The sequence below is a fragment of the Gelria sp. Kuro-4 genome, assembly GCF_019668485.1.
In the GTDB taxonomy this organism is placed as follows: Bacteria; Bacillota; DTU030; order DUMP01; family DUMP01; genus DUMP01.
This window is the reverse complement of sequence record NZ_AP024619.1, coordinates 1125473-1240815: the sequence shown is the minus strand read 5'-3', so window position 1 is coordinate 1240815 and position 115343 is coordinate 1125473. Positions and strand designations below refer to the sequence as shown.

At 62.5% G+C, this 115343-nt stretch carries 103 protein-coding genes, 2 pseudogenes and 3 riboswitches (2 of these 108 running past the window's edge); of the genes and pseudogenes, 20 read left to right on the top strand and 85 right to left on the bottom strand.

Translation table 11 applies throughout. The features are described from left to right. Window positions 1-441, bottom strand: the 5' portion of a protein-coding gene (locus K5554_RS06160) for an ABC transporter ATP-binding protein (protein ID WP_221040264.1). It extends 732 nt beyond the left edge of the window; 441 of the gene's 1173 nt are visible here — the first part of the coding sequence; its start codon is at window positions 439-441; the stop codon falls past the left edge of the window. 243 nt (window positions 442-684) lie between these two features. Between K5554_RS06160 and K5554_RS06155 the strand changes: the two genes are divergently transcribed. Then, window positions 685-1278, top strand: coding sequence for a YigZ family protein (locus K5554_RS06155; RefSeq protein ID WP_221040263.1), 594 nt, complete (start codon window positions 685-687; stop codon window positions 1276-1278). A 41-nt stretch (window positions 1279-1319) separates the two neighbouring features. On the opposite strand, the gene K5554_RS06150 is transcribed toward K5554_RS06155, so the two are convergent. The 5 genes from K5554_RS06150 to dcuS all read right to left on the bottom strand — a co-directional run bounded on the left by K5554_RS06150 (window position 1320) and on the right by dcuS (window position 7054). Beyond that, window positions 1320-2648: a DUF512 domain-containing protein gene (locus K5554_RS06150; protein WP_221040262.1), complete on the bottom strand. Its 1329-nt coding sequence runs from the start codon at window positions 2646-2648 to the stop codon at window positions 1320-1322. Next, on the bottom strand, window positions 2648-3421 hold the full coding sequence (lgt, locus tag K5554_RS06145; protein ID WP_221040260.1) for a prolipoprotein diacylglyceryl transferase: 774 nt from the start codon (window positions 3419-3421) through the stop codon (window positions 2648-2650). The genes K5554_RS06150 and lgt overlap by 1 nt, the downstream gene beginning before the upstream one ends. A gap of 223 nt (window positions 3422-3644) precedes the next feature. Next, window positions 3645-4715, bottom strand: a complete 1071-nt coding sequence (gene tsaD / locus K5554_RS06140) for a tRNA (adenosine(37)-N6)-threonylcarbamoyltransferase complex transferase subunit TsaD (protein ID WP_221040259.1) — start codon at window positions 4713-4715, stop codon at window positions 3645-3647. Between the two features lie 48 nt (window positions 4716-4763). Further along, window positions 4764-5444, bottom strand: a complete 681-nt coding sequence (locus K5554_RS06135; RefSeq protein ID WP_221040258.1) for a response regulator — start codon at window positions 5442-5444, stop codon at window positions 4764-4766. Beyond that, window positions 5441-7054, bottom strand: a complete 1614-nt coding sequence (dcuS, locus tag K5554_RS06130) for a DcuS/MalK family sensor histidine kinase (protein ID WP_221040257.1) — start codon at window positions 7052-7054, stop codon at window positions 5441-5443. Before dcuS ends, K5554_RS06135 begins: the two co-directional genes overlap by 4 nt. A 406-nt stretch (window positions 7055-7460) precedes the next feature. Here dcuS and K5554_RS06125 point away from each other — a divergent pair. After that, window positions 7461-9070, top strand: a pseudogene (locus tag K5554_RS06125) (AbgT family transporter). 61 nt (window positions 9071-9131) lie between these two features. Then, window positions 9132-10322: a M20 family metallopeptidase gene (locus K5554_RS06115; protein ID WP_221040255.1), complete on the top strand. Its 1191-nt coding sequence runs from the start codon at window positions 9132-9134 to the stop codon at window positions 10320-10322. A gap of 89 nt (window positions 10323-10411) precedes the next feature. Here K5554_RS06115 and rimI read toward each other — a convergent pair whose 3' ends face one another. The 4 genes from rimI to K5554_RS06095 form a co-directional block, all read right to left on the bottom strand. Beyond that, the gene (gene rimI / locus K5554_RS06110; protein ID WP_255565537.1) at window positions 10412-10870 is read right to left on the bottom strand and encodes a ribosomal protein S18-alanine N-acetyltransferase; all 459 of its coding nucleotides are present in this window, start codon (window positions 10868-10870) and stop codon (window positions 10412-10414) included. Next, window positions 10854-11570, bottom strand: a complete 717-nt coding sequence (gene tsaB / locus K5554_RS06105) for a tRNA (adenosine(37)-N6)-threonylcarbamoyltransferase complex dimerization subunit type 1 TsaB (protein ID WP_221040253.1) — start codon at window positions 11568-11570, stop codon at window positions 10854-10856. The genes rimI and tsaB overlap by 17 nt, the downstream gene beginning before the upstream one ends. Next, the gene (tsaE, locus tag K5554_RS06100; RefSeq protein ID WP_221040252.1) at window positions 11518-12024 is read right to left on the bottom strand and encodes a tRNA (adenosine(37)-N6)-threonylcarbamoyltransferase complex ATPase subunit type 1 TsaE; all 507 of its coding nucleotides are present in this window, start codon (window positions 12022-12024) and stop codon (window positions 11518-11520) included. Before tsaE ends, tsaB begins: the two co-directional genes overlap by 53 nt. Before the next feature lie 83 nt (window positions 12025-12107). Continuing rightward, window positions 12108-13130, bottom strand: a complete 1023-nt coding sequence (locus K5554_RS06095; RefSeq protein ID WP_221040251.1) for a hypothetical protein — start codon at window positions 13128-13130, stop codon at window positions 12108-12110. Window positions 13131-13504: 374 nt separating this feature from the next. Between K5554_RS06095 and K5554_RS06090 the strand changes: the two genes are divergently transcribed. Both K5554_RS06090 and K5554_RS06085 read left to right on the top strand, forming a co-directional pair. After that, the gene (locus tag K5554_RS06090) at window positions 13505-14800 is read left to right on the top strand and encodes a hypothetical protein (protein ID WP_221040250.1); all 1296 of its coding nucleotides are present in this window, start codon (window positions 13505-13507) and stop codon (window positions 14798-14800) included. Between the two features lie 15 nt (window positions 14801-14815). Further along, entirely contained in the window at window positions 14816-15604 is a 789-nt protein-coding gene (locus K5554_RS06085) for a serine hydrolase (RefSeq protein ID WP_221040249.1), read from the top strand. A 101-nt stretch (window positions 15605-15705) separates the two neighbouring features. Here K5554_RS06085 and K5554_RS06080 read toward each other — a convergent pair whose 3' ends face one another. The 15 genes from K5554_RS06080 to K5554_RS06010 all read right to left on the bottom strand — a co-directional run bounded on the left by K5554_RS06080 (window position 15706) and on the right by K5554_RS06010 (window position 31263). Beyond that, window positions 15706-16359 carry a class II aldolase/adducin family protein gene (locus tag K5554_RS06080; RefSeq protein ID WP_255565589.1) on the bottom strand — a complete coding sequence of 218 codons (654 nt, stop codon included), beginning with the start codon at window positions 16357-16359 and terminating at the stop codon, window positions 15706-15708. Window positions 16360-16670: 311 nt separating this feature from the next. Next, window positions 16671-17855 carry a PLP-dependent aspartate aminotransferase family protein gene (locus tag K5554_RS06075; protein ID WP_221040247.1) on the bottom strand — a complete coding sequence of 395 codons (1185 nt, stop codon included), beginning with the start codon at window positions 17853-17855 and terminating at the stop codon, window positions 16671-16673. Window positions 17856-17858: 3 nt separating this feature from the next. Beyond that, entirely contained in the window at window positions 17859-18899 is a 1041-nt protein-coding gene (locus K5554_RS06070; protein ID WP_221040246.1) for a 2-hydroxyacid dehydrogenase, read from the bottom strand. A 15-nt stretch (window positions 18900-18914) separates the two neighbouring features. Next, window positions 18915-20462, bottom strand: a complete 1548-nt coding sequence (locus tag K5554_RS06065) for an FGGY-family carbohydrate kinase (RefSeq protein WP_221040245.1) — start codon at window positions 20460-20462, stop codon at window positions 18915-18917. A 119-nt stretch (window positions 20463-20581) separates the two neighbouring features. Beyond that, a complete protein-coding gene (locus tag K5554_RS06060) occupies window positions 20582-21916 on the bottom strand; it encodes a Na+/H+ antiporter NhaC family protein (protein WP_221040244.1) in 1335 nt (444 codons plus the stop codon). A gap of 113 nt (window positions 21917-22029) precedes the next feature. Continuing rightward, window positions 22030-22974, bottom strand: a complete 945-nt coding sequence (locus tag K5554_RS06055; protein ID WP_221040243.1) for a sugar-binding transcriptional regulator — start codon at window positions 22972-22974, stop codon at window positions 22030-22032. Window positions 22975-23520: 546 nt separating this feature from the next. Next, complete coding sequence (locus K5554_RS06050; RefSeq protein WP_221040242.1) at window positions 23521-23955, bottom strand: bacterioferritin; 435 nt, start codon at window positions 23953-23955, stop codon at window positions 23521-23523. A gap of 170 nt (window positions 23956-24125) precedes the next feature. After that, on the bottom strand, window positions 24126-24665 hold the full coding sequence (locus K5554_RS06045) for a folate family ECF transporter S component (RefSeq protein WP_255565535.1): 540 nt from the start codon (window positions 24663-24665) through the stop codon (window positions 24126-24128). Window positions 24666-24730: 65 nt separating this feature from the next. After that, a riboswitch (THF riboswitch) is annotated at window positions 24731-24823 on the bottom strand. 19 nt (window positions 24824-24842) lie between these two features. Further along, window positions 24843-25946, bottom strand: coding sequence for a histidinol-phosphate transaminase (gene hisC / locus K5554_RS06040; protein ID WP_255565534.1), 1104 nt, complete (start codon window positions 25944-25946; stop codon window positions 24843-24845). 129 nt (window positions 25947-26075) lie between these two features. Further along, window positions 26076-26933 carry an Asp23/Gls24 family envelope stress response protein gene (locus K5554_RS06035; protein ID WP_221040241.1) on the bottom strand — a complete coding sequence of 286 codons (858 nt, stop codon included), beginning with the start codon at window positions 26931-26933 and terminating at the stop codon, window positions 26076-26078. Between the two features lie 35 nt (window positions 26934-26968). Continuing rightward, window positions 26969-27319 carry a type II toxin-antitoxin system PemK/MazF family toxin gene (locus tag K5554_RS06030; protein WP_221040527.1) on the bottom strand — a complete coding sequence of 117 codons (351 nt, stop codon included), beginning with the start codon at window positions 27317-27319 and terminating at the stop codon, window positions 26969-26971. Window positions 27320-27322: 3 nt separating this feature from the next. Then, on the bottom strand, window positions 27323-27583 hold the full coding sequence (locus K5554_RS06025; protein ID WP_370636969.1) for a CopG family ribbon-helix-helix protein: 261 nt from the start codon (window positions 27581-27583) through the stop codon (window positions 27323-27325). Window positions 27584-27736: 153 nt separating this feature from the next. Beyond that, a complete protein-coding gene (locus K5554_RS06020; protein WP_221040239.1) occupies window positions 27737-29329 on the bottom strand; it encodes an NAD(P)H-hydrate dehydratase in 1593 nt (530 codons plus the stop codon). Between the two features lie 18 nt (window positions 29330-29347). Next, window positions 29348-29770, bottom strand: coding sequence for a holo-ACP synthase (gene acpS / locus K5554_RS06015; RefSeq protein WP_221040238.1), 423 nt, complete (start codon window positions 29768-29770; stop codon window positions 29348-29350). 131 nt (window positions 29771-29901) lie between these two features. Next, window positions 29902-31263, bottom strand: a complete 1362-nt coding sequence (locus K5554_RS06010) for an ISLre2 family transposase (RefSeq protein WP_221040237.1) — start codon at window positions 31261-31263, stop codon at window positions 29902-29904. 216 nt (window positions 31264-31479) lie between these two features. Between K5554_RS06010 and K5554_RS06005 the strand changes: the two genes are divergently transcribed. The 4 genes from K5554_RS06005 (at window position 31480) to K5554_RS05990 (ending at window position 35388) form a co-directional block, all read left to right on the top strand. After that, a complete protein-coding gene (locus K5554_RS06005; protein WP_221040236.1) occupies window positions 31480-32691 on the top strand; it encodes a Tm-1-like ATP-binding domain-containing protein in 1212 nt (403 codons plus the stop codon). A gap of 49 nt (window positions 32692-32740) precedes the next feature. Further along, the gene (locus tag K5554_RS06000; RefSeq protein ID WP_221040235.1) at window positions 32741-33574 is read left to right on the top strand and encodes a phosphoenolpyruvate hydrolase family protein; all 834 of its coding nucleotides are present in this window, start codon (window positions 32741-32743) and stop codon (window positions 33572-33574) included. 32 nt (window positions 33575-33606) lie between these two features. After that, entirely contained in the window at window positions 33607-34311 is a 705-nt protein-coding gene (locus K5554_RS05995) for a hypothetical protein (protein WP_221040234.1), read from the top strand. Window positions 34312-34458: 147 nt separating this feature from the next. Next, complete coding sequence (locus K5554_RS05990; RefSeq protein WP_221040233.1) at window positions 34459-35388, top strand: C40 family peptidase; 930 nt, start codon at window positions 34459-34461, stop codon at window positions 35386-35388. Window positions 35389-35519: 131 nt separating this feature from the next. On the opposite strand, the gene K5554_RS05985 is transcribed toward K5554_RS05990, so the two are convergent. The 8 genes from K5554_RS05985 to K5554_RS05950 all read right to left on the bottom strand — a co-directional run bounded on the left by K5554_RS05985 (window position 35520) and on the right by K5554_RS05950 (window position 47718). Continuing rightward, window positions 35520-36377 carry a DegV family protein gene (locus K5554_RS05985; RefSeq protein WP_221040232.1) on the bottom strand — a complete coding sequence of 286 codons (858 nt, stop codon included), beginning with the start codon at window positions 36375-36377 and terminating at the stop codon, window positions 35520-35522. Window positions 36378-36620: 243 nt separating this feature from the next. After that, entirely contained in the window at window positions 36621-37778 is a 1158-nt protein-coding gene (locus tag K5554_RS05980; protein WP_221040231.1) for a YCF48-related protein, read from the bottom strand. Between the two features lie 199 nt (window positions 37779-37977). Beyond that, the gene (locus tag K5554_RS05975; RefSeq protein ID WP_221040230.1) at window positions 37978-38511 is read right to left on the bottom strand and encodes a PQQ-binding-like beta-propeller repeat protein; all 534 of its coding nucleotides are present in this window, start codon (window positions 38509-38511) and stop codon (window positions 37978-37980) included. Between the two features lie 285 nt (window positions 38512-38796). After that, a complete protein-coding gene (locus K5554_RS05970) occupies window positions 38797-39576 on the bottom strand; it encodes a M23 family metallopeptidase (RefSeq protein ID WP_221040229.1) in 780 nt (259 codons plus the stop codon). A gap of 220 nt (window positions 39577-39796) precedes the next feature. Next, window positions 39797-40309, bottom strand: coding sequence for a polymer-forming cytoskeletal protein (locus K5554_RS05965; protein WP_221040227.1), 513 nt, complete (start codon window positions 40307-40309; stop codon window positions 39797-39799). A 59-nt stretch (window positions 40310-40368) separates the two neighbouring features. Beyond that, on the bottom strand, window positions 40369-41379 hold the full coding sequence (locus K5554_RS05960; RefSeq protein WP_221040226.1) for a ParM/StbA family protein: 1011 nt from the start codon (window positions 41377-41379) through the stop codon (window positions 40369-40371). 137 nt (window positions 41380-41516) lie between these two features. After that, window positions 41517-41599, bottom strand: a riboswitch (cyclic di-GMP riboswitch). Between the two features lie 258 nt (window positions 41600-41857). Further along, window positions 41858-46990 (bottom strand): AAA family ATPase, encoded by a 5133-nt coding sequence (locus tag K5554_RS05955; protein WP_221040225.1) that lies wholly within the window; start codon window positions 46988-46990, stop codon window positions 41858-41860. Window positions 46991-47022: 32 nt separating this feature from the next. Beyond that, window positions 47023-47718 (bottom strand): response regulator transcription factor, encoded by a 696-nt coding sequence (locus K5554_RS05950; RefSeq protein ID WP_221040224.1) that lies wholly within the window; start codon window positions 47716-47718, stop codon window positions 47023-47025. 445 nt (window positions 47719-48163) lie between these two features. Here K5554_RS05950 and K5554_RS05945 point away from each other — a divergent pair, with 445 nt between their 5' ends. Further along, complete coding sequence (locus K5554_RS05945) at window positions 48164-48370, top strand: nucleotidyltransferase domain-containing protein (protein WP_221040223.1); 207 nt, start codon at window positions 48164-48166, stop codon at window positions 48368-48370. A gap of 55 nt (window positions 48371-48425) precedes the next feature. Here the strand turns inward: K5554_RS05945 and K5554_RS05940 are convergent, their stop codons facing one another. The 11 genes from K5554_RS05940 to K5554_RS05890 form a co-directional block, all read right to left on the bottom strand. Further along, entirely contained in the window at window positions 48426-48737 is a 312-nt protein-coding gene (locus K5554_RS05940; protein ID WP_221040222.1) for a hypothetical protein, read from the bottom strand. A gap of 340 nt (window positions 48738-49077) precedes the next feature. Next, window positions 49078-49311 (bottom strand): helix-turn-helix transcriptional regulator, encoded by a 234-nt coding sequence (locus tag K5554_RS05935; protein ID WP_221040221.1) that lies wholly within the window; start codon window positions 49309-49311, stop codon window positions 49078-49080. A 9-nt stretch (window positions 49312-49320) separates the two neighbouring features. Then, the gene (locus tag K5554_RS05930) at window positions 49321-49893 is read right to left on the bottom strand and encodes a DUF2975 domain-containing protein (protein WP_221040220.1); all 573 of its coding nucleotides are present in this window, start codon (window positions 49891-49893) and stop codon (window positions 49321-49323) included. 118 nt (window positions 49894-50011) lie between these two features. Beyond that, complete coding sequence (locus tag K5554_RS05925; RefSeq protein WP_221040219.1) at window positions 50012-50497, bottom strand: beta-propeller domain-containing protein; 486 nt, start codon at window positions 50495-50497, stop codon at window positions 50012-50014. A 110-nt stretch (window positions 50498-50607) separates the two neighbouring features. Next, entirely contained in the window at window positions 50608-51630 is a 1023-nt protein-coding gene (gene namA / locus K5554_RS05920; RefSeq protein WP_221040218.1) for an NADPH dehydrogenase NamA, read from the bottom strand. Between the two features lie 95 nt (window positions 51631-51725). After that, entirely contained in the window at window positions 51726-52250 is a 525-nt protein-coding gene (gene tpx, locus K5554_RS05915) for a thiol peroxidase (RefSeq protein WP_221040217.1), read from the bottom strand. Between the two features lie 17 nt (window positions 52251-52267). Then, complete coding sequence (locus K5554_RS05910) at window positions 52268-52600, bottom strand: rubredoxin-like domain-containing protein (RefSeq protein WP_221040216.1); 333 nt, start codon at window positions 52598-52600, stop codon at window positions 52268-52270. Then, window positions 52600-52821, bottom strand: coding sequence for a hypothetical protein (locus K5554_RS05905; RefSeq protein WP_221040215.1), 222 nt, complete (start codon window positions 52819-52821; stop codon window positions 52600-52602). Before K5554_RS05905 ends, K5554_RS05910 begins: the two co-directional genes overlap by 1 nt. Window positions 52822-52823: 2 nt before the next feature. Beyond that, complete coding sequence (locus tag K5554_RS05900) at window positions 52824-52976, bottom strand: hypothetical protein (RefSeq protein WP_221040214.1); 153 nt, start codon at window positions 52974-52976, stop codon at window positions 52824-52826. 84 nt (window positions 52977-53060) lie between these two features. Then, a complete protein-coding gene (locus tag K5554_RS05895) occupies window positions 53061-54227 on the bottom strand; it encodes an FprA family A-type flavoprotein (RefSeq protein ID WP_221040213.1) in 1167 nt (388 codons plus the stop codon). A 273-nt stretch (window positions 54228-54500) separates the two neighbouring features. Further along, window positions 54501-54812 (bottom strand): AbrB/MazE/SpoVT family DNA-binding domain-containing protein, encoded by a 312-nt coding sequence (locus K5554_RS05890; protein ID WP_221040212.1) that lies wholly within the window; start codon window positions 54810-54812, stop codon window positions 54501-54503. A 278-nt stretch (window positions 54813-55090) separates the two neighbouring features. Between K5554_RS05890 and K5554_RS05885 the strand changes: the two genes are divergently transcribed. Further along, window positions 55091-55339 (top strand): AbrB/MazE/SpoVT family DNA-binding domain-containing protein, encoded by a 249-nt coding sequence (locus K5554_RS05885; RefSeq protein ID WP_255565588.1) that lies wholly within the window; start codon window positions 55091-55093, stop codon window positions 55337-55339. 159 nt (window positions 55340-55498) lie between these two features. Here K5554_RS05885 and K5554_RS05880 read toward each other — a convergent pair whose 3' ends face one another. Next, window positions 55499-55948, bottom strand: coding sequence for a nucleotidyltransferase domain-containing protein (locus K5554_RS05880; RefSeq protein WP_221040210.1), 450 nt, complete (start codon window positions 55946-55948; stop codon window positions 55499-55501). After that, window positions 55906-56301 carry a HEPN domain-containing protein gene (locus tag K5554_RS05875; protein WP_221040209.1) on the bottom strand — a complete coding sequence of 132 codons (396 nt, stop codon included), beginning with the start codon at window positions 56299-56301 and terminating at the stop codon, window positions 55906-55908. The genes K5554_RS05880 and K5554_RS05875 overlap by 43 nt, the downstream gene beginning before the upstream one ends. 456 nt (window positions 56302-56757) lie before the next feature. Between K5554_RS05875 and K5554_RS14690 the strand changes: the two are divergent. Then, window positions 56758-57027: pseudogene (locus K5554_RS14690) on the top strand (DUF4268 domain-containing protein); the annotation flags it as partial. A 97-nt stretch (window positions 57028-57124) separates the two neighbouring features. On the opposite strand, the gene K5554_RS05865 reads toward K5554_RS14690, so the two are convergent. The 22 genes from K5554_RS05865 to K5554_RS05760 all read right to left on the bottom strand — a co-directional run bounded on the left by K5554_RS05865 (window position 57125) and on the right by K5554_RS05760 (window position 86991). Further along, entirely contained in the window at window positions 57125-57505 is a 381-nt protein-coding gene (locus K5554_RS05865) for a hypothetical protein (RefSeq protein ID WP_221040208.1), read from the bottom strand. A 12-nt stretch (window positions 57506-57517) separates the two neighbouring features. Beyond that, window positions 57518-57787, bottom strand: coding sequence for a hypothetical protein (locus K5554_RS05860; RefSeq protein ID WP_221040207.1), 270 nt, complete (start codon window positions 57785-57787; stop codon window positions 57518-57520). A gap of 99 nt (window positions 57788-57886) precedes the next feature. Next, window positions 57887-58120: a nucleotidyltransferase domain-containing protein gene (locus K5554_RS14685; protein ID WP_221040206.1), complete on the bottom strand. Its 234-nt coding sequence runs from the start codon at window positions 58118-58120 to the stop codon at window positions 57887-57889. Between the two features lie 167 nt (window positions 58121-58287). Next, window positions 58288-60147: a DUF262 domain-containing protein gene (locus K5554_RS05850; protein ID WP_221040205.1), complete on the bottom strand. Its 1860-nt coding sequence runs from the start codon at window positions 60145-60147 to the stop codon at window positions 58288-58290. Between the two features lie 539 nt (window positions 60148-60686). Next, window positions 60687-65996, bottom strand: a complete 5310-nt coding sequence (locus K5554_RS05845) for an S-layer homology domain-containing protein (RefSeq protein WP_221040204.1) — start codon at window positions 65994-65996, stop codon at window positions 60687-60689. Between the two features lie 239 nt (window positions 65997-66235). Next, window positions 66236-67069 carry a BTAD domain-containing putative transcriptional regulator gene (locus tag K5554_RS05840; protein ID WP_221040203.1) on the bottom strand — a complete coding sequence of 278 codons (834 nt, stop codon included), beginning with the start codon at window positions 67067-67069 and terminating at the stop codon, window positions 66236-66238. A gap of 326 nt (window positions 67070-67395) precedes the next feature. Continuing rightward, window positions 67396-69153, bottom strand: a complete 1758-nt coding sequence (gene ade, locus K5554_RS05835) for an adenine deaminase (protein WP_221040202.1) — start codon at window positions 69151-69153, stop codon at window positions 67396-67398. Window positions 69154-69277: 124 nt separating this feature from the next. Further along, window positions 69278-70636 carry an NCS2 family permease gene (locus K5554_RS05830; RefSeq protein WP_221040201.1) on the bottom strand — a complete coding sequence of 453 codons (1359 nt, stop codon included), beginning with the start codon at window positions 70634-70636 and terminating at the stop codon, window positions 69278-69280. A gap of 184 nt (window positions 70637-70820) precedes the next feature. After that, window positions 70821-71717 (bottom strand): MEDS domain-containing protein, encoded by an 897-nt coding sequence (locus K5554_RS05825; RefSeq protein ID WP_221040200.1) that lies wholly within the window; start codon window positions 71715-71717, stop codon window positions 70821-70823. 133 nt (window positions 71718-71850) lie between these two features. Beyond that, window positions 71851-72951 carry an alanine racemase gene (locus K5554_RS05820; protein WP_221040199.1) on the bottom strand — a complete coding sequence of 367 codons (1101 nt, stop codon included), beginning with the start codon at window positions 72949-72951 and terminating at the stop codon, window positions 71851-71853. A 112-nt stretch (window positions 72952-73063) separates the two neighbouring features. Beyond that, complete coding sequence (locus tag K5554_RS05815) at window positions 73064-73954, bottom strand: PhzF family phenazine biosynthesis protein (protein ID WP_221040198.1); 891 nt, start codon at window positions 73952-73954, stop codon at window positions 73064-73066. A 419-nt stretch (window positions 73955-74373) separates the two neighbouring features. Further along, on the bottom strand, window positions 74374-74754 hold the full coding sequence (locus K5554_RS05810) for a PIN domain-containing protein (protein ID WP_221040197.1): 381 nt from the start codon (window positions 74752-74754) through the stop codon (window positions 74374-74376). 97 nt (window positions 74755-74851) lie between these two features. After that, on the bottom strand, window positions 74852-75274 hold the full coding sequence (locus tag K5554_RS05805; RefSeq protein WP_255565529.1) for a bifunctional nuclease family protein: 423 nt from the start codon (window positions 75272-75274) through the stop codon (window positions 74852-74854). 405 nt (window positions 75275-75679) lie between these two features. After that, window positions 75680-77503 carry a glutamine--fructose-6-phosphate transaminase (isomerizing) gene (glmS, locus tag K5554_RS05800; protein WP_221040195.1) on the bottom strand — a complete coding sequence of 608 codons (1824 nt, stop codon included), beginning with the start codon at window positions 77501-77503 and terminating at the stop codon, window positions 75680-75682. 422 nt (window positions 77504-77925) lie between these two features. Beyond that, window positions 77926-79260, bottom strand: coding sequence for a phosphoglucosamine mutase (glmM, locus tag K5554_RS05795; RefSeq protein ID WP_221040194.1), 1335 nt, complete (start codon window positions 79258-79260; stop codon window positions 77926-77928). A gap of 36 nt (window positions 79261-79296) precedes the next feature. Next, a complete protein-coding gene (locus K5554_RS05790) occupies window positions 79297-80535 on the bottom strand; it encodes a YbbR-like domain-containing protein (protein WP_221040193.1) in 1239 nt (412 codons plus the stop codon). Continuing rightward, complete coding sequence (gene cdaA, locus K5554_RS05785) at window positions 80528-81334, bottom strand: diadenylate cyclase CdaA (protein WP_221040192.1); 807 nt, start codon at window positions 81332-81334, stop codon at window positions 80528-80530. The genes K5554_RS05790 and cdaA overlap by 8 nt, the downstream gene beginning before the upstream one ends. A 134-nt stretch (window positions 81335-81468) precedes the next feature. Beyond that, the gene (locus K5554_RS05780; protein WP_221040191.1) at window positions 81469-82260 is read right to left on the bottom strand and encodes an ABC transporter ATP-binding protein; all 792 of its coding nucleotides are present in this window, start codon (window positions 82258-82260) and stop codon (window positions 81469-81471) included. Between the two features lie 35 nt (window positions 82261-82295). Next, window positions 82296-83054, bottom strand: a complete 759-nt coding sequence (locus tag K5554_RS05775; RefSeq protein WP_221040190.1) for an ABC transporter permease — start codon at window positions 83052-83054, stop codon at window positions 82296-82298. Between the two features lie 82 nt (window positions 83055-83136). Beyond that, the gene (locus tag K5554_RS05770) at window positions 83137-84228 is read right to left on the bottom strand and encodes an ABC transporter substrate-binding protein (protein WP_221040189.1); all 1092 of its coding nucleotides are present in this window, start codon (window positions 84226-84228) and stop codon (window positions 83137-83139) included. Between the two features lie 157 nt (window positions 84229-84385). Continuing rightward, a complete protein-coding gene (gene argH / locus K5554_RS05765; protein WP_221040188.1) occupies window positions 84386-85777 on the bottom strand; it encodes an argininosuccinate lyase in 1392 nt (463 codons plus the stop codon). Next, the gene (locus tag K5554_RS05760; RefSeq protein WP_221040187.1) at window positions 85774-86991 is read right to left on the bottom strand and encodes an argininosuccinate synthase; all 1218 of its coding nucleotides are present in this window, start codon (window positions 86989-86991) and stop codon (window positions 85774-85776) included. The genes argH and K5554_RS05760 overlap by 4 nt, the downstream gene beginning before the upstream one ends. Window positions 86992-87131: 140 nt before the next feature. Here K5554_RS05760 and K5554_RS05755 point away from each other — a divergent pair, with 140 nt between their 5' ends. After that, entirely contained in the window at window positions 87132-87497 is a 366-nt protein-coding gene (locus K5554_RS05755) for a hypothetical protein (protein WP_221040186.1), read from the top strand. Window positions 87498-87501: 4 nt separating this feature from the next. Here the strand turns inward: K5554_RS05755 and argF are convergent, their stop codons facing one another. The 5 genes from argF to K5554_RS05730 all read right to left on the bottom strand — a co-directional run bounded on the left by argF (window position 87502) and on the right by K5554_RS05730 (window position 94827). After that, on the bottom strand, window positions 87502-88434 hold the full coding sequence (argF, locus tag K5554_RS05750; protein WP_221040185.1) for an ornithine carbamoyltransferase: 933 nt from the start codon (window positions 88432-88434) through the stop codon (window positions 87502-87504). Beyond that, window positions 88421-91624, bottom strand: a complete 3204-nt coding sequence (gene carB / locus K5554_RS05745; RefSeq protein WP_221040184.1) for a carbamoyl-phosphate synthase large subunit — start codon at window positions 91622-91624, stop codon at window positions 88421-88423. Before carB ends, argF begins: the two co-directional genes overlap by 14 nt. Then, window positions 91617-92678, bottom strand: a complete 1062-nt coding sequence (gene carA / locus K5554_RS05740) for a glutamine-hydrolyzing carbamoyl-phosphate synthase small subunit (RefSeq protein ID WP_221040183.1) — start codon at window positions 92676-92678, stop codon at window positions 91617-91619. Before carA ends, carB begins: the two co-directional genes overlap by 8 nt. 123 nt (window positions 92679-92801) lie before the next feature. Then, window positions 92802-93272, bottom strand: coding sequence for a transcriptional repressor (locus K5554_RS05735; protein WP_221040182.1), 471 nt, complete (start codon window positions 93270-93272; stop codon window positions 92802-92804). Window positions 93273-93363: 91 nt separating this feature from the next. After that, a complete protein-coding gene (locus K5554_RS05730) occupies window positions 93364-94827 on the bottom strand; it encodes a M1 family metallopeptidase (RefSeq protein WP_221040181.1) in 1464 nt (487 codons plus the stop codon). Window positions 94828-95073: 246 nt separating this feature from the next. Here K5554_RS05730 and K5554_RS05725 point away from each other — a divergent pair, with 246 nt between their 5' ends. From K5554_RS05725 to K5554_RS05715, 3 genes are all read left to right on the top strand, one after another. Beyond that, window positions 95074-95463, top strand: coding sequence for a DUF2680 domain-containing protein (locus tag K5554_RS05725; RefSeq protein WP_221040180.1), 390 nt, complete (start codon window positions 95074-95076; stop codon window positions 95461-95463). A gap of 240 nt (window positions 95464-95703) precedes the next feature. Then, window positions 95704-96060: a nucleotidyltransferase domain-containing protein gene (locus tag K5554_RS05720; RefSeq protein ID WP_221040179.1), complete on the top strand. Its 357-nt coding sequence runs from the start codon at window positions 95704-95706 to the stop codon at window positions 96058-96060. 16 nt (window positions 96061-96076) lie between these two features. Continuing rightward, on the top strand, window positions 96077-96481 hold the full coding sequence (locus K5554_RS05715) for a HEPN domain-containing protein (RefSeq protein WP_221040178.1): 405 nt from the start codon (window positions 96077-96079) through the stop codon (window positions 96479-96481). 169 nt (window positions 96482-96650) lie between these two features. On the opposite strand, the gene K5554_RS05710 is transcribed toward K5554_RS05715, so the two are convergent. Next, window positions 96651-97718, bottom strand: a complete 1068-nt coding sequence (locus K5554_RS05710; RefSeq protein ID WP_221040177.1) for a Glu/Leu/Phe/Val dehydrogenase dimerization domain-containing protein — start codon at window positions 97716-97718, stop codon at window positions 96651-96653. Window positions 97719-98386: 668 nt separating this feature from the next. Here K5554_RS05710 and K5554_RS05705 point away from each other — a divergent pair. The 4 genes from K5554_RS05705 to K5554_RS05690 all read left to right on the top strand — a co-directional run bounded on the left by K5554_RS05705 (window position 98387) and on the right by K5554_RS05690 (window position 102753). Continuing rightward, window positions 98387-99439, top strand: a complete 1053-nt coding sequence (locus tag K5554_RS05705) for a hypothetical protein (protein WP_221040176.1) — start codon at window positions 98387-98389, stop codon at window positions 99437-99439. Between the two features lie 13 nt (window positions 99440-99452). After that, the gene (locus K5554_RS05700; protein WP_221040175.1) at window positions 99453-100013 is read left to right on the top strand and encodes a phosphoribosyltransferase family protein; all 561 of its coding nucleotides are present in this window, start codon (window positions 99453-99455) and stop codon (window positions 100011-100013) included. Between the two features lie 82 nt (window positions 100014-100095). Beyond that, a riboswitch (SAM riboswitch) is annotated at window positions 100096-100205 on the top strand. Between the two features lie 145 nt (window positions 100206-100350). Beyond that, window positions 100351-101637, top strand: coding sequence for a homocysteine synthase (locus K5554_RS05695; protein WP_221040174.1), 1287 nt, complete (start codon window positions 100351-100353; stop codon window positions 101635-101637). Window positions 101638-101649: 12 nt separating this feature from the next. Next, window positions 101650-102753, top strand: a complete 1104-nt coding sequence (locus K5554_RS05690; protein ID WP_255565528.1) for a homoserine O-acetyltransferase — start codon at window positions 101650-101652, stop codon at window positions 102751-102753. On the opposite strand, the gene panD is transcribed toward K5554_RS05690, so the two are convergent. The 11 genes from panD to K5554_RS05635 form a co-directional block, all read right to left on the bottom strand. Further along, complete coding sequence (panD, locus tag K5554_RS05685) at window positions 102725-103102, bottom strand: aspartate 1-decarboxylase (RefSeq protein WP_221040173.1); 378 nt, start codon at window positions 103100-103102, stop codon at window positions 102725-102727. The two genes, K5554_RS05690 and panD, sit on opposite strands and share 29 nt — an antisense overlap. Next, a complete protein-coding gene (panC, locus tag K5554_RS05680) occupies window positions 103102-103953 on the bottom strand; it encodes a pantoate--beta-alanine ligase (RefSeq protein ID WP_221040172.1) in 852 nt (283 codons plus the stop codon). Before panC ends, panD begins: the two co-directional genes overlap by 1 nt. Window positions 103954-104053: 100 nt before the next feature. Continuing rightward, window positions 104054-104590 (bottom strand): ECF transporter S component, encoded by a 537-nt coding sequence (locus tag K5554_RS05675; RefSeq protein ID WP_221040171.1) that lies wholly within the window; start codon window positions 104588-104590, stop codon window positions 104054-104056. A 170-nt stretch (window positions 104591-104760) separates the two neighbouring features. After that, the gene (locus K5554_RS05670) at window positions 104761-105180 is read right to left on the bottom strand and encodes a DUF3842 family protein (RefSeq protein ID WP_221040170.1); all 420 of its coding nucleotides are present in this window, start codon (window positions 105178-105180) and stop codon (window positions 104761-104763) included. Between the two features lie 51 nt (window positions 105181-105231). Further along, window positions 105232-107031 (bottom strand): ATP-binding protein, encoded by a 1800-nt coding sequence (locus tag K5554_RS05665; protein WP_221040169.1) that lies wholly within the window; start codon window positions 107029-107031, stop codon window positions 105232-105234. Beyond that, window positions 107031-107726, bottom strand: a complete 696-nt coding sequence (locus tag K5554_RS05660) for a response regulator transcription factor (protein WP_221040168.1) — start codon at window positions 107724-107726, stop codon at window positions 107031-107033. The genes K5554_RS05665 and K5554_RS05660 overlap by 1 nt, the downstream gene beginning before the upstream one ends. Window positions 107727-107949: 223 nt before the next feature. Beyond that, the gene (locus K5554_RS05655) at window positions 107950-111021 is read right to left on the bottom strand and encodes a DNA polymerase III subunit alpha (protein WP_221040167.1); all 3072 of its coding nucleotides are present in this window, start codon (window positions 111019-111021) and stop codon (window positions 107950-107952) included. 63 nt (window positions 111022-111084) lie between these two features. Then, window positions 111085-111324, bottom strand: coding sequence for a DUF6504 family protein (locus K5554_RS05650; protein ID WP_221040166.1), 240 nt, complete (start codon window positions 111322-111324; stop codon window positions 111085-111087). Next, entirely contained in the window at window positions 111311-112348 is a 1038-nt protein-coding gene (locus K5554_RS05645; RefSeq protein WP_221040165.1) for a hypothetical protein, read from the bottom strand. The genes K5554_RS05650 and K5554_RS05645 overlap by 14 nt, the downstream gene beginning before the upstream one ends. 587 nt (window positions 112349-112935) lie before the next feature. Beyond that, on the bottom strand, window positions 112936-115152 hold the full coding sequence (locus tag K5554_RS05640) for an Eco57I restriction-modification methylase domain-containing protein (protein ID WP_221040164.1): 2217 nt from the start codon (window positions 115150-115152) through the stop codon (window positions 112936-112938). Beyond that, window positions 115133-115343, bottom strand: partial view of a ribonuclease H-like domain-containing protein gene (locus tag K5554_RS05635; RefSeq protein WP_221040163.1) — the end only. The gene runs 842 nt beyond the window's last position; only the last 211 of its 1053 coding nucleotides appear in the window; the start codon falls outside the window, past its right edge; its stop codon occupies window positions 115133-115135. The genes K5554_RS05640 and K5554_RS05635 overlap by 20 nt, the downstream gene beginning before the upstream one ends.

Here is a 115343-nt window from a genome sequence, read left to right as displayed (position 1 = left end):
CACCCCTATGCGCTGCTGCTGCCCGCCGGAAAGCTGGGCCGGAAAACGGTTACGGTACACGGCCGGGTCCATGCCGACCATGGCAAGCAATTCGTCCACCCGTTCCTCGCGCTTTTTGCGCGGCCAGCCCTTTAGCTCCGGCACCAAGGCGATGTTGGCAGCCACCGTCAGGTGAGGCAAGAGCCCGATGTGCTGGATAACGTAGCCGATGTTGCGCCGCATCTGCACCAGATTGAGGGTGCTTGTTTTCCGCCCCTCCAGGTAGATCTCGCCCGACGTGGGTTCGATAAGCCGGTTGACCATCTTAAGGGTCGTGGTTTTGCCGCAGCCGCTCGGGCCGATTAAGACGACAAACCGGCCCTTTTCGATGGTCAAGTTGAGATCGCGCACCGCCTGGGTGCCGCCCTTGTAAGTTTTGGTCACATGCTCAAAGGTAACCACTGGCTTCCCCCCTCACCTTACAGTCCGTATTCCTTCCCTGCCGGAATACCCGTGCAGCGCCCTGCCCACCTGCCGCTCCTCCCATAACTTGTCTTCCTTGTCACGGTTGCCGACAACTTAATTATACAGTCCAAGTTTCCTGGAAGTCAATAGGAGACTTGTCCCGGCAGAGGGCTTTTGCCGCACTCAGATCCTGATATAGAATAAAAGCAGGCGTTTCCTAGCTGCTGGGAGGTTGAACGTATGGACACTTACCGCACCAGCGCCCACGAGGCGCAGGTGGAAATAAAAATCGAGCGCTCCCGCTTTATCGGGCGGGCGCGCCCGGTGGAAAGTGAAGCCGAAGCCAAAACCTTTATCGCTCAGGTGAGCCAGGAACACCGCCAGGCCACGCACAACGCCTGGGCCTACCGCGTGGACCCGGAGCGTGACATTCGCTTCGCCAGCGACGCCGGCGAACCGAGCGGCACCGCCGGCGAGCCCATCCTCCGTGCCCTCCTCAGCCGGGACCTCACCCAGACGGCGGTGGTGGTGACGCGCTACTTCGGCGGCAAGAAGCTGGGAGTGCGCGGCCTCATCGACGCCTACGGCGGTACAGCCGGCGCCGCGCTCGACGCCGCCGGTCAGGTCGACAAGGTGATCACCCGCCGCCTCAGCCTGCGGGTGGCCTACCCGCACCTGGACCGCTGTCTGTACTGGCTGGGGCGCCTGGGCGGGACGGTCGTCGCTTCCGCTTACGGGGAAGAGGCGCAGCTCACCGTAGCCTTACCCCGGTCACAGGTGGAAACCTTCTGCGCGCAGGTGGGGAAATACGCTGAAATTAAGGGCGGGGTGTAATCGCCTTACCTACCACGTGCACTGACTCACCGGCCGCCGGATCAGGTCTCCAGCAGAGCCACCTTCCGTCCCGGCGCCGCTTCCAGGTAGAGCTCCCCTACCAGGTCCCGGCCTTTTTGGTCGAAGGCGATGCCGGGCAGGACAATAAGATCCGCCGCCAGCTCGCCGATGGCCGCCCGGAAATCGGCCACCGTGAGGAGCCCGGCACAGGCGATGCTGCCGCCAAAGAAGCGGCTGGGCACCGGCAACAGCTTGAGCTCACAGGGAAGGTTCTCGCGTCCGGCGGCCGCCGCCACCAGCGGTGCCGCGAGCTCGGAAGTCGCCACCACCACCCGCTGCGCCCGCTCCCGCCGGATAAGGCGGCAAAACTCCTGCCACGCCTCGGGAGCCAGGTCGTAATCGAAGACGAGCCCGGAGCGCGCTCCGGGCTCCTTTTCCAGCCGCACGGCGCGGGTCCCGCCTTCTGAGAGCACCTCCACCTCCACTGCCCCGCCCGCCTTCAGGCACTGGAAGGCGGCCACGCGCGAAAACACCGCCTTCCCGGCGAGGCGAACGATGGTCTCCCCCGCCTTCAGCCCGGCGGCAGCCGCCGGCGTAGCAGGCAGCACGCCGTGAATGCTGGCCTTAAGGTCGGTTAAACCCGGCGGCTCGACAAGAACCGGCGTCCCTAGTCCCTCCTGCCAGGCTGCCGCCCGCCTGCGCAGCTGGTTCCACATGCCCGCCGGCAGCCTGAGCTCCGGCGGCGCCAGGCGGGTGTAGCCCGGCAGGAACACGCGCACCGTCTCCGCCCCAGCCCGGGCGAGAAAGCGCACCGTTTCTTCCACATCCCGCCAGCCCACCACGTGCGGCATGGCCACCACGCTCCCGGTAAAAGGCAGGCCGGCCGCCGCCAGCCGCGCGGGTGCTTCCAGGGCCACGGCGGGGTCCGGGTCGGCCATAAGCAGGCGCCGGCCGCGCTCGCTGGCGCTGTTGAGCGAGAGGGTGACTGCCAGCGGCTTAAGCTCCGCCAGGCGCGCCACCGCTGCGGCCGTGAGGTGCGTGCCGTTGGTGGTGAGCGCCAGCGGCGTCTCTGGAAAGCGGTGCCGCAGCCAGGTCAGGATGGCAAGCAGGTCAGGGTTGAGGAATGGTTCTCCCTCCAGGATGCGGGTCACCGATTCACCGACCACGATCGGCTTTTCGGGGTCGAGCAGGGCCGCGCGCTCTTTAATGGCAGCCAGCGACTGGTGCGGCAGAAAGTAGGTCTCCAGGCCGGGCGGGTTCTGGCGGTGACTGCAGAAAAGGCAGCGCACGTTGCAGGCCGAGGTTACAGGTAGAATGCCCCGGGCCGCAGCCGCCGCCAGCTCCCACTCCGGTGCCGGCCGGCGCGCCACTACTGGGTCGCCCCCAGGCTTTTCTCCCGCGCCGCCCGGCGGCTGCGCCAGATGTAAAGCGCGACGGCCACCAGGAAAACGCCCGCACTCACCACCTGCGCCAGGGTAAAGTTGGCGCTATACATCAGCGTATCCCGGAAGAAGTCCTCAATGATGCGTTCCAGGGCGCCACCGCCCATATAGGCCAGGAAAACCGCCCCGCTGAAGGGCCGCCGCCGGTAGAAAAGAAGGAGGAGCACGCCGAGGAAAAGCCCCAGGGCGGCGGCATAAAGCTGCGACGGGTGGCGGGGCAGGCCGTCGGCCAGGGCGGGAATGACCACCGCCCAGGGGACGTGGGTTACACGCCCGTAGCAGCAGCCATTAAGAAAGCAGCCCACGCGCACCAGGCCGTACCCGGCCGCGAGAAAAGGCGCCAGCACATCGCCCGTGGTCCAAAAGCCCAGGCCCCGCCGCCGGGCGAGATACCCGCCTGCGAGTATGCCCAGGGCCAAGCCGCCGTGAAATACCAGGCCGCCGGCGGAAAACTGAAAGAAGATCCAGGGCCGCCGCCAGAACTCGGCCGCCCGGTACAAGAGCAGGTAGTTGAGGCGGCTCCCCACCACTCCCGCCAGCACCGCCCCCAGCGCCACGTCAAGGACGGCGTCCGGGTGTTCCCAGCCCGAGCGCCGCGCCAGCTCGACCGCCCCCAAGGCGCCCAACAGCGTGGCCAGCGCCAGGAGAAAACCCCAGCTGTAGATGTGTAGGGAGCCAAAAGAAAGGAGCACCGGCCGCATCGCACTTCACCTCACCTTTTTCCCGTTTTCAGGTTCTATTTACTATTCGCCCCACATATACCGTAAAAAGAGGCTACTCAGCGAACAATCATTCCCACAATCCACAAAATCCACAGGGTTATCCACAGAAAACCCCTGGGGCTGGGCGGGTTTTGCCCACCTTTCCCCAGAATCCACAGGAAGACCTGCCGCCTAGGCGGGGAAAACCGGCCGGGCAGCGGCCTTATTTTTTGCCGCGGGCGCTCTCTTTTTCCCCACGTTTTCCCCAGCCCTGCTCCGCCCCCAGCGGCAGGTTGGCGAAAGCATTCAGGGACAGGGGCGCCGTAAGACCATGCTGAAGGTAGAAGTACCCGGCGCAGGCCACCATGGCCGCGTTGTCCGTACAGAGCGCCGGCGGCGGCGCCAGCACCTGGAGATTCGCCCGGGCCGCCTGCTCCGCCAGCCGGGTGCGCAGCTCACCGTTGGCCGCCACGCCGCCGGCCAGCACAAGCCGACGGGCGCCCGTGAGCTCGGCCGCCGTAAGCGCCCGCTCCACCAGCACTTCCATCACCGCCCGCTGCAGGCTGGCCGCCACATCGGCCTTGTTCGGCTCCTCCCCCCGCTGCTTCAGGTGGTTAAGGTAGTTCAGCACTGCCGTCTTGAGCCCGCTGAAGCTGAAGTCGAGCGGGTGCTCCCGCACCACCGCCCGCGGCAGCGGCAAAGCCTCGGGGTCGCCCTCCCGCGCCAGCCGCTCGATGGCCGGGCCACCGGGATAGCCCAGTCCCAGGGCGCGCGCAATCTTGTCCAGGGCCTCACCGGCGGCGTCGTCCACCGTCTGACCTAAAAGGTCGTAGGCCCCTGGGGCGCGCACATACACCAGGGACGTGTGCCCGCCTGAGACCACCAGGCTGAGAAAAGGCGGCTCCAGCTCCGGGTGCACCAGCAGGTTGGCGTAAATATGAGCTGCGGTGTGGTGCACCCCCACCAGAGGCACGCCGCGCGCCAGCGCCACCGCCTTGGCGTAGGAGAGGCCCACCAGGAGCGCCCCCACCAGCCCGGGGCCGCAGGTCACCGCCACTGCATCCAGGTCGGCGAAGCTTAAGCCGGCTTCTTTCAGCGCCTCTGCCACAGCCGGGACAATAAGCTCCACATGCCGCCGCGACGCCAGCTCCGGCACTACGCCGCCGTAAAGGGCATGCAGGTTTACCTGCGAGGAGATGACGTTGGCCAGGAGGCGCCGCCCGCCCTGGACCACCGCCGCCGAGGTTTCATCGCACGAAGTCTCGATGCCAAGAATGATCTCTCCGCCGTCCAATCCCTTCACCTCATGCCTAGTATGGCCCACCCAGTGGGCGGGCAAAAGTTAAGCCTTGCGATATCGTTTTACCGGCCGCCCTACGGCGGCGTACTCCAGCTCCACCTCCACTTCCCCGGCGGCCGCCAGGAACTCCAGGTAGCGGCGCGCCGTGATCCGCGACAGTCCGAGGCCGGCCGCCGTCTCCTGCGCCGAGTAGCCGCGCGCGTTTTGGGCCAGGTAATCGCGCACCTGTTCCAAGGTGTACGGGTCGATCCCCTTGGGCAGCCCCGTAGGAGCCGCCGTTACGGCTGCGCCCTGCACCAAGCGGTCGATCTCTTCCTGGGCCAGCTTCTGGTGCTCCGCCAGGCGCCGCCGGCGCTCGCAGTACGCGCTGAGCGTCCGGGCCAGCCGTTCAAAATCGAACGGCTTGATGATGTAGTCCACCGCGCCGTAGCGCAGCGCCTCCTCCACCGTGGCCACATCCTGGGCCGCCGTAATGAGGATGACATCGGCAGCGATGTTCGCCGCCCGAATGCCCTTGAGCACCTCCAGGCCGTTGCCGCGCGGGAGGTAGACGTCCAGCAGCACCAGGTCGGGGCGTTTCTCCCGCACCGCCGCCACCGCCTCTTCGCCGCTCGCGGCCAGGCCGATCACCTGAAAACGGCCCGCCTTCTCCGTGTATTTCCGGTTTATTCCCGCCACCATGGGATCGTCTTCCACAATGAGTACCCGGACAAGCTCGTTCATGCTGCCTGCCCCCCTTCCCCGCCCGGGATGGTGATCCGGAAGGAAGTGCCGCGCCGCGAGGTGCGCAGCTGGATGCGCCCGCCGGCGGCGTTCACGTGCTCCTTCACCAGGTGCAGGCCCAAACCGCGCGCCCCTTCCTTGGTAGAGAAGTTGGGCGTGAAGATGTGGGCGCGGAGCTCCGGCGGGATGCCAGGGCCGCGGTCATGCACAAAAAGCTCCAGGCGGTGCGGCCGGCTATAGACCGACACTGCCACCTCGCGCCGCGCCGGCGGCAGCTGCTCCACCGCCTCGATGGCGTTCTGCACCAGGTTGCCCAGCACCGCCACCATCTGATAGGTGTCAAACAGGGGCGGCAGCTCCTCCAGGTGGCTGTCCGGGCGGATGACAAGCTTCACCTGACGCTCGCGCGCCTCGGCGATTTTGCCCAGAAGCAGCCCGGCCACGGCCGGGTTCTTGATCCGCCGCACCACCAGGCTTACCAGCCGCTGCTGCTGGTGACTGGTCTGGTTGATGAAACGCGCTGCTTCCTCGTATTCTCCCAGCTGAATGAGGCCCAGTATGGTGTGCAGCTTGTTCATAAACTCGTGGGATTGGGCCCGGAGCGCCGTCACCAGCTGCTTGACGCCGGTCAGTTCTTCCATGAGCCCCTGGATCTCGGTACGGTCCCGGAAGGTCGCCAGTGCCCCCACCACCCGCCCGTTTACCACCACGGGTACCCGGTTGGTGAGAATGGCCCGGCCGTTGATGAGCTGCTCCTGGTCGTACTCCGGCCGTCCGCTGGCCAGCACCTCGGGTAGCCGCGTCGATGGGACTTGTTCTTCGATGGGCCGGCCCACGCACTCCGGTCCCAGGCCCATGATGCGCCGCGCTTCTTCATTGATGAGGGCAATGCGCTGGTCGCTGCCGATGGCGATGATGCCCTCGCGCAGGGAGTAAAGCATGGCCTGCTGTTCCTGCTGCAACGTGGCGATCTCCAGCGGTTCCAGGTTGAAGATGGCCCGCTTGATCCGCGCCGCCAGGAGCACGGCGCCGATAAGGCCCACCACCAGCCCCCAGACCGCCGTGCTGAGGACGGCCCAGCGCAGCTCCCGCAGCGCCCGGTAGAGGCCGCTCTGGAAGATGCCTACGGCCACAACGGCAATCTGCCGGCCGCCGGCGTCGTACACCGGCGCAAACCCGCGGATGGACGGCCCGGACACCCCCACCGCCGCCGAGTAGTACTCGGCGCCTCTAAGGGCGGGGCCTTCGTCCCCGCCGGTAAAACGCCGGCCCACCAGATCCGGGTTGGGGTGCGTGTAGCGAATACCGTTCATATTCATGACCACCACGAAGCCCGCCCCGCTGCGCTCCCGCACTTTGTCCACCAGGGGGCCCAAGGCCGCCGCCGGGTCCGGCGCCTGGCAGGCCGCGCGGATCTCGGGGAGGGAGGCCACCAGGCGGGCCACGCTCAAGGCATTCTGGCCGATCTGGTCCTTCATGTTGCGCTCCATGACCTGCGCAGTAAGAAAGGCCACCAAGGCGAGGGAAGATACCACCACCGCCGTCACCAGAATGATGATCAGTGTCCTTAGGCTTAAGGCTTTACCCCGCATGTTATCACCTGAGGCCATTATACCATTTTCTTGCGCCCACCTGGGGGGCCTATTTTTCCGGGGCGGACGGCAAGACCGCGAATCCGTTCGGCACGGGGGCGTACCCGGATACCACGCTTGCCCTGGGGGAACTCTTTTCTGCGGCGTCCTTCGCGCCGGCGGCCATCGCCAACCGGCGTGCCGGAAGACGCCGCAAACAAGGCCGCAGCATCCGTCGCCCCGGCGGTCTAAGGGGAGGCGGGGCAACCGCTCGCGATACCCCTGGCCTATGCGTTCCGCTCCCTCACGGAAGCGGCGCCGCCCAAGCGCCGGACCGTAGCCGTGTCGGCAGGCGGCTCCCTGCCGCGGTACGCTTTTATTTGTCAGCATACCTTACGCTGTTGGTGCCTCAGCAGGAAATCGCCAGGTGAAGGTTGAATTTAATATGTTCGTTGTGTTGCTACGGTACGTCGGCGCCCCGCAGCGCCGGCAGACATGCATACGAAGGGAGCTGTTAGCTGTGCGCACCGTGGCACCGCCTGTCAAGGCGGCGAAACCCAGCGGCTTGTTTAATGCCTTTCTCGACGTGGTTGAGTACCTCGGCAACAAGCTGCCGGATCCCCTGACCCTCTTCACCGTTTTTTGCGTCCTGGCACTCATCGGTTCCTACGTCGCGGCCGGCGCCGGCCTGGAGGCGGTCAACCCGGGTACCAAGGAGGTCATCAAGGCGGTGAACCTCCTCAGCGGCCCGGGCCTGGTAAAAATCCTCACCGGTCTGGTGAAAAACTTCACCTCTTTCCCGCCCTTGGGCCTCGTCCTGGTCACCATGGTCGGCGTCGGCGTGGCGGACAAGTCCGGCCTTATCTCCGCCCTCATGCGCACGGCCGTGATTAAAGCACCGGAAGCCCTCATTGTTCCTACCATCATCTTTTTCGGCATTCTCGGCAATGCTGCCGGTGATTCCGCCTTCATCGTCCTTCCACCCATCGCGGCCATGGTCTTTCTCAGTCTGCACCGCCACCCCCTGGCCGGCATGGCCCTGGCCTACGCGGCGTGCGCCGGCGGCTTTTCTGCCAATGTTCTCATCACCATGACCGATGCTCTGGCCGCCGGCTTCACCCAGAAAGCCGCCCAGCTCATCGACCCCAACTTTATCACCAACCCGGCCAACAACTGGTTCTTCCTCATTGCGGCCACCTTGGTTTTCACCCCGCTCGCCACCTGGGTCAACAACCACATCGTCGAACCGCGCCTCGGCCCCTGGCAGGGCGAGTCAGTTACCGCTGAGCCGCTCAAGGCCGGCGAAGCGCGCGGCCTCAAGGCCGCCGCACTGGCGACGGTCCTCTACGTGGCCCTTCTCCTTCTCCTAACGGTTCCCACGAACGGCCTCCTGCGCGACCCCAAGACCCACTCCCTGGTGATTTCCCCCTTCATGGACAGCATCATCCCCATCACCATGTTTCTCTTCCTCATTCCAGGTCTGGCGTATGGTTACGCCGCGGGCACCATCAAGTCCGGAAGAGACACCAGCGCCATGATCAGCAAAGCGCTGGCTGAGATGGGGCCCTTCATGGCGCTGGCCTTCGTCGCCGCGCAGTTCCTCGCCTTCTTCCAGTGGAGCAACCTGGGGCCCATCATCGCCATCAAGGGCGCGGAGTTTCTACAAAACATCGGCCTCACCGGGCTGGGGCTCTTGATCGGCTTTATCGTCGTGAGCTGCCTCATCAACATCCTCATCGCCACGCCTCCGCCAAGTGGGCCATCCTCTCACCCATCTTCGTCCCCATGTTCATGCTGCTGGGTTACCACCCGGCCTTCACCCAGCTGGCGTACCGTATCGGCGACTCCATCACCAACCCCATTACGCCGCTGCTCCCGTACTTCCCCATTCTCCTCGGGTTCGCTCAGCAGTACGACGAAGACCTCGGCATGGGCACCCTGATCTCCTTACTCCTGCCTTACACCATCTTCTTTGCCATCTTCTGGATCCTGCTCTTTGTGGCCTGGTTCTTCCTCGGCCTGCCGCTCGGTCCCGGTGCCTTCATCAACCTCTAAGGCACAGACGGCCCGGCCTTTCTGCGTTACCCACTCTTAGTCCGGAAAGGAAGTCCTTAAGGTGAACGATCTCTTAAACGCCATTCGGGAGCGGGCGCACGCTCTTTTCCCCGAGGTGGTGGCTCTGCGGCGGGATTTTCACCGCCACCCGGAATTGGCCTTCGCCGAAAAGCGCACCGCCCAGGTGGCGGCGGATTACTTGGCCCGCCTGGGCCTTAAGGTCGAGACGGGCGTCGCCGGGACCGGTGTTCTGGCCGTCCTCGAAGGTGGGAGGCCCGGCAAGACCGTGGCCCTCCGGGCGGACATGGATGCCCTCCCGCTCAGCGAGGACACGGGGCTGCCTTTCGCCTCAGAAAACCCCGGCGTGATGCACGCCTGCGGCCACGACGGCCATACCGCCATGTTGCTGGGCGCGGCCAAGGTCCTGGCGGGGCTGCGGAAAAGCCTTGGCGGCAACGTGAAGTTCATCTTCCAGCCGTCGGAAGAGAAGCTTCCCAGCGGTGCCCTAGCCTTGCGCGAGGCCGGCGCCCTTGAGGGTGTCGACGCCGTCTTCGGCCTGCACCTCTGGCCCAGCGTAGCGGCGGGCCACATCGGGGTAACCTACGGTCCCATGATGGCGGCCGCCGACTACGCCTACCTCACTATCACCGGGCAGGCCGGCCACGGCTCCACGCCCCACCTGGCGATCGACCCGGTGGTAACCGCGGCCCAGGTGATCCTGGGTCTACAGACCATCGTCAGCCGCCAGGTGGACCCGCTCGACCAGGCGGTCATCAGCGTGGGCACCGTTCACGGGGGCACCGCGCCCAATATCATCCCCGGCGAGGTGGAATTCGCCGCCACTGTGCGCACCCTAACCCCGGAAGTCAGAAAGAAACTGCCCGCACTCATCGAGCGCACGGCCCGGGGCATCGCCCAGAGCGCCGGCGCCGCCTGCACCTGCCGCTACGAGTGGGGTCTGCCGCCGGTGATCAATAGCGACACCCTGGTGGCCCTGGTGGAGGAAGTCGGCCGCGACCTTTTAGGAGCCGAAAACGTCGAGCGCCTGTCGCGCCCGGTGATGGGTTCCGAAGACTTTGCCTACTACCTGGAGCAGGTGCCCGGCGCCTTCTTCTGGCTGGGCGCGAAAAACGAAAGCCGGGGCATCCTACCCCTGGCCCACCACCCCAAGTACACCTTCGACGAAGCGGCGCTGGAAACCGGCGTCACCATCCTGGCCGGGGTGGCGGCAAGGTTCCTTGCCGCCGACTAGCGGCGCCCGCGCAGCCCTGAGCACGCCCGCAACAAACAAGGGAGCCTTTCCCTGCCCGGCTCAAGGCAGGGGGCTCCCTTTTTGCACGTTTACAGGTCGTACTTCCACATTATCAACGCATCTTCGTGAGTCTCGCTGTAGTAGTTGCGGCGGCAGCCGAGGACGACGAAGCCGAGCTTTTCGTAAAGCCGGCGCGCGCTCCAGTTGGATTTGCGCACCTCCAGGGTCATGCGGTCCGCACCGTGCTCCTTGGCCTCGGCCAGGAGGCGCTTAAGCAGCGTCTCGCCTACGCCGCGCCGGCGCCAGTCCGGGTGAACGGCGATATTCGTCACGTGCGCCTCGTCCACCAGGATCCACATCCCGCCGTAGCCCACCACCCGGTCGCCGGCCTTGGCCACCAGGTAGTGGGCTACTTTGTTGTGCAGGAGCTCAAAGAAAAAGGCGTCCCGCTTCCACGGCGTGGTAAAGGACTCCACCTCCACCTCCAGCACGCCGGGGATATCGTCCACCGTCATGGGTTCTATCCGCACCTCACGAGCAGGTTCCATGCTCGGCCTCCCGGGCCAGTTCAGCCGCAGCCCGCCGCACGTAGAGCGGCTCGGCTGCCGCCGGATCGCCGCTCACGCCGCGCCCCAGCCGGGCCAAAGCAAGCCTGCCCAGTACCCCCGCCCGCGGGTAGTTAAAGGCAGGCGGCAGCTCCCGCACGGTCACCCCGGCCGCCGCCAGCGCCTCCCGCACCAAGGGCGCGCCATCGCCGCACACCGTCACTTCCCTCCCCGCCGCCAGCCGCGCTGCCTCGGCGGCCACCTCCGCCGGGCGCAGGGCCAGGTAGCCGCCCGCAGGGCGGACGCAGGATCCCATGTTCTCAATTCCCTCATAAAAGGCCACATAAATGTGTCCCTGCTTGGCATCGAGCAGCGGGGCCACCAAACCGTCCGGGAAAAAAACAGCGGCCGCCAGGATATCGAGCGTGCTCACGGTGATAAGGGGGAGCCCTAGAGCCTGGGCCAGCCCTTTAGCCGTACTGAGGCCGATTCTGAGCCCGGTGAAAGAGCCTGGTCCCCGGCCGCAGGCCACGGCGCCCAGATCCGCCGGCTTCAGGCCCTGCTCCTTGAGCAGCGCCTCAATTGTGGGAACAACGCTCTCGGCATGACGCCGCCGGGAGCGTTCGTGGTGTTCCACCACCACCTGGTCATCATTCAGCAGGGCCACGCTGGCGGCCGGGGTGGCCGTCTCTAAAGCCAGCATCCACAAGTACCTTCAGCTCCTCAACCAACTTTTCGTAACGGCTGCCGTGGGGAATAAAGGTGAGGGTCCGGGTGGTGTCGTACCCGCTGAGGTGTACCTCCAAGTAGGACGCCGGCAACCAGTCCCGCACCGTGTCGCCCCATTCAACGAGGCACACGCCGTCACCTTCTAAATACTCCTCGTAGCCGAGTTCTTCCAGCTCGGCCGGGTCTGTTAGACGGTAAACATCAAAATGATACAACGGCAACCGGCCGGCGTACTCCTGAATCAAGGTAAAGGTAGGGCTGGTCACCGGGCCGTTCGCCCCAAGCCCGCGGGCCACCCCCCGGGCGAAGGCGGTCTTGCCGGCGCCCAGTTCACCGGTAAGTGCCACCACCATGCCCCGCTCCAGTTTCTCGCCCAGGAGGGTGCCCATTGCGTCCGTCTCCGCAACGCTGTGTGTGGTTACCTGCACCTCACACTCTCCTCCCGTGCTTGTTCACGCCGTTCCTCGCTTCAATTATAGGCTGGGCCCCGGGCCGGGTCAAGCAAATCTCCTTAATCGAACTTTATCCGCCAGCTGGTCGCCTCCAGGCGCGGCGTGTAAACCGTGAAGGACGCACTCGTCCCGGGGTCCAGGCAGTTTATGAAGGCGCTGTCCACGTCCACCAGCCGGCCGCGCGCGTCATAGAATTCCACCACCACCTTAAGGAAGTCGTAACCCGCACGCCCTGTGCTCTGTACCCGGCCAAGAAGACTCAGGTAGCTGGCCGGGCGGTCGTCATACCGTTCTGCCGTAGCTGTCAGTTGCAGTTCGCGCGGTCCCCCCGGAAAGCCGGCGGCCGTGTCGATGCGATACCAGGCTGCATCGCCCCTGAGCGGCGCCGGCAGCTTGAAAGCCTTGGCCTCGCCCTGATTGAGGTGGTTGATGTACCCGGCCGTTGACGAAACCACCTCCCCGGCGCTGTTTCCGACCTCCCACGAGACCCGTACCAGTTCCTGAGCCCGTTTCCCAGCGTTCCGCACGCGCCCGACGAGGTACCAGGCCGGTCCGTCGGCGTACGTCCGGGCCTCAAGCAGCCTCGCCTCCTCCTTCCCTCCGGGAGCAAAAAAGAGCGCTTCCTCTACCTGCTGTCTAACCTCGAGGTTGAGGAGCCTGGCCAGCTCCGGTGCCGCCAGGTACAAGCCGTCCTCGCCCGCCACCGGGCTCGAAGCCAGAACATACTGGTCCCCGCCGTACAGCGCGCGCTGCTCTCCCGCCGCCAGCCTTAATTCCCCTCCCGGCAAACGGGCCACAAGCTCCCCCTCCGCACTCGCGCACACCTGCCCGCCCAGCGCCAGAACCAGGGCCTTGGCGGGACAAAGGCCGGCGGTTTCTCCCGTTGCAGCCAGCAGCACGCCGGTGGCGTCGGGAAGGCCTCTTCCTTCCTGAAGATTCCCTCTACCCGTTTCCGGGGCGCCCTGGGCCCTGCCGGCCGTACCGGCGGCACCCAAAACCGGTCGGCCTGACTGAGCCGCCGTTAAGAACAGCCCAGCCGCCACCGCAAGGTACAACCAGGCGCTCCTCTGCCGCCTCAGCACCTGCAACACCCCTTATACAAGTTTTTCCATTCATGGCTTCCACATTATGGAAGCCAGTTCCTCCTGCCTTGTTTCGACGTGTTTCCCACCCGCCCCGTAACTTAACCTACACAGAAAAATGCGGCGAGTAGCAGGAATATAAAAGCAGGGCGGCGAATATGGCAGTCGGGACGAGACGAGGGTGAGATAAAAGGCTGCTTTGCCTGAACCTTTCCCCCTCCTGGTCGGGGGGCTTGCGCAGGCGAAATCCAGCCTGAAAGGGCACGGTGCTGCCGCCGGCCCTTCGGGTTGGATTTTCTTGTTAAGGGGGTGATCCATGGTGTAACGCAGCGGCTCAACCCGATCACCAAACCCCACAAAAGGAGGTAACCGGCATGATCCTAGGACTTCCGCCCATCCTCGGCCTCTTGCCACTCATCATTTACATCATCCTGGCCTTCAAAGAAGTGCACCCGGTGGTAAACGTCTTCGTCTGCGTGCTCCTCGGAGCCATCATGACCAACCAGCCCCTGCTCGGTTTAGGCGGCGTCATTGCCGAGGCCCTCGGCTCCTTTCTCTCACTTATCGGTTTGATCATCATGCTCGGCTCCGGCCTGGGGGCAGTGCTGAGGCGCACCGGGGTCGCCGAAAACATCGTGAATGTGGTAATGCACCGCATCGGCGTCAATACCGAAGCCAAGGCCGTTGTCGCCGCCATGGCCACCTCGGTCATCCTGGTCTCACTCCTGGGCACCCTGGCCGGGGCCAACGCCATCCTGGCGCCCATCGTCATCCCGCTGGTGGCCGCCATCGGCATCACCCCCAGCACACTGGCGGCCATCTTCCAGGGGGCAGGCCAGTCCGGGCTTTTCTTGGGACCGTTCACCCCGCCGATGGTGACGCTCATGGAACTAACCGGGCTCAGCTACCCGCAGGTGCTCTTGACGGCCGGTCTCCCCGTTTCCGTCATCTGCTGGGTGATCACCTATTTTATGGCCCTCCGCATCCAGCGCGCTACGCGCGACGTTTACACCTATGGGGCGGATGTGGTGAGAGTCAGTGACACTTACGTAGCCACCCCCGAGGTAAAACGGGCTACGGCAACTTTTCTCCTCACCCTGGCAGCCCTTCTCGTTTACGGTATGATCGTCAAGGGTGGCGCCTCTTACGCCGTCGTGGTTATGTTCACTGCGGCCATCACCACCGGCCTAGCCGGTGGCCTGAAGATGGGCGAAATCTTCGATGCCATGATGGAAGGCTGCGGCCGCCTGGTCTGGCTCTTTATCATGTTCGTGCTCTTCGAACCCTTCCTGGCCTTTGTCGAGAAATCGGGAGCCTTCGCGGCCCTGGTCGAGCTGTTAAAGCCCATCATCGAGTCCAGCGGCAAGACGGTGTTCGCCCTCTTCACCACCCTGGTGGGCGTGTTCGGCATCTCCGGGGCGGCCGTCGCCCAGGCCGTACTGCTCAACAAGATGTTCAGCGCTTTCCTCAGTGAACTGAGTATCCCCATGGGGTTATGGGCGGCCATCCTGCTCATCGGTTCCCAGATGACCTCCTTCGCCTACCCCGGTGCCGACATGCTGGGCCAGATGGGCCTGGCCCGCTCCAAGGACTTAAAGTCGATGATCAAATTGGGATTAAGTCTGGTGGCGGGGACGGTCCTTTACGTGCTCGTCTACTCACTCTTCTGATTGCGAGGTGGTAGCATGTTTCCGGAAAAAGAAATCTTCGCCCTGCTGGGGCAGTTGGAAGGGAGGAGCGCCGTCTACCTGGAGGACCTCAGCCAGGGAGAATTGTTTACGATAAACCCCGAGCGGGTCTTTCCCTCCGCCAGCACCATCAAGATCCCCCTCTTGGCGGCGGTGCTCAAGGCGGCGGAGGCCGGTAAGTTCGGCCTGGACGACGAAGTGTCCATCGACCCCGCCAACCGTGTCGGCGGGTGCGGCGTGCTGAGCGAACTCAACCCGAACCTTCGCCCTACCATCCGCGACCTGGCCACCCTCATGATCATCCAGAGCGACAACGCCGCCACGAACCAGCTTATCGACCTGGCCGGCATGGCGGCGGTGAATACGCTGGCCGCGGAGCTGGGTCTCAAAAACACCGTACTCCAACGCAAGATGATGGACTTTGAGGCGGCGCGCGCCGGGCGCAACAACCTTACCTCCGCCGGCGACCTGGGCCGCCTCCTCAAGCTCCTGGTGAAAGGAAAAGTGGTCAGCGCAGCCGCCTCCGCCACCATCATCGACATCATGAAGCGCCAGCAGCTCCGGAACAAGCTCCCGGCCTATCTTCCCGAGGATGTGGTGATCGCCCACAAGACCGGGGACCTGGACCGCCTCGAGCACGACGCCGGCATCTTCTTCCTGCCGGAGCGCTCGTACATCCTGGTGGTACTCACTGACCAGCTCAGCACCAACGCCGCCGGCGTCGAGACCATCGCCCGCATCTCTGAGGTCGTCTACCGCGCCTTGTCCACCCCCGCGGGCGTGTGATGCTTAAGATCCGCCGCCTCCTTCCCAACTTCCCAGCCGCAACCTGCGTTTAAAGGTGCCGGGCACCTGGGACTTCTTCCCAGGTGCCCGGCACCGTCCTGTTACTGCCCATAGGAAGTTCGTACAAACTCCTGCATGGCGCGGATGTCCTCCGAAGATATACAATGAGGAGTCCCGATGGACCGGGCTAGGATGTATATCTGGGCGGTTTTCTCCACCACCTGACATACCTTCAGGGCAGTCCCAAGGTCTGGACCTACGGCTACTGTTCCATGATTCGGAATCATCACGGCGTTTCTTGGGCCCAGAGCTTTCACGACGTTATCAGCCAGCTCCCGCGTCCCGGGAAGAGCATAATCGGAAAGCGTCATCTTCTCACCAACGATCTGAACGAAGTCCTCGCTGATGCCTGGCAATTCCATTCGATTCACACCCAGTACTGAAGAGTAGACTGGATGAGTGTGAATGACCGCATTGACGTCTTTCCGAGCATTCATGATGCCGACATGCATGTACTTCTCTATAGAAGGCTTCCTGGTCCCCTCGATGACTTCAGCCCGGCTGTCCAGGACCACCACGTCGTCCTCAGTTATCCTGTTATAATCAATGCCGCTCGGCTTGATGTATATATATCCAGTCTCCGGGTCTCTCACGCTGATATTGCCCCAAGTCCCCACAGTGAATCCCATTTTCATCATCTCTCGCCCGCCTTCTACAACGAGCCTTTTGAAAGCCTTGCTCACCCGCAACGACATCTGCTGCACCCTGCTGCACCCTCCTTAGGTATAGTGGGCCACTTCGGCTCCCTGGTATATCGGTTCTACGACAGCCTGACCGAGCCGCGGCAGCGCACGGTGATGCGCACGTGAAACAGCCTTTTATGCCCGTGCAGGATGGCAGCTGACTCGGCCAGGTTTTCCTTGGCATCGATCTCAGTCACATTCGGGTCAGCGAAGTCCGCTGATAGTGGACTTCAACTCCGCACGGCCCTCTTCCGGTGCCCCACCTCGTTTAGGCACCACAGGCCCAAATACCGCCGGGAACTCGACTTTCACTGAGATGCCCCCTAGATTCGGCTCAGAGCTTGGTCGATGTCAGCGATGATGTCCTCCACATCCTCGATGCCGCAAGATATCCGTATTAGCCCGTCCGTGATTCCGGTAGCCCGCCTGACCTCCGGCGGAACCGACTTGTGGGTCATCGACGCAGGATGCTGTATCAATGAGCCGACGTCACCAAGGCTAACTGCCAACCTTATCATCTCGAGGCCATCCACAAAGGCTCGTGCTTTTTCGAGTCCACCCTTGACCTCAAAGCTTATGAGCCCGCCAAATCCGGACATTTGTTTCTTTGCCAGCTCATGTTGGGGATGGGAAGGCAGTCCGGGATAGTTCACCCTTTCGATCTTGGGATGAGAACTCAGGTACTCCGCAACCTTCATCGCATTCGCGTTATGCTTCTCCATCCTGAGAGGAAGAGTCTGAATCCCTCTACGGATCAAGAAAGCCGTAAACGGCGAAATGAGGGCTCCGATCTTCGTGACAGGCTGGTGGAGTCCCTCTTTGATGAACTCCCTGGGTCCCACCACTGCACCCGCAATGGCGTCTCCATGCCCGCCAAGGTACTTCGTGGCGCTATGAATCACGAGGTCTGCGCCGAACTCGAGGGGACGCTGGAAATACGGCGTCATGAAGGTGTTGTCTACCACAAGCTTGAGGCCGAAACTCCTGCAGAGAGCCGAAACCTTTGCCAGGTCCGTTAACTTCAAGGTCGGATTTGCGGGAGTTTCAACATAGACAAGCTTGGTGTTCTTGCGAACGGCTTTTTCAACTGCCGCAACATCAGAGGTATCCACAAAGGTGACGTCGACCTTATACTTGCTGAAGATCTTCGTAAACAGCCCGTACGTTCCCCCATACACTACGTCTGTGCAGATGACGTGGTCACCTGCCTCAAGGAGAGCAAACATGGTGGCAGCGATTGCCGCCATTCCCGACGCAAAAGCCTTGCAATCCTCCCCGCCCTCCAGGGCGGCTATCTTCTCTTCCAGCTGGTATTCCGTAGGGCTGTGGTCGCGACCGTAGAGATATCCGAACTTCTCTCCCGAGAATATCTTTCCTGCTTCTTCGGTATTCTCATAGGTGTAAGTCGATGTCTGGTATATCGGCGATACCAGTGCGCCGGTGACCGGACACGGATCAGAACCAACGTGCACCGCCTTGCTGCAGAAGCCCAGTTTCCTGTAATCCATCGCTCACAGCACCTCCGTGTACTGGAATAGAAGCCTTTGACCGTTCATGAACCTCTCCAGCTCATCCAGGATCATCTTCGTGTGGATCGTGAGCACATCGTAAGTGGCGCCGGCTAAGTGAGGGGTAATGACAACGTTATCCAGCTCCTTGACAAATGGATGGTCCGGATCGAGGGGCTCTGACTCGAACACGTCAAGGGCAGCCCCCCGGATCTTCCGGTTTCTTAGAGCCTCAATGAGGGCTTCCTCATCAACCACTGCTCCGCGCGACGTGTTGATGAAAAAGGCGGTCGGTTTCATGAGCTTGAGCTCCTCGCGCCCGATAAGGCCCTTCGTCTCCTTAGTCACCTTCACGTGGCATGTTACGAAGTCAGACTCGGTCAACAGGGTCTGAAGGGAGACCTTCTTTGTCGTGTTGTCATCGATGAAAACGGCAGGCATGTACGGATCATAAACGTAGATGTACATTCCCAGCGCCCGTGCTATCGCTGCCACCTTTTGACCAATTCTCCCGTAGCCTATGACGCCCAAACGCTTGCCCTTGAGCTGAACGCCCTTGAAAACCACGTAAGGGCTTTCCTCCCCCAGCGCCCACGTCACATCCTCGCCTAGAACATACGCCTTGTTGCCTTTAACCCCGCCTTTGGCTAGATACTTGCCGTCCTTCAGGCTCTTATAAGCCATGGGGATCTGGCGAGCAATATTGAGCATCATCGCTATGGTGAATTCCGCGGTGGAGTCGGAGTTGCGTCCCGGAGTGTAGACCACCGGGATGCCACGCCGGGATGCCGCAGGAACATCGATGTTCACCGGGTTTGAACGGGTACACATGATCAGCCTGAGTGAGTTCGAGGACCGAATGACTTTCTCGGTCACCGGGTCGTAGCTTGTTATCAAGATGTCTTGACCTTGAAGAAGGTCTATCAGCTCGTCCTCACTAAGCTTCCTATGTTCCTTCCCCCATCCGGCAACAGTAACCTCGCATAGAGATTCCAGCCGCGGAAGGTATTCCATGTCGAACTCGGCAGTCAGTAGCGCCTTCAACGCAATACCTCCAATCTAACCCCTGCTGAAGCCATCCAGTATCTCTTTTCGCATGTCCCACAGTTCCATGTGGCGGAGCCTGAGTTCCTTGTAGACCGCAAACAGCCTGTCGTACAGTTCGACGTTCCTTTCGGTTGGGCTCAGGCGATACTTCTCCTTGCTCATTGCGGTCGCAGCCTTCGCAAAGTCCTCATAGAGCCCGGCCGCAATACCGGCCGCAATGGCTGCACCTTTTGCGGTAAGGTTGCTCGCATCTTGAACCACCACCTCCTTGCCAGTGCAGTCGGCGATGATCTGAGCCCAGAACCTGCTCCGTGCTCCGCCACCGCTCAGGAATACTGTGCCTGAGCCCTCGGCACCCTGCAGGCAGTCCTTTATCGAAAAGGCAACTCCCTCGTAGACGGCACGAAGGAGATCGAACCTTGTTGTTTGCGATGATATCCCAAAGAATCCCGCTTTGGCATTGGGGTTGTAGAACGGGGCCCGCTCTCCGCCGGAGCTAATATAGGGTTGGTATATCACCCCGGACGCTCCGGGGCGTGTGGCCTGAAGGCCCATCTCCAAGTCCTCGAATATACTTCTCCCGTCCTTCCGAGCAGCCTCAAGCTCATGAGCGAAAAGGCTGCCGACAGCCCAGTCCAGGTTAGGCGTCCCCGCCATAGGGGCGATGACATTGAGATACAACCCGGGTACGGCGTGGTATTCAAACCCCGAAGCGTTGTCAGGAGTGTCAACGATACTGCCGCGCACGATCTCGTTGACGCACGTGGTTCCGAGGATGGTACAAGTGTCGTTTTTCCTGACGGCACCAGCCCCTACTGCGGTCGCGACGATGTCAAACATGCCGGCTACCACCGGCGTCCCGGGCTTCAGCCCGGTAGCACGAGCGGCCTCGCAAGTCACGTGCCCTGCAATGTCCGCGGACTTGAGGATCTTGGGAAAGATGTCCAGATGATCGCCTAGGCCGAGCTCGGTCAAAATCTCAAAGGCGATATCGCCGGTGGTCAGGTCGAGGATGGAAGACGAGCTGTCGGTAGCCTCGAGGTACACTTCACCGGTCAACTTGTAGCGCAGCCAGTCTTTGGCGAACACACAGTGCTTTGCGCGTTGAAGAGTCTCAGGCTCATTGGCCCTGAGCCAAGCCAGTATCACTGACGTAGCGCCCGGGAAAGGGAATGATCCGGTCACCTGCTTGATTCGTGAATACAGGGAGCGGTTCTCTTTGATCCGCCTCACCAGCTCTGCTGCCCGTCCATCATTCCAGAGGACGGCATTTCGCACTGGCTCCCCCGAATTGTCGAGAAGCCAGCACCCTTCGCCCTGAGCGGCCAATCCCACACACGCTATCTCGTCCGGAAAAACCCCCGACTTTTCAATCAGCCGCCTGATCGTTTCGGCAAGGATGGTCCAGGTCCTACGCATGTTCTGTTCAGCTACGCATCCGTCGTAGATCGCTTCAGCCCGCGCCTCAGCACCGGCCACCTCCTCCCCGTTCACGTCGAATAGGACTGCTCCGATCTTGGATGTGCCTGCATCGATTCCCAAGAAATAGGGTGCAGCCACAGAAGACCCCCCTCTGTGGGCCATGGTTACACGAGTTGGCCCCACGCCCATTGTCATTCTAGAGCTTTGGCGAGAATCGGTCTCCCCCGGAACGCGGCCGGGGGAGACAAGACGCAATCCTAGTCCTCACTGTCCTGGTCTACCTCAAAGACGTTCTCCGCCGGTTCCTTAAACCGGGGAATCCCAGTAGCGATGGACAACAGGCCCATGACGCCCATGAGTATAGGGTATATGCAGTACGGAGCAATGGCTATCGGGGAGATCGAACCCATTCCACCGGCCACGAGCAGCTGGCCGCCATACGGCAAGATACCCTGAAATGCCGAAGAGAAGATGTCCAGGAGACTTGCAGTCCTTCTCGGATCGATGTCATATTTCTTCGACATGTTCTTCGCCAGCGGACCCACAGTTATGATGGATATGGTGTTGTTGGCCGTTGCAATGTCTACGAGGCTCACAAGAGCCGCAATTCCGAGTTCTCCACCCTTCTTGCCCCGTATGCCCTTGGTGACCTGCTCGAGAAGGAACCCTATTCCTCCATAGTGTTTCATCAGCTCCACGATGCCGCCGATAATGATCGCTATTACGGCGAGATCCTCCATCCACCCCATTCCGCGCTGGATGTAACCCAGAAGCTCAACGAGGTTGAAGGACCCATCCGCAAGTCCGATAACGGCCCCGATGAGAACGCCAACTCCAAGCACGGCCATAACGTTCAGACCGGCCAACGCGGTCACGATAACCGCGAGATAGGGGAGCACCTTTACGATTGAGTACTCACCTACCTGAATCGTGGCACTCCCAACGGGGATAAACATTAGAATCACGATCGTTAGAATAACCGCCGGGAGCACTATCAAGACGTTCATCTTGAACTTGTCCCTGAGTCCCACTCCTTGAGTCCTTGTGGCCGCGATAGTGGTATCAGAGACAAATGAAAGGTTGTCTCCAAACATCGCCCCACCGATCACGGTTCCAAGTATCAAAGGAAGCGAGATACCGCTCTGCTGAGAGATGCCGATTGCTATGGGAGCAATTGCGGTGACCGTTCCCATCGACGTGCCCATTGCAAACGAGATTATGCAGCCGATCATAAACACGCCGGCCAGGATGAAGTTGCGCGGCAGGATGCTCAAGCCCAGGTTTACAGTGGACTTGACCGCGCCCATGGCGTCAGCCACCGAGTAGAACGCTCCCGCGAGCAGGAAGATTACGACCAGGAGAATGATAGTCGGCTCCCCTCCACCCCTCATGAAGATGTCGATCTTTTTGGTTACAGAAAGCCGTTCCCCTGGCTTATTCAGAACCAGAGCAAAGCCCGCGGATATCATGAAGGCAACCAGGAGCGGCATTTTACTGAAATCTCCGGTGATAACACCTGTTCCCACGAAAAGAGCCAGGAATACAATCAGTGGAAGCAAGCCAGCAAAGCTATTTCCGTTCTTCCGTTTCATCGCATCTCCCCCCTACGCATCTAGCCTCCTACCTACCTCCCATGCCCGACAGCCGTCTGCCTGTCCATCTTTCACCCCCCCAGCTTTCTCCCAGGCGAGGTGTCAGCCAGATTTCAGGCCCTGTCCAACTTGAGGACCTCGCCCGCCGTCCCGCTGTCGGTGATCAGAACATCCAGGTAACCCCCTCGTAGGGCCCCCAGTATGGCCCTGGTCTTCTCCCGTCCGGCAGCTATGCCCACAACCACGTCTATCTCTTTCAGTGTGGACCGGTCTATGCCGACGACGTTAAGCCCCGACTCTTTGTTGAGCGGCCGTCCCTGAATGTCGAAGAACTCAAGGCATACGTCTCCAACACTTCCATACCTGCTCAGTGCCTCAAGCTTCTCTCCCGAGAGGAATTGTTCCCTGGCCAATGTAGACTCTGCATCCATACTGCCGATGCCCACAAGGGCCAACCGACACCGCCTGGCCATCTCGAGTACTGATTGGATGCTATTGTCCGACATGAACGACTCCTTCACCGTCTCGCTGTCCACGACAGCCGGCGCGTAAAGAAGGTAAGGAATGCCGCCGAGATTTTGGGCAATCCTTCGGGTAATCTCGTCCATCTTTATCGAAACGTTCTTCGTGTTTACTCCACCTACCAGTTGAACCACGGATACTTCTCGAGGCGGAACACCCTCAAGATGGTCCGCAAGAGATGCCAGCGCGCGTCCCCAGGTTACACCGATGACATCGCCGTCTTTTACGACGCCGAGAACGAACTTGGCGCTTTCACGTCCAAGTGCCGCGAGAAGGTCTTCCGTCTCTCCCCGATTGAAAACCACTGCCTCCTTAAGCCCAAATCTCCTCTCAAGCTCGGTCTCGATTTCTGTGCAGTACTCGCTGACCTGTGCAATATCTATCCGGACGATGCCCAGTTCCTGGGCCTTCTTAAGCATTCGGCTCACTCGCTGCCTCGACATGTGCATTCTCTGGGCGATTTCCTGTTGAGTTAAGCCGTCAATGTAGTAATACGTGGCGATTTTCACAAGGCACCGCTTATCAAAGCCTTCCATGTGTCTTCCTCCACTACAGGTCTCACAAGGTGGTAGTCTCTGAGCCGGCACCGCTATAACATTTGCTCACTGGTAGATCACTTGTTACACTTTAAATATACCACATTTTCGCTGAAATGCAACCCCCCTCTTTCAGGTGATCGCGTCGGGCCCGTAGGTTATCAGTGCAGGTAAAAGGGACCGCTGCTGCGCCGGCCCCCACCGCCTACGATGATTTTACTGTACCGCCCTCTACTCTGAAGCTGAGAAGAGCACTCTTATCGCCTCATCGCCGCCGGGCTGTGGCCGGGGACACGCAGAAACCCTGCCCAATATCCGGGCAGGGCGGAAAGTAAGACTTCGTTACTGTTGCGGAGCCGCCGTCGGCGGAGTAGGCGCTTCCACCGGCGGAGCGGCTTCTTCCACCGGACAGCTTCTTCCCGTTTGCGCAAACTGGCTGTGGCCATTTACTCCATCCGGCGAAGCAAAGGGCCCTACGATCGGCCAGGTAAAGGCGGCCACAATCCTTCCGGCCCGGCCCGCCTAATCGCCGCCACGAATAAGAATCTACCGGACCTTTTGGATGCCCAGGGCCTTCTCCAGGTCGATGGTGTGGTCCTGCTCCACCACGGCGATCTCGCGGATCACCTGGGCGACGTCGTACATGTGCAGGGTCTCAAGCTGCTCGATGCGCTGCAGGTAACGGGCCAAGGCATCGCGCTCGGCCTGCAGGTCCTGCTGCAGCATCTCCACGTTATCCAGGGAAGTGAGGATCTGCTGCACCTGCACCGTAGGTACCCCGCCCAGGTACTGAATTTTCTCGGACAGCCGCACGGCGTGCTCGTGTTCCTGCTGGGCGTGCTGCAGTTCCTCCTGGATCACGTAAGTGTATTCCGGCCCCGTGAGCATGGCAGCGTGCTGGATGTACTGGATCATGGCGGCGTATTCCCAGGAAAGGTCCAGGTTAAGGAGCCAGATGATCTGCTCCAGCGTCAAAGGCATAGGCCCACCTCCCGCATTCCTTCTCACTCCATAATATTGTTCGCCCCGCCGATCTGCCACAAATGAAGGACGGGCTTTTCGCAAGCGGCCAAGGGCACCCCCCTGCGCCCTGCCAAGAACACCAAAAGGAGCGGCGTTAACCGCTCCTTTTGTTCTCTGGTCCTGTGGTCCTACTGGTGGTTCCACCCCAGTTTGCCCGCCAGGTCGGCGCGCCGGACCAGGGCGTAGATGAAGAAGGCGTAAACCGGAACGTGGATGGCCTGCCCGATGAGGCGCGGCACCAGCAGGGGCTGCCAGGGAATCCCAAAGAGAACCTGCAGGAAATACGGCACCAGGATGAGGGAAGTCACCGTCTGCCCTACCAGGATGGCCAGAAGGAGCGCCCCCAGGCCGGGGTGCCGCTCCTGGCGCACCAGCTTTAAAACCAAGGCCGGAAGCACCCCGGTGAGGGCGGCGGTGAGGGTGAAGTGCGGCATGTACGCCCCCATAGGATTCACGAAGTAGCCGATCACGTCCCCCAGTCCGCCCACCAGCGCTCCTGCGCCCGGGCCCCACAGCACCCCGGCGAGGATGGCCGGCAGCCCCCCAAAGCCTATGCGGATGCCTTCCACGCCGCCGATGGCCACGCGCAGGCTGGCCACGCGCGTCAGCACCACACCCAGAGCCACCAGCAGCGCCAGGTAAGCCAGCCGCTGTGTACCTTTCAGCACCAGCTTCACCTCCCTTCCCTTTGGTCGTGGCAGAGCCACACCAAAGGGAAGGGCCCCTCTGATGTGACAGCGAACGCGGCACCGCACCGCGGGTCCAGCCCTTCGTCCAAAGGCCACGTCCCATCCCTTGGCACTTAACGCACGGTGCCTACTCTGCCAAACCTTGCAGCGATTATATCACAGGCCCAACACTTTTTCCAGTGCGCGGATGAACTTTTCGTTCTGCTCAGGTGTGCCCACGGTGACACGGGCGTACGTCGGCAGGTTCCAGATGTGGCCCGGGCGGATGATGATCCCCTCGCGCTGCAGGTCCTGGAAGACGCGCTTGATGTCCTGCTTGGTGTCCACCAGGATGAAGTTGGTCTGGCTCTTCACATACGGCAGCCCCAGGCGCTCGAACTCCTTGTACAGGTAATCGCGCCCGGCGCTGTTCATATCGTGGACCCTCTTCACGAACTCGTCATCGTCGAGTGCCGCCAGCGCCCCTGCCTGCCCAATGCGGTTGGCGGCGAAGGCCTCGCGGATGCGCTTCATGCCGCCGATGAAGTCCGGGTGCCCGATGGCGTAGCCGATGCGCAGCCCGGCCAGGCCGTAAATCTTGGAGAAGGTCCGGCTGACGATTACGTTGCGCCCGGCCCGCACGTAATTCAGCCCGTCCGGGTACTCGGGATCGTCGACGAATTCCTTGTACGCCTCGTCCAGCACCACAATCGTGTGCTCGGGAACTTTGTCCAAGAACGCCTCCACTTCTTTACGGGTGCTGATGGTTCCCGTGGGATTGTTGGGGTTGCAGAGGAAGATCAGTTTCGTCCGGTCGGTGATGGCGGCGGCCAGCGCTCCCAGGTCCGTCGTGAAATCGGGCCGCACCGGTACCATGACAACCTTCGCTCCCACGGCGCGGGCGCTGATTTCGAAGCTGGAGAAACTGGGATCGGCCATGATCATCTCTTCGCCTTCATTGAGGAACGTCTTGGAGATGAGCGTGATGATGTTGTCCTCGCCGTTGGCAAAGACGATCCAGCTGGGATCGACGTTGAGCTTCGCGCCGAGTTTCTGAGCCAGTTCCGTGCAGGCCCCGTCCGGGTAGATGTTCGCCGTCTCCAGCGCCGCATGCATGGCCTGAAGCGCCTTCGGCGACGGGCCGAGCGGGTTTTCATTGGACGCCAGCTTAATGACTTCCGTAAGACCCAACTCCCGCTGCACGTCCTCGATGGGTTTACCCGGCACGTACGGCTTGATCTCCGCGATCCCCCTGCGGAACAGTTTCTCCTTCTCGCCCACCAATGCAGCCTCCCCTCAAAATTGCTGTAAGGTTTCCTCTTTCATTATAATACGCTGCCGCAGCGCGGGTAAAGGGGTTTTGGACAGGCCCCCACACGGCAGCATAAAAGAAGGGCCGGGAAAGAAGGCTCACCAGAGATCATCCAGCACGGAGCCTTCTTCCTGTCCCATCCGAAGTACCAGCGCCCGCGCGGTGACGTTTACCTCCCGCACCACCAGGCCCGTGAGTTCCTCCAGCCCCCCCTTGATGCGGCGCTGGATCTCAGTAAGGAGCGGTGGAATCAGGGTGAACCCTTCCACGGCCACCTCCACGTCCAGCCGGAGCTCGTGCCTTTCGTCTTGTACTGCAACCTTGAGCACGCGCGCCAAACCGGGCGTTCCCCGGCACAGCTCCCGCGCCAGGCTGCCGAGCGCTCCCTCGGCGATGGACAGCCGCCCGATGTAGCTGAAGGTGGGCCGCACAATGCTCTTTTCCTCGCGCCGCAGGCTACGCTCCCGCCCGGCGGAGGGGAAAAAGTAGTGCAAGGGGTCCACCAGGATTCCGGGTAGGTTCTTTTTCACCTCTATCGTCGGTACGGGAATCACGTGCTTGCCTTCGCGGGCGCGGGCCTCGCGGGCGCGGGCGATCTGCCGGGGCGTGGCGACCTCCTCGATGTGAATCACCTGTACCGGCGGCGGCAGGCCGAGTCGCTCCTCAACCCGCTCCAACATGCGCTCGGAGGTGGTGATCACCAAAAGGCGGGGCGGGTTGAGCTCCGCGAGCTTGCTGCGCACGCCGGCGGCGTGCTCCGGATCTGTGAAGATGGCGCGCCGTACCGCCTGGAGCTTGGTGGGCTCGCGCTTGGCCGAAAAGCCGGCCACAATGCGGCTTCCCTGGATAAGCAGGCCGTCGTCCAAGATGGTGTCGATGTCGTGCGCGTAGGCCACGGCCTGGGCGTGGTGGCTCTTGCCCGTACCGCTCGGGCCAACCAGGGCGTAAACCTCCATAGTTTCTTCCTCTCGACGCTCTCGGCAAGTATGTATCAGAGCTCGATCAAACCCAGGCTGATCATCAGCCCGTGGTTGATCTTTTCCATGATGTCGCCTTCCAGGTGACCGATGCGGCTCTTAAGGCGCTTCTTGTCGATGGTGCGGATCTGCTCCAGGAGGATCACCGAATCGCGTTCCAGGTTGAACTCCTCCGCTTTCAGCTCCACGTGGGTGGGCAGGCGCGCCTTGTTGATTTGGGAGGTAATCGCCGCCACAATGGTGGTGGGGCTGTACCGGTTGCCGATGTCGTTTTGCAGCACCAGCACAGGCCTGATCCCTCCCTGTTCCGACCCTATCACCGGGCGTAGGTCCGCATAAAAAATGTCGCCGCGCTGAACTATCACCATTTACTCACTCTCCACTTTGGTCAGGAAGGACTGCAACACCTCGTCGGTATCGTCCTCGCTGGGAAGCCCTTCCTCGGCCAGCTCGAGATTTATTCTAGCCATCTCCAGATACCCGTTTTTCATGCGATCGCGCAGTTCCCGCCGCTTGCGCTCTTCTAAGAAACGGTTCAGCGCCTCGCGGATGAACTCACTCCGGCTTCCTTTTTCCAAGGCGACCATCCCGTCCACTTCCTGGAGCAGGTTGGTGGGCACCGTTATCATGATGCGCTTGAGCTCGGCCACAAGAAGGCACCTCCGTATAGCAAGCGGTATATACGCGGTGACAGCTTAATTATATATGTGGCTGGCAGGTCCTGTCAACGCGCGTCGGCGCCCCGGCCGGTGGTATTAAGTGGCAGGGTGCCGGAATCCCCCCTAGCGGGTGTACATCACCGGGCCAGGCACTTCACTCCGCAGTACGGCGGCGAGCGCCGCCGGCAACGCCTGGAGGACATCCCCAGCCGTGAGGCCGCGCGCACCCCGGGCCTGTTCCGCCGCCAAATCACCGGCCAGCCCGTGCAGAAAGGCCCCCGCCGCGGCCGCCTTAAGCGGCTGCAGCCCCTGGGCCAGGAGGGCCGCGATCACGCCGGTGAGCACGTCGCCCGTGCCGCCGGTGGCCAGGCCGGGATTGCCGGTGGGGTTAAGGTAGCAGGTACCGTCCGGGGCGGCAATAACGGTGCGCGCCCCCTTGAGCACTACGGTGGCGTTCCAGCTCTCGGCCACCTCGCGCGCCAGCGGCAGGCGGTGCGCCTGCACCTCGGCCGGCGTGCTGCCGGTGAGCCGTGCCAGCTCGCCCGGGTGGGGGGTGAGGATAACCGGCGCTGCCGCCTCGCTCAGCACCTCGGTCCGCCCGGCCAGGGCATTAAGCCCATCTGCGTCCACCACCAGCGGCACGGGGCTTTCCCGCACCAGTTGGGTGATAAGTTCCGGCAGCTCTTCACCGCGTCCCAGGCCCGGGCCCACCGCCAGGGCGCCCGCCTGCGCGGCGCGCTCGAGGATAGTCCCTGCCGCGGCGGCCGCCAGGGTGCGGTCCTCCGCCTCCGGGAGCGGCGCCGTCATCACCTCGGTGAGTTTAACCTCCATCAGGTCGTGCAGGCTCTCGGGCACGCCCAGGGTCACCAGCCCTGCGCCCGCGCGCAGCGCCGCTTCGCTGGCCAGGCAGGCCGCGCCGGTGAGGCCGGGCGAGCCGCCCGCCACGAACACCCGCCCGCGTTCGCCCTTGTGCGCGGCCGGGCCCCAAGCCGGAAGCCAGCCGGCCACGTCCGCGCCCTCGGTGAGGAAGACACCCGGCTCCTGCCCGCAGTACGCCGCAGCAGGGATACCTATGTCGGCCACGTATACGTCCCCCGCCAGCGCTGCGCCGGGATAGGTGAATAGGCCGGCCTTAGGCCGTCCCACGGTCACCGTGTAGCGCGCCCGCACCGCCGGTCCGGTGACTTCGCCGGTATCGGCGTTGAGCCCCGAGGGTAGGTCCACCGCCACCACCGGCACGCCGGCGCCGTTGATGGCCGCAATGGCAGCGGCCGGCGGCCCGCTCACCGGCCCGCGCCCGCCGGTACCCAGAAGGGCGTCCACCTGGAGGTCGCCCGAAGCCGCCACCACCCCGGCGGCGGCGATCTCCGCCTCGCTCCAGGCCTGGTTCACCGGGATGGCCAGGCGCCGCAGCACCTCCAGGTTCTGCCGCGCCGCCCCCGTGATCTCCTCCGGGTGCGCCGTCACCAGGAACACCTCCACATGGTAGCCGGCCAGGCCCAGTCGCCGGGCCGCCACGTAGCCATCGCCCCCATTATTCCCCTTACCGGCCCACACGAAAATGCGGCCCCGCCCCGGCTTCTCCTGGAGGAGCTTAAGGCACAGTTCCGCCACCTGCCGGCCGGCCTCCTCCATGAGCACCGCAGCCGGGAGCCCCACCTCCTCTATGGCGTAACGGTCCGCCGCCCGCGCCTGGGCCGCTGTCACCAACCGCACCTTGTCTTCCCCCCAGTTTTAGTTCATCTCAGGCCCGGCCTTGAGGGCCATGGCCTGCGCCAGGGCGTGCTCCCGGGTGTGCGAGAGCGAGAGCAGGATCTTCTCCACCCCCAGCGCCCGGGCGCGCGCCAGCGTGGCCCCGGCCAGGCGCACCGCCGGCCGGCCCGAGGCCGCGTTCACCACCTCAATCTCGCGCCAGCGAAAGCCCCCCAGTCCCAGGCCCAGGGCCTTGGCCACCGCCTCCTTGGCGGCAAAGCGCGCCGCCAGGGACCCGTCCCCTTCCCGCTTGGCCGCGCAGTACGCGCGCTCCCCGGGGGTGAAAAGCCTCACCAGGAAACGTTCGCCCCAGCGCTCCCGGGCACGCCGGATGCGCTCCACCTCCACCAGGTCGATGCCGCAACCTACCACAGTCTTCGCTCCTTCAGCCTGTCCTTCCTGCATCTTTTGTCCTTCATCTCTTCGCTATTATACCAAATCCTGCCCCTTGCTACCAGGACAAACCAATTTTGTTAGTGTCAAGACCTAGTAGGCAAGATTGCACCCAAATCCCGAGATTGATGAATGGGAACGTATCAGGCAACGTAACCGGCTTCCACCAGCGGCCTAAGCACGTGCTTTATCCAGGCCTCACCGGCCGAGGGGCCGCTGATGGCCGGAACGATGGCTTTGAGCCACTCTCCCTCCTCCTTGCCCTTCTTCCTAGTTGCTTGGTTCCGGTCGGCCATCCGTTGGGTCAGGTTGGTAATCCTCTCGGTGTCCAGGGGCCGAGTATGCTTCAAGAGGTTTTCGAGGGTCCCTTCTTCCCGCAGTGCCAGAAGGCGGGGCATGTAATCGCCTCCCTTAAGCCCCCAGCGGGCTCCGCGGCGCTTCATCCGCCGCGCGACAATACGCCAGTTATGGCCTTCAATGGTACCCAGGGTCGGACCATCGAGGGTCGCTTGGATACCATCCCAGTTGCCGAGTATGTAGGCAGCCAGGGCTTGTACCCGTTTGCGAGCTGCCCCCTTTCGTGTCTTGGCGGCCAAGCGCAGAGCTTCTTCCGCCTTGCGCTTAGAATTGTCCCTGAGGGCTGCCGCTAACGCTTCGCGGGCGGAAGAATCGTCCCCCAAGGCCTCGGTCACGCGCTTCTTGAGGTGGAAGGGGTCGAGGTGGTAGGTAGCGTTCTGGAAGTATTCCTGGCCCTCTTTGACCCATTCTGCTCCGTCGCCGCCGATGTGAACCGAAGGTATGCCCGACATATCCCAGACCTCTCCGAAGGCGGCACTGGCCTCTTCCCAGATCGCCCTGCTGTTTACAAGACCGGCGACCTGGTGCTTTTCCTTGAGCACGCGCCGCGGCTTCTTCTTGGTTCCGACGTTCTCTTTGCCTTCGTAGCCCACAACGACGCGGACCTCAGCGCGCCGGGCGGCGGCCCGCTGCAGCTTGATCGCTACTCCATCGGCTTCGATGTAAAGCTCCGGCGGCCGCCGGGTGCCGTCCGGCACTACTCCATCTTCGAAAACTGCTTCGCGTCTAGCCTGGGCTTCTTTGGCCGCTGCTGCGCCGGCCTGTTGGAAGCATTTCCACACGGTCATGGCGCTTACCCGGGGAACCAGCAGGCCGATGATCTTGGCGGCCTGCCGGAAGGGAACATCAAGACCGATCAGCTGGCACATCTGGGCGAGGTTCCCGGAAATTCGGGCATAAGCGGGCAGCCCGAGCACCTCATCCAGGAGAAACACTGTCTTACCGGTCTCGGTGTCCCGATAGAGCCTGCGCTTTATCTTGAGGGCGCCAAACAGTGTCAGTATCGTTCGGGAGCGAGTTCCGACCAGGCGAAGGGAGTCTTCTCGCTGGGCCATAAGTTCTTGGTCCATGGCTTCCAAGATTGCTCCCAGGAGGTCGGCCGCCACCTGCTGGGTGAGAGCCTGCACTCCCCGCTCTAGTTCTGACATATCGTGGCTCTCGCGTAGAAGGGTTAGAATTCCTTTGATCAGAAGAAGGACTGCATCAACAGCGTGGCGAATACTTAACATGAGAGATCTCACGCTCCTTGGCGGGATTTGGGTGGCCTTCCAGACCAACCCTCCGCCTCGGAGCGAGGAGGTGGTGGCCAGCGAACTGACGGACGTTTCTCGGGTTGGAACAGCAAACGAAGGGAGGGGAGCAGCATGCCGACCGTTGTTGTTCTGGGAACCATGGACACCAAGGGAAAAGAGCTGGGTTACGTCCGCGACGTCATCCGCGCCCAGGGCGTGGACACCCTGCTCGTGGATATGGGGGTGCTGGAGCCGCCGGCGGTGGCACCCGACGTCACGCGCGAAGAGGTGGCTGCGACCGCCGGAATTGACCTGCCCGCCCTTGCCGCCGGGCGCGACCGGGGCGAGGCCGTGGCCGCCATGACGCGCGCCGCCGCGGTGATCGCCCGCCGGCTTTACGCTGAGGGCCGGCTGGACGGCATCATCAGCCTGGGCGGTTCGGCCGGGACCACCATCGGCACCGCCGCCATGCAGGCCCTGCCTGTGGGCGTGCCCAAGGTGATGGTCTCCACCCTGGCCTCAGGCGACACCCGGCCCTACGTGGGGACCAAGGACATCACCATGATGTACTCGGTGGTGGACATCTCCGGGCTCAACCGCCTGTCGCGCCGCATCCTGGGCAACGCCGCCCGCGCCGTGGCCGGAATGGTCCAGGGCCAGGCGGAGGAAGCTGCGGCGGATAAACCCATCATCACCGCCACCATGTTCGGCGTGACAACGCCCTGCGTCACCGCCGCCCGTGAGTATCTGGAGGGTCGGGGTTACGAGGTGCTGGTTTTCCATGCCACCGGGACCGGCGGCCGCGCCATGGAAGGGCTGATTGAAGACGGCTTCGTCAGCGGCGTGCTGGACATCACCACCACCGAGTGGTGTGACGAGCTCGTGGGCGGGGTACTCTCTGCCGGGCCGCACCGCCTGGAGGCGGCCGGGAAAAAGGGGATCCCCCAGGTGGTCTCCGTCGGCGCCCTTGACATGGTGAACTTCGGCCCGCCGGACACCGTACCGGAAAAGTTCAAGGGCCGCCGCTTCTACCCGCACAACCCCACGGTGACCCTCATGCGCACCACACCGGAAGAGTGCGCGGAGCTGGGACGCATTATCGCCGCGAAGCTCAACGCGGCCACCGGCCCCACCGTGGTGGTGCTGCCCTTAAAGGGCGTCTCCATGATCGACGCGCAGGGCAAACCCTTCTATGACCCGGAAGCCGATGCCGCCCTCTTCGACGCCCTGCGCGAGCACCTGCGCCCGGACATCCGCCTGGTGGAGCTGGACGCCCACATCAATGACCCGGAGTTTGCCCTTACCATGGCGCGCATCCTGGAGGAACTCCTGGAAGCTGAGTAGGTTAATCCGTCTCCCGGCAAGCAGTCAACTTGTGAAGGAGGTAAACACAATGGGAAAGCGTATTTCGCGCAGCGAAGCCCTGGCGAAACTTAAGGCCGAGATTGCCGCCGGGCGGCCGATCATCGGCGCCGGCGCCGGTACCGGTATCTCCGCCAAGTTCGCGGAGAAGGGCGGCGTGGATATCATCATCATCTACAACTCCGGCCGTTACCGCATGGCCGGCCGCGGCTCCCTGGCGGGGCTGCTCCCGTACGGCGACGCCAACGCCATTGTCATGGACATGGCCCGCGAGGTGCTGCCGGTGGTGGACCACACCCCGGTACTGGCCGGCGTCTGCGGCACCGACCCCTTCCGGCTCATGGACGTCTTCCTCGAGGAAGTGAAGGCCGCCGGCTTCAGCGGCGTGCAGAACTTCCCCACCGTAGGGCTCTTCGACGGCGTCTTCCGCCAGAACCTGGAAGAAACCGGCATGGGCTACGGGCTCGAGGTAGAGATGGTGCGCAAGGCCCACGAGCTCGACCTCCTCACCTGCCCCTATGTCTTCAGCCCTGCGGATGCCCGCGCCATGGCCGAGGCCGGAGCAGACGTGCTGGTGCCGCACATGGGCCTGACCACCAAGGGCTCCATCGGCGCCCACACAGCCGTTACTCTGGACGAGGCGGCGGAGCGCGTCCAGGCCATGCACGACGCCGCCAAGGAAGTGAACCCGGACATCATCGTCCTTTGCCACGGCGGCCCCATCGCCGAGCCGGAGGACGCCCAGTACATCCTGCAGCACACCCAGGGCATCGCCGGCTTCTTCGGCGCCTCCTCCATTGAGCGCCTGGCCACCGAGCGCGCCATCACCGAACAGGCCAAGCGCTTCAAGGGCATCAGCTTCTGATTAAGTCTTGTGTCACCTGGTGGCACGGCGGCATGCGCAGCGGCCCCTACTACCACAACATGGTGGGTATCCTCACCGAGGCGGCCAGCGTGAAGATTGCCACCCCCATCGAGATTCCGTTTGAGAAGCTCACTTCATCCACCCGCGGCCTGCCCGACGACGTGATAATCCTCCCGGACACCACGTTAAAATCCCTGAAGGAAGGCCTCAAGCCGGGCAGCTACCCTGCAGAGTATACGGGCGGCCTGGGCGAGGCGGGCCTGGCGAATCTCAAGGCTTTTGTGGAAGCGGGCGGCACCCTGGTGACGCTGGACAGCGCCGGCGAATTTGCTACCGATTACCTGGGCGTGGCCGCCACCAACGTCCTCAAGGGTGTAAGCAACCAGGAGTTCTACTGCCCCGGCTCCATCTTGGAAGTGGACGTGGACACTGCGCACCCGGTGGCTTACGGCCTAAGCCCGCAGACTGCCGCCTACTTCGTGCACAGCCCGGCCTACACCGTGGGCGAGGGCCTGCGCGTGATCGGAAGCTACCCGCAAGGGAAAGACCCGCTCCTTTCCGGCTGGCTCATGGGGCCACAGTTCATCCAAGGCAAGGCAGCGCTGGTGGAAGCGCCGTACGGCAAGGGCCGCGTCATCCTCGTGGGCTTCCGTACCCAGCACCGGGGCCAGCCGCACGGTACGTACAAGGTGCTCTTCAACTCCATCTTCTACGGTGCAGCCGAACCGGTCGACTAAGCGCAGGAAGAGTCTCGCAGGACAACTTCTGGATCCTCCGCCACTTTTGGGCGGAGGATCCAATTATTTTCGGGTCCGGGCAGGAAACTCGTTCCTTCTGTCGAATAGTATGATGTAGGAAAAGTTGGCAGAGGGGTAGGTATTTTTATGTTCAGCAAGCGATCTTTCGTAAGGGAAAGTGGGTCCTGCAACTTTTCCAATGCGAAAAATGTACTCCGGCCGTGCCTGCGCCTCAGCGCGGCCACGGCGGCGGCAGTGGTTCTGCTGAGCGGCACCCCGGCGTGGGCTGCCGTGCATACCGTGGTACCGGGTGAAAGCCTCTGGAGCATCAGCCGGCTGTACGGCACCACCGTGGAGGAGCTCCAGGCGGACAATAACCTCAAGGGCGATCTCCTCATGCCCGGCCAAAAGCTCACGGTGCCGGAGAAAGTCGTCTCCGCTCCGGCGGCCGCTGCTACCGCTACAGCGCAAAAGGCTCCAGCTCCCGCACCGAAAGCCCCGGCGCCGCAAGTCCGGCATACTGTTCAGGACGGCGAAACCCTGCACGGCATCGGCCAAAAATACAGCGTCAGCCCCGAAGCCATTATGGCAGCCAATAAGCTCCAGTCCGACTTGATCCACCCCGGCCAGGTGCTGGTCATCCCCGTCGTGGATTCCGCTAAAGACAAGCGGGTTACAGCCGAGCTTTCCCGCGGCGGGACCGACCGGGGCGACAGCGAAATGCTCCTCAGCTTCGCCACGTCCCTCTTGGGGCGGCCTTATCGCTACGGAGCATCCGGCCCCAGCGCCTTCGACTGTTCCGGGTTTACCGCCTACGTCTTCAGCCAGTGGGGCCACAGCCTGCCCCACAACGCCGCCGGTCAAGCCGCCTTTGGCCAGCCCGTCGGCCGCGATGCTTTGGAACCCGGGGACCTGGTGTTTTTCGGCTACTACGGCAGTCGCGACATCCGGCACGTGGGGATCTACGTGGGCGGCAACCGCTTCATCCACGCCTCCACCTCAGGCGGCGTCAAGTACTCCTCCCTGGCCGAAGCGTACTACAGCAACAACTACAAGGGCGCCCGGCGATTGCTTTAGGCTTGTCGTTCCGGCGCCGCCGGTAAGATTTGTAGGAATAGAAAAGGGTCCCAAAGCGGGATCCTTTTCTTGTTGTCTCCCCAATATTCGCCTTGTCCCGCCTATCCCCGGCACAACCTTTCATCCGCCCATCAACGTGCAAAGAACACCGCCAGGCAGCCGGGACCGGTGTGCGTGCCGATGGTGGCTGAGATCTCGCCGGTGACCACCTCGCGGACGCGGAAGCGCTCCCGGATCGCCTGGGCCAGCTCTTCCGCCGCTTCCGCCACATGCCCGTGCGCGATGCCCACCACCTGCGCCGCCAGGTTCTTCCCCTCTTCCGCCATGATCTCCAAGAGGCGCCGCACCGCCTTGCGCCGGCCGCGTATCTTCTCCCGCACCGCAATGCGCCCGGCGGCATCCAGCTCAAACACCGGCTTAATCTCCAACACCGTGCCCAGGAAGGCCTGAATCCGGTTGATGCGGCCTCCCTTGCGCAGGTTCTCCAGCGTGTCCACCGTGAAGATAGAAGCCAGATGCGCCCTTTCCTTCTCCAGCATAGCGGCAATCCCGGCCCCGCTCTCACCCGCCTCCGCCAGCCTGGCCGCCCGGAGCACCAGAAGCCCTTCCCCGGTGGAGGCCGAGCGCGAATCGACCAGGAAGATCCGATTCTGCTCCTCGGCGCTGAAGGTGGCCTTGGCCGCGCAGGCACTCTCCCAGGTGCCGCTCAGCCCGGAGGAAAGCGTGATCACTATCACCTCGTCAGCTTCCACCAGGGCCTCCCTTAGAAGCCCGGCAAAGGCGTGCGGGGAGGGCTGTGCCGTCATGGGCAGAGCGCCGCCCGCCGCCAGGCGCGTGTAGAACTCCGCGCGCGTCAGGTCCACGCCGTCCGTGAACGTGCGGTCGGGAAACGTCACAGCCAGCGAAGCAAATTTTATCCCATGGGTTGTGAAAAACTCCGGCGGCAGATCGCAGGCCGAATCGGTGATCACCCGTATCGCCAACTCCAACCACCCCTCCTCCCAGCTCGGGGTCCGCTTTTAATCCGCTATTATGCTTCGCCGCGCGGGGTGTTAATTCCTTTTTCTAGAAGCCCCGGAGCGTTAGAAGAGTACCGGCGCAAGCTCTTCCTGGAGGAGGCCAACCAGGCTTTTGCGGAATTGAGGAAAGATCCCACGGCCTGGCAAGAGGAGCTTGAGGGGCGTAGGATTGGGGATGGGACCTTCACTCTGTTGGCCAGCGCAGAAATGGCTTCAATGGTGCATGTTTACGTTTTCCCATGTCTTACCGCCATCCATGGTCGCGAAAAGCACACCGTCTCTTAGAACGTATCCGGTTTTCTCATCTACAAAATCCATTATCAATGTGCGGCCTTTAAGGTCCGCTGATTTGCAGACGATGTTCCAGGTCTTCCCGCCATCACCGATTCTATAGATTGTCCCGTTATGATCCAACAGGAAGCCGCTTTGGGGAGTGGGGAAGGAATAGACCTGCTGATAGAGGTATATATTGTCGACCGGTGCAGACAGAGCCCAGGTCTTCCCACCATCGGCAGTCAGGTAGAATACCACGGCACGTTTTCTATCACCGACAAATTCTATGGGGAGCAGCCCTTTGTTCCTATCCCCTTTAAAGAAAACCGGGGGATAGGCATTGGCATAGGCGCGCTCCTGGAATTCCTTCGGATAGGGCAGTGACATCCTATCCCATTTTTTTCCACCATCAGTGGTCTTAAAGACGAGCATGTACTCTTGGCCGTGATAAGAACTGGTTATCCAGCCTACAGCTTGATCCCGAAACGCTATTCCTGTAGGATAGCTTTCGACCATCGAGGTGATGTCTCCTATCCGCACCCAGGAGTTCCCACCATTCTTAGTCCGATAGAGCGCCTTGTTCATTTGGCCGGCGGCAGGAGAAGACGTTAAAAGTATATAACCAATTTGTCTATCGACAAAGCTGACAAAAATTCCTTCCCCTTCCCACGGTTCCTTGGTAGGCAAGCTAACGGTGTTCCAACTCCTGCCGCTGTCCCGGGTATGATACACTCTCACCACAGTGGCCCGATCACCGTGGCTGACCAACCAGGCAATCCAGGCCTCTTTTTCATCAGCGAAGTATGTCCCGCATCCATTTACATCGCCGGACTCAGCTCTCTGTTCCATTGTAAGTACTTCATCCCACTCCTTACCGCCCTCCCTTAGGCGGTAAACCGTGTTCTCTTTTACTCCCCAACCATTATTGCGGTCGATCATGTCTACAAAATCAAGGGCGTCGGCTTTGCTGGTCGGTACTGTTGCACGCATTGAATTTGGGTCGCTCCTTCGGGACGGCACTTCTCCCCTGCCGACCACCCTTTGGCAACCTGTGAGTGCTATTAACAAGATGACGAGTAAGATTAGAAGCTTTTTCAACGCTACACTCCCCCTCGTGCAATACAGTCAGTTTGGTTTTTTGTGAAAAAGGGTAATGGCGTGGCGGTGCTCTGGTATAGAGTCGAGGCCGGAGTTTCCGGCGTGTGCCTGTATCCGCTAGTTCCGGGCACCTGGGAAGCCCTCCCAGGTGCCCGGAACTAGTCAGCTCTTGCGGGCGCCTGTCCCAGAGTACCAGAACTTACTTGTCACTCAACGCGTAAAGCTGCCCATCTTCGCTCCCGCAAAAGACTATCCCCTCCGCCACCACCGGCGAAGACTCAATACCGGCTCCGGTCTGGAACTTCCACTCCAGCCGGCCCGTTTGAGTATTAACGGCGTAAAGGTAGCCGTCCCGGCTGCCGAAGTAGACCGTGCCGGCCGCCACAGCCGGCGAAGAATACACGCCGTCTCCGGTGGAAAACTTCCATTTGAGGTGGGGTGACTCGCCGGGACCATGGGTACGGTACACCCCACTCCGCTGAAGATCTCCGCGAAAGGCGGCCTCACTCTGCTCCGGCACTCCAAATGCGCTGGGCCCTTCTTGCCGCTGGGGCGCGGGCGGCACGTCAATCGGCCCCTCAGTCGGCCCGGCGGCCTGTTCGTTCGCCGGCTTACTCGCCGGCGCTTCCGGCGCCGGAGCGCCGCTCCCGGCCGGTGCAGCCGGGGAACACGCAGCCAGCGCCATACTCAATGCTAAAAGCAGGGCTCCGAAGCCCAGTCGCTTTACCCTCACCACAACACTCTCCTTTCTTCCGGCAACAGGTGCAGGCCTCGAACTGGCTCACAGTGAAACAGGCGCCGCAGGCGCATCCAGGCGTTCGTCGGCGGTCTCCATCTTGTACGGCATACCTTGGTCCCAGTCCGGAACTCCAGACGATCAGCTCGGGCCTCCCATGGTTAAAGACGTAATCCCCGTCCAAAGGTTCCCTACATCTTCCCCCTGTTCACCCCACACCCTCTCTCCAGAAACGCCGGGCACCTGGGGGATACCCCCAGGTGCCCGGCACGCGGCGACACCTCACGGAAGGTACGGCACAGGATTCACCTTTTTCCCCTGGAACCAGACCTCGTAATGAACGTGCGGGCCGGTACTCCGGCCGGTACTTCCGACATACGCAATGACGCTGTTTCCTTTGACCTCCTGCCCGACTCGAACCTGGATCCGGCTGTTATGCCCGTAAGCCGTTCGATAACCGTACCCGTGATCGAGAATCACCAGCCGTCCGTAGCCACTGCGCCACCCGGCAAATACTACACGCCCGTCGGCCGTGGCACGCACCGGCGAACCGTAAGGAGCCGCAATATCGATTCCTTCATGGACCTCATATCCCCCACCGAAGGGCGAACGACGGCTGCCGAACGAAGAAGTGATGCGGCCGTTTACAGGCCACATGTTCGGCCGGTGCGCCATTTTCTTCTGATACCGTTCAACATCATCCACTAAACCGGTTAAACTTCGTCTAAGCACGCCTGCCCGTTCTGATTGCATCTTTAGCGACCGGGATAAGACTTCGACTGAGAGAGTTCGATTCGGCAGCCCGCCGGGCGATTCCTGCTTCTTCCCTGCTTCGGGGCTTAAAAGACGCGTCTCCTGACGCAGTTTCGCCTCTACCTCAGCTACCGCTGCCAGTTCCTTATCCAGGTCGGCGGCTTGTTGCGACAGCGCTCGTATTTGTCGGGCCTGCCGGGCATTGGCGGCCCGCAGCTGCACAACCTCCTGCACGGTTTTCCGAAGGTTCGCGTAATCGTAGCCGAGCCACAGGACGGCGGCCAGGCAAGCGACGGCAACCATGGCCATTTGCTCCAGGCTCAGAGGCACCCGCCAACGGCGCGTACCTTTTTCCCAGTGTGGGACCAGCAACACGGTGACGGCGGCCGGACGAAAAAAGCGGCACAAAAAGCGTAACCAAGTTCTACCTGCATGCAGTCGGCCCTACCTCCATACTGTAAACCGCAACGCAGCCGATACTCCGCGAGCGCAGGGACGGCCGCGCAATCGGCTCCGTCCCAGTCGTCGGCTAAAAGCTGGTGATGAAACAAGGTTCCTGCTGTTCTTTTTCCAGAGCCTCAGCCCGGTACGTTTTTTTGTTCTCTTCGGATGCTGCGCACAGCTGTCCGGCGGAAGTGTCTCGCCTCAAAGGCACTGTCCGTGCCTGTGCCTCCTGAGAGACCAAGCGCGGACCAACCACTTTTTCTGCCGGTCTTGAAGAGGTTTCTGTTCCATCCCCGCCGTCATTGGGGCGAAAGACCGCGCCCTCGGCCAAGATCAACTTTTTGTACCTTACTTGGCCGTACAAGCGGCCCTCCCGCCGGATTACCAGCTCTTCAACATCGACATCGCCGTACACTTCCCCGGCAATATCAAGATAAGCTGCTTTAACATTGCTCTTACAGCAGCCCGTGGGCGCCACAATGACCTTATCGGCTCCAGTTATGGACCCTTCCGTTCTGCCGTAAACCTCTACAACCGTCTCTGGCACAACCATTTCAGGTTCCCTGATCTTCGGTCTGTTTGTCCGAAGCCCCAGCACGTCCTACCCGCACCTCCCTGCCGTCGATGCTTCCTCGTACCAAGTTAGCCGGCATTGCCCTACTGGACGCCCTCCGAATTAAAATCACCCCATAGCCGATTGGCCCAGGATAGGTAGCCGCGACTGTTGGCCGTGGAGGGGTTAGGCACCAATTCGGCCTGCGGCAGATGGCTTAGTAGGTAGGTGCTCAGAGCCTGACCACCCCCACCGCTCAGCAGCAGGCGATCGAAGTCGAGCACCCTCCATTTAGAGGTGACTTCAATGAGCAGTTTGTTTGCCAGTTGCTGAAACGCTTCGTTACGGATAGCGGTAATGTCTATCGGCCGCCCGGATACAGTAATCATTCCCTTGATCACGCTTTCGTCCAGGGCGAAGCTCTCGCGGTCCAACCCGTAATTACTTATGATTTGCTCACCGATGTCAGTGTAGGTGGCGGATATGCCGACCGGAATGGTATAGCTGTTGCTCGGAATAAACTCCCCGTCCTCGATGGCGGCCAAATCCGTGGTCCGGAATCCGATGTCAATAATCCCCACCCGACCCTCAAAGGTACGCTTCTCCCGGCCCTGCAGGTCTAAGGTCTGAGCCCAGTAAGTTCCCACCGGTTGGGGCACAACATCCAGGTCGTCAACACGGATCGTCGTCTCTTGATAAGCCCGGTTACGGTAAAGCGAAACCGTATACTCGCGCGCGAACCTGTTTATCAGGTCGTCCGCCAGGTACATGCGGCCCGGCGGCATACCTGTGACCACTTTAAACCGGTTCTGTTTGTCCTGGCAGAAGAAGCTCAAGGCGCTCAAGAACAGCACCTTGAGGTCTTCGTTCTGGGTGCGCATGTCGGACAAGTCTCGGATGGCAAACCGGGAATGCCGCAAGGCGGCTTTACCTACAAAATACAATTGGTTATCGATCACCACCCTTAGATCGTTAATGCGTTCCACCTGAAGCGAGGTCCGATATATGGTCTTGGTGTGGCCGTTGCCGACAACGCTGGGAAAAGCGTACCCGTACTCCCCGTCCGTTACCTTTACGAACCCATAGCCGATGTCCAAACCCACGACGCACTGCACGGAAACAAACACCTCTTTCCTCGCTGTTTTACTTTTGCTCATCCCCGCTCCAGCCAAGATTCTTCCGCAGCATGATGGTTCTCCTCAACCGCCGGTATGTGTCTCGCCTCCTTGACGTGAAAAATCAAAAGCTGCTTGTCCAGCAGCCGGTTGCGCCACTGGCTCCCCGCTGCCACAAACGCCCGCATTCAGGCGGCGGATCCTAGCCTCTGTATCGAGTATTTGCCGTGTTATCACAATAGTGGTGCTAATTAGCAGGTTTAGACGGCTCTTTTTCTGCCGATCGGTCGGAAATAAAAGCTGGGTTTGTCCTTCACTGAGGCCCTCTTTGGATACCGTAGTTCTGCAGTTTGGTGCCTAACCGTCCAAGCGTGCGGCAACGGGGGTGATCTTCTCGTCTCACTACGTCACCAGCATAATAAAAATAAAGTCATATGACCAGTTACTTCGGTCACATGACTTGGTAATCATCTCGTCCTCAGGCGCTGTGGGACAAAGGAAGGGTGAGGGTAATGCTCAAGCCTTCCCCGGGCCGTGTATCAACTTGCAGCGTCCCCGCAAGCTCCTCCGCTCTTTCGCGCATGGAGTTCAAGCCGAAGCCGAACTTAACCTTTTCCGCCCCCCGACCATAATCCTTCAGCACAAACCGGAGCTGTTCGCCCTCGACGGTCAGCTGGAAATCAAAGGAACGGCTGCGGCCGTGCCGAATGCCGTTGGTTATACCCTCCTGCAGAGCACGGTAAATTACGTGCCGCTGGGTCGGGCTCAGTTTGATGCCGGGGGAAAACCGATACTTTATCGATACGCCCGTGCTCTGCATAATCGCCTGCAGGAGACCCGCTAAACGCGCGGTATCATCCTCCGAGTCGTCCTCGTGCAGCAGGTGGACCGAGCGGCGCACTTCGTCTAAACCCCGGCGCACTTGCTCTAAAGCCGCCTGCATTTTTTCCTGTGCCCGCCGGCTGTCCCGAACCAGCAGTCTCTTGCCGGCTTCTATCTGCAGCAGCACACCCGTCAACGTGTGCCCGAGGGTGTCGTGAATCTCCCGGGCGATACGGTTGCGCTCCTCCAACCTGGACTGCTCCACCAGGGCGTTCACCGTCTCCCGGTGCACCTGCGCCAGTTCGTCCGTCCTTTCCTTCACCTTTTCCTCCAGGGTGGCGTTCAGCTCCTCCAGGCGCCGGTAAAGTCGGGCGTTTTCGATGGAAATGGCGATCTGGCCGGAGAGCAGTTTCAGCACTTCCGCCCGGGCAGGATGAAAACAGCCGGCGGTGCGTCGGTTTTCCAGGTACAGGACACCGACAAGCTGGTTCTGGTGCACAATGGGCAGGCAAAGGAGTGAAGCCGGCCGCTGCTCGGCAATGTAGGCGTCGTCGTAAAACATTTCCTCCTCTGCCGCCTTGTCGAGCACGACCATTTGCCGCGTCCCGGCCACAAAACAGACTACTTTGCGCGGTAAGAACGGCGCCGCGTCCACGGGCAGAGACTGCAGTACTTCAATCCTGCGCTCGCCGCCGTGGCTCTTGAACACGGCCTCCACATAGAGCTCGCCGCTTTCTTCCAGCAAGAGAACAGCGCTTTCCGCCCCTGCGTCTTGCGCCAAGAGATACATCATTTGCTGCAGGAGCTTTTCCAGCCTGATCTCTTGGGACAGAATCCGGGTGCTGCGCAGCAGGGCGTCGATGTCTATGGCCCGCGTCAGGTCGGGGGCCTTAGCCTCTGCACCCGCGGCGAGTATTTCGGTATTGTGCTGCGGCCCCAGCGTCTTCGGCAGCCAAGGGTGCTGTCGATCAAGCCGCCCCACCTTGGTTACCGCTCCCCACTGCCGGTACCCTTCTCGAGCCTCCTCCAAGTATTTCCCGGCCGCCGTGGGCAGGCCGCCGGCCAAATGGAAGCGGGCCGCGCACTCGCAGGCCACGGCCGCCGCGTGGACATAACCGTATTGCCGGGCCGAGGCGGCGGCCGCTTCGTAAAGCCGGGCCGCCCGCGGCCACCTGTGTCGCACCCGGGCGAGTTCGGCCGCCACCAAGAGCTGCTTGTGCGCAAAATTCGCCGGGCAGCGCCGGGCCCAATCCCGGAGCCGGCGATAACCTTGGGCCACCCGGCGCCGGGCGGAAGCCCTTTCTTTTCCGCCGAGGCGCTCATAACAGGCCAGGAGCGTCAGGCAGGTATAGAAATCCAGATCGGCCAGGTAGACTTCGCCGAAGTAGAGCGCCCGCAGCCGATCCGCTTGGGCCAGCAGCAGCCGCGCCTGGTCGTACTCCTCAAGAAGATAGCAGAGCTGCCCTTTCAACAGGTAGTAATCGAACTTGTCCCGCTCCCTTACCTTGAGACCTTGGAAGGTGCCAAGGAAATCCTCCTCCTCGAGGGTCTCGTCGCTGAAGCTGTCCGGCTGCTTTGTCAGCCCCTGCAGGCTGCGCACGAACTGCCGGTAAACGGTCAGGGTGTGCCGGTAGTAAGGATCCCGGATCCGCGGTGCGAAGGCCAGGTTTTCTTCTATCTGTCGGGCCAGCTCCGCCAGCGGAACGCTCTGAAAGTGAGCGTTGATCACCTGAAAGGTCATGGCATAACCCGCGACGGTCAGGTCGCAGGCGGTCAGGCCGCATTCCTTGGCACGTGCCAGGTAGGGCTCCGCCTCACGGATATGTTCCAGCCAGGGGAGACAGAAGGCGCCATAGAGGAAGTTTACCAGGGATTTTTCCGCTTCGCTGCTGTACTGTTCCGCCAGGTACAGCGCTGCGCGGCCGAGAGCCCTCCCCCAGTTGAAGTTTTTCAGCCGCACAATGTAGACCATGGCCAGAGTTACATACGCATTAGCGGAATTGGGAAACCCGCCGTAACGCAGGGAGAGCTCGCAAATCTTCAGGGATAGGGCGAGCAGCAGATCGTCGTCCAAGTTGTAGACGCAGGGGCCCATGGCGATCAAGAGGTCACAAGCCGCCTGCTTTTCGGGGTCGACTGCAGGAGCTACGGCGGTTAAGCGTTTGACACCGCCCCGGCGGAGCAGTACCTCCACTTTTATCAACTCTCGCACCATGTACGGGAGAGACGGCTTTTCCGGGAGCAAGCAGCCCAGTTCCCGCAGTCCCTTTATCCCCACTTGGATGGCCTCCCGGTTAAAGCCCTTCTTGGTGGCAAAAAGAATCTTGATCAGGTACAGCTTGGTCCGTTCGAGCTTGGGTTCAACTCGAGCTTCCAGCTGCTGGTAGAAGGCATCGCCGGCTGCAAAGTCGCCGCACAGGTAGAGGCACTCCAGGTACTCCAGGTTCAGCTGGAAAGCAAGGGTGTGGTGCTCCTCCCAGGCCTTGTCCGGGAGGATGTCCAGGGCCGTCCGGAAGTACTCCCGTGCAGCCGGAAAGGCGGCCGTTTGTTTAGCCTGTCGGCCCGCCAAGAGGTTCAGCCGCGCAGCCTGGAGCTCTTCGCCCCGCTGCTGCACAATACCTAGGCCCAGGTTCAGATGATTGACGGCGGCCAATAAAACAGCCCGCTCGGCCTTGCCCTCCAGCTCCGCCGGGCTGCGTCCACCTAAGAGCAGATGGGCCAATCGGTAGTGAACGGCCGGCCTTGCGGAGGTGGAAACCAGCTGGTAGGCCGCCTGGTGCACCCGGTCGTGGACAAAGCTGAAAGTGCCCTCTGGCCCACGCTGCAGCAGGCCCTCCTCCACCAAGCGGCTGAGGCTCACAGCGGTGCCAGGCAGCTCTTGCCCGGCCAGCTCGGCCACGAGATCGGGACTGAAGTGGGTACCGATACACGCCGCCAAGCAGAGCACGTTCTTGTCCGGTGCGGGCAGCAGCTCAATCCTCTGGAGCAGAAGGCCGACAACATCGCCGCCGAACAAGGTGTCTTTCTCCCCGTGCAGATCCCACTGCCAGCCGCCGCTCTCCGGTTTATACACTATTAACCCTTGTCTGAACATGGTATGCAGGACTTCCTTAATGAACAGGGGATTGCCGCCCGTTTGCGCCTGCAGAAACCGGGCCAGCGGTTTGGCCTCTTCCCGGCTGCAGCACAGAGTAGCAGCCACTATCTGCTCCACCTGGTCCTGCTGCACCGGACCGAGGGCCAGCTGCCGCACCTTCACCCCCAGCCCCTGGAGGTTGGCCGCGGTCTGCCGCACAATATGCTCCTTGGGCACTTCCGCCTCCCGGTACGCGCCGAGTACGAGGACATGCCTCAGGCCGCCCTCGGCAAGAACCGCCTCCAGCAGCCGCAAAGACCCTGGGTCGGCCCACTGCAGGTCGTCCAGGATGAGCACCAAGGGCCTGTCCTTCACGGCCGAGAGCTGCATCAACTGGGACAGCGCGTGGTGCAGGCGCTCTTCCGCTTCCAAGGAGGACCCCACCTGGGCCTCAGGCAGCTCGCCGGTGAGTTGTTCAATCCCCGGCACTATTTCCGCCACCAGAGAAAGATTGACCCCCAGCCGTTTCAGCAGCCTCTCTTTCCAGGCTGCCGCCTCTTCTTTACCTTGGCTCAGGATCCAGGACAAAACGTGCTCAAACGCCTGGGCCACCGGGCGATACTGGGCCTCGGTAGGCAGCGGTGGAAACTTGCCGTCGCCAAAGGTGGCCCGCCCGCGGGCCCGTCGGCGGAATTCCTGGAGCAGCCGGCTCTTGCCCACGCCCGCCTCGCCGGCCACAAGAACAACCTCGGTACCACCAGCCGCCGCCCGCTCCAGCGCCGTCCATAAAAACTTCAGCTCCTCATCCCGGCCGTAAAATCCCTCGGTGACACGGAACACACTGGTGACGTCGTGGCAGGCCAGCGGAAAAGAGGAAACCCTTCCGTGCCGCCGCCACTCGGCCAGACAGCGCTCCAGATCTTTTTTTAGGCCGTACGCACTCTGGTAGCGGGACTCCGGGTCCGGCGTCAGGCAGCGCAGCACTATGCGCGCCACGGTTTCCGGCACCCGGGGGTTCAGCTGGGAGGGCGACGGGATCTCCCGGGTCGCCACGGCATGAAACCACTCCAGGGGATTGTGGTCTGGAACGGGAAGCCTACCTGTGAGCATCTCGTAGCAGAGCACGCCGGCCGCGTACACGTCGGCCCGTGCGTCCACCGAGCGGCTGAAGCGCCCCGTCTGCTCCGGCGCCAGGTAGGCCAAAGGCTCCAAACCAGTGGCGATACCTAAAGCGTCTTGCCCGCCGTCCGGCGTCCCCGTCCGGCCGGCGCAGCTCAGATCCGCAAAGTAGAGCGCCTTGTCTCGCTCGTCGAAAAGCAGCACATCAGGGCCGAGCCGGCCCAGGATCACGTTTTGCCGGTGCAGCTGGAACAGGTTCTCCGCCAGCTGAACAGCCAAAAGGAGAGCGTCCTCCAGGGAGAGCAACCCCCGGTTAAGACGCTCCCGCAGGAAGACGCGGTGCTCCAGTTCAGCCTCCAAGAGCGGGGTCCCGTCGGCCAGCTCGACGGCCTTGAAGGCCAGTTTACCAGGAAAGGCCAGCCGGGCACAGAGGGCCAGTTCGCGCCGGATCTGTGCCTTGGCCTGCTCGAAATCACTGCCGCTGCACGGCAGTTTAATGAGCACCCGCCGCCCGCTGCCCGACACCAGTGCCCGAAAGGCAGCTGTATGCGGCGTCTGAAAAACCTTATCCTCTATCTGGTACCCCGGCACCATGTTCAGGCCAGCCTCCCGTCTTTTTCACATCCTCAAGGACACTCCGGTGATTCGAAGTGCTTGGCCAGATAAGAAGCCAGATAGGAAACGGCCCGAGTGCGGTCACTGGTTCCCAGTTTAGAGTAAATCACGCTGATGTAGTTCTTGACCGTTCCCTCGCTCAAGCTCAAGTGGTCGGCTATCTCGCGGTTGGTCAAGCCCTGCACCATCAAGGCGGCGATCTCCCGTTCACGGGGGGTGAGATCGATTATATCCGTGCCCAGCTTCTTCATCTTCTTCTTCGTGTCGTCGATGGCCTGTAGCACAGCCAGCCGTTCTGCCAGTTTGCCCGCCACCTTGGCCGGCAACATGAGCTGGTCACGGGACGCTCTGCGTATGGCGTCGATCAGTTGCTGCCCCTCCAGGTCTTTCAATAGGTAGCCGTCCGCTCCGGCGGCCAAGGCGCTGACGATGTAATCTTCATCATTGAATGTCGTGAGCATAACCGCTTTGGTCCGCGGCAGGGCGCGCTTGATAAGCCGCAGGCTTTCCACCCCGTCCATTCCGGGCATACGGATGTCCAGCAGTACGACGTCCGGCTGCAGCTCTTGTGCCCGTTCGTACGCTTCGCGGCCGTCAGCAGCCAAGCCCACCACTTCCATGTCCTCTTCCAGATTGAGAATTGTCTGCAGTCCGTCGCGTAAGAGCGCCTCATCATCGGCAATAAGGACACGAATCTTTCCTGTCATTTTTCTTCCTCATGCAGGCATAGATTTCATTTAGCTATATTCGATGCCCTCCCGCTCAAAACCTTCTGGCCGGAGACATAAAGTCCTAAATCTTGGGGCCTGCTGGCAGCATTTCTGATGAAACCAATTGGCTAGGTCCGCAGACCGAAAAGAGTGAGGCTCCGACTGCCGTCGGAGCCTCCGATTCGAAGCGGCCGTCTAACCAACCTGGGGCACGACATTGCGTTACAAATGAAGATATGATACGAGTGGGAAATAAGGAAGAAAGAGCTATTAGTGACCTGCCTGCGTGATGACGCAGAGGTTTTGTTTGCTTACCTCTATAGGGTCTTTTAGCGCAGGTTTAGCCTTCAACGACCTTGATGTGGGCGTCTACCTTGATCGGGAAGGGTTGTCACCGCCTGAAGCACTACGATACGAAATCTAACAAGGAACGGCTATCGAGTTGCTGATAGGTTTACCTGTAGATCTTAAGGTCTTGAACTGTGCTCCCCTGCCCCTTCGGTACCATATCAGCCAGGGCCAACTGCTCTTCAGCCGCGATGAGCCGGCCCGCTATGCCTTCCTAGAAGCAACTTGGCGCGATTATTTCGATTACTATCCCCTGGTGCGGCAGTTTTTCCATGACATGGCCGCCATCCCCACAGCGTGATCAAGCCGGTGGCGGTCACCTGGGAGGACCTCCCGGGTGACCGCCACGTGGGGAGTTATTCCAGGCGGATGTCGGTCGCCCCGGACTGCTCCATGAGCTCCTTGACCTGCGTCAGGTCCCGCTGCGGGTCCTCCAGGGAGATGACGATGCCCTGTCCCGCTCCGTCCACGGTGCCGGCCAGCGGCCCCTCAACGCCCATCTCGTCCTGCTCCGCCTTCAGGTCCGCCACCGGTCCGCGCGTTTCCTGGTCCGCCCGGCCGAAACTGGAGACCACCAGCTTGTCGCGGGCGAATCCATAGTTCCTCAATGCGTCGATGCAGGCGCCCGCCTGATCCTGTCGCGGAAAAATCCCGATAATCCGTGCCATGAAACCACCTCCAGGGGTTATTCTCTCTTGGCGGTGGTTTTGCTACGCGGCCTCATCGCCAAACAGCCCTCTGAAACCGACGGGCGCCAGAGTCTCCTCTCGTTGACCGACGAAGGGCAGCAGGCTTTTGCCATGCTGAATGCACGTTCACACAGCGAGATTGCGGCCATGCTGGAAAAGCTGTCGCCGACTGACCAAGGCCGTTTAGTTGAAGCGCTGCAGGCCATATTGAAGGCCGGAACTTTTCCTGAGGCAGCAGCTCTGGCGAAAAGGCCAACCATGCCTGAAAACCTCTCAGGTACATGGTACTTGAGGGACTCGGTTCAAGCGATTTCGGGAGCTAGTGATCCTGGGGGAGGCAGCGGGGGCTATCAGGTTCATAGGCCAGCAGCTCGCCGGGCTGACAATCCAGCTCCCGGCACAAGGCTGCCAAGGTGGAGAAGCGGATAGCGCGGGCCTTGTTGCTTTTTAGGATCGACAGATTGGCCATGGTAATACCTACCCTCTCTGCCAGTTCCGTGAGGGTAATCTTCCGTTCCAGCAGGACTCTATCCAGCTTGACGACAATGCCCATTTCTGCCTCCTAAACGGTCAGGTCCTGCTCTTCCTGCAGAGCAGCTCCCTGGCGGAAGATCTCGGCCAAGACCAGTATCACCAGGCCGAGAAAGATGGGGGTAAAGTCCAGGCTCAGCCTGGCACCAAAGTCTACGCCTGGTACCGGTATATTCTGCGCGAAGAAGAAACCGAAGGCGGTCACCACTATGGACTTAACGACAGAACCGACAATGACGGTGATACCGATCCACCAGATATGGGTTGCGTTGGCCGCAGTAAAAGGTGTCTCCGCTACCAAAGTGGCCAGGATTTTCCGCAGCTGATAAATGATGATCAGGTAGACGGCAAAAAGAGGTAGCAGCGCTCCGGCAGAAAAGAGGAGGATTCCCCGAGGTACTGGGTGGGCCAGTTCAGCAAAGGAAATGGTCAGGCCGGGTGTATTGATCTGCAGTTTAAGCTGCCCTAGGACCGACCCGTCCCTCACGACCCCGTACAACTGCCCAATCACCAGCACTACCGCGGCAACCCAGCTGAAATACCACACTACGGTTAGGATCGAACTGAGCACCGACGAAACCGATCTCCTTCCCAGGTAACGCATCTTCTTCCCTCCAGGCGCTTTTATGAGGCCTCGCGTATATTATACCCGCTCCTCATATCGAATGTCAATAAAATCTTATCGATATTCGATAACCGCAAACATATGCTTCCACTTGCTATCAACCCTCTGGTGACATAACCTCACCCGTAGGGTGATAGTGTAAGCCGGCACCTGGGAAAGTCACCCAGGTGCCGGGCACCGCGCTGTTGATTTCATCGTACCCTAGGGCGATGAATTCCTCCTGCTGGGCGGTGTCCCGGTAAGAGGGGGTGAGCTTTTCCACCTCTTCCTTCAGGATACGAAAATCCACGTTGCGGTTGGCCACAAGGTACAGGGCCGGGCCGACCCTGCGCGAGGAGACATAGGTACCCTCCAGCTCCAGCTCCCGGAGCTTCTTGATGGCCGCTTTGTTGCGAACGTCGTAGAGCACGGCCTTGACGGTGCTGTCCAGCGGGCGGGGCGGGTAGATCGCCGAGCCCTTTCGCTTCGGCATGGGGACAGGCGCGGTGCTGCAGGTGGCCCCTATCACCACCAAGTACTTTTCGTCGACATAGAGTTCCTGCGGGGTCAAGTCTTCGGCGGCCAGGTCCAGAGTCGCCGTCACGGCCTACCGCCCTGAGGCCGAGCATTCGGAAGCAAGTCTTGAAAGAGGTAATCTACTTATGAGGCGACGCTGTGACGATTACCTAAATGACCCCCACCGGTTTACCCGCTCTACCGGTACCTGCCGCGCTCGTACTCTCGGGGCCAGGGTATCTCAGCCTTGAGGACGTGAGCGGCATAGAGGGGCCAATAGGGCCGGCGCAGGAGAGCGCGGCCCAGTACCACCAGGTCGGCTCGGCCGTTGCCGATGATCTCCTCGGCCAGTTCAGGGGTGGTGATGAGGCCGACGGCACCCGTGGGAAGACCGACTTCCTGGCGCACCGCCGCCGCGTAGTTCACCTGGTAGCCGGCGTAAAGGTCGATGCGCGGCGCCAGGAGCCCGCCCGAGCTCACGTCCACCAGGTCGACCAACTCTTTGACCAGGCGCACGATCTCCACCGTCTCCCCAATGTCCAGGCCGCCCGGCACGAAGTCGTTCGCCGAGACGCGCAGGAAGAGGGGCATTTCCGCCGGGATGTTGGCCCGCACCTCTTCCAGCACCGCGCGCAGGAAGCGCACCCGGTTTTCCCGGGTGCCGCCGTACTCATCCGTCCGCTGGTTGGAGAGGGGGGACAGGAACTCGTGGATTAAGTACCCGTGGGCGGCGTGCACTTCCACCGCATCGTAACCGGCCGCCACGGCGCGCCGCGCCGCCCGGCCGAAAGCGGCGACGATGGTGCGGATTTCCTCCCGGGTCAGCTCAGCCGGCACCGGGTACTCATCGCTCCAGTGCAGGCTGCTGGGAGCGACGATGCGTTCGCCCGGGACGCCGCACTTGCGCCCGGCGTGGGCGAGCTGCACCGCCAGCTTGGCGCCCGCCGCGTGCACAAAGTCCACCAACCGCTTAAGCGGCTCCACCTGTGCGTCCTCCCAGAGGCCCAGGTCGTTCCCCGAGATGCGCCCGCGCCGCTCCACGGCCGTGGCCTCCTGCATGATAAGCCCTACCCCGCCCACCGCCCGCGTGCCGTAGTGCACAAGATGCCAATCGGTGGGCCGGCCGTCGTCCCCGGCTGAGTACATGCACATGGGTGACATCATGATCCGGTTCTTGAGTGCCAGCCCCTTGAGGGTAAAGTCTTGAAAAAGCTTACTCACTCTGCCACCTCCTGCTTTTCTACGATGCCGGGCGCCTGGGAAAACCTCCCAGGATGACTGGGCGGCGGCGCGCACCCCCTCCGGCCTTTCGCACCTCACCGCGCCAGGGCTTCCTCGACCGCCGCCAGGGCGGCGGCGTAGTCCGGTTCCTGGCCGATCTCCTTGACATACTCCACGTAGCGGATGGTGTCCGCTTTGTCCACCACGAACACCGCCCGCTGCAAGAGGCGCAGCTCTTTCACCAGCACGCCGTAGTTCAGGCCGAAGGAGGCCGTGCGGTGATCGGACAGGGTGCGCACGCGCTGGATGCCGGCCGCGGCACACCAGCGGTTCTGCGCAAAGGGCAGGTCCATGCTCACCGTGAGCACCACCACATCCGCTCCCAGGGACGCCGCCTCTTCGTTGAAGCGGCGGGTCTCGGTGTCGCAGACGGGTGTGTCCAGGGAGGGCACCGCGGCGATGAGGCGCACCTTGCCGCGCGTGCCGGCCAGGGTCTCTTCCTCCAGCTTGCCGTTTACCACGCTGAAGTCCGGTGCCTTGTCCCCGGGTTTCAGCCGGGGCCCCACGGCAGTGAGGGCCTTCCCTTTAAAGGTGACGTCGCCGTAACGCTCTTCGCTCATGGTTTCACCTTCCATCCTCACCATTTGCCCTTGCCGATGTGTCCCTGGATCTCCGCCATGATCATGCGGCGGAGCACCTGAGCCTCGGCCTGCACCTTTTTGAAAACCCCCACGCAGCCGGGGTCGAGGTTATCGGCCTCGCCCTTGGCGCCCACTTCGGCCACCTTGGCCAGGAGCGTGTAAAGCTCCATGTGCAGGGCGTTGGAGAGGGCCGACCGCTCAATCAGCTCAGCCTTATCGGGCTCAATCTCGGCGAACTTCTCCGCCGGGGCACCGCACTTGGGGCACGTTACGGGAGCCGCATCACCGAAATGCACGTAACCGCAGACGCTGCAACGCCACATCTTCATTATCCTTGCTCCTCTCTCAAGCGCTTATTCTGGAGTGCAAATGGCCTGCGGCCGCTTGACGCGCAGGGCCACGCTCCCCAGCACTTGCCGGCTTCTGCTCCAGCACGGCCTTCGTCGCTCATGCTCCAGGCGTGCTGCAGGTACTGTAGGATCGCCTGGCGCTCGCCCGCCGGGTCCGCCTTAAGAAGCTTTACTATCTCCTCGGGTCGCGTCTCGGCCATGCTTACGCCTCCTCGGCCACGAGTTTACCGTCCTCCAGCCGGAGCACCAACTCCACGTGGCAATACGGGCACTCCACAACGTCCCCCTCACCCTTACCTTCCGGAACCGCAAACTCCAGCCCGCACACCGGGCACAGCACCATCACCTCCGCCACCGCCTTCACCTCCTTTCGTGGGCTCCTCTTTTCAGCCACTAAACCCCGCCCTGCCGCCGCCGGGGCCAGGCGTGCCGCCGGTACTTACCCCTGCGCCAGCTTGCGTCCCAGCTCCCGCAGGCGCTCCGTCTCTGCCGGCCCGGGGACGAAGCGGCTTTCCGGTACATCTTCCAGCAGGTTGAGCCCCAGGCCCTGCAGTTCCTTCCAGAGCTTGCGCGCCCCACCCCCGGCCCAGCCGGCCGTGCCGAATGTGAGGCCGCGCTTGCCCTGCGGGCGGATCATGCTGAGGAACGGGAAGAACCCCGCCAGGGCCGGGTGGATCCCGCCGACGAAGGTGGGTGTCCCCAGCGCCACCGCCTTGGCCTCCAGGATGTCGCCCAGGACCCGGCTCACGGGGCAGGCACTGAGCCGGTACAGCTTAACCGTGGCGCCGCTTTCCCCGGCCCCGTCGGCTACGGCCCGGGCCATGGCCTCGGTCCCGCCCCAGAGGGAGGCGTAGGCCACCACCACCAGGTTCTGTTCCGGGCTGGCACTCCAGCGCTCGTAGGCCGCCAGGATGTCCTCACCGCCGTCGCGCCAAATGGGCCCGTGGGAAGGGGCGATCACCCGCGGCGCCAGCTCGCGCACGCGGGCCACCCCGGTGAGGGCGGCCTTGGCGTAGGCGCGCATGAGGAAGGTGTAGTAGTCGCGCGCTTCGTTCAGCACCCCCGGCACCTGGTCGGCGAAGAAGGGCAGCGCCGCCACCTGAGCCCCCAGGAAGTCACAGGGAAAGAGCGCCTGGTCCTCCACGAGGTAGGTGAACATGGTCTCCGGCCAGTGCACCAGCGGCACCTCGTAAAAACGCAGGGTCGCCCCGCCCAGGTCCAGGGTGTCGCCGTCCTTCACCACCTGAAAGCGCGCCGCGGGGACCTGGTGGCAGGCCATGAGCATGTCACGGCAGCGCGCCGTGCATACCACCGTAGCCTCAGAGGCAGCCGTAAGCAGCTGCGGCAGTGCCCCGGAGTGGTCGATTTCCGCGTGGTTGGCCACTATGTAGCTGATCTCAGCCGGGTCCACCAGCTCCTTAAGGTGTTGAAGCAACTGGCCGGCAAAGGGGGTGTACACGCTGTCGATCAGCGCCGCCTTCGTCCCGCGTACCAGGTAGGCATTGTAGGAGCCACCGCGCGGGCAGTAAAGGCCGTGAAAGTCCCGGAGGTTCCAGTCCAGCGCCCCCACCCAGCTTGCGTGTTCACTCACCGGAAACGTTGACATTTTATGCACCCCATCCTTTCAGCATGTCAGGTTCACCCAGACTTGTCCAAGTGTTCCCTAATTAAATAATTCAGCAACAAGTTCCCCATTCCTTCGGTTGCCCAAAATCATTGGTACGCACCGCGTGCCACCGCCTGTCTGCGGTCTTGATTATAACACCACCAACTGTTAAAAGCAATACCTTTTACTAATAACTAGCAAAAAGAAAACCTGGGGTTTTCACCCAGGGATCAGGAGCTCCATCCGCCTTCCCAGCATCCAACCAAGCTTTTTTCATGCCTTATGCTGCCTCGCTTCAGTCCATAAGCGGCGGGTCTCCTCTTCTTCAGCCTCAACTCCAGGAAACGGTTGCGTGGCTTTCAGGGCTCCTGCCAGCTTGGTTAGGCGCTTTTGCTTCCTGAGCTCCAGCAGCACGTGGCCATTCTCCGTGGACTTGAACACCAAAAAATCACCGACCTCCGCACCAAGTCTTTTTCGGATTACGGCCGGGAGCTGAACTTGTCCCTTTCCCGTGATCTTTGCCTGGGCATTCACTGACTCCATTGTCGATATTACCCTCACCTTCCTGTACTCACCACACTTCATGGATCTTGGTCGTGTCAATGCAGGGGTACAAGTTAGTGTCAAGGCACTGTAGGTTATACGGCAGAGAAAACCTTGCCTTACCGTAGTCCTAATGAGAACGTAGTATTAGCCCGCCACAAGAACCGTCCCTCCGGCAGCCCCCTAGCCTCAGCACCCTGGAGCGCCCGACAACGAATCTTTGACATCTTATTTATGCTGTCTTACAATAATGGTAAGAAGGAGGGATTTCTATACCAGGCAAGTCGAGCTTGGTAAGGAAAACCTTTGTTACCTGTAAAGTGAGCAGCCGGGGACAAATCGTTTTGCCTGCAGAGCTTCGTGAGTCGCTGAGCCTGCGCGAAGGAGATCGTGTTGAGTTTCGTCCTTCCGCTGTAGGTCGGGTGATCGCTAAACACCAGAGCGAAAATGTCTTTCAACGCTACGTGGGTGCTTTGCGCCGGCGTGATGCCCTGCAAGGTATGTCCGGCGACGAATTCTTGAACGAAATACGCGGCGCAACACCTTCCTCAGGTCAAAAGGAAAAGTAACATGCGCACAGCGGTAGATACCAACGTTCTCGTCTGCTTGCTTAACGGTGAACCTGGAGCCGCACAGGTTGCTCAGGCTCTGTTTACCGCCCAAGCCCAAGGCAGACTGTTCATCAGCGGCCTGGTTTACGCAGAATCCCGTCATCCATCTTACCTAAACTACCAGCGCCAGGCACGAGCCGTACGCCGCAGGCCTTTAGCCTTGAGCTCCTCCACTTTCTGCTGCAGTCCCGCAAAATACAGCCCCCCGGAGAGAGGGTAACCCTGCGTCACCGCGTCGAGCGCGGTAATGCTGTAATCATCCAGCATCTGTGCAAATTCTGCCGGCGTGTACGCCAAAGCCTCGAGCGGGACGCCTCGCGGTCGTAAGTCATTGAAGGCGCGCAACCTTTCCCAGAAGTCGCTGGCCAGGTTCTCCGCAATGACGATCATGTCCACATCGCTCACTGTAGTATGGGTTCCTTTAGCCACTGAGCCGTAAAGGATGACACAAAGGGGCTGAAAGCGTTCTTCCACCTGCAGAACAAACTGCTGAACGCCGGCCCGCCATTTTCCCGGTAGATTATTTAAAGGTGTTCTTTGACGAAGGTAATTACCTTCCGTGCCCATTCCAAGGCCTCCTCCGCTTTACCCCTGTCGTAGAACCGGGAAGGCGTTCCTGCGGGCAAAGCATCGGGATACCGCGACGGGATATAGTGCCAATCAAGGCCCTTAGCTGCTTCTTCCGTCGGCGGATCCTCAATCCCAAGTTCTTCGGCGGCATTCAGGTAGAGGTTCCACACTGAGTGTCCCCAGGGAGCCAGGTGCAGCTTCAGAAGCAAAGCCTTCATGGCTCTCTCGGCAGCTTGCTGGGAGTGAAAGGCACAGGCGTTAAACCGGCCGGCATTAAGCAAGATCTCAGCCGTCTTCAGGTCGGCCATAGCCTCCTCGAGCCAGTTACTGACCCGTTCTTCCGAACTCACTTCCATAGCCCCCAACGTGATGCTTGAATGGTGCTGTTCTTCACTTCTTTTCTCTTCAAATATATACCAATTGTTCCCGTAAGGCAAGCGCCGGCGGAACTCGGGTTAGTGTCAAGGCAAGCCCATCGACCATACCCATCTGGGGCAACTCCTTACGTATGCCGCTGGCCGCGGAGCGAAAAAAGTAATCTGGATCTCTCCCCAATTTCGTGAAGAACACCGGCAAGCCCTGGACTGGCTTAACGAAAACACGGGAGAAGGCCAAGCGTTTTTTGGCGTGGAAATTAAATTAGTCAGCATTGACGACTTCAGACCCGCCCTGTTTTCCAAGCTTGTATCGCAGAGGCCCCAGGTTTTACGAATGCTCAAAAGGGCCTCCCCCAAAATTGGTATACCATCGGTGCCGGAAGGAGTGGTTTTGCCTACGGCGCAGCCTTCTAGCAGAAGGAGCGATTCGCCGTAGAGCTCTGCATTGATACAGGCGACAAGGACAAGAACAAAGTGTTCTTTGACCGGCTTTACAGGGAAAAAGACAACATAGAGCAAGAACTAAACATGCCGTTGGAGTGGGAGCGGCTGGATACCGCCCGCCTGTCACGCGTTGCCACTTATCGCGCAGGCACCATTGATAGCACTGAGGCCGAGTTGGACAAACTTCGGGATTGGGCAGTATCCACGCTCATAAGGTTCAAAGAGGTGTTGGGGAAACGCATTAGGACCCTTTAGGGAAACTCCTCATTCCTGTTGTCTCAACCGGTGTAGAGTGTTTGCGCTCTTTTTCTCGCCCTTCCTCGGTCCCTTTCAGCGCCCCCCACTTACGTACTTATGAGGGATAAAAGTCGTAACGCCCCCTGGCAAGCAGCAGCTCCTCATAAAAAGGCATAAGTTCCAAGAAGACGTTACGGTAATCCTCGGTGCTCTTGGTGCTGGCCTCAGAAACATCCCAAAGGGCTCCGACGAAGACGAAAGCCGTTCGGTCATCGGGCGGCAAGGCGAATGTCTCAAGCCGGTAAAGAACTTCGCCTGCATCCTTTGTCGCAACGTCCTCGATTCCAAATCCGTTTCTTTCCACGCAGCGATAGAAGGCATCGCGAAAAGGCAACGGCGCCCTTATGCCAAGGAACGTCTGGAAAACCCGGAAGGGCGATGTCCTCGCGTAGCCTATGTGAAAGCCCAGACCTACCCGGACATGATCTTCCCACATCCCAATGTTCAGTTACACCTCGTCGCCCTCGCCGCCGACCACGTACAGGTACCAATGCTGGTTAAGAGTTTTCGCCTGCCCGAAAACCAACCCGTCTTTTCCCCTCATGCCCGGCCGGCGAACAATCCGCTTACTGAAGAAGTCGAGCTGGAATTCAGGGTACTGCCCCAGTTCCTGACGCAAGTCATTGATCTTCGCTTCCAGCAGCTGAGGTAAGGGCTGATCCTCCCGTACAGTTTTCATAAGTTCGAAATCTTGTACACTAAACGGAGAAAACGCCACTGGAAATACCTCCTCCGGCCGTTCGTTTGGATGCCCTTACGATTCGCCACCCCATCAATGTGGCTTGAGCACCGAACGACGGGACTCTTTCGTAGCACGTCACCAGGCAGCATTCCCAGGTGCCCGGCACAGAAGTCTTGCCCTCGCCAGGCCCTCGGCGATCACGATTACGTCGATGTTGCTCTCTACCGTATAGGCCCCTTTCGCCACCGAACCGTAGAGAATAGTACAACAAGGAGAAAACCGGTCTTTCACCCGCGAGACAAACCGTTGAACTCCGTCTCGCCATTCGTGCGGCAGATTGCCTCCAAGGTGTTTCTTGACAAAACTCATTACCCTCCGTGCCCATTATAAGGCTGTACCTGCCTCCTCCGCTTCTTATTCTGTGAGACAGAACCGAGAAGGCGTTGGCGTTTTTGGGGATTCAAACTGAAAGGAATGAATCGCGAACGATCAGATCCTTGTTACTTCCGGCAATCCTCTAACGTAGCCCAAACCCACTATGGCTTATCGAGTTCCCACTCCTTAAGGGCGAAGTCCACCAGCATCGCCGTCCTGGCAGCAATGAACTTTTCGGCTGCAGCAAGTGCCCACCTGGTTCGCCGCGCGCCGAACTCACGGTGTCCGCACAGTTCGTTGAAATTAATGTCATCCTCCAATTGGCGGACCGACGCTTGGCTGGACCTGCGATAGTCCTCCCTCTTAGAGCACGGCAGCCTGTTGGACATGGAAGCGTTCCAAGGCTTTTGCATGAGTACCAGGTTGCCAAGCTGGTCAACAATTTCGAAGTGTTTTCTTTTCCATTCCTCCGGCCATGTATCAAACCCTTCGGGATTTCGCGGCCAAATATGTTCAACCTCAAGCTCTCTGGCATCTGCCCACCGAACAATGTTCGGCGCAAGCTTTTGTTTTCTAGCGATGGATACCTCCCACCACCACAGCAGGTACCTTCGTTCGGGGATACTGAGGGTGTTCTTTTGCAGATTCTCACGGAAGTCGCTGTCACTACCGTATTTGCTGACTAGCTCTTCCAGCGTGGTAATGACGTCTTCAGCGGAAATGGAGCCATTAGCCAACTTGTGGGCATGGCTAGACAGCCTATCTATACCCGCGTCACTCCTTCGGTTGCATACCCGGTATCCCCGCCAGGCCAGCAGGTAGCACAGCTTGGCGATCTTCACCAAGAGATCGGGCTGGTTACGTGCACAGGCCTTCACACTGGCCATGAGCAGAGGAGCAAAGCTGGCCATCGTTCCGAGAGCCTCGTCGTTAAGTAGTTCGAGATAGGTCCACAAATCGTCCGTGTTTTGGGGGGAGAGCAGCGAGGATAGAAAGCTAAGGCGCTTCTCTGGCCGCCGAATGGCAAGGTAGAGCTCGGAGGCTTCCACCAGACTGTTGGTATACATTACGGCCTGATCAACCACGGCAGCCGGATCACTCGAACGGAACGTTTCCTTGACCGCATGGTGCACTTCGCCTTTCAGCTCGCCTTTCCATAGGATCCAGTGATACCTGGCAAGGGCATTTTCCTCAGGTTCAGTATCTTCCTTCTCCTCCTCTATTGCCGCGAGGTTGCGGAGCACCTCGCCCCAGCCTTCATTTACGGTCTTAATAAGGACCTCTGAATTAGCTTTTGATCCAATGTACATCAGATGGTTCTTTATCTTATCCAGCTGTGAAAGTGGTTTTCCTCGGTCGTTAAGTGTTTCAAATATAAGGCCGACATCAAGATCGTTTGATACTTCGTAAACAAGGAAGAGCACCCGATCTGTGGTATCTTTCCGTTCGGTGGGGAGCCCCAGGCCCTTATGCAGGGACGCTACCAGTTCCTCAGCAGGTTTGTTTAGCTTCTCTTCAAAGAAAATGTTGGCATTGCGCAACCGCCTTTGCCCGGCACTCTGAGGGCTCCTTACCAGCGGTGGGTTAATGGTGGCAATTGCCTGCCAGAAGTAGGCGTCGTCTTCGCCTCCCAGATTCAATTTTCGTAAGGTATTGTTGGGAGCTTTGTTCTCAAAGCCACAGACCAGATTCTCGTACCAATATCGCGCCAAACCATGAAATTGCGACTCTGCCCACAGTTTTCTGCACGCCGCTGCTACAAGCATGACCAGGCAAGTGAGGCGCTGCTGGCCATCGACTATCTCGTAGGTCTTAGCAAGGGCGGCACGGTCGGCTTTTTTCACTTCCTTCATGATTATTGTCCCCATGAAGTGCCTCCGAGAGCTCGCCGTATTATCACACAAGTCTTCCCACAACGCTTCGACCTGTTGCCGTGTCCAGGCAAAGGATCGCTGGTAGTCGGGGATAACAAATGCCTTGCCCCTAAAAAGGTCCCATAGGTTTACAGCTGAAGAGAACATCCTTAATTACCACTCCCGCGAACTATTTTAAAAGGCGCAACGCCCCTGTCCTGTAAGCCTTATTACCAAAAGAGGGCTCCTACTTAACTTAATGGAATCGGAGTCCTCTAGTCCGCGCTATGAATTCGTATGGTAGACACCCAGAGTCTGGTTCCAACACTTCCCAGGTGCTCGGCACCAAGTCTTATGCATGCAATTTCCAAGCCTCCAGCACCAAAATCCACGGATGAAAAAACACGTTAGATTAGAAATAGAACCTTAACTGTAGCGAGCGTCTGGCAATAACCTGCGTACTATGGCACGCTACTCACGCTGCGCTCTACCCGAAGGACCCCGTTACACTAATGGACCGTGGGGAACTCCTGGCTTTATCCTCCTCGAAAAGAGCCTTGTATCCATCGAAGCATGTCGAAGTCTGTCTTGGCCTTGAGTCGACAGGGCTCGACTCCGTTAGCTATTCATCGCATACGTTTTGGGTCTGCCCCAGGGCACGAGCTGCAATCGCAGCTCGTGCCCCACCAACATGTTAACCATCTTACTTACTTTTCCGCTAGTGTAAACGTGTCACTGGCACTAGCCAGAACCGTGTTCGTGTTCAGGTCCACAAGCTCGACGGTCACCGTGTAGGTCCCGAGAGGCGCCGTATTAGCCAGAACTACGCTGAAACTCGTCTCTGCCGTGTACCCAGCCGGCATCGGAAAGCCGACTACCGGGCCCCAGTATCCTTGGAACTTGCCGTCCACGAGGACGAAGGTCTCGTTGATCCCCTGCGTGTCGGTACTGCCGTCCACCTTGGTGATGGTAAAGACGCTCTCACGGGCCGTTCCGGCCGCAAAGTCCGCCGGGCCAGCCACGGTGATGTTGAAGCGCACGTTGTCGTAGGCCAAGCCCTCCGCCGGGTTGCTGCTCTGCGAGGTCACGGCCGCCTCTACACCCTTGTAAAGGGTCGCAGGCGCTTCCACTGTGACCGTGGGCTTCGCCACTTCCCACTCGATCTCGGCCCGGTACCAGACGCCGTCCTTCTTCACGAGGAAGACGTGGGTGCCCGGAATCTGGCCCGTGGTCTTGAACCAGAGGGTCTGGTCGGCATTGGCGGTGAGCTCGAAAACATCCGGCACATCCTGGCCTTCGGCCAGCGGCTTGATCTGGTACATGGCATCGAAGCTCGAAAGGTCAAGCCGGCTACCGTCCGTCTTGAGGAACTCGTACTCGACGTAGTAGGCTTGAAGCTCTTGGTTGTAGCCTTCCTGCCCTGTGGTTTTGGCTGTTACTGTCGTCGGCCCCACCCAAGACAGGGTGGCGGTGTAGGTGATACCGTTGTTGTCGACGATGGTGAACTCGTAGTCGCCCGCCGCTTTCTCGACGTTGAACCAGAGGGTGCTGTCGGTGTTGGCCTCGAGTCTCTTGGGCTCGGTCGCACCCGGCTCAAGCACGCTGATGCTCGTGACGTTGTCCACGCTCAGGTCGATGACCCTCGTGCCCACCTTCAGCGCGTACTCTTCATAGACCTTCCCGTCGTGGGCACCGATCCCGGTCGTGGCCTCCCAGGTTGCTGCTACAGCAGGCAACGGATAGCTAATGCTGGCAACGTACCAACCCTGACCATTTTTCGGGTTCTTCACAAGGAAGGTATGGGTGCCTTCCATCTGGCCCGTGGTCTTGAACCAGAGGGTCGCGTCCGTGTTGGCGGTGAGCTCGTAGACGCTGCCGTCCGGCTTGATCTGGTACATGGCGTCGAAGCTCGAGAGGTCAAGCCGGCTACCGTCCGTCTTGAGGAACTCGTACTCGACGTAGTAGTTCCCTTCGTGCTCGCCCTCCTGGCCGGTAGTCTCAGCGGTCACTGCCGTCGGCCCGGCCCAGACCAAGGTCGCGGTGTAGGTGATGTCGTTCTTGTCGACGACGGTGAACTTATAGTCACTCGCCGCGCTCTGGACGTTGAACCAGAGAGTACTGTCGGTGTTGGGCTCGAGCGTCTTGGGATCGGTTGCGCCAGGCTCAACCACCGTGATGCTCTGGACGTTGTCCGCGCTCAGGTCGATGACCTTGTCGCCCGCCTTTAGCTGGTACTCTTCGTAGACCTTGCCGTCGTGGGCGCCGATCCTCTCGGTACCAGCAAAGCTGGCTTCGATGGCACCCCACTCGATGGTGGCCACATACCAGGTGCCACCCTGCTTCACGAGGAAGGTGTGGGTCCCTTCCACCTGACCGGTGGTCTTGAACCAGAGGGTGCTGTCAGTGTTGGCAGTAAGCTCAACCACGCTGTCATCCGGCTTGATCTGGTACATCTTGGTAAACTCGGAGAGGTTGAGCCTGCTGTTATCGGCCTTGAAGAACTCGTACTCGACGTAGTGAACTCCATCGTGGTCTCCTTCCAAACCGGTCTTGGTAGCAGTTACTTCCGTCGGGGCAGTCCACTTGAGGGTCGCGGTGTAGGTAATATCATTCTTATCGACGACGGTGAAGACATAGTCCCCGCCCTTGTTCTGGATCTTGAACCAGAGGGTGCTGTCAGCATTGGGCTCGAGCGTCTTGGGCTCGGTGGCGCCAGGCTCAAGCACCTTGATGCTCTTGACGTTGCCCGTGCTCAGGTCGACGACCTTGTCGCCAACCTTGAGCTGGTACTCTTCATAGACCTTGCCGTCGTGGGCTCCGATCCCGGTCGTAGCCTCCCAGGCAGCCTCAACGGCGCCCCACTCGATCTCGGCCCGGTACCAGACGCCGTCCTTCTTCACGAGGAAGACGTGGGTGCCTGGAATCTGGCCCGTGGTCTTGAACCAGAGGGTCTGGTCGGTATTGGCGGTGAGCTCGGCCACGCTGTCATCCGGCTTCAGCTGGTACATCTTGGTGAAGCTCGACAGGTCAAGCTGCGTATCTTCGTCCACCATGAATTTGTACTCGACGTAGTATGCGCCTGCGTGCTCACCCTCTTGACCCGTTGTCGTAGCCGCAACTTCCGTCGGCCCGCTCCAATTCAGGGTGGCGGTGTAGGTGATATCGCTGTTGTCGACGATGGTGAACTCGTAGTCGCCCGCCGCTTTCTCGACCTTGAACCAGAGGGTGCTGTCGGTGTTGGGCTCGAGTGTCTTGGGCTCGGCAGCATTCGGCTCAAGCACGGTGATGCTCTTGACCTTGCCCGCGCTCAGGTCGATGACCTTGTCGCCGACCTTGAGCGCGTACTCTTCGTAGACCTTGCCTTCATGGGCACCGATCCCGGTCGTGGCCTCCCAGACGCCTTGTTGTACAGGCTGTTTGGCCGTCTGGTAGTAGATCACGTAGGGGGCTTCCATGGGGTTGCCCGCCAGGTCCTCTACGTCCGTGGCCTCGAGCCAGACAAAGCCAGCATGGTCGTACGGTAAGCCGGCCTTGTTGTTCAGTTCGAGTACCAGTACCTTGTTGTCGCTTTCATCGACGTAGGCAGCTGTGACCTGCACCGCTGCGCCCTGCTGCTGCTCTTCTTGGATCGTACCAGCGAATTTAATCGGTTCGCTGAAGGTCAGCCGCAGCTCGGTCACTGCCGCAGGATCGGTGATAGCTTTTCGGTCGCCTTCGGTCCCCGCGCCCTCATAGTCGGCCCAGGAGGTGGCAGCTACCGTCGGAGCGTCGGTGTCCGTCGCAGCCGCCGTGGTGAAGCTGAAGGTGTACTCCGCCTCTAGGTCATTACCCGCCAGGTCCTTCACCGCGCCGGCAGGGATGGTCACGGTGTAGATGGTGCTGTAGTCAAGGTCAGCGTTCGGGTCGATGGTCAGCACCTTGCCGCTCAGGGTCACGTTGCACTCCACCGTGGTGTCGGCAGCGTCCTTGAGGGCGATCTGGCCGAAGCTAGCACCCTCCTGCACGTCCTCGCTGAAGGTCACCGTGATGACCTTGTCTACCGGGACGCCGGTTGCATTGTTGAGAGGATCAGTACTGGCTACCATCGGGGCTGTGGTGTCTTCGAGAGCTTCAACCGTTATAACGCGTGTCTTAGTGGCAATAATGGCTACCTCAGAGCCTACAGTCTTTTTAACGAGTACATAAACGGTATACGTGCCAGCTGCAACATCTTTAATGGTAATGACTTCTTCTTGGTTAGTGTCCAGTTTCGTGGGGCCGGTCAGCTTCCCGCTCGGGTCTAAGATCCGGTACTCTGCCGATAGTCCTTCGCCCGCGTATACGTAAACCGTTAGGGTGACGTCTTTGCCTTCAGTGGCTTCAGTAGCGCCGGTGATCCTGATCTCTGGAGTCTCGTCCTCCGCAACCGCAGTCACGGTTCCAAGTTCTATCGTGACTTCTGCCGGCGCGCTGCTCGGGATTTCGACAATCGGAGTATCAGGAAGCTTGTTAGAAACAGCCTTGACCTGGTAACTGCCCTCAGGAACGCCGCCTCCAGTTGCAACAGGCAGAATGAAGTTGCCATAGACGCTGTCGGTGACGGTACGGAAGATGGGGTTCAGGGTGGCGACAACGGGAGTGTTGGTGAGCGGATTCCCTTCGTTGTCCACCAGTGTCCCGGTTAGTACCAGTGCCTTCCTTACGGTGATCTCGGCGCTGATGGGAGTGTTGGCAATGGAGAAGTCCTTATAGCCAACAAGGTAACTGTCCCCGTCTTGCTTTTGGACGCTCAGCTTGTAACTCCCCGGTGCATAGCTGCCAAAATCGAATTCACCGTTTAAGTCCGTCGTCCTCGTGGCAGTAGGTGCTAAGCTACCTGCGGCATAAAGCTCTACTTTGGCCCGAGGGACGGCCTGGCCCTTATCATCCTTCACAGCACCCGAGATAGCGTAGACGGTAGGCTCGGTGCCGCCACCACCGCCGCCTCCTCCACCGCCGCCGGTGGACCTGTACCAGTCGATGGTGATCTCTTTCTCCAGGTCGCCGGCGGTGGCTTTAACGGTGTCGGTGGCTTTTTCGGCCGGGCCGGTGTAAGTGAAGAAGGCAGTACCATCAGACTTGGTGGTGACGGTCTTCTCTTCTACGGGATCCTTTTTGTCGTCCCGCAGAACCTCGAAGGCAACCTCTACGTCTTTGACGGGTTTATCATTGCCGTCAAGTACGGTGGCGGTAATCTCGGCCTTAGTGCCGACGCGCAGGGTGTCGTCCTTGGCCTCGAGCTCCAGTTTGGCCGGGACGCCGGCTTCGGGCTGCTCGGCCTTGAGCTCTTCGGCCTTGACCAAGGCTCGCACGATAACGGCTGCGGTCTGGGCACGGGTGATAAGGCCGGCGCTGCCGTACTTGGCCAGGACGGCCTGGCGCTGCTCGGTGGTACGGGCCGTCTCCCAGGCGCGCCAACCGGCATCAGTAAGGCCGGCCGGTTTCGGTGCCAGGGTGGTGGGAGTGTAGCCGCCGATGAGGCCCAGGCTTACCGCCGTAGCCATGTCCGCCTTGGCCCAGGCGCTGACGCTCGCGGCATCGCTGAACGGAGCCAGGGCGGCGTCCTGCTCAGCGGCGCTGGTCAGCTTGGGGAAAGCGAAGGCGCGCACCAGCATGGCCGCCGCCTGTTCGCGGGTGATGGGGCGGTAGGGGCTGAAGGTACCGTCCGGGTTACCGGTAACATAGCCCCGGGCAGCTGCGGCCTCCACCTGGCCGGCGAACCAGTCGCCCGCCTTGACATCGCTGAAGCGAATGGGGCCGGACACCGGGCTGATGCCTAGGCTCTTGTTCACCATGGTGACGAATTCAGCTCTCGTCACCGTTAGTTCGGGCCGGAAGGTCCCATCGGGTAAACCGGAAACGGCCCCTTTTTCCATAAGCTGCCGTATGGCCTGCTCGGCCCAGTGCCCGGCGATGTCCGCGGCCTGTGGGGCAGCCAGGGACGGGAAGGCCGAGAGGACTAAAGCCAGGGCAGCAATCACGGCAATGAATCTGCGCACTCGACGTGACAACCTTGATACACCTCCAGGCTGCTTATTTAGGCTTGATGCGCACCCGTTTCACCGAAGTTATACTTCTTGTAGCCGCCACCACCCCTTTACTTAAAACGTGAAACCAACCACCTTCGCAACCCTACCTCAATACAAACGCCCCCTTCGCTACGCGTGTCGGTACGCGATGCCGAGCGCGGCAATCGGCAGGCCGATCACCTCCTTATCAACACCTCCTTAACAAGCACTCAGCGGAGAGAACCTTGACGGCTCTCCCCGCTGGCGATGCGGCGGTACAGTTCTTCGGTTAGGGGGCCGGGTGATATGCCTCGTTCGCGCTTTAAGATGTCCCGACAGTGGTGATACTGGGCTATGGCCTGGGAGCGGTGCCCCAAGGCCATGAGGATTTCCATGAGCATGCGATGTCCCTCCTCGTTACAGGGATCGAGTTGAATCAGATGCCCCGCATATTCAAAGGCCTGGCTGTGCCGCTCCAGCTTGATCAGCGTGTCGGTCAGATGCTCCAAGAGGTCCAGGTACGCCGTCTGCAGCCGCTGCCTTTTGGCCGCAGCCCAGGGCTCGATGGTATCGGTGAGAAAATCCGTCTTGTAAACGTCAAACGCGGCGGCGAAGGCGCAGGCCGCCTGGCGCAACATGCCCTGGGCGAGAAAGTTCAAGCCTTCGCGGCGCTCGCGCAGGAACTTCTCTACGTCGTAGTAGGCCACGCGGTCCCAATTGAGCTGAATATAGTCCCCCAGGCTCACAACAAAGTGGGACCCCGCACCGCGTACCCGCTCGGGCTCCAGCGTCCGCCGCAGGTTGTACAGAGTAACGGCAAGGTTATGGCGGGCCGCTTTCTCCTTGAGGTCGGGCCAAAACTCCTCGAGCAGGGTATTCACCGGCACAGGCTGCTCTGCCACCAAGAGGTACTTGAAGAGCTGGGCGGTCTTTTTCCGGTTCCAGTTGCGGGGGAGGATAGGGTTGGTCCCGCGACGGACTTGAAAGCCATTCAAACAGTAAATGGTAAGCTCAGCGGGCGTAGGTGCAGATGAACCAGAGGATGTTGCCAAGGAGATGGTCACGGCTAAGCCCCCTCCCAAGTTTGCCGACCGCAGTACCGCTTCTTCGGTCTTCTCCGCCTCCATTCTAGCATGGCTACCCCGTCATCTACGGTCGGGGTGGGATAAATGCGATATTTTTTGTTGGACCTGAATCCTTCGTTTTCGTCGCTGTACTCATTCGCCGCAGGGCAGCAAATTCCTCCCACTTCTGGTAGGATTGACCTATATTTTACTCTTTGTTGATGGGTATGTTGTCCTAGGGCGACATGAGTCGAAACCCGGCGCCACCATAATAAAAAACCTCCCAGCTTTCTGGGAGGTTTTGCTGCGCTTAAACCCCTTAAACCCTAAGCGAGAAAGAGCGGTACCAGCTGCTGCGTCTCCACGTCCACCAAGCCTTTGTCGGTGATTTTGGCCCGCGGCACCACCGGCAGCGCCAGCGTGGCCACGCGCAGGAGCGGGTTCACGCCCGCCAGGCCCAGCTGGTTCAGCGTACGCTTCATGTGCTGGATCTTAGGGGCCAGCTCCTCCGCCGTAAGCGGCGAGAGGAGCCCCGCGATGGGCAGCTCCAGCTTGGCCAGCACCTGGCCGTCCCGGACGCAGATGAGCCCACCGCCGCAGGCGGCCAGCTCGCGCACAGCCAGGAGCATGTCGGCGGCGCTGGTTCCCACCACGGTGAGGTTGTGGCAGTCGTGGGACACCGTGCTGGCAATGGCACCGCGCGTCAGGCCGAAACCGCTCAGCACCCCGTAGGCCCGGTTGCCGCTGCGCCCGTGCCGTTCCAGCACCGCAACCAGGTTCAGCCCGGGCACCCGGCCGTACTCCACTACGCCGTCCACCACGGGGAGCTCCCGCACCTCAAACTCCGTGCGGACGAAGTTGCCTGGCTCATAGGCCAGGAGGCGCGTCTTGACCGTGCCGCCCTTCACGGGCGCCCGCAGTACAAAGTCGGCCTCCGTAAGCTCCCGCCCCAGGTGCACCGTGTTCTCGCGCTCCAAGGGGAAGCAGGGCACAGCCGGCTCCTCGACCAGCCGGCCCGCCTGGGCCACCAGTTTCCCGCCGGTAAAGACGGCGCTCACCTTCACCTGTTCGAGATCGTCGAGGAGTACGATGTCGGCAACCTTCCCCGGAGCGATGGCGCCCAGTTCCTTCAGGCCCAACTGAGCAGCCGCCTGCAGGGTGGCGATACGGATGGCCGCCACCGGGGACAGGCCTTCGGCGATGGCGCGCCGCAGCACAAAGTCCAGGTGCCCTTCGTGGAGCAGGTCGTCGGCCTCGCGGTCGTCGGTGCAGAAGGTGAAGTTGGGCGGCAGGGTGAGCCCTCGGTACACGCCCACCGTTTCCTTAATGTTCTTGGCAATGGAGCTTTCCTTGGCGTCCACCGTCATTCCGGCGCGCAGTTTCGCCAGGGTGTCCTCCGGCGTGGCCACCTCGTGGTCCGAGTGCGGGCCGGCGCAGAGGTAGGCGGAAAGCTGGCGGCCACGCAGGAAGGGGCTGTGCCCCTGGATGATCCCGCCGCTCTGCCGCACTGCGTCCAGGATGCCGTTCATGCGCGGCGTCTGGTGGATAACGCCCAGGTAGTCCATGACCTCGGCCAGGCCCACCACCCGGTCCCACTTCAGCATGGTACTGATCTCCGCGGCGGTGAAGTCCGCCCCCGCCGTCTCGATGCCGGGGACGGAAGGCACGCAGGAGGGCGCCAGGATGAGGATGCGCAGTGGCAGGCCGGCGCTGGAATCCACCATGTACTTGACACCCCGGAGCCCCAGCACGTTGCCGATCTCATGCGGGTCGGTGAGCACGGTGGTGGTCCCGTGGGGCAGCACCGCCCGGGCGAAGTTGGCGCTCGTCAGCATGCTGCTTTCGATGTGGACGTGGGTGTCGATGAAGCCGGGCACCGCATAGCGGCCGTTCCCGGCGACGACGTTTTCCCCTTCCAGGTGCTCCTCCCCGGGGGCAGTGACATGGGCGATGTAGCCCTGAGAGATGCCGATGTCGGCCGGGTAAATCTCCCCTGTGTAGACGTTGACGAGCTGGACGTCCCGGATCACCAGGTCCAGGGGGCGTCGTCCCAACGCGGCTGCAATGAGTTCTGAGCGGTTCATGGGCTGACCTCGCTTTCTTCTTAAACCTGGCTGCTACACATCTTACCGTAAAAACATGAAGGCCGGGGCCGGCGCTTTTCCCCGGCCCCGTTACTCCCGCAGGACAGGCTGACAGGATTTTTGCCTAGGCCTTCAGCAAATAAAAGTAGTATAGGAGGGGCACGCAGAGGACATACAGGCCGGCCGGAACCTCGCGGTACTTCCCAGAGAAAACGTTAAGCAGTACGTAGGTGATGATACCCAGCGAGATTCCGTTGGCCAGGTTGAAGGTGAACACGGTCACGACGATGGTGATGAAGGCCGGCAGCGCCTGGGTGAAGTCGTCGAAGTTCACGTTCTTAATGGTGGACATCATCTGCAGGCCGATCAGGATGAGGGCCGGCGCCGTGGCGGCGGTCGGGATCATCACCGCCAGCGGGGTGAGGAACAAGGTGGCGAAGAAGGCCAAGGACGTCACCAGAGCAGTGAGGCCCGTCCGCCCACCGGCTTCCACGCCGGAGGCCGACTCCACAAAGGTGGTCACCGTGGTGGTTCCAAGGAGCGCCCCCACGCAGGTGTGAATGGCATCCACCAGGAACGGCTTCTGGATTTCCGGCAGGTTGCCGTCTTTGTCCAGCAGGCCCGCCTTGCTGCCGACGCCGAGAACCGTACCCATGGTGGAGAAAAAGTCGCCCATGAAGAAGGTGAAGATGGCCGGCAGGAAGGCCAATTTCAGCGCTCCCGGAAGGTTAGCCTTTAAGGCAATCGGCGCGATGCTGGGCGGCAACGAAAAGAGAGCAGGCGGTACCTTGGTGATGCCCATGGGGATACCGACCAGCGTGGTGAGGGCAATGCCCGCCAGCAGCGCCCCCCGGAAGCGCAGCGCCATGAGCACGCTGATAATAAAGAAGCCAATGATGGCGAGGAGTGCCGTGGGCTCCCAGAACTTGCCCAGGGCCAGCAGGCCGGTTGCCTTGGACACGGTAACCAGTCCCGCATTCTTAAAACCGAGCAGGGCTATGAAGAGGCCGACGGCGGAACCGATGGCGAACTTAATGGTGGTGGGTACCAGTTTCACCACCATCTCGCGCAGGCCGCCCACGGTGAGAAGCACAAAGATGATACCGGATACAAGGACCATGCCGAGCCCGGTCTGCCAATCGGTGACGCCGCTCGCCACCAGGGTGAGGGCCAGGAAAGCGTTGGAGCCCATGCCGGGGGCCAAGGCAAAGGGGCGGTTGGCATAGAGGGCCATGTGCAGGGTGGCCAAAGCGCTGGCCAGGATGGTGGTCACCGTAAGGGCCGGCACGGGCATCCCGGCTGCCGAAAGAATAGCCGGGTTGACAACAATAATGTAGGCCATGGTCATGAAAGTCACCAGCCCGGCCATAACCTCGGTGCGCACATCGGTCTTGTACTTGGAAAGGTGAAACACCCGCTCCAGCAGGCCGCCGGCTGATCCGAGCTCCACAGGAGTTTTTTCCGCCTCTGCAACCGTCGACATTGCGCTACCTCCTCGAGTACAGTTCTTCTTCCCTATCCCCGAACTATTCCTTATTCTAAGGGTTTATCGGCTGGAAATCAAGGCCTGCTCCGAACTTTTTTGCTGCCAATCATACTATCGTTCGCATGCTGAAACAAAAAGAAGACGCGGGTACTTACCCGCGTCGCCGGGCAGAGCAGGCGAATTAAGGGTCGGGCCGGGCGATGGCCAGCATGAGCTGCTGCTGCCAGTGCCCCAGGTCTTTCACAGTAGCCGCCGCCTCGCGGGCAGCACTCAGCAGGGGATGGACGGGAGGCTGTTCCCGCCTCGCCGCCGCTTCTACCTGGTAGTCCAGTTCTGCAAAACCCGCCACCACCGTCAGCTGGTCGGTTAACCGGCCGAGGATGGCGGCCAACGCATCCGAAAGGGCGGCCAGCCGGGCCTGTTCTACTGCGAGGGCCTTCTTGGTCCGCCCCAGGCGTGCCAGTTCCAAGCCGAAATCCACCAGATCGGCCAGCTGCCCCGAAAGGGGCAGCTGTCTGCGCGATACGGGGCCGAAGACTTTGCCCGGCAGTACCTCAATGGAGAAGTAATCATGCGCATATATCAGGTCCAGCGCCTGGCCGCGGTTCACCTGAAAGAGATCATACACACAAAGCGCGGAAAAAGGCACCTGGTGCAGGAAGACATCCACTTCCCGTTCGTAATGCACCACCTCCGGGAACGGAACCGGCAGGGGCAAATCCACTTCACCCACGGCAAAGAGCTGCGTGTACCCCTCTGCCCGGGCCTCTTTCCACTCGTTACGCCAGTAAGTGAGTAGTCGCTCGCGCCACCCTTTACCCGGTGCTGCGTAGAGCCGCTCGCTGGAAACGACGACCGCCTTCCCACCGGCCCAGGCAGGCAGGACAACCGTTTCCGAGCCGTCCTTCGCTGCCGGTGAGCGTTTGGAGCGTTTGGCCCAAATAAACTTGGCGTCACGGGGAGCAGGGGCAAGGGCGAACTGCTGCGGCAGAAGATCACCCTGCGTAAAAGCCACCCCGTGACGCCACGCTGGATCCGCTGTTTGATACTCCATGCCGCCGGCACTCAAGGAGTGCACTCTCCTCTCCTCGGTCTTGCCAGTACTCCCTCATCCTGACATATTATACCGCTTGGTGGAAAAGCAGTCAAAAACTAGAAATCAACAAATTCTCCTGTTCTAACCCATGCTTCGGCACCGTTCGAGCTTCTGGTCACCGAGATTCACCGCGGGCCAGGATGGGCCAGGCGTTGACAACTCGGCCGTCCCGCACGCCGTAGATGCGGTCGTAGAGGTTACAGGTGGGGCAGGCGTGGTTGGGGATGATCTCAACCCGGTCGCCGATGGCCCAAGCACGGCCGGGCAGCGCGGTGAAGACGCCGTGCTCGTCGGACAGCTTCTCCAGGTGGAGGTGCGGCAGGCCCTTGAGCACCCCGTACCCGTGCGTCTGGCAGACGCCGGCGCCGCGCACGAAGGCGGTAAGGGCCTTCACCCCGGCGTCCAGCACCACGCGCTCGGGGGTGGGGCGGCTGGTCACCGTGGTCAGCACAGTGAGGGCACAGCGCGCGTAGGTACCCAGGAGGTTGGCCTGCGCCGCGTCAAGAAAGATGTACGTACCGGGGCGGATTTCGGTGATGCCGGGCAGGATGTCCGCCACGAGGAGCGCCGGGGTGGCGCCCACACTGATCTCTTCCACCGGCAGGCCGTGTTGCCGCAGGAGAGCAGCCGTGGCCAGCATATCCTCTTGGCTGCGGCGAAAGACCGCCTGCACCGCGGCCACGTCCGGTGCGCCGTAACTGTGGCCCTCGTGAGTATAGATGCCCCTGAGGCGTAGGCCGGGTGCAGCACTGACGAGGCGGGCCAGTTCCAGGACCGGTTGCCCCGGCTGCACCCCGGTGCGGGCATCGCCTGTATCCACGTCAATCAGCACATCCAGCGGCTCCGCCTCGCTCGCGAAGGTCTCCGCGAGCGCGTGTACCTGTACTGGGCTGTCCACCGCCACCGCCAGGCGCGCGCGGCGCGCCAGCCGGCGCAGGCGCGTAAGCTTCAACGGTCCTACGATCTCGTTGGCGATGAAGATGTCGCTAAGGCCCGCCTCCACCATCACCTCCGCCTCGCCCAGCTTGGCCACGGTAATCCCGTGCGCCCCCAGCTCTACCTGGCGTCTGGCCAGCGCCGGCGTGCGGTGCGTCTTGGTGTGCGGCCTCAGCTTCACCCCCGCGCGGTCCGCCTTCGCCTGCATCCAGCGCAGGTTCTCCTCCATGATAGCAACATCCACCAGCAGCGCCGGCGTGTCGATGTCTTCAACCCGCATTTCCCTGCTCACTCTCCTTTTGCGGTGGTGCCGGGAACCTGGGAATGTGCCGGCCGTAGATGGGAGCATTTCGGGGCGCTTTGATCACATTAAGGCGATCATGATCACGTTGCTAGAGCAGCCGCCCCTTGGCCACGGGGACGACACGGCCGCCGACGTAAACGTTGATGTGGCCGTCTTCCAGGTGGCCCTTGAGGCGAAGGGCGGAGGGGCGGCCGATCTCGTACCCCTGCTCCACCTTGATGTCAATACTGGAGGTGCCAAAGTAGTTGTGCTGCACCAGGTAACCCGCCAGGCAGCCGTTGCCGCTCCCGGTGGCCGGGTCTTCCGGAACCCCCAGGTAGTGGACGAACACGCGGACGTTGAGCCGGCCGGCGGGAGTGTACGTCTCGGGCGCGAACACTAAGATGCCGCGCGCCTCCAGCCGCTCCCACAGGTGCGCCAAGCGGTCCAGGTTCACCTGGGCGGCGCGCACGTGCGCCAGGGATGTAAGCGGGACGATGAGGAAGGGCAGGCCCGTGGAAACCTCCTGCACGGGATAGCGCGTGTCCACCGCCTCCGCCGGCAACGAAAGAACCGCGGCAGCGCCGGCCGCATCCACCGTAGGGCCAAAGGTGGGCTCCACCTGCTTCATGACGAGGTCTGCAATCTCCCCGGCGGCCGTGTAGCTTACGGCCACGGGGATTTTCCCCACCTTAAGGTCGAGCACCACCTCCGGCACCGGCGCGCGCACAAACTCCTTGAGGATTACATAGGCCGTGCCCAGGGTAGGGTGGCCGGCAAAGGGCACCTCCCGGGCCGGGGTAAAGATCCGCACCTTGAAGGTATTGCCGGCGCTCTCCAAAGGAAAGATGAAGGTGCTCTCGGAGTAGTTCATCTCCTTGGTGAGTTTCTGCATCTCGGCATCGGTGTAAAGGTGACCCTGCGTGAACACCGCCAGCTGGTTGCCGGCGTACTTTTCCTCGGCAAACACGTCCACCAGGTAGAACTCGCGCTCGCTCACTCACTATTCCTCCTCTACGTTATCCGGAGCAGGCCTGCCGGGCCATTAAGAGCAAGGCCGGTTCAATTGTGACTTTCATTAACTTCACCAGGGCGGGCCGGATTCCTTCTCCCACCGCCTCCAGCGCCGGCTCAGTCAGCAAGAAAAATGCCTTGGGCAGTGCCCAACCCGCGCCCTGCTTGCCTCTGCCGTGATACGGTGCGAAGAGAAGCGGTGCCCGTCGCCTGGTGGTGTCGCCCGGCGCCAGGCACCGTTTTGATCGGCTGCGGGGCTTTACTTTATGGACCCGGCGATCTTTTGCATTTCCTCGAAGGATAGACGCGTCCCCTTTCCTTGGGCCACATAAGGGAAGGGGCCGGGTAACAGGCAAGCCCGACTTGGCCGGCAAGCCGGGCTCTCTTAGCGTGGTGACAGCCGCTCTAAACAAGCCGGCTCTCATAAAGCCGAGGGTCAAAGGTAGGTACGCAGGGAAAGCGGCGGGCGTTGGATGTGGCTATCGTCAAGTTCCTCCGTTCCGCCAAGGCCCCTTGCAGGGCATCCAGCAAACCCAAGGTAACACCCTGGCCCCGGTATTCCCACCGGATCTCCCCTGCCCGCACGGCATCTTCGAAGGAAATGGGCAGAACGGTGAAGGCCCTGAGGTACTTCCGCGCCGCTGCCCTTTGTGCCGGTGGCAGGCCGGTGAAAAACTCAGCAACGCTTATTACCGAAGTTGCTAAGCGTTCAGGGGAGTCAGCGAAGGAACCCAGCCACTTCGTCACCGCCGGATGTCGTCGTGGATAACGTAGGGTGCCGGGCACCTGGGATTTCTCCCCAGGTGCCCGGCACCGGCGATACACAGCTCCCGCAGACAAAGCCGGGCTTTCTTTCGGTTGGCCTAGAGACCAGATCGTCTTGTTAGTTGTGCTGGATGTTCAGGTCGGCCGGGTCCAAGGTAAACTCGATGAGCCGCAGGTCGATATAGACAGGCGCGTCAAAGGCCAGAGCCAGAGCGATGGCGTCACTGGGACGCGCATCCACCTTGTGGACTTCGCCGCCGTATTCTACATGGAGGAGAGCATAGAAGGTGCCGTCCTTGATGTCTGTGATCACGACCTTTTGCACTTTGGCGCCCACCAGGTCCAGCAGGTGCTTAAGAAGGTTGTGGGTCAGCGGGCGTTCGGGGGTGATTCCCTGCAGGTTCATCCAAATCGCCCTGGCCTCCACCGGGCCGATCACTATCGGCAGCAGCTTCCTTTTCTCTTTGTCACCTAACATCACCATGTGGTTGCCGCTTTGGTCCACCGCCACAGCCTGCACTTCCACCTCAATCTCGGACACCGTCCCCACCCCCTTTATGATAAATCTTCGGCACAGCTGTCGAAAAACCTGCTCAAGAGAAGGAGCGTGGCGGAGCACCATTTGCTCCTCTCATCCTGTTAGACGAAAGCGGGGTCACTTTGTTTCATCGCAATCGGACCTTCTCAACCCTGCTGCCAGGCGCCCGCCGCGAGCGCTTGGCAAGAAGCGTTTGAACAGAAAACCTCCTCACCTCAACAACTTCCCAAAGGTTCGGTGCATGGCTATTTCTGCAGCCGCCGGACCACTCGAAATGTATTGGTAAGTTCTCGCCGAGTTATGCGGGCGCTAGAGCCTGACCGAGCGGCCGCCAGCATGAGGACCACCAGGCCCCACACGGACAGCCCGGGCGCCTGGGAAGTATTCCCAGGCGCCCGGCACTGGGTTTTATTCTACGGTGACGCTTTTGGCGAGATTTCTCGGTTTGTCGACGTCGCAGCCGCGGGCGACGGCGGCGTAGTAGGCGAGGAGTTGGAGGGGGATGACGGTGAGGACGGCGGAGGCGGGTTTGACGGTGCGCGGGATGTAGAAGACCTCGTCGGCCAGGCGGGTGATGCCGCGGTCGCCCTCGTGGGCGACGGCGATCACATGCCCTTCGCGCGCCTTTACCTCCTGGATGTTGCTGAGCATCTTCTCATAGATGTCCGGTTGCGTGGCCAAGGCGATCACCGGCACGCCGCGGGTGATGAGGGCGAGGGTGCCGTGCTTGAGCTCGCCGGCGGCGTAGGCCTCGGCGTGGAGGTAGGAGATCTCTTTGAGCTTGAGCGCCCCTTCCATGGCCACGCCGTAATCGATGCTGCGGCCGATGAAGAAGGCGTGCTCGCTCTCGCTCACCTTCTCGGCCAACGCCTTGATGGCGGGCGCCTGCTCCAGAATCTCCTGCACCTGGTCCGGAAGCAGCCGGAGGGCCGCGGTGATCTCCTCCGCTTTTTCCGCGCTCAAGGTGCCGCGTGCCAGGCCGAAGCGCACCGCCAAGAGCACCAGCGCCAGCACCTGGGTGGTGTAGGCCTTGGTGGAGGCCACGGCGATCTCGGGGCCGGCCCAGGTGTAGATGATGTCGTCCGCCTCGCGGGCGACCGAGCTTCCCACCACGTTGGTGATGGCGAGGATCCGGCTCCCCACCTGCTTTGCCTCGCGCAGGGCGGCCAGGGTGTCGGCTGTCTCGCCGGACTGGCTGATGATGATCACCAGGTCCTCGGGGCGAAGGAGCGGGTCGCGGTAGCGGAACTCGGAGGCGATGTCCACCTCCGCCGGGAGGCGGGCCAGCTTCTCCAGGACGTACTTGCCCACCAGGCCGGCGTGATAGGCGGTGCCGCAGGCCACAATAAAGGCCTTGGGCAGGGCACGGATGCTCTCATCGTCGATGCCGACCTCGCTAAGCTCCACGTGGCTGTTCTTCAGGCGGCCGGCCATGGTGTCGCGCAGGGCGCGGGGTTGTTCAAAAATCTCTTTGAGCATAAAGTGCTCGTAGCCGCCCTTTTCGGCTTGTACCGGATCCCACTTCACATGGAAGACCTCGCGCGCGATGGGCAGGCCCTTGGTGTCCGTAAGCTCTACGCCGCCGGCGGTAAGGACGGCCATGTCGCCGTTTTGTAGGATGTAAACCTCGCGGGTGTGCTCGAGGATGGCCGGGATGTCGGAAGCGAGAAAGTTCTCGCCCCGGCCGAGGCCCACCACGAGCGGGCTGTCTTTCCGCACCGCCACCACCTTATCGGGCTCGTCGGCCGCCAGGACGGCCAGGGCATAGGAGCCCTCCAGACGGGCCACCATCTGGCGCACGGCGCGCACCAGGTCGCCCTTGTACAGGTCCTCGAGGAGGTGGGCCAAAACCTCGGTATCGGTTTGGGACTTGAAGGTGTGACCCTTTTCCTCCAGCTCGGCTTTAAGGTCGGCGTAGTTTTCGATGATCCCGTTGTGGGCGACGGCGAAGCGGCCGGTGCAGTCGGTGTGCGGGTGGGCGTTTGCGTCGGACGGCCGGCCGTGCGTGGCCCAGCGGGTGTGGCCGATGCCCACCCGGGCGGGGATGTCCTTGTCCCGCAGGCGCTCCTCCACCACGCTCAGGCGCCCCACCGCCTTCTCCAGCCAGATCCGGCCATCCACCACGGCCGCCACGCCGGCGGAATCGTAGCCTCGGTACTCGAGTTTCTTTAAACCTTCAATCAGGACGGGCACCGCTTTACGGTGACCGATATAACCGACAATGCCGCACATACGGCTCAACCTCCTTAATTTAAGGCAAAATTCAACCAAGCCTTCCGGGCGTGGCAAAGACACACCGGAAGGGTGGGACAGCGTGCCGCGCGGGGCACAGACACCCTTTTCACCTGGCGTTCCCTTTGTCCCCGAGATCGCTCCCGGGCTTTCAGGAAGGCCTTACGGGCGGTGAGAACCCGAGGGGCATCCGCCGAAGACTTCGATAAACCCCTTCCTCGTCAACTCCCCGAGGGCCGGTTCGCCGCCGGCCGGGCGTCGCCGGGGAGTTCGGGCGCTTGAGATCGTTTAACGCCATCTTAACCTGCGTGGCGCCGGTCATTCCCCCTTTCCGCGTTGGTAAGGGCAGCTGTGCTCTTTCTCCCTCCACATCACCCCCTTACAGTAATCTATGCGGGATACGGGCGCCATGAAGCACGCCCTTACGCGAGTTCGCGGGTAATCACGGCGGCGAGATCATCGCACAGACGCCGCAAAAGGCCGGCGTCCTCGCCCTCCACCATGATGCGCATGAGGGGCTCCGTCCCGGAGGGCCGCACCACCACACGGCCGCGCCCGGCCAAACACTCCTCAGCCTCCCGGATTGCCGCCGCGATGCCCGGGTTTTCCCGCCACCCGTCTTTGCGGCTCACGGTGACGTTCACCAAAAGCTGTGGCAGGCGCGGCATCACCGCCGCGAGCTCCGAAAGCGGCACCTTCTTTTCCACCAGCACGCCTAGCAGCTGCAGCGCAGTGCTTAGGCCGTCGCCGGTGGTGTTGTGGTTCAGGTTGATGATGTGACCGGACTGTTCTCCGCCCAGGTTCCAGCCGCGCCTCAGGAGCTCCTCCAACACGTAGCGGTCGCCCACCTGGGTGCGCACGAGCCTAAGGCCGTGCTTTTTCAGGGCCAGCTCCAGCCCTAGGTTGCTCATGGAGGTGGCCACCACCCCCTCCCCCTTCAGGCGGCCCTTCTCCCGCTGCGCCAGCGCCAGGATGGCCATGATCTGGTCGCCGTCCACCACCTCGCCGCGCTCGTCCACGGCAATAAGGCGGTCGGCGTCGCCGTCGAAGGCCAGGCCCACAGCGGCCTCCACCTGCCGCACCGCCTCCTTAAGGCCTTCAGGATGGGTGGAGCCGCAGTTCACGTTAATATTAACACCCGTAGGAGCGTTGTTCAAGACGGTGAGTTCCGCCCCCAGGCGGCGCAGCAGCTTGGGCGCCACCTGGTACGCCGCTCCATGGGCCACATCCACCACAATCTTGAGCCCGGAAAGATCCGTCCCCAGCTCCGCGTCAAGGTGCTTAAGGTATACTTCACCCGCCTCCGCTACGCTCCGCCGTATCCCCACGCCGGCCCCGGTGGGCCGCGGCAGGTTCGCCTCGCCCAGCAGAGCCTCAATGCGATCCTCCACCGCATCCGGCAGCTTGTAGCCTTCGGCGGAGAAAAACTTGATGCCGTTGTCCTCCACCGGGTTGTGGGAGGCAGAGATCACCACCCCCGCATCGGCCCCCAGCGCCCGCGTGAGGTAGGCGATGGCCGGCGTAGGCAGCACACCCACGTTCAGCACCTCGCCGCCCACGGACAGAATCCCCGCCGTAAGCGCCGCTTCCAGCATCTCCCCTGAGCGCCGCGTGTCCCGGCCCACCACCAGGCGGGAGCGGTCACGCCCGTCCGTCAGCACGTAAGCCCCGGCCCGGCCCAGCGCAAAGGCCAGCTCGGGGGTAAGGTCGGCGTTGGCCACGCCGCGCACGCCGTCTGTTCCAAAAAGTCTACCCACATGAATCCCCCTAGTCCTACTCGTCTCCAACAGCTTTCAAGGTTTATCCTTTTCACCCGTTTTCTTTTCTTCCGGCGGCGGCTCTTCCGCCTTCAGGATGATCTTCACTTTCGCCGGCTCTATTCCCACCTGCCGGACACCATCCGGCAGGTTCAGGTGCACCGTCACCTCGTGTTCACCCGGGCCCAGCCCGTCAACGCTCACGTAGGCGCTCAGGTCGGCAGCAGTCAGCGGTGCCATCGTCTGGAAAAGGCCGGCCACGGTAACGCGCACGCTTTTGGGCTCTACGGTCGCCGCCATCTTCTCCGCCAGGCCGCGCACCTTGATTTCCACGCCCTCGAGGGTGCGCTGCATGGTGCGCGGCTCAATCACCGCCGTCACCCGCACCCGCTCCACCTCGGCCCGCACGTCCTGGGGCAGCACCACCCGCATGTCGCCGCTCCGGTTCATGGTCGCCCCGCTGATGTCCAGCGGCAGGGTGGAGACACTGGTGATCTCGGCCAGCATGGCGGCCGGGCCGCTTATTATGATGGTGGCAGGCTCGGCCAGGACTTGGCTTACCTTATATCCTTCGCCCGGCTCCCCGGAAACCTGGGGCTTAACCGGCACCATCTTGGCCGGCAGGCGCGCCACGGGGAGCGACACGTCCACCACCTCAGGTTTGATCCGCAGGCCCTCCGGCACCGGCGCCCCCTTGCTGTCCAGGATCTGCACCGGCACGCTCACGCGGATGTTGTCCTTGGCCCCCTCCGTGTCCAGGCGGACGATGGCCCGGCTGGCCAGCCGCACCCGGCTGCGCGGCCCCTCCACCAGCACCTGCACCGGGCTCAAAACCGGCGGCCCCGCCGCGTAGCCGGCGGCCGGGGTGCCGCGCAGCACCAGTTCCACCGGGAGCTGCTGCTGCACGATGCTCTCCAGCTTCACCGTCACCTGCGGCGGGGCAATCTGCACCAGCTCCACATCGGGCGGCACGCTGGCGAGGTGCACAGGGTAAGACTGCTCGCCCTCCGTCGCCGCCGCGAGGTCCACGTAGGCACCCAGCTCCGGTCCCCCGGTCGCGTAAAGCTCGCTGCGGCGGCCCTTGAGCTTAACGGCCACCGGCTTGACATCGCCCATGAGCACCAGGCCCGTGGGCACGTTGCGCAGCTCCGGCGTCACCAGCAGGGTGCGCGTGTCCTGAGGGTTCTGCTCGTTCACCACGAAGAGCCACATGATAAAGGCCAGCAGGAGGGCCATCGCCCGGACAACAGCGTCTTTTTGCAGCCACTTATCCATGCGATGACCCCCAGCGCAGGAAGGGCAGCGTCGCCTCCTGCTTGAAGATGCCTGCCAGCAGATCCTTCAGGCTGCCCTCGTCCAGGTGCCGCCGCAGCCTGCCTTCCTGCGCCACGGAGATAATACCCGTCTCCTCCGAGACCACAATGGCCACGCAGTCCGATTGCTCGCTGATGCCCAACGCCGCCCGGTGGCGCGTTCCCAGGTCCTTGCTGAGATCCTGGTTCTCGGTGAGCGGCAGGAAACACCCGGCCGCCACCACCCGGTCGTTGCGGATGATGGTGGCGCCGTCGTGGAGCGGCGTGTTGGGCACGAAGACGTTGACCAGAAACTCCGCCGATACCAAGGCATCCAGCGGGATGCCCGTCTCTTCCACTTCCTTGAGCCCCGTCCGGCGTTCGAGGACGATGAGCGCCCCCACCTTGTTGCGGGCCAGCACCTGCACCGCCCGCACCACCTCCTGAATCATGCGGGAAACGTCTTCCTCGCCCAAGAGGCGGCTGGCCGGCGTGAAGAGCCGGCCGCGCCCCAGCTGTTCCAGCCCGCGCCTGAGCTCCGGCTGAAAAATAATGGGCACGGCGATGAGGCCCATCGTCATAACCTTGTCGAGGAGCCAGCTGGTCGCCGCCAGCCCGAAACGGCGGCTAAAAAAATACGCCAAAAGCAGCACGGCGAGGCCCTTCAAGAGCTGTACCGCCCGCGTGCCCCGGATCCAGACAATGACCCGGTAAAAGACGAAGGCGACGATGAGAATATCCAGGATGTCGAGGGGGGACAGATGGCGCAGCTGCTCCAGCATGGGACCTCACCTTGCCAATTCTTGCTTCTGTTTCCTGCTTCTTTTACTATCTTATCCGCTTTCCCATTATACTTTCGCTGGCTGGGGCGGAAAAACCTTTCCGGGCGGCAACATTTTTTCTGGCAGGTCCTGGCCTAAGCTTTGAGCTCAGTGGCTTTCGCCACTTCTTCGCGCAGGTAGAACCAGATGGTATCGAACAGCTCCAGAAAGCGCGGCCGGGAGCGGATGAGGGTGAGGTCGCGCGGGCGCGGCAGGTCCACCTCCAGGATGGCCTTGACGCGCCCCGGCCGGGCCGTCATCACCAGCACCCGGTCCCCCAGGCCCAGGGCCTCATCGATGCTGTGGGTAATGAAGACGGCCGTCTTGCGCGTGCCCTCCCAGATGCGCAGCAGCTCCTGCTGCAGGATGACGCGCGTCTGCTCATCCAGGGAGCCGAACGGCTCATCCAGAAGAAGAATGGAGGGGTCGTTGGCAAAGGCGCGCGCTACGCTCACGCGCTGCTTCATGCCGCCGGAAAGCTGGTGGGGGTAAGCGTGGGCGAACTTGCTCAGCCCGGTGATCTTCAGGTAATGCAGGGCGATCGCTTCGCGCTCTTTGCGCGGCACCCCGCGCATGGCGAGGCCATAAGCCACGTTCTCCTTCACCGTGTACCAGGGGAAAACCGACTGCTCCTGGAACACCATGGCGTTGACCGGTTTGCCGGGTTCCCGTACTCTAATCTCCACCCGGCCGCCGGTGGGCACCTCCAGGCCGGCCAGGATACGCAGCAGCGTAGTTTTACCGCACCCGCTCGGCCCGACGATGCAGAGAAACTCGCCCTCTTTGATGGTGAGGTTGACGTCGTCCAGGGCCACTACCGTTCCGCTGCGGCTGGTGAAGGTTTTGCTGATGCCTGTGAGGACGATGGCCTCTCCGTTCGGCTGCACCTCTAACCTCCTCCTTGCTGGCACTGGCTCACCGATCACGCGTGCGGCGATTTCCACGGTATCACCCACCGTTCCAGGAGGTCCAGTGCGTTAGAGAACAGGTAGCCCAGGACGGTCAAGGCGATGAGGGATGTAAACATGCGCTCGATATCGAACATGTCGTAGGACCGCCAGATCCAGTCGCCCAGCCCGCCCCCGGCCGCCGTAAGTTCGGCGGCGACGATGAGAATAAGAGCCGTACCCATGCCCAGCTTAAAACCGGCGAAGATCATGGGCAGGGCCCCCGGCAGGGCCACGGTGCGGTAAAAGTTCCAGCGGCCGGCGCCGAAGTTCTTGGCCACATCCAGGTAGATCTTGTCGATGTTGAGCACCCCGGACACGGTGTTGATGAGCACCAGGTAAAACACGCCGATGGCCACCGTAAACACCTTCGAGGCCTCACCCAGGCCAAAGAGCAGGATGATCATCGGCATGATGGCCAGCTTGGGAATAGGGAAGGTGATGGCTATCATAGGCTGCAGCAGGGCCCGCACCGGCGGAAAGAGCCCCATAGACAGCCCCAAGAGCACGCCGGGCAGGGCCCCGGCAAGAAAACCGAGGAGGATGCGCCGCACGCTGATCCAGGTGTGGTAGAGGAGTTCGCCCGAAAAGAGTGCCGGAACAAAGGATCGCACTATGAGGCTCGGTGCCGAAAAAACCCGGATATCGATAAGGCCGCCGCGGGCCAAAAGTTCCCACAGGATGACAAGAAGCAGGGGCGAAAAAAAGGAGAGCACTTTTGCCTCTGCCCGCACAGCCGCTTCACCTCCATAGGTTGAGGGAGAGGCCGCCGGGCAGGAGGACCGCAGCCCCGGTCCTCCTGCCGCGTGGGCGCCGCTACTGGTATTTGCCCAGCACCTTCAGGGCGCGGTCGACATACTGGTTATCCAGCACGTCCTCCAGTTTCAGATCGCCCTTGAGGAGGCCGCGCGCCTTGTACCAGGCCAGGTCCAGCTCGATCCCTTTGGTGCGGGCGTAGCCGTCCGGGTTAAGGCCCACCGGGAACATTTTCTCGTAGAGGGCCTTATCTTTGACCACGGACCACTTCGCCAGGATGGATATTACCTCGTCCTTCATCTTGTTCTTGAAAAAGGCATCGTTGTAGTCGCGCAGGGACTTGATGTAGGCCACCATAAAGCGGTCCGCCGCCTCGGGCCGCTCGGTGATACTCGGCCCGTAGACCAAGAGCGCCGTCTGGGCGTGCGGGTCGTACTCGGACGGGTCCTTCCAGGGATCGAGTACGCCCTTGACCATACCCTGGGTGACAAAGGGCTCGATCACCATGCCGCCGTCGATGCTGCCGCTCGCCATGGCCGCCACAATGTCCGGGAAGGCCCGGATAACCTGGAGGTCCACATCCTGGGTGGAAAGCCCGCCGGCGTTCAGGCAGCGATCCAGGGCGATCTCGTCCAGTGAGGCCGTACCCACCACGGCCAGCTTTCTGCCCTTGAGGTCCTTGTAGTCCTTAATCGCCTTCGCCACCTCCGGGCGCAGGCAGAGCCGGTAGTAGCCCCGGCCGGGGACGTTCACGCCCTTGTCGGCCACAATCTTGATGGGGATACCGCGCAGCATGGCGTTGAATAGCCCCGTGGCCGTGACGGTGGCCCCCACGTCGAGCTGCCCGGCAGCCAGGGCGTTGATCATCTCCTGGCCGGTGTTGAACTGTACGGGCTTGATCTCAATACCCAACTCCTTGTAGTACCCCTTGGCCATGCCGATTAGGATTCCGGCATCGGAGACCACCTGCTTCATACCCACAGTCACCGTCACCGCAGGCGAAAGCGGCTTCAAGCCCGTCTCCGGAGCCGGGGCGGCAGGGGCGGCCGCGGCCGGAGCCGGTGTTTCCGCCTGGGGTGGCCGGACGGGGCTGCACCCGGCCACCAGCAGGCAGGCGGTGAGGGCCGCTGCCAACCACATCTTACCTTTCACCGATCGTTCCCCTCCCTCGCAGTTCTTGAGGGAGAGGGGTCGACCTTCCCCTCCCCCTCCTCCACCATAGTATTGGGGGGGGAGGCCTTTGGTGACAGCGCGGAGGCCGGGGGAAAGCCTTCCCCCGGCCTCCGCGGCAGTTTTCCGTTAACTTACCTCACTTCCCATCGCGCCGGCGGGCGGCCAGGAACTCTTCCGCCCGTGCCAGGGCCGCCGCCACCTGCGCCGGGGCCGTACCCCCGCGCGATGTGCGTGCCGCGACCGACGCTTCCACTGTAAGCGCTGCCATGGCGTCGGGCCCGAACAGGGGCGAGGCCGCCTGGAGTTCCTCCAGCGTAAGGTCCTCAAGGGTCTTACCGGCTGCCAGGCACTGCTGCACCAGGCGGCCCACTACCGCATGCGCTTCTCGGAAGGGCAGGCCGCGGCGCGCCAGGTAGTCCGCCAGGTCGGTGGCGGTGGAAAAATCGCCGCGCGCGGCCGCAAGCATCCGTTCCTCGTTCACCTTGAGCGCGGCGATGAGCCCGGTGAAGACGCGCAGCACGGCGCACACGGTATCGGCGCTGTCGAAGAGCGCCTCCTTGTCCTCCTGCAGGTCCTTGTTATAGGCCAGTGGAAGGCCCTTCAGAACAGTAAGGAGTGCCGTCAGGTGCCCCACCACGCGCCCCGTCTTGCCGCGCACCAGCTCGGGGACGTCCGGGTTCTTCTTCTGCGGCATGATGCTGGAACCGGTACTGTAGGCATCGTCCAGCTCAATGAAGCCGAACTCACGGCTCGACCAGAGGACGAGTTCCTCCGCCAGGCGGGAGAGGTGCACCATGAGGAGGGCGGAAGCGGCGAGAAACTCGACGATGTAGTCCCGGTCGCTCACCGCGTCCAGGCTGTTCTCGTAGAGGGCCTTGAAGCCCAGCTCGCGCGCCACCAGCTCCCGGTCGATGGGAAAGGTGGTGCCGGCCAGGGCGCCGGCCCCCAGCGGCAGCAGGTCCGCCCGCTCCCGGCAGCCGAGAAAGCGCGCCCGGTCCCGCTCCAGCATCTCGAAGTAGGCCAGAAGGTGGTGGGCAAAGAGGATGGGCTGGGCGTGCTGCAGGTGGGTGTAGCCGGGGATGACGGCCGCCTGATGCTGCCGCGCCTTGGCCACCAGCGCAGACTGAAAGTCCGTGATGAGCGCCAGCACCGTGTCCACCCGGCGCTTCACCCAGAGGTGGGTGTCGAGCGCCACCTGGTCGTTGCGGCTCCTGGCGGTGTGGACCTTACCGCCCACCGGGCCTATCTTTTCGATAAGGCGGTGCTCGATGTGCATGTGGATGTCCTCGTACTCCGGGCTGAAGGTAAAGGCGCCGCTTTTTATCTCCGCGCGGATCTCCTCCAGGCCCCGGGTGATGGCGGCGGCCTCCTCCGCCGTGAGCACCCCCACCTGGGCCAGCATCTTCACGTGCGCCAGGCTCCCGGCGATGTCCTCCTCCCAGAGGCGCTGGTCGAAGCCGATGGAAGCGTTGAAATCATCCACCTCCGCCGCCGTCTCCTTGCGGAAACGGCCGCCCCAGAGCTTCATGCCTTTTTCTCCTCCGCGGCCTTCAGCAGCCCCTGCACCTTGAGCGGCAGGCCGAAGAGGTTGATAAAGCCCTCGGCGTCCTTCTGGTTGTACACGGCGTCGGCGCCGAAGGTGGCCAGGTCCTCGCGGTAGAGGCTGTAGGGCGAGGTGCGGCCGGCCACGCTGATGTTCCCCTTGTAGAGCTTGAGGCGCACCGTGCCGGTGACGTGCTTTTGCGTCACCGCCACAAAGGCGTCCAGCGCCTCGCGCAGCGGGGTAAACCAGAGGCCGTAGTACACCAGCTCGGCGTACTTGGCCGCAATGAGCTCCTTGTAGTGCATGGTCTCCCGGTCCAGCGTCAGGTACTCCAGTTCGCGGTGGGCGAAGGTGAGGATGGTACCGCCCGGGGTCTCGTACACGCCGCGGGACTTCATGCCCACCAGGCGGTTCTCCACCAGGTCCACCCGGCCGATGCCGTGCTTACCGGCCAGGGCGTTGAGTTTTTCCACCAGCTCCACCGGGCCGTACGCGACGCCGTTCACCGCGGTCGGCTCGCCCGCCTCGAAGGCGATCTCCACGTACTCAGGAGTATCCGGTGCCTTCTCCGGGGAGACCGTGAGGAGGAACATGTCTTCCTGGGGCTCAAAGGCCGGGTCCTCCAGCACGCCGGCCTCGTAGCTGATGTGCCAGAGGTTGCGGTCCATGCTGTAGGGTTTGGCCTTGGTCACGGGCACCGGGATGCCGTGGGCCACGGCGTAGTCGATCTCCTCGTCGCGCGATTTGAGGGACCACTCGCGCCAGGGGGCGATCACCTTGAGGTGGGGCGCCAAAGCCTTGGCGGTGAGCTCAAAGCGCACCTGGTCGTTGCCCTTCCCGGTGCAGCCGTGGGCAATGGCGTCGGCCCCCTCGGCCAGGGCCACCTCCACGAGCTTTTTGGCGATCACCGGGCGGGCGATGGAGGTACCGAGGAGGTACTTGCCCTCGTAGACGGCGCCCGCTTTAAGCATGGGGAAGACGTAGTTTTTCACAAAGTCCTCTTTGATGTCCTCGATGTAGATCTTGCTGGCCCCGCTGGCGATGGCCTTCTCCTTAAGGGGTGCCAGCTCCTCCCCCTGCCCCACGTCGGCCGCCATGGCGACAACCTCGCAGCCGTAGTTTTCCTTGAGCCAGGGGATGATCACGGACGTGTCCAGGCCACCCGAGTAGGCCAGGACCACCTTTTTAACCTCACCCATACTGTTTCTCCTCCTCCGCTTGCTGGTCCCAATGACATTATAATTATAAACAACTGAGTATAGAAATGCAACCGGAACGCCGCCGCCGTACCGGACATATGCTGGAATGGCAACGAACACGCACTAAAGGAGGTCTTATTATGGTCCCGCCCCATCAAATGGACGAAGTGTGCACCCTGGACGAACGGCTCCTTGTCCTGCGGGAAGACCTGATCGGCGAGCTGGCCGCCATCAACCAGTACCAGCGCCATGCCATGGAAACCATGGACCCGCGCCTGCGGGAGATCTTCTGCCGCAACATGAACGATGAGAAGGAACACGTGGCCGAGCTGATGCACGCCATCATGATGCTGGACCCGGTGCAGCACCGGCGGATGATGGAGATGATGGGCCAGATGCCCGGCATGCCGCCCCTGCCCCCCTTGCCCCCCGGCAGCCCAGGCATGCCCGGAGGTCCCGGCACGACGCCCTACGGTTTAGCTGTCGAAGAGGGAAAAAAGAAGTAGGTGTTCAGCGCATCACTGCAGCCAGGATGGCCTTGTGCGCGTGCAGGCGGTTCTCAGCCTCGTCGAAGACGGCGGACTGGGGGCCGTCCACTACTTCCGCCGTCACCTCCTCGCCCCGGTGGCAGGGCAGGCAATGGAGGAACAGGGCGTCCGGCTTGGCTCGGGCCATAAGCGCGGCGTTTACCTGGTAGGCGGCGAAGGCGGTGCGGCGCGCAGCGCTCTCCGCCTCCTGGCCCATGCTGGTCCAGACATCCGTGTAGACGGCATCGGCGCCGGCCACCGCTTCTCGGGGATCGGTGCCGACGGCGACGGCGGTCCCGCTCTTGGCCGCCGCCTCACGCGCCATGGCTACAATTTCCCCCTGCGGCTCGTAGCCGGGCGGGCAGGCCAGGCTGATGTTCACACCCAGCTTGGCGGCGCCGATGAGGAGGGAATGGGCCACGTTGTTTCCGTCGCCCACGTACGCGAGCTTGAGGCCGGCCAGGCGCCCCTTTTTTTCTTCCAGGGTAAAGAAGTCGGCCAGGGCCTGGGTGGGATGCGTAAGGTCGGTAAGGCCGTTGATCACCGGCACGTCGGCCGCCGCCGCCAGTTCCTTAACGAGTTCGTGGGAATAAGTGCGGATCAAGATGGCATCCACATAACGCGAAAGCACGCGGGCGGTGTCGGCCGCCGTCTCGCCGCGGCCCAGCTGCAGCTCGTCCGCCCCCAGGTAGAGGGCCTGCCCGCCCAGCTGGTACATGCCCACGGCGAAGGAAACGCGGGTGCGCGTGGAATGCTTGTGAAAGAGCATGGCAAGGGTGCGGCCGGTAAGCGGCCGGCAGGCAAGACCCATTTTTTGCTGCTGCTTGAGGTAGTGGGCAAAATCCAGGAGCTGGCGCAGCTCCTCCGGGCTGAAATCCGCCAGCGTAATGAAGTCCCGGCCCTTAAGGTTCTGCATGGGAGTCCTCCTTTCCCAGGTACCAGTTCAGGTCGGCGCAGTTGATGGTCTCGCCGGCGGCGAGCGCGCGGGCGGCGAGGAGGGCGGCCCTGAGCGTGTCCGGGCAGGTGTAGCAGGGAAGGCCGTACTCCACCGCCAGGCGGCGCAGGGTGAAGCCAAAGGTTGGGGCACCCGGCCGGTGGCTGGGGATGGAGACCACCGCGTGCACTTCTCCGCTCCGCACCCGCTCCAGCGCCTCCGCCGGCTCCAGCTGCTCTGCCGTCAGTCCCTCCCCCGCCAGGCAGCGGGCCGTCCCCGGCGTGGCGCTGAGCCGCCAGCCCAGCTCCGTAAGCTCTTTTGCCGCCGGCAGCACCTCCTCCTTATCCCGGTCCGCCACCGAAAGGAGCATCGTCCCTCCCGCCGGCAGCGCCTGCCCGGCGGCGAGGAGCGCCTTGTACAAGGCGGCGGGGAGCGTCCGGTCGAGTCCCAGCACTTCGCCGGTGGACTTCATCTCCGGCCCCAGGCGCGGGTCCACCCGCGTAAGCTTCCCGAAGGAGAAAACCGGTGCCTTCACCGCCACCAGCCGCCGCGGCGGGACCAGCCCGGGGGCAAGGCCCAGCTCGCTTAAGCGGGCGCCCAGGCCCAGGCGCGTGGCCAGCGGCACCAGCGCCAGACCGGTCACCTTGCTCAGGAAAGGCACCGTGCGGCTGGCGCGCGGGTTGGCCTCGATCACGTACAGGCGGCCTTGGTAGTAAACAAACTGGATGTTGATGAGGCCCTTGGCCTGAAGGCCACGGGCCAGGGCGCGGGTGGCGGCCACAATCTTCTCTGTGAGCGCGGGCGTAAGGCGTGCCGGGTAGACGGCGATGCTGTCCCCTGAGTGAATCCCCGCCCGCTCAATGTGCTCCATAATCCCCGGGACGGTCACCTCTTCCCCGTCGGCCAGGGCGTCCACCTCGATTTCCTTGCCCGGGAGGTAGCGGTCGATAAGGATGGGATGCCCGGGAGAGACGGCCAGGGCTTCCTCCAGATAGCGGCGCAGCTCAGCCTCGCCGACCACCACCTCCATCCCCCGCCCGCCCAGGACAAAGGAAGGACGTACCAGCACCGGAAACCCCAGCCGCTCCGCCAGGGCGAGGCCGGCCTTGACGTCGGTGACGGCCCCGCCCGCCGGGCGGGCCAGCCCCAGGCGGGCCAGGAGCGCGTCGAACAGCTCGCGGTCTTCGGCGGCGGCCAGGCCCGCCGGCGCCGTGCCGAGCAGAGGATACCGCCCGTCCAGCTCTACCGCCAGGTTGAGGGCGGTCTGGCCGCCGAACTGGGCGATGATGCCCGCCGGCCGCTCCTTTTCCAGCACCGCCCCGACGTCCTCCGGGTGGAGCGGCTCAAAGTAGAGGCGGTCGGCGGTGTCGAAGTCGGTACTCACCGTCTCCGGGTTGTTGTTGATCAGCACGGTCTCATAACCCGCCGCCCGCGCCGCCCAGACGGCCTGCACCGAGCAGTAGTCGAACTCAATGCCCTGGCCGATGCGGATAGGCCCGGACCCCAGCACCGCCACCGTGGCCCGGGGGCTCGCCGCCACCTCGTCACACCCGGCGTAGGTGGAGTAGTAGTACGGGGTGGCGGCGCGGAACTCGGCGGCACAGGTATCCACCATTTTGTAGGCCGGCGCCAGCCGCTGTTCGGCGCGCAGGCGCCGCACGGCCGCCGCTGGTACGCCGCTCAAGCGGGCGATGGCGGCATCGCTGAAGCCCAGCCTTTTGGCTCGCGCCAAACGCTCCGGGGTCAGGCCGGCGGCCAGTTCCCGCTCCAGCAGCACGATGTTCTCGAGCTTACCCAGGAAGAAAGGATCGATGCCGGTGGCACCGGCCAGTTCCGCCACGCTGAAGCCACGGCGCAGGGCGGCAAAGAGCAGGAGCAGGCGGTCGTCGCGCACCTCCTGGAGCGCCGCGGCCAGCTCCGCCCGGGAAAGCTGCTCCAGGGCAGGTGCGCTGGGGTGGGTGAGCCCCACCTCCAGGGAGCGGATCGCCTTAAGCAGCGCCCCTTCCAGGGTGCGGTCGAGCGCCATCACCTCGCCGGTGGCCTTCATCTGCGTCCCCAGGCGGCGGTCGCCCTGCTTGAACTTGTCAAAGGGCCAGCGCGGCACCTTGACCACCACATAGTCCAGCGCCGGCTCAAAGGCGGCCCAGGTCCCGCCCGTCACCGGGTTTTTTATCTCGTCGAGCCTGAGCCCCAGGGCCACCTTGGCCGTCACCTTGGCGATGGGGTAGCCGGTGGCCTTGGAAGCCAGGGCGCTGGAGCGGCTCACCCGCGGGTTCACCTCAATCACGTAGTAGCGCTCGCTTTGGGGATCCAGGGCAAACTGGATGTTGCAACCGCCCACTATTCCCAGGGTGCGGATAATCTTCAGGGCGGCGGTGCGCAAGAGCTGGTACTCCCGGTTGGTGAGGGTCTGCGAGGGGGCCACCACCACGCTGTCGCCGGTATGGATGCCCATGGGGTCCAGGTTTTCCATGTTGCAGACGGTGATGCAGTTGTCGCCGGCGTCCCGCATCACCTCGTACTCGATCTCCTTCCAGCCCTCCAGGCTCTTTTCCACCAGCACCTGGCCGATGGGGCTGAGCCTCAGGCCCCGGCGCACCACCTCGGTGAGCTCCGTCCGGTTGCGGGCGCGCCCGCCGCCGCTGCCGCCCAGGGTGTAGGCCGGGCGCACGATGAGGGGGAAACCGCACCGGGCGGCGAAGGCCTGGGCCTCCGCTATGGACGCCACGGCCTGGCTGGGCGGCACCGCCTCGCCGCAGGCGGCCATGGTCTCCTTAAAAAGCTCGCGATCCTCCGCCCTTTCGATAGCCGTAAGCGGCGTGCCCAAAAGGCGTACCCCGTAACGCTGGAGCACCCCGTTCAGGCTGAGCTCGCGGGCCAGATTGAGGCCGGTCTGGCCGCCTAAGCCCGGCAGCAGCGCGTCCGGCCGCTCCTCGGCGATGACGCGCGCGACGAACTCGGCTGTGAGCGGCTCCAAGTACACCCGATCGGCCAGGTGGTAGTCGGTCATGATGGTGGCCGGGTTGCTGTTGACCAGCACCACCTCTACGCCCTCTTCCTTGAGGGCGCGGCAGGCCTGGGAGCCGGCATAGTCAAACTCGGCCGCCTGGCCGATGACGATGGGCCCGGAGCCCACCACCAGCACCCGTTTAATGCTCGGGTCTTTAGGCACTCTTTTGCGCCTCCTCCGTAAGGAGCCCGAAGAAGCGCCGGAAGAGATAAGCGGAATCCTCCGGGCCGGGGGCGGCTTCCGGGTGGTACTGCACGGAGAACGCCGGCAGGTTGCGGTGCTCCAGGCCCTCCACCGTGCCGTCGTTCAGGTTGCGGTGGGTGACGCGCAGTCCCGTGCCGCCCAGCGACGCTGCGTCCACTGCGTAGCCGTGGTTCTGGGAGGTGATGTACACCCGCCCGGTGGCTTCTTCCCGCACCGGGTGGTTGGCGCCGCGATGCCCGAAGGGCAGCTTGTAGGTCCGCCCGCCCAGGGCCAAGGCGAGGAGCTGGTGGCCCAGGCAGATGCCGAAGAAGGGCACCCGCCCAAGGAGGTGCGCCACCGTAGCGACGGGCCCGGTGAGGGCCGCCGGGTCGCCGGGACCGTTGGAGATCACCACGCCGGCCGGCTTAAGGCGCAGGATCTCGCCGGCCGGGGTGGCGGCCGGGAGCACGTGTACCTCACACCCCAGGGAACGCAAGGCGCGCAGGATACCGCGCTTCACCCCCAGATCCAGTACCGCCACCCGCGGGCCGGGGCCGGGGAGAACATAGGGGGTGGGAGTTGTAACCGCCGCCACCGGATCCTCGCGCGCAGGGGGCGCGGCGGCCGGCGCCCCAACCGGGGAAACTGTCCCGGTCAGTGTGCCGTGGGCGCGCAGGTGGCGCACCAGCGCCCGCGTATCCACCCCTTGCAGTCCGGGAATGCCGTGCTCAGCCAAAAAAGCAGCCAGCGTTTCGGCACTGCGCCAGTGGCTCGGGCGCGCACAGGCCTCGCCGACGATCAAGCCACGGACAAAGGGGTGGCGGGCCTCCATGTCCTCGCGGTTGATGCCGTAATTGCCCACCAGGGGGTACGTCAAGACGACGATCTGGCCGTAGTATGAAGGATCGGTGAGGATCTCCTGGTAGCCCACCATGCTGGTGTTGAAGACCACCTCGCCGGTTGTGGCCAGCGGCGCGCCGAAAGACTCCCCGCTAAAACTCGTTCCATCCGCCAGGGTAAGGGTACCGTGCATGGTCTCTCCTCCTATCGCTGCCTTCTCTTTTACCCCGTCTTGTATAATTATACGCTATGTAGTTTAATCATGCAACCCAAGGTAAAAAATTACCCGCAGCGGTCCGGCTGCGGGTAACCCCTTCTACCTGCCTTGACCTTGGGCCTTGGCCGTACCGGCGCCCCTCTCCTGTTCCTCCCGGCGGCGCCGGCTGCACTCGGCACAGAGGCCGTAAAACTCCACCCGGTGCGAAAAAACCTCCCAGCCGTGCCGCTTACGCACTTCGTCCTCCAGTTCGGTAGCCACCGGGATGTCCACGTCCAGCACCCGGGCGCAGTCCACGCAGGTGAAGTGGTAATGCGGCTCCGGGTTGCCGTCAAAACGGCTGTACGTGCTGCCGAAGTCCAGCTCCATGATCTCGCCCATGTCGCGCAGGAGCTTCAGGTTGCGGTACACCGTGCCCAGGCTGATGTTGGGAATGCGCTTGCGCACCTCTTCGTACACCCAGTCGGCCGTAGGGTGGGACTTGGTGCCGCGCAGCACTTCGAGGACCACCTTGCGCTGCCGGGTAGAGCGCCGCTTGAGCTCGCGCCCTTTATCCTCTTTTTCCAGCATGGCTCTCACCTCAGTCGCATCGCCAATAAAAGTTACTAATAGTATACCATATTGAGAGCAAAAGTAAACCCGCTGGAGTGAAAAAGGGACGCTATTTTTCGCCGGCACTCTCCAGCCAGCGGTGGAAAAAGGCACTGAGGTCCCGCCCGCTTACCTCCTCCGCCACGCGGATGAAGTCCCGGCTGGTGGCCGTGCGGTAGGCGAAGCGCTGGTAATATGTTCTCAGGATCTTCAGGAGCGTCTCTTCCCCCACCTCCTCGCGCAGTTTGATAAAGAGCAGGCAGCCCTTGCCGTAGACCAACGCGTTGTATGCCAGGTCGCTGGGAAACGCGTCCAGGCGCTGCAGGACGACGCCGTCGCCTTCGGCCTGGCGGTAGGCCTCGTAGAGGCTAAGAAGGGACTGCGTCCCGGCAGCGGTTCGGCCGCGCACCTTTTCGAAAAAGAGCAGGGTGCTGAACTCGGCAAGCCCCTCGTCCAGCCAGGCCTCTTCCTCCTGGTTGTTCCCCACCACCCCGTACCACCACTGGTGGGCCGTTTCGTGGACAGCCACGTACTCCAAGACATCCGCGTCCGCCGGCCCGTAGAACTGCCGCGCCAGAAAGACGATGTTGGGGTATTCCATGCCCCCCTGGTAAAAGCCGGTGGCCGCCAGCGTGAACTGGTCGTACGGATAGGAGCCGAAGATGCAGCTGAAAAACTCCAGGGCGTCACGCCCCGCCGCCAGAACCCGCCGGCCGCCGTCCCGTTCCTCTTTGGGAAAATAGGACTGCACCAGGACCTCCCCCGCACGGGTGCGCAGCGCCTGGTAGTCGGAGCTAATGGCCAGGGCAAAGTCCCGCACCAGGCCGCTTTCCCAGGTGAGTTCCTTGGTGGGCCCGGGCAGGTTGCGCACGGCCCGGAGGTTGCCCGTGGCCGCCGCCTGGTAGGCGTCCGGCAGGGCGAGGTGCACCTTGTAGCGCGCCACCTCGCTGTAAAAGGGGTCGCCGCGCTCGTAGTACGGGTCCAGGTGCCAGCCGGCCGCATCATAAACGGCCAGGATGGGGTACCAGTTCCCCAGGCTGATGATGCCGTCGTTTTCGCCCAAGCGCCCGGGATAAGCGGGCACGGTAAGCTCCCAGGTAAGGGTGAGCTCCGCTTTCTCTCCCGGCGCGAGCGGCTGCGGCAGGGCAACCTTAAGCTGGGTGGCGCGCGCCTCCCAGCGGGCCGGGTGTTCACCCAGCCGCACACCGTGGACGGTAAGGCGGCCGGGCCGCGCCACATCCCGGGCAAAGGGGGCGGCATTGGGGTAGAGGTGGAAATAGAGTTCGCCCAAGGGGACTTCCTCGTTGTTGGTGTACTCCACCCGACTCTCCCCGCGCAGCGTGCCGCCGGCGGGGTCCAGAGAAACGTCCAGGTCGTAAACGGCCGGCACCAGCCCCGCCACCTGCGGCACTGCAGGCGGCGGTAAGAGCCCGCCTGCACCGCTGGGCGCCTCGCAGCGGATGGCAAGCCCCAGGCCCAAGAGAACTAGAACAGCTGCGGCGATGAAAAGCCGGCGCCGGTCTCCTCTCACCACCCCGGTCCCCCCCCTTTTACTGCTCACAGCTTCTACTATCCTATTGGCTTTTCCTCCCGGCTATACTTCACAAATTCTTCACATCCAGCTCAAACTCTCCTCAAAATTCGGGGTTATACTGTAACCGTACCGCAAAACCACACTCGTTGGTCGTAAGTCTTGGTCATCGGTCGTCGTCCGGCTGGGCGTGATCCTCCGGCAAGGCCGACAACTCACGACCAACCACCAAAAAAGGAGGCGCTGTTCGTGAAGAAGCTCCTGGCCTTCGGCATTGCGGCCCTCGTGCTGGCCCTGACCGCCATCCCGGCGCTGGCCGCCACAGACACGCAGGATACCACCGCTGACTTGGCGGCCCTCTACCAGCAAATGGTGAACCTGCGCAAACAAATCATCGACAAGTACGTGGACCTGGGCCGGATCACCCCCGACCAGGCCAAGATCGCCAAGGACCGCGTTGACCAGATGTACGAGTGGCAGAAAGAGAACAACTTCCAGTACGGCCCCGGCTGGGGCATGGGCCCTGGGTTCTGCCACAGCGGTTTCGGCCCAAACGCCGGTCTCGGGCGCGGCCCGGCGCGCTGGGGCTACGGTCCCGGCTATGCGCCCTCCTCTCCGGCGCCGGCTGCGCAAAGCTAGGGCAAACCGACCCCCTCCTGATTCCTTGCCGCAACCCTTCCTCCACCCCGGGGCATGCGCCCCGGGGTTTATTGCGGGCAGGGTTTCCGGCCGGCATGCGCTGCGAAACCCTGGAAGCCGCGGACATCTGCGTACTGGGCTTTAAGGGTTCTTCCGGGGCTTGTGCGGGGCAGTTTCTTCTGGTAGAATTACTATGCTAGAATTATCGTACATAAAGCGCTCGCTAAGGCGGTGGTTTCCATGCCGGCAGCCGAACGTGCCGCTTTGCGCACACAGCGTCGGGAGAAGCTGACAGCTGAGCTCAAGAGAATAGTAAGCATCCTTGCCGAGACAGGCGTTAACATGGTAATCCTTTTCGGCTCCCTGGCCGGCCAAAAGGTGGAAAAGCACAGCGATATCGACCTCATGGTTATTTGGGAGACAAACCTTGGATTCCTGGAACGACTTGACGTTTTGTACCGAAGGCTTCTCCCTACTGTCAGCCTGGATCTCCTGTGCTATACGCCGGAAGAGTTTACCGAGCTTCAGCAAAAAAATCCTTTCGTCCAACGGGCGGTAAAGGAAGGGGTGGTACTCTACGCGGCGTCCATACACTGAAGAAGCTGAGCGCTGGTTGGCCCAGGCAAGAAAAGACCTGGACGACGCCGAGTTCAACGCCTCGGGTGAGCGCTTCAACGTCGCCTGTTTCCTCTGCCAGCAAAGCGCCGAAAAGGCGCTCAAGGCTTTTCTTTACTCGTGCGGAGAGGATCCTTGGGGACACTCCGTGGCTGAGCTGGCCACCAAGGCCACCTCTGAGGACCCTTCTTTTGCAGGCATCGCTCCTGAGGCCGCCCTCCTCGACAAGTACTATATCCCCACCCGCTACCCCAATGGACTTCCGGGCGGCATTCCTTCGGCGGCTTATGGGGCCAGGGATGCCGCAGCGGCCTTGGAACTGGCTCGCAAGGTGCTGGAGTTTGTCGGCGCAAAAGTGCCCGCCTTACACTATGGGGCATCGCCCCCATCAGACAGCGCTTAGAACCGCAGCCGGATGAATCAAGCACATTGAGTATGGGGCCAAGGGTAAAGACGGAAGAATCCCTGGTAACAACTTTGGACGGTGCGTAAACGTTTGCCAACGCAATCAGGCCCTGTAAGCCATCCAGCGCTTACAGGGCCTGTTCGGCATTCGGCGGCTCAAAAGGAGCTTACCTGCCCAGGTACATACGTTTTTGCTCCAGTGCCTTCCGAATACGTTCTTCAGCCAACACCTTGGCAGCTTCGTACGGTTCGATCTTCCTTTCGGTGGCGATGGCAAAGACCTTGAGGAGAATGTCATAAATACCTGCTGCTTTCTTGTACGCTCGCTCCTTATTATACCCACCCGGGGCGAACTCTTCCGCCACGTTGATTACGCCTCCGCCGTTGACGATGAAATCCGGCGCATATACGATCCCCCTGGCTGCAAGGGCTTTCCCGTGGCGCGGTTCCAGCAGCTGGTTGTTGGCTGAACCGCAGACTGCCTTGACTTTTAATTTAGGAATAGTCTCGTCGTTGAGAACGGCTCCAAGAGCGCAAGGAGCAAATATGTCAGCCTCAACGTCAAAAACTTTGTCTTGTTCTACAGGAATGGCTCCCGCTTTGACAGCACGCTGCAGCTTATTCTCGAACATATCAGCAGCATATACCGTGGCACCGGCCTGGATGAGCTGTTCAATCAGGCTCAGGCCGACGTTACCACAGCCCTGGACGGCTACTTTTTTGTTTTCCAGGCTTTCATTTCCCCAGACGTGTTTTGCCGTGGCGCGCATGGCCTGCAATACCCCGTAAGCAGTCACCGGCGAGGGATTTCCGGATGTTTCAGGCAGCCCGGCCACGTATTTGGTTTCCTTGCGAATCGTCATCATGTCTTCCAAAGTACTACCGACATCCTCGGCCGTAATATAGCGGCCTCCTAAGCTTTCTACCATGCGGCCGAAGGCACGCAGCAGCTCCTCCGGTTTTTCTTTATTGGGATCGGCGATGATCACAGATTTGGCCCCGCCGAAGTCGAGCCCCATCCCCGAATTCTTATAGGTCATTCCCCTGGACAAGCGCAAAACATCAAACAAGGCCTCATCCTCGTTCTTGTAAGGCCAAATGCGAAGGCCACCCAGAGCCGGCCCAAGGGTTGTATTATGAATGGCGATGATGCACCTCAGCCCGGATACCTTGTCATAACCAAACAAGACTTGCTCGTGATCGTACTCTTCCATATTTCTAAGGACATCTCTCATTTTCTAAGCCTCCCCCTACATTTAAGCGATCTTTTCGGCTGCGCCGCCGGCAGAGTTCTTGGCCCCTCAAGCGCGAACCGCGCCGGGAATCCACCGTTCTCCTCCGGTGATTTTAGTACCATCGTCAAGGCGCTTGCCCACTTGTGATACGGTTCCACCCTGCAACATAATGCAGGTTAACGGACAACAAAGCTGCAAAATGTTGCAGAATACGAACAAAACTGCAGACACAGGTCAGGATACTGCAACTCCTTACGCTTCGCTCCGGTCTCGGCGGTATCGGCGGAACACCACCCCTTCCCTTCTTCGTGTTTTCCCTTTTCTTGACCACCAGCCTTCTTGTGGGTACCGACTTGGTACCGCCCTTGTTATTTGCAAAAAACATGCCAAGTCTGTGTCAACCAGGCGCGGCTTTCCCTGTTTTCGTCCCCTGCAAGCCACTGCAACCCGGAAGCGCTCTGCCTGCAGTATACTGCATTTGCGCCGACGGCCGGCCGGGCGCCTTATTGGTGGTGCGCTGGACAACCTGGACGTCAACCGTCTTGACGGCCGGCGTTCTTGCTGCTATACTCGAAGCGAACAATTTATGTTCATCCTGGCTAATTGTTCGTGCCGGGATATTCTTTTTTCTCCCGCTCCTCGCCCAAGCCGAGAAAGGAGGACAAACCTTGAGCCTACAGGACTTGCTGGCTGCGCTTGGAGTCATCATCAACGGTCTTCCCCAGGGGTTGCTCGCCCTCTCCTTCGGTTTTGCTGCCCTTCCGACCTCCGTGGCCTTCTTCATTGGCGCCGCCGGCGCGCTGGCCTTCGGCCTGGTTGCGCCCATCTCTTTCCAGGCGGAAACGATTACTCTGGTGGGCACCATGGGGCAAAACCGCCAGGAACGTCTGTCCATGCTGATTTGGGAAGGTGCCGTTATGACCGTGATCGGCATTCTGGGCCTTCTCCAGACCATTGTGACCTTTGTCGGGCCGGTGGTCACCAACGGCATGATGGCGGGCGTAGGCGTGGTGCTCACGGCAGTGGCCGTCAACATGGTGCGCGAAGAGCTGCCGGTGGGACTGGTATCGGCCGCTACTGCCCTTCTCGTCTACATGCCCACCAAGAATCTGGTCTACACCATCGTGGCCTCGGTAGCGGTCTCCACCATGGTGGCCAACCTGCTGGGCAAGGTAAACCCGGTGGCCCACAACAGCGAGTATGAGCGCTTCATTCTGCAGCGACCTATCGCTACGCCCCGCGTGCTGCGCGGCGCCGCCGCCCTCATCTGCCTTAACATCGGTGCCAACATCGCTTTTGGTAATATCACTGGTTCTATCGCCAAGACTACCCTCAACCTGGACCACCTGGCCATCGTCTCCAGCCTGGCAGACCTGGGTTCCGCCCTCTTCGGCGGGGGACCGGTAGAATCCATCATCTCCGCCACCGGGGCCGCACCGCACCCGTTGCTGTCCGGTGCCTTAATGATGTCTCTTATGGGCCTTATCCTGGTGGCTGGACTGCTGCCCCGGCTAGGCCGTTACGTGCCTATGCAGTCCATCGCCGGCTTTCTCCTGGTGCTGGGCGCCATCGTCACCTTCCCCATCAACGCCGAACTGGCCGTCACGGCCGATCCCCTGGTGGGTGGAGTGACGGCGGCCGTCACCGCCACCACCGACCCCTTCCTCGGTATGCTGGCCGGGGTAGCCATGAAGTACCTGATCGCGCTGTTTGGAGTGTAAAGGAGGTTGTGCCATGCCTGCAACGTACCATTTGCGCGTGGCCGGGCTGGAACGGGAGCTGCCCCTGGTGGAAGTGGCACCGGGCCTGGCCATTGCGAGTTTTGTCATCCTGGGCGACGCCGAGCTGGTGGAAGCCGCGGCACCCGAGATCGCCCGGCGCCTGCCCCCGGTGGACTTCGTGGTCTCCGCCGAGGCCAAGGGCATTCCCCTGGCGCAGGAGCTTTCGCGCATCCTGGGGCTTAAGCGCTATCTCGTGGCCAGAAAAAGCATTAAGCCCTACATGATCGACCCCCTGGTCACCGAGGTGGTCTCTATCACCACCCAGAAAAAGCAGATCCTCTGCTTGGACGGGAAGGACGCCGCCGCCGTGTGCGGCCGGCGGGTGGCCGTTGTGGACGATGTGATCTCCACCGGCGCCTCGCTGGAGGCGGTAGAGCACCTGGTAAAGAGCGCCGGCGGCACGGTGGCGGCCCGGGCGGCCATTCTGGCTGAGGGTGAGGCGGCAGAGCGCAACGACATCATCTTTCTCGAGAAGCTGCCCCTTTTTAAGAGTGCTGCAGGCCGACCGGCTTAAAGCTTGAAGGAATTCGTAACCGTAGGGTATTGACAAACCCGTGGCCGGCGTGTATAGTTAATGGCAACAACTGCACAGGAAACTCTTATCGCGAGTGGCTGAGGGACTGGCCCAATGACGCCCGGCAACCAGTTGGGGATGCCCAACCCGGTGCCAAATCCTGCAGAGCGGGCCCGCTCTGAGAGATAAGAGGAGGCGAAGAAACCCTCTTCTTATCGAAGAGGGTTTTTTGTTGCCTGTGCAGGGCGCGCGCCAGTCTCTCTCTCGCCGCAACCAAGGCTTCCCGGGATCCTGTAGGCCTGTCTCCTCGCTATACCCTAACTTGGGAGGAATAAACATGTCGCAGCGCAAACTCGGTTTTGCCACCCTGGCCATTCATGCCGGTCAGCGGCCCGACCCGGCCACCGGCGCCACCGCCGTCCCGATTTTCCAGACCAGCTCGTACACCTTCCGCGATGCTCAGCACGCCGCGGACTTGTTCGCCCTGAAGGAAAACGGGCACATCTACACCCGTATTGACAATCCGACGGTGGCGGTTTTTGAAGAGCGCGTCGCCGCCCTGGAAGGCGGTGTGGGCGCCCTGGCCACCGCCTCCGGCCTAAGCGCCGTCTTTTACGCCGTAACCAATGTGGCCCACAGCGGCGACGAGATTGTCTCCGCCAGCAGCCTCTACGGCGGGACGTACAACCTCTTTGCTGCCACCCTCCCCCGCTTCGGTATCACCACGCGCTTTGTGGACCCCGGCGACCCGGAAAACTTTCGGCGTGCCCTTACGCCCCGCACGCGGGCCCTGTACGTAGAGATCATCGGCAACCCCAAGCTGGACGTGCCGGACCTCAGCGCCATCGCCCAGGTGGCCCACACCGCCGGCATCCCGCTCATTGTGGACAACACCTTTGCCTCCCCATACCTTTGCCGGCCTTTCGATTGGGGAGCCGATATCGTAGTTCACTCCGCCACCAAATTCATCGGCGGGCACGGCACGAGTATCGGCGGCGTCATCGTCGACTCGGGCCGCTTCGACTGGACCAACGGGAACTTCCCCGCCTTCACGGCACCGGACCCCAGCTACCACGGCATCTCCTATACAGAGACGTTCGGCAGACAGGCCTATATCGTTAAGGCCCGGGTGCAACTGCTGCGCGACACCGGCGCCTGCCTGAGCCCCTTTAACGCCTTTCTCTTCCTGCAGGGCCTGGAAACGCTGCCGCTTAGGATGGAGCGGCACGCGGAAAACGCCCTGGCCGTGGCCCGCTACCTGGAGGGTTCGCCCTACGTGAGCTGGGTGAACTTCCCCGCCCTACCCTCCCACCCCTCTTACCCGCAGGCCCAACAGTACCTGCAGGGGAAGGGCGGCGCCATTCTCACCTTCGGCATCAAGGGCGGGGTGGAGAGCGGCCGCCGGTTCATGGACAGCCTGGAGCTCTTTTCGCTCCTCGCCAACGTGGGGGACGCCCGCTCGCTGGTGATCCACCCGGCCAGCACCACCCACCAGCAGTTGAGCGAGGAAGAACAACTCGCCAGCGGCGTTACGCCCGACCTGGTGCGCCTCTCCATCGGGCTCGAGGACGTGGACGACATCATCGCCGATCTGGACCAGGCCCTGAAAACAGCCGTTTCGTGAGGAGGTGGCAAAATGACCGGAGCTCCCCTTACAGTAGAAAGGCACCTGGAAGGCGTCGGCCTGGTGCACACCCGCTCCGTCACCTTCCCGGAGGGCCTCACCCTGTCGTGCGGCGCCACCCTGGCCCCGCTGGCCGTGGCCTATGAAACCTATGGGGAGCTGAACGCCGCGCGGGACAACGCCATTCTCATCTGCCATGCCCTCACGGGCGACGCGCACGCCGCCGGCCGGCACACGCCGGAGGATAAGGCGCCCGGCTGGTGGGACCCGCTCATCGGCCCCGGCCGCGCCTTCGACACCGAACGCTACTACGTCATCTGCAGCAACATCCTGGGCGGCTGCGCCGGGAGCACCGGGCCGACCAGCCTCCACCCGGCCACCGGCCGGCCCTACGGCCGCTCCTTCCCGGTGATCACCGTGGCCGATATGGTAAAGCTGCAGCACCGCCTCCTGGCGGAGCTGGGGGTAAGGCGCCTGGTAGCCGTGGCCGGCGGCTCCCTGGGCGGGCTGCAGGCCCTGGAGTGGGGCCGGGCCTACCCTGCGCTCGTGGAAAACGTCGTCGCCATCGGTGCAGCCGCCGCCCTTTCCACCCAGGCGCTGGCCTGGAACTACGCCCAACGCCAGGCCATTTTGCTCGACCCGGTACAGGGCCTGGCCCTGGCTCGGGCCATCGGCACCATCACCTACAAGAGCGACCTTTCCTGGCGGAGGAAATTCGGTCATGCCTGGGCCAGCCCGCCGGAGGAACGGTATCGCCTGGACAGCCGCCTGCAGGTGGAAAGCTACCTGGCCTACCAGGGCGAAAAACTGGTGCGGCGCTTCGATGCCGATTCTTACCTGTATCTCACCAAAGCCATGGATCTGTTCGACCTCCAGGAAGGATACCCTTCGCTTACAGCCGCCCTGGCCGGCTACCGCCCGCGAGTCCTCATGGTGGGCATCAGCTCGGACTTTCTCTTCCCGCCCTACCAGCAGAAGGAAATCGTGCGGGCGCTTCGGGCCAACAAGAAAAGCGCCGCCTACCGTGAGATCATCTCTCCCTACGGCCACGACGCTTTTCTTATCGAATTCGATCAACTGGGCTACATCATCGAGGAGTTTCTCCTGGGAGCTTGATTTCCTTGACTTTGTTGGCCTGGTCCACCAGCACAACCCGCGGCCGGAAGCCCAGAGCTTCTTCAGCGCTCACCCAGGTGTAGGCCATGATGATCACCTTGTCCCCCGGTTGCACCAACCGCGCCGCCGCGCCGTTAAGACAGATGGTACCGCTCCCGGCCTCCCCGGGTATGACGTATGTTTCCAGCCGGACACCGTTGTCGACGTCCACCACCTGCACTCGCTCATGCTCCAGCAGGCCGGCAGCCTCCATCAGCGCGCGGTCCACCGTGATGCTGCCCTCGTAGTGCAGGTCCGCCGCCGTAACCGTGGCGCGATGGATCTTGGCTTTGAGCAGGTTGAGCAGCATCAGTCGACGACCACCCTGATGTTGTCAATAAGCCGTACCTTGCCGATATAGGCCGCCACCGCCAGCATTACGCGGCCGGAAAGGGCGGCCTTTTCCGCCAGCGTTTCCGGATCCACAACCGCAACATAATCGATGCGGCTGACGAGGGGCTCGGCCTGGAGGGTGCCGCGTACGGCCTCTCCCACACGCCGCCCGTCGCGTTCGCCGGCGGCAATCAGGTCGCGGCCGCGCAGGAGGGCCCGGTAGAGCACGGTGGCCGCCCGCCGCTCCGCCGGGGAAAGGTAGGTGTTGCGGGAGCTGAGCGCCAGGCCGTCGCTCTCGCGCACGATGGGCAGGGGGACGATCTCCACATCGAGGTTCAGGTCGCGCACCATCCGCTGAATCAGCGCCAACTGCTGCGCGTCTTTTTCGCCGAAATAGGCACGGTCGGGGGTGACAATATTAAACAGCTTGGTCACTACCGTAGCCACCCCGCGGAAGTGTCCCGGACGAAAAGCACCGCACAAGCCCTGGCTGAGCCTTTCCACTTCCACATGGGTCTGAAAGCCTTCCGGATACATCTCCGCCGGCGCCGGGTGAAAAATAACAGCGGCACCTGCTTCCGCAGCCAGCCGGGCGTCCCGGTTCAGGTCGCGGGGATACGTGTTATAGTCCTCCTGGGGACCAAACTGGAGTGGGTTAACAAAAACGCTCACCACCACAAAGTCACACTCCGTCCGCGCCCGCCGAATCAGGCTGAGGTGCCCCTCGTGCAGGTAGCCCATCGTAGGCACCAGGCCGATGCTCTTCCCCCTCCGGCGCTCGGCCCGCACCAGCTCCCGTACACCGGCGATTGTCTCTACCACGTTCACGCTGCAGTTCACCCCTTCTCTACAGGAGCTCGTTTCGTTCCATTATAGCACACGGGCGCGCCCCAGACGAGGGCGCGCCGCTTATTTTCGAGACTTTTCGTCACGGTTTGGCCATATCCCCCGCTATAACGGCAGGGTGGCTCCGCCGCAGCTGAAGCGCCACCAGGGGGATAATGATGAGCTGCAGGGCCAACCCCGGCAGCCCCTGTACCAGGGCGCCGTACACGTAAAACACGGGGTTGACGTGGAAGCCGAACAGGGGACCGATGACTGCAGCCGCAAGCCCCAGGGCCACACGGCCGGCCAGCATGGCAACAGGCAGGGTAAGCCAGATGCTCCAGGACGTGCGGCGGGTAAGAACGGAAAGGACCAGGGCATAGGTGGCCAGCTCAACCACCATGAGCGGCAGCACGGGCGGGGAGAGCGGCGGCATTCCGGTCAGGAAAAAACTCACGAGCGGCGCCAGCACACCCACGGCGGCAGCCAGGCCGGGGCCGAGCAGTAGGCCGGCCAGGAAAATCGGGATGTGCATGGGCAGGAGCACCGGCCCGCCCACCTTGATCAGGTGGGCCGCCAGGGGCAGGGTGACGGCCAGGGCGATGAGCAGCCCGGCAACGACCAGGTCACGTGTTTTCATACTCTACCTCCTCACAAATACGTAAGGCCCGGGGCCGGTTTTCGAACCGGCCGCGGGCCTTCATGGTCCAAAACTCATTCGTGTGCAATGGCGGCACAATGGACTGCACTCCTACGCTTTTCCCGTCCCTTGGGGCCCGATTCATCGGGCCCTGTTCAGCCCACACGGCTTCAACGCGCCGGCTTAGGCAGCTCCCCCAGCCTTTCGGCGGCCGCGCGGATAAGGGCACCCAGCGGCTGCGCCGGTACGCCCACCAGCTCCACGTGCGGCTGGGCCACGGGCAGAAGCAGCTTTTTCGCCGGGCTGGCCACCACGGCTTCAGCCATGGCAGCGGTGATTTCGCCCATCATGGAGTTGGGGATGATAATCCCCAAAGGCCCGACGATGACGTCCACTTCCCGGGCCGTCACCCGGATGGCGTTTTCGCCGGAGGCTCCGCGGGCCGCGCCGGCACGCACCATGGCGGCGGTGGCGGCGGAGTTGGTACCCAGGGCAACGATTTCGCTCCCCGCAGGGAGGTTCGTCTTGAGCTGGGCGATGAGCTGGCTGCCGATGCCGCCGCCCAGCCCGTCGATAACCGCTATGATCATGCTAAACCTCCCCGACACCAGGGCGGTCTTCGGACCGCTCTTCCGATCACTTTAATTTATTTCGCCGCCCGCGCCGGTATTCCTGCCGGCTGGAGGAAGGGTGAAGGTAAAGGTGGTGCCGCGGCCTGGGGTGCTTTCGGCCCAGACGCGCCCGCCGTGCGCCTCCACCACCCCTTTGACTATGGCCAGGCCGATGCCTGTGCCGGCTGTGGTGCGCGTGCGCGCCTTCTCCACCTTGTAGAAACGCTCAAAGATGTAGGGCAGGTCCTCGGGCGGTATGCCCGGCCCGGTGTCTCGCACGCTGAGGGCCAGCATCCCGTCTCTTTCCTCGCCACAAACGCTCACCCTGCCGCCGCCCGGCGTGTGGCGCAGGGCGTTGTCGAGGAGGTTGATCAGGACCTGTTGCAGGCGGTCGGCACTCCCCCAGGCCGGTGGTAGTGACGCCGGCACCGCCAGCTCCAGCCGGACCCCCTTCTCCTCTGCCAGCGGGCGCACCTTCTCCGCCACCTGCCGACAAAGCTCCGCCACGTCGACCTCACCCTTCTCGAGTACCAGTTGTCCCGCCTCGATGCGGCTGAGGTCCAGCAGGTCGCTCACCAAACGCCTGAGCCGCAACGTCTCGTCCAGGATGATCTCCAGGTACTTCTTCTCCTCCGTCGGGTCGGCCGCCAGCCCGTCCAGGATGGCCTCGGTATAGCCCTGAAGGTAGGTGAGCGGCGTACGCAGCTCATGCGAGACGTTGGCCACAAACTCCCGGCGCATTTCCTCCAGCCGCCGCTCCCGCGTCATGTCGAGGAGAACGGAGACCACCGCGCGCACCGTGCCCCGGGGGTCGCGCAGGGGCGCCAGGCGGCAAACCAGCACCCTGGTACCTACCGTCGCCTCGGCCCCCTGCACCTCTCCTGTTGCCACCACCTGCCGGAAAGCTTCAGCCAGGGGCGCAAGCTGCAGCTCTTCGCCCAGCTTCTGACCCTCCGCCAGCTCCACCAGGGGTGCCAGGTACTGGGCCGCCGGCGGATTAAAGAGCAGCACGCCGCCTTCGGCATCAAAGGTGATCACCCCGTCGGTCATGCTGCCCAAAATGCCTGCGAGCTGGTTGCGCTCGGCCCCCAGGGCGTCCAGGGTACGAGCCAGTTCCTGGGCCAGGTGATTGAGGGCCTGGCCCAGGCGGCCCACCTCGTCGTCCGACTGCACGGCTATGCGCGGGGAAAAGTCGCCCGCCGCCATCGCCTGGGCCGCCCGCTGCATGCGGATGAGCGGGCGGGAAAGCGAGCGCGAAAGAAAGAAGGCCACCACCGTAGCCACCACCAGGCTCACCAGGATACCGTAAAGGATAAGCCGGCGCACATTGGCGATGGTGCGCGTGATGGGTGCCAGCGGGGCGTACAGGTAAACCGCTCCCACCACATCTTCCTGCATCTTAACCGGTACCGCCACCGTAAGGACGGTTGCGTCCACTCCCGGCTGGTAGCCCCGTATCACCACTGTTTTGCCGGCCAGCACGGCGGCGGCCTGGGGCGGCGTCAGCGCCTGCCGGCCCTGCTGCCCCCAGCGGTGCATGCGCATCATGCCCGGGCTGGCGCTTTGAATGAGGCCGCTTTTGTTCATGATCACGACGTTGGCGTTAAGAAAATCCTCCACTAGGCTGAGGTCCCGCAAGAGCTCGGCGTCACTGGGCGAAGTCAGTACGAGTTTACCCAGGTTCTGCCCCTGCTGGATCAAGTTCTGGGCCTGGAGGTTGAAGTAAAAGTTGTCGAAGAGTTGAGAGAGAAGCAGCCCCAGCACCAACAGGATGGCCACCACCACCAGGACCAGGGTGAGCCAGAGGCGGCTGACAATGCTCTTCAGCACTAGGCCTTCACCTCGAACTTGTAGCCCACGCCCCAGACGGTCACCAGGTACTCCGCCCCCTGGCCGGCCTTCTTGAGTTTCTCGCGCAGGTTCTTGATGTGGGTGTCCACCGTCCTGAGGTCGCCGTAGAAATCGTACCCCCAGACCTGCTCCAGGAGCTGCTCACGGGTAAAAACCCTCCCCGCCTGGGAAGCCAGGAAGTAAAGAAGGTCGTACTCCTTGGGCGTGAGGGGCACCTCCTGCCCCGCCGCCTCCACCCGCCGCGCCGGGCGATTGATGCTGAGGCCCGGGAAAGTGAGAACTTCCCTGTTCTCCACCGCCTGGGGGCAGGCCCGGCGCAGGAGCGCCTTGATCCGCATTACCAGCTCCCGCGGGCTGAAGGGTTTCACCACGTAATCGTCGGCACCCAGTTCAAAGCCGGTCAGGCGGTCGATCTCCTCGCCCCGCGCCGTGAGCATGATGATGGGCACGTCGCGCGTGCGCCGGATCTTGCGGCACACCGTCCAGCCGTCCAGCTCCGGCAGCATCACGTCGAGAATCACCAGGGCGAACTCCTCCTGGGCGATCTTCTCGAGCGCCCGGCGCCCGTCCGCGGCTTCGACCACTGTAAAGCCCTCGCGCTCCAGGTAGAGGCGCAAAAGGTCCCGCATCCGCGCCTCGTCTTCCACCACCAGAATCTTCTTGCACTGTGCCATTCGAAATCGCTCCGTTCGTCCAAGTTAAGGGATTTCTCAAGCGCAGCGGCTGTGGCCGCGTTCTTTCTGTATGTTTCCGCACCAAGTACCAGTTATCCTGCTTGCCGCTTCCGCGACGCCGAGCTGGAAGCCTCGAAGGGCCCGGCCTGAAGCGGAAAGCCCCGGCCAACCGATGCGACCCCACGTGCGCCCGGCAGTGAGGCAGCCGCCGAACAACTCATTATCACCTGAAAAAGCGGCAGGCGAAGCCGGCGTCAGGCCGGCATGCCTTGATCTCCGTCGCAGTAAGGCTGGGGGCGGCGCCGCGCCGCTCAAGGCGACCGTGTACCTTAAGCGGCGCGAAGGAGCCGCTGAAAAGCAGCTGGCCGTAGCGCCGGTAGACCTCTTCGAATACAGTAACGTCGATCAGCCCGGTTTCGTCTTCCAGAGAGAAAAAGGCCACCGTGCGCCCGCTCCGGGTGGGCGGGCGGTGCGGGCGGATGGGCAGCCCCGCCACCGTCACGGCGCGCCCTGCCGGTAGGCGCCGTGCCGCCTGGATGGCAACCGCCCCTTCCTGCTCTAGGCGCGGGCGCAGGCAGGCCAAGGGATGACCGCTCAGGGAAAAGCCGAGGAGGTCCCACTCGTAAAAGATCTTCTCCCCCAAGGAAAAGTCCGGCACGTTGGCCGGCGCCCGTCCCAGTTTATCCTCCCAGAGGAGGGCACGGCGGTTGGGGTTGAAGGCGCTACAGGCGCCGGCCAGGATGAGGTTTTCCCGCACGTCGGCCGGGAGGCTCACCCGCGCCTTAAGATCGGCCAGGGAAGTAAAGGGGCCGCGGGCGCGCGCGGCCAGCAGCGCCTGGAGCGCCTTCTCCTCCATGCCCTTCACCCGGCGGAGGGAAACCCGGATGGCGCCGTTCTCCACTGTGCAGGTCGCCCCGCTCCGGTTCACATCCGGCGGCAGCACGATTACGCCGCGCCGGCGCGCCTCGCCGATGAGCACCCAGGGCGGGTAAAAGCCCATGGGCTGGCAGCTTAAAAGGGCGGCCAGGTAGTAGGCAGGGTGGTGGCAGAGGAGGTAGGCCGTCTTGTAAGCGGTGGTGGCGAAGGCGGCGGCATGGGCCTCGCAGAAGCCGTAGCTGGCGTAGCCGGCGATCATGTCGAAGATGGCCTGCGCCGTCTCGGCCGGCACGCCCCGCTCCATGGCCCGGGCCACAAACTCCGCGCCAACGGCCGCCATCTCCGCCTGGGAGCGGGCGTGGGTCATAACGCGCCGCAGCCGGTCGGCCTCACCGGCGCTGAAGCCGGCGAGGGCGGTGGCGATGGCGATTACCTGCTCCTGGAAGAGCACTACGCCGTAGGTTTTCTTGAGAATGGGCGCCAGCGCCGGGTAGGGGTAGCTAACCGGCTCCTGCCCGCGCCGTCGGGCGACAAAGGGCTCCACCATGTTGCCCTTGATAGGTCCAGGGCGGATCAGGGCCAGGCTGGCTACAATGTCCTCCATGTTGTCCGCCCCCAGGCGGCCCTGCAGCGCCCGCTGGGCCGGGCTTTCCAGCTGGAAGACACCAATGGTTTCGGCGGCGCGCAGCATCTTAAAGGTGGCCTTATCGTCAAGGGGCAGGCGGTCGTAGGCAAGCGGCCGCCCGCTGGCCGCCAGCGCCTTTAAGGTCTCGTCCACCGCGCTCAGGGTGCGCAGGGAAAGAAGGTCCAGTTTAACGAGTCCCAGGTCCTCTATATCGTCCTTGTCGAACTGGGCAACCACCGTTCCCTTGGCCGCCCGCTGCAGCGGCACCAGGTCGGCCAGGGGTTCCCTGGCCACCACCAGGCCGCCCAGGTGGGTCCCCAGGTGGCGGGGCAGGCCTGCGGCAGCAGCGCAAAAGTCGAGCAGCCGCTCGTAGCGCTCCCAGGGAAGGGAGCTGTTTTTTAGTTCCGGCACCCGCTCGCGCGCACCGCGGATGCCGTCGGCGGGAACGAAGTAGGGCAGGCGCTTGGCCAGGGCGTCCAACTCCGCTGCGGGCAGCTCCAAGGCCTTCCCCAGGTCGCGCACCGCCGAGCGGGCCTGAAAGGTGTTGTAGGTGGCCACGGCCGCCACTTTGTCTTCGCCGTAGCGCTGGGTCAGGTAGGCAGCCAGGTCGTCGCGGTAGCGGGCGTCGATGTCGAGGTCGATGTCCGGCCGCTCCGCCCGCTCTGCGCTCAAGAAGCGTTCGAAGAGAAGTTCCCGCCGGAAGGCGTCCACCTCGGTGATCCCCAGGCAGTAGGCCACCACCGAGTCGGCGGCCGAGCCCCGCCCGGCGCAGCGGATGCCGCGCGCCTTCGCCGCGCGCACGATGTCCCACAGCACGAGGAAGTAATCGGCAAAGCCCAGGCGGGTGATGACGCCGAGCTCCTGCTCTAGCCGCTCGCTCAGGGCTGTGGTCACGCGGCCGTAACGCCGCCCGGCTCCTGCGAGGGTGAGGCGCCGCAGCATTCCCTCCGCCGTTTCACCCGGGGGCACGGGAAAGCGCGGGAAAAGGGCCTCACCCGCCGGGAGCGCAGGTTCGAGCGATGCCGCCAAGGCGGCCGCCGCGGCTAAGGCCTGGGGGTAAGCGGGTAAAAGCTGCGCCAGCTCCTCCTTAGACTTCAGGTAGTTCTCGGCGTTGAGCGGGCGCTCCGGGTGGACGGCCGAGACGGTGGTCTGGGTGCGCACACAGGTGAAAAGGTCGTGGAGGGGAAAGTCCTCTTTGCGGGCGTAGTGGACATTGCCCGTGGCCACCAGCCTTACGTTTAAGGCCCGGCCCAGGTCGGCCAAGGCCTGGTGCAGCGCCCGGTCGCCGGGAAGGAGGTTCGGGATAAGCTCCAGGTAGAAGTTCTCGCGCCCAAAGAGGTCGCGCAGGCGCCAGGCCGCCGTCCTTGCTTCCGCCAGCCGCCCCTGGAGGATGAGGGCGGGCACTTCGCCGCGCCGGCAGCCGGAGAGGGCTACCAGGCCTTCCCGGTGCGCGGCCAGGTTTTCTCCGGTCACTACCGGACGGCCGCGGGGGTGATCAAGGTGAGCCCGGGTGAGGAGCCGGCAGAGGCTCCGGTAGCCCTGCCGGTTCCGGGCGAGAAGGGTCAGGTGGTAACCGCCGGCCAGCGTCACCTCCGCCCCCAGGATGGGTTTGACTCCGGCTGCCCGGGCCGCCTGAGTGAAGCGCACCGCCCCGGAAAGGTTGTTGTGGTCCGTCAAGGCAAGCGCCGGCTGCCCCAGCTCCGCTGCCCGCCGCACCAGGTCGGCAATGCGGCTTGCTCCGTCCAGGAAAGAAAACGGCGAGTGCACGTGCAGGTGCGCAAACCCCGGCTCCACCGGGATTCCCTCCTTCTGGTGAAACGGCTTATCGCCTGACCCTTCCTGGGCGGGAAGGGCCTTCTAATCATAGACCTTGTAGAGATGCCAGCCGGCCGAGGAAGGTTCGAAGTAAAGCTCGTAAAGGCCGCCGGCGGCGGTAAGGCGGTAGAAGATCTTCTCGGGCTCGCCGCGCCACCACTCGCCGGTGTCGGCCCAAACCTCCAAAACAGCGCCGACGGTAAGGGTCCTCCCCCGCCAGGTGAAGGCCGCTGGACGGCCGCCCGGCGCCGCCACGCTGATGGGCCGGTCAACCAGCCGCACGGGTGTGGCCTTCTTTGCGCGTTCCCGCCCCCGGGCGGCGCAGCGGGTCGAAGAACGCCAGCACCTGCTCGCGGCGGCTGGCCGGCCACCGGCTCCCCCAGTTTACGCGGCCGGGATAGCGTTCCTCCAGCCGGGCCAGCACATCCTGCAGCCGGGCCCGCGTCCGGGGCGGGCACACGGCCGGCAGCAGGCTCAGCTGGCCGGGAAGGAGCGGTGCCAGTGGACCGAGCCGGGCGGCCACGGCGCTGAGGCGCCCGGGAAGCGCCGCCGGCACCAGGCGCTTAAGGGTCGTGCCCAGGTCGGCGGCTGTAAGCTCCGGCCGGTTGAACTCCCGCGTCCCGGTAAGGGGCGGGCCGGCTTCGGGAAAGAGGGTGAGTTCCAGGCGCCGCCCCCAGGCGCTGCGCCGCTCCTCTCCCCGGGCCAGGTAGCCGGCTGCGGCGGCGCACCAAGCTATAAGGCGCTCACGGTCGGCCTCCCCCGCCCAGGAAGAGCGATACTCCAGGTAAGCGGGCGGTGTGCCCTGCACCCGGCTGCCGTCACGGCCGCGGCTGAGCTGTGCCACCCGGTACCCTTCCGGACCGAAAAAGCGGTACAGCTCCTCTTCCGGCAGCTCCGCCGCCTGCCCGATGGTCTTTAGTCCCAGGAGCCCCAGGCGCTCGCGCAGGCGTGGCGGCAGCGGCCAGAGGTAAGCAAGCGGCAGGGGGGCGAGAAAGGCCGCCTCCTTCCCCGGCGGGACCACCACTATACCGTCGGCCCCGCACACCCTCCTGGCGCGCTGCGCCAGGGTGGCCGCCCGTGCCGCCAACTTGTTCGCCGCCAGGGAAGCGCAGAGGCGCCTGCCCAGGGCGGGCACCAAAAGCTCCCGTAGCTCCGTTACGGCCTTCTCTGGCTCCGGCAGGCGCGTTAGGTCAAGAAAAAACTCCGGTCCCGCCCCACCCTCCACCCTATCTGTAAATAAGCCGCAGGCAGCCAGGAGTTCTTCCCCTTGAAGCAGGTTAAACTCCTCGAGGTATCCGTGTGCCACCCACACCGCCCTCACCTCTGGAACGTATGTTCGATAGAAATATTATACCCCCGCCTCAGGGGTAGAACAAGAGGATAATCCTGGTAAGGTAAGAAAAACAGCCTACTTTTACTGTAGGCCTGTAGGCTGATCGCCAAATACCTTGGCGGCCGAAGCCGCGAAGTCCTTCCCTCACGGCACCTTACGCACCGTCTGCGCCGCAAGGGAAGGACCGAGGACCTAAGCTTTTCCTCTTCCGCTGGCGCCGCTGGCGGCAGGTGGCTGCTGCCCAAGCGAAGTCCAGGTCCGCCCGCCGTCCCGGGTTTCCCACAGGGTATCGTCGGCCACAGCCCAACCTGCCTGGGAGGAGACAAAAGCCGGCCGGCTTACGTTCGTAAACTCTCGGTTCATGGTGACGGCCGTCCAGGAGCGGGCGCCGTCCTCGATCGTATAAAGCTTCTTTCCGTCGGTCGCAAAGCCGTGCCGATGGTCGATGAAACTCCCAAAGGAGTTGTTACCCGCCGGCCGAAAAGTTTCTTATAGGTTTCCCGGCCGACCGCACAGTAAGTAAGCAGGTTTTCTCAAAAATGTAAGAAACGATAAGAAGTTTATACCTGACCCCGGCGGGAGCGCTCTAAACGCTGCGCCACGAGCCGGGTGAGGGCGCTGTAGACCTCGGCCAGGAGGGAAGCCGCAGGAAGGCCCGTCAAACCCAGCCCGGCCAAAACGTTCAGGTCCAGGTCGCGCCGGTCGCTCCGCTCCACTTCTTCCTCTACGGGCAGCACCGCGCGCGCCCTGAGGCGCTGGAAAGCGCGTTTCAACTCTGTGCCGCGCTCCCCCGCAAACAGCTCCGGCCGCGGCAGCGGCAGATCGGAAAGCTCCGGCCCGTAAAAGGTAAGTACCCCGTCACCCATATTGGAACGGCCCCAGAGCTCCACGTGAAAGTATGTCAGGGTGCTGTTAAGGAGCGCAGCAAAGAGCTCCGGGTCGGCGCAGCCGGTAAGGTAATAAAAGGTATGGTCGCACAGCGCCGTGCTGGGGTTGTAGGGGAAATTAAAGCGCCGGTCGTAAAACTGCCGTGCCAGAACCTGGGGCGGCAGGAGCTTGGGCAGGCTCCACCAAAAGGAGCGGGAGCACACGGTGGCCCGGCAGCCGAACCCCTGCGCCTCACCCCAGCGGATATACTCCGCGGCCCGGAGCCCCTGGACATATCCCTCGTCCGGCGGCAGAAGCAGCACCCGCCACGCCAGGTCTTCTTCCCGGATGACATATCCGGCCACCTCGCGCGGCGATTTGATAAGCGGGAAAAGAAAGCGTTCTTCCACGGCAAAGTACCGGCGCCGGCCCCGCGCCGCAATGACCCGGAGGCCGCCGCCGGCAGTAACCCCCAGTTCGGTGCGCACGGCAGGCTCCACCTCCGCCGTGACATCGCGCACGAAGAAAAAGGCATTGGCCCCGCTGGTAAAGCCGCGCGTCACCTCGGCCAGCTCGCCGGCACTCACCCAGGCGTCCGGCGCCGCGGCATGCAGGGTGAAATACACCCCTGGTGCCCGGAGCAGCGTCCCCCAGCGGGCGCGCACCGGCCTCCGCCGCTGCGTGAGCGCACTCAGCTCTGTACGGGGCACACTTACCGCCCGGTAGGCCTCGCCGCAGCTCCAGCCGGAAGGAAAGCGGCCGCCGGATGCCACCACTTCCTCCGCCGCTGCGGCCAGGGGCCGGCTAAGGTTTACCAGGGCCGTCGGCCGCCGCGGGCGCCGCCCCGCCTCCTCCGGCCGGACAAAGGCGCTCACCGCCGTATGGACCGCCGCCTGGTGGAACCAGCGCTCACAGGCGGAGGTGATGATGAGGGGAATCTCAAAACTCCTGAGCAGTTCCTTCTGCAGCGCCCGCCCGTAATCCACCTCCAGCCAGGCCACCGGTGTCACTAAAACGGCCACCCCGCCCGGCTTAAGTTCGTTCTTAAGATTGGCCAGGAAGTAGGCATAAAGATCGGCCTGTCGCGGCAGGCTGCGGCCGAAGCGCGCCGCCAGGGCATTTTTTTCCGCCGCACTCAGGTTTTCCTGGCGCAGGTAAGGTGGGTTTTCTAGAATGATGTCGGCGGGCTCCGGCCCCTCGCTCAGGCTGTCCCCGCTACGGATGGCCGCAAGCGGCGGGAACGGGCCGCCGCGCCGGGCCACCTCCGCCGCCGCCAGGAGCCAGAGGCGCACGCGCGTAAGGTACACCGCCTCAGCATCGCGGTCCCGCCCCGCCAGGCACCCGAGCAGTTCCGGCACACCGCGCCCGCCCCGGAGATCCGCCGGGAGAGCGCTGAGCTCCGCCAGGGCGGCGGCGAGAAAGGCCCCGGCACCCACGGCCGGGTCGGCTAAGCGCAGAGTCGGCGGCAGGCACACCGGTGCGCCCGGATCGCGTTCGCGGCTGCGGGGCCGCGCCAGTTCCTGAAAATACAGCCGCAGGGCCAGGCGGGCCATGAAACGGGCCAAAACAGGCGGGGTGTAGTAGACCCCGCGTTCCCTGCTGCTCCCGCTGCCGCGCTCCCAGTGGAGCGCCTCCAGGGCCGCACCGAGTTCCGCCGCCGACGGCGCCAGCCGGTTGAGCTCGGCCTGTAGGGTGCGAACCGCCGCCGGGGTGCGGCCGCGCCAGGCCGGCGCGGCAAAGGGCCCACCCCAGGAAGCGAAGTCTTCCGGGCCTCCGTCCGCCTTCAGCTGCCAGAGAAAGAGGCCCTGGGCCAGTGCCGCCAGGGCCTCGCTGTAGTGGCGGTCCGCGCCTAAGCCGGCGAGTGCCGCGCTTAAGGCCGCCTTGAGCGGCTCAACTTGAGTGGACGGCACCGCCGCCCACCTCCTTCCCCTCCTGCTCCACCAGGTAAAGCAGCCGGGCCAGGGAGAGCACGTCCTGGGCATTGTGCTGCAGCACAGGCAAGAGCAGCTCCGCCTCGCCCGTACGCACAAAGCGGTGGTAAATGGTGGGCACCAGGTACCCCGGCACGTCCCCTTCCCGCTCCGCCCCCAGGAGGTGCTCC

Excerpts from the sequence above, each read along its gene's own strand:
- K5554_RS06155 (WP_221040263.1), top strand. The coding sequence starts at position 685 with ATGGACACTTACCGCACCAGCGCCCACGAGGCGCAGGTGGAAATAAAA.
- lgt (WP_221040260.1), bottom strand. The coding sequence starts at position 3,421 with ATGCGGCCGGTGCTCCTTTCTTTTGGCTCCCTACACATCTACAGCTGG.
- K5554_RS06135 (WP_221040258.1), bottom strand. The coding sequence starts at position 5,444 with ATGAACGAGCTTGTCCGGGTACTCATTGTGGAAGACGATCCCATGGTG.
- dcuS (WP_221040257.1), bottom strand. The coding sequence starts at position 7,054 with ATGGCCTCAGGTGATAACATGCGGGGTAAAGCCTTAAGCCTAAGGACA.
- rimI (WP_255565537.1), bottom strand. The coding sequence starts at position 10,870 with ATGGAACCTGCTCGTGAGGTGCGGATAGAACCCATGACGGTGGACGAT.
- tsaB (WP_221040253.1), bottom strand. The coding sequence starts at position 11,570 with ATGCTGGCTTTAGAGACGGCCACCCCGGCCGCCAGCGTGGCCCTGCTG.
- K5554_RS06090 (WP_221040250.1), top strand. The coding sequence starts at position 13,505 with ATGATCCTAGGACTTCCGCCCATCCTCGGCCTCTTGCCACTCATCATT.
- K5554_RS06085 (WP_221040249.1), top strand. The coding sequence starts at position 14,816 with ATGTTTCCGGAAAAAGAAATCTTCGCCCTGCTGGGGCAGTTGGAAGGG.
- K5554_RS06080 (WP_255565589.1), bottom strand. The coding sequence starts at position 16,359 with ATGTCGTTGCGGGTGAGCAAGGCTTTCAAAAGGCTCGTTGTAGAAGGC.
- K5554_RS06075 (WP_221040247.1), bottom strand. The coding sequence starts at position 17,855 with ATGGATTACAGGAAACTGGGCTTCTGCAGCAAGGCGGTGCACGTTGGT.
- K5554_RS06060 (WP_221040244.1), bottom strand. The coding sequence starts at position 21,916 with ATGAAACGGAAGAACGGAAATAGCTTTGCTGGCTTGCTTCCACTGATT.
- K5554_RS06055 (WP_221040243.1), bottom strand. The coding sequence starts at position 22,974 with ATGGAAGGCTTTGATAAGCGGTGCCTTGTGAAAATCGCCACGTATTAC.
- K5554_RS06050 (WP_221040242.1), bottom strand. The coding sequence starts at position 23,955 with ATGCCTTTGACGCTGGAGCAGATCATCTGGCTCCTTAACCTGGACCTT.
- K5554_RS06035 (WP_221040241.1), bottom strand. The coding sequence starts at position 26,933 with ATGGAGGTTTACGCCCTGGTTGGCCCGAGCGGTACGGGCAAGAGCCAC.
- K5554_RS06025 (WP_370636969.1), bottom strand. The coding sequence starts at position 27,583 with ATGATAACGGTGCCCACCAACCTGCTCCAGGAAGTGGACGGGATGGTC.
- acpS (WP_221040238.1), bottom strand. The coding sequence starts at position 29,770 with ATGCAGGAAGGACAGGCTGAAGGAGCGAAGACTGTGGTAGGTTGCGGC.
- K5554_RS06010 (WP_221040237.1), bottom strand. The coding sequence starts at position 31,263 with ATGTCAGAACTAGAGCGGGGAGTGCAGGCTCTCACCCAGCAGGTGGCG.
- K5554_RS06005 (WP_221040236.1), top strand. The coding sequence starts at position 31,480 with ATGCCGACCGTTGTTGTTCTGGGAACCATGGACACCAAGGGAAAAGAG.
- K5554_RS06000 (WP_221040235.1), top strand. The coding sequence starts at position 32,741 with ATGGGAAAGCGTATTTCGCGCAGCGAAGCCCTGGCGAAACTTAAGGCC.
- K5554_RS05995 (WP_221040234.1), top strand. The coding sequence starts at position 33,607 with ATGCGCAGCGGCCCCTACTACCACAACATGGTGGGTATCCTCACCGAG.
- K5554_RS05990 (WP_221040233.1), top strand. The coding sequence starts at position 34,459 with ATGTTCAGCAAGCGATCTTTCGTAAGGGAAAGTGGGTCCTGCAACTTT.
- K5554_RS05970 (WP_221040229.1), bottom strand. The coding sequence starts at position 39,576 with ATGGCCATGGTTGCCGTCGCTTGCCTGGCCGCCGTCCTGTGGCTCGGC.
- K5554_RS05955 (WP_221040225.1), bottom strand. The coding sequence starts at position 46,990 with ATGGTGCCGGGGTACCAGATAGAGGATAAGGTTTTTCAGACGCCGCAT.
- K5554_RS05950 (WP_221040224.1), bottom strand. The coding sequence starts at position 47,718 with ATGACAGGAAAGATTCGTGTCCTTATTGCCGATGATGAGGCGCTCTTA.
- K5554_RS05940 (WP_221040222.1), bottom strand. The coding sequence starts at position 48,737 with ATGGCACGGATTATCGGGATTTTTCCGCGACAGGATCAGGCGGGCGCC.
- K5554_RS05935 (WP_221040221.1), bottom strand. The coding sequence starts at position 49,311 with ATGGGCATTGTCGTCAAGCTGGATAGAGTCCTGCTGGAACGGAAGATT.
- K5554_RS05930 (WP_221040220.1), bottom strand. The coding sequence starts at position 49,893 with ATGCGTTACCTGGGAAGGAGATCGGTTTCGTCGGTGCTCAGTTCGATC.
- tpx (WP_221040217.1), bottom strand. The coding sequence starts at position 52,250 with ATGAGCGAAGAGCGTTACGGCGACGTCACCTTTAAAGGGAAGGCCCTC.
- K5554_RS05910 (WP_221040216.1), bottom strand. The coding sequence starts at position 52,600 with ATGAAGATGTGGCGTTGCAGCGTCTGCGGTTACGTGCATTTCGGTGAT.
- K5554_RS05905 (WP_221040215.1), bottom strand. The coding sequence starts at position 52,821 with ATGGCCGAGACGCGACCCGAGGAGATAGTAAAGCTTCTTAAGGCGGAC.
- K5554_RS05895 (WP_221040213.1), bottom strand. The coding sequence starts at position 54,227 with ATGTCAACGTTTCCGGTGAGTGAACACGCAAGCTGGGTGGGGGCGCTG.
- K5554_RS05890 (WP_221040212.1), bottom strand. The coding sequence starts at position 54,812 with ATGAAGTGTGGTGAGTACAGGAAGGTGAGGGTAATATCGACAATGGAG.
- K5554_RS05880 (WP_221040210.1), bottom strand. The coding sequence starts at position 55,948 with ATGGGCACGGAAGGTAATTACCTTCGTCAAAGAACACCTTTAAATAAT.
- K5554_RS05865 (WP_221040208.1), bottom strand. The coding sequence starts at position 57,505 with ATGTGGGAAGATCATGTCCGGGTAGGTCTGGGCTTTCACATAGGCTAC.
- K5554_RS14685 (WP_221040206.1), bottom strand. The coding sequence starts at position 58,120 with ATGAGTTTTGTCAAGAAACACCTTGGAGGCAATCTGCCGCACGAATGG.
- K5554_RS05850 (WP_221040205.1), bottom strand. The coding sequence starts at position 60,147 with ATGTTCTCTTCAGCTGTAAACCTATGGGACCTTTTTAGGGGCAAGGCA.
- ade (WP_221040202.1), bottom strand. The coding sequence starts at position 69,153 with ATGAACCGCTCAGAACTCATTGCAGCCGCGTTGGGACGACGCCCCCTG.
- K5554_RS05830 (WP_221040201.1), bottom strand. The coding sequence starts at position 70,636 with ATGTCGACGGTTGCAGAGGCGGAAAAAACTCCTGTGGAGCTCGGATCA.
- K5554_RS05820 (WP_221040199.1), bottom strand. The coding sequence starts at position 72,951 with ATGCGGGTTGAAGACATCGACACGCCGGCGCTGCTGGTGGATGTTGCT.
- glmS (WP_221040195.1), bottom strand. The coding sequence starts at position 77,503 with ATGTGCGGCATTGTCGGTTATATCGGTCACCGTAAAGCGGTGCCCGTC.
- K5554_RS05790 (WP_221040193.1), bottom strand. The coding sequence starts at position 80,535 with ATGGATAAGTGGCTGCAAAAAGACGCTGTTGTCCGGGCGATGGCCCTC.
- cdaA (WP_221040192.1), bottom strand. The coding sequence starts at position 81,334 with ATGCTGGAGCAGCTGCGCCATCTGTCCCCCCTCGACATCCTGGATATT.
- argH (WP_221040188.1), bottom strand. The coding sequence starts at position 85,777 with ATGAAGCTCTGGGGCGGCCGTTTCCGCAAGGAGACGGCGGCGGAGGTG.
- K5554_RS05760 (WP_221040187.1), bottom strand. The coding sequence starts at position 86,991 with ATGGGTGAGGTTAAAAAGGTGGTCCTGGCCTACTCGGGTGGCCTGGAC.
- K5554_RS05755 (WP_221040186.1), top strand. The coding sequence starts at position 87,132 with ATGGTCCCGCCCCATCAAATGGACGAAGTGTGCACCCTGGACGAACGG.
- argF (WP_221040185.1), bottom strand. The coding sequence starts at position 88,434 with ATGCAGAACCTTAAGGGCCGGGACTTCATTACGCTGGCGGATTTCAGC.
- carA (WP_221040183.1), bottom strand. The coding sequence starts at position 92,678 with ATGCACGGTACCCTTACCCTGGCGGATGGAACGAGTTTTAGCGGGGAG.
- K5554_RS05735 (WP_221040182.1), bottom strand. The coding sequence starts at position 93,272 with ATGCTGGAAAAAGAGGATAAAGGGCGCGAGCTCAAGCGGCGCTCTACC.
- K5554_RS05720 (WP_221040179.1), top strand. The coding sequence starts at position 95,704 with ATGCCGGCAGCCGAACGTGCCGCTTTGCGCACACAGCGTCGGGAGAAG.
- K5554_RS05710 (WP_221040177.1), bottom strand. The coding sequence starts at position 97,718 with ATGAGAGATGTCCTTAGAAATATGGAAGAGTACGATCACGAGCAAGTC.
- K5554_RS05700 (WP_221040175.1), top strand. The coding sequence starts at position 99,453 with ATGCCTGCAACGTACCATTTGCGCGTGGCCGGGCTGGAACGGGAGCTG.
- K5554_RS05695 (WP_221040174.1), top strand. The coding sequence starts at position 100,351 with ATGTCGCAGCGCAAACTCGGTTTTGCCACCCTGGCCATTCATGCCGGT.
- K5554_RS05690 (WP_255565528.1), top strand. The coding sequence starts at position 101,650 with ATGACCGGAGCTCCCCTTACAGTAGAAAGGCACCTGGAAGGCGTCGGC.
- panD (WP_221040173.1), bottom strand. The coding sequence starts at position 103,102 with ATGCTGCTCAACCTGCTCAAAGCCAAGATCCATCGCGCCACGGTTACG.
- K5554_RS05675 (WP_221040171.1), bottom strand. The coding sequence starts at position 104,590 with ATGAAAACACGTGACCTGGTCGTTGCCGGGCTGCTCATCGCCCTGGCC.
- K5554_RS05670 (WP_221040170.1), bottom strand. The coding sequence starts at position 105,180 with ATGATCATAGCGGTTATCGACGGGCTGGGCGGCGGCATCGGCAGCCAG.
- K5554_RS05660 (WP_221040168.1), bottom strand. The coding sequence starts at position 107,726 with ATGGCACAGTGCAAGAAGATTCTGGTGGTGGAAGACGAGGCGCGGATG.